94 protein-coding genes and 1 tRNA gene (2 of these 95 cut by a window edge) are annotated in these 115,343 nt (G+C 55.2%); 55 read left to right on the forward strand and 40 right to left on the reverse strand.

Annotated elements, in window-relative coordinates; translation table 11 throughout:
* The 8 genes from htpX to IEW12_RS21110 all read left to right on the forward strand — a co-directional run.
* Positions 1-189, forward strand: the end of a protein-coding gene (htpX, locus tag IEW12_RS21075; RefSeq protein ID WP_188568102.1) for a protease HtpX. The gene continues 690 nt to the left of window position 1, outside the view; only the last 189 of its 879 coding nucleotides appear in the window; the start codon falls outside the window, past its left edge; its stop codon occupies positions 187-189.
* Between the two features lie 80 nt (positions 190-269).
* Entirely contained in the window at positions 270-893 is a 624-nt protein-coding gene (locus IEW12_RS21080; protein ID WP_188568103.1) for an L-threonylcarbamoyladenylate synthase, read from the forward strand.
* Between the two features lie 132 nt (positions 894-1,025).
* Positions 1,026-1,685 (forward strand): site-2 protease family protein, encoded by a 660-nt coding sequence (locus tag IEW12_RS21085; protein WP_188568104.1) that lies wholly within the window; start codon positions 1,026-1,028, stop codon positions 1,683-1,685.
* 6 nt (positions 1,686-1,691) lie between these two features.
* Positions 1,692-2,894: a tryptophan--tRNA ligase gene (locus IEW12_RS21090; protein ID WP_188568105.1), complete on the forward strand. Its 1,203-nt coding sequence runs from the start codon at positions 1,692-1,694 to the stop codon at positions 2,892-2,894.
* The gene (locus IEW12_RS21095; protein WP_188568106.1) at positions 2,887-3,498 is read left to right on the forward strand and encodes a class I SAM-dependent methyltransferase; all 612 of its coding nucleotides are present in this window, start codon (positions 2,887-2,889) and stop codon (positions 3,496-3,498) included. The genes IEW12_RS21090 and IEW12_RS21095 overlap by 8 nt, the downstream gene beginning before the upstream one ends.
* A 126-nt stretch (positions 3,499-3,624) precedes the next feature.
* Positions 3,625-4,503 carry a 4-hydroxy-tetrahydrodipicolinate synthase gene (gene dapA / locus IEW12_RS21100; RefSeq protein WP_188568448.1) on the forward strand — a complete coding sequence of 293 codons (879 nt, stop codon included), beginning with the start codon at positions 3,625-3,627 and terminating at the stop codon, positions 4,501-4,503.
* A 140-nt stretch (positions 4,504-4,643) separates the two neighbouring features.
* A complete protein-coding gene (bamC, locus tag IEW12_RS21105) occupies positions 4,644-5,807 on the forward strand; it encodes an NlpB/DapX family lipoprotein (protein ID WP_188568107.1) in 1,164 nt (387 codons plus the stop codon).
* Between the two features lie 67 nt (positions 5,808-5,874).
* Entirely contained in the window at positions 5,875-6,654 is a 780-nt protein-coding gene (locus IEW12_RS21110; RefSeq protein ID WP_188568108.1) for an MBL fold metallo-hydrolase, read from the forward strand.
* Between the two features lie 94 nt (positions 6,655-6,748).
* On the opposite strand, the gene IEW12_RS28935 is transcribed toward IEW12_RS21110, so the two are convergent.
* Both IEW12_RS28935 and IEW12_RS21125 read right to left on the reverse strand, forming a co-directional pair.
* Positions 6,749-6,976, reverse strand: coding sequence for a hypothetical protein (locus IEW12_RS28935; RefSeq protein ID WP_229751296.1), 228 nt, complete (start codon positions 6,974-6,976; stop codon positions 6,749-6,751).
* 320 nt (positions 6,977-7,296) lie between these two features.
* Positions 7,297-8,436 (reverse strand): cupin domain-containing protein, encoded by a 1,140-nt coding sequence (locus tag IEW12_RS21125; protein WP_188568111.1) that lies wholly within the window; start codon positions 8,434-8,436, stop codon positions 7,297-7,299.
* A 112-nt stretch (positions 8,437-8,548) separates the two neighbouring features.
* On the opposite strand from IEW12_RS21125, the gene IEW12_RS21130 reads away from it, so the two are divergent.
* A complete protein-coding gene (locus IEW12_RS21130; protein WP_188568112.1) occupies positions 8,549-9,088 on the forward strand; it encodes an FKBP-type peptidyl-prolyl cis-trans isomerase in 540 nt (179 codons plus the stop codon).
* Positions 9,089-9,185: 97 nt separating this feature from the next.
* Here the strand turns inward: IEW12_RS21130 and mutS are convergent, their stop codons facing one another.
* The 3 genes from mutS to IEW12_RS21145 form a co-directional block, all read right to left on the reverse strand.
* Entirely contained in the window at positions 9,186-11,816 is a 2,631-nt protein-coding gene (gene mutS, locus IEW12_RS21135) for a DNA mismatch repair protein MutS (RefSeq protein WP_229751265.1), read from the reverse strand.
* A gap of 188 nt (positions 11,817-12,004) precedes the next feature.
* Complete coding sequence (locus tag IEW12_RS21140; RefSeq protein ID WP_188568113.1) at positions 12,005-13,393, reverse strand: DEAD/DEAH box helicase; 1,389 nt, start codon at positions 13,391-13,393, stop codon at positions 12,005-12,007.
* Positions 13,394-13,539: 146 nt separating this feature from the next.
* Positions 13,540-14,349: an inositol monophosphatase family protein gene (locus IEW12_RS21145; RefSeq protein WP_229751266.1), complete on the reverse strand. Its 810-nt coding sequence runs from the start codon at positions 14,347-14,349 to the stop codon at positions 13,540-13,542.
* A 173-nt stretch (positions 14,350-14,522) separates the two neighbouring features.
* Here IEW12_RS21145 and IEW12_RS21150 point away from each other — a divergent pair, with 173 nt between their 5' ends.
* The 3 genes from IEW12_RS21150 (at position 14,523) to IEW12_RS21160 (ending at position 18,196) form a co-directional block, all read left to right on the forward strand.
* Positions 14,523-15,284 carry an RNA methyltransferase gene (locus IEW12_RS21150; protein ID WP_188568114.1) on the forward strand — a complete coding sequence of 254 codons (762 nt, stop codon included), beginning with the start codon at positions 14,523-14,525 and terminating at the stop codon, positions 15,282-15,284.
* A gap of 304 nt (positions 15,285-15,588) precedes the next feature.
* Entirely contained in the window at positions 15,589-17,430 is a 1,842-nt protein-coding gene (locus tag IEW12_RS21155) for a type IV pilus assembly protein FimV (RefSeq protein WP_443098507.1), read from the forward strand.
* Positions 17,431-17,548: 118 nt separating this feature from the next.
* Positions 17,549-18,196, forward strand: a complete 648-nt coding sequence (locus IEW12_RS21160) for a glutathione S-transferase family protein (protein WP_188568116.1) — start codon at positions 17,549-17,551, stop codon at positions 18,194-18,196.
* Between the two features lie 84 nt (positions 18,197-18,280).
* Here the strand turns inward: IEW12_RS21160 and IEW12_RS21165 are convergent, their stop codons facing one another.
* Positions 18,281-19,081 carry a PP2C family protein-serine/threonine phosphatase gene (locus tag IEW12_RS21165; protein ID WP_188568117.1) on the reverse strand — a complete coding sequence of 267 codons (801 nt, stop codon included), beginning with the start codon at positions 19,079-19,081 and terminating at the stop codon, positions 18,281-18,283.
* Positions 19,082-19,241: 160 nt separating this feature from the next.
* Here IEW12_RS21165 and IEW12_RS21170 point away from each other — a divergent pair, with 160 nt between their 5' ends.
* Positions 19,242-19,448: a YdcH family protein gene (locus IEW12_RS21170; RefSeq protein WP_371874562.1), complete on the forward strand. Its 207-nt coding sequence runs from the start codon at positions 19,242-19,244 to the stop codon at positions 19,446-19,448.
* 90 nt (positions 19,449-19,538) lie between these two features.
* Entirely contained in the window at positions 19,539-21,551 is a 2,013-nt protein-coding gene (gene yoaA / locus IEW12_RS21175; RefSeq protein WP_188568119.1) for a DNA repair helicase YoaA, read from the forward strand.
* Between the two features lie 113 nt (positions 21,552-21,664).
* Here the strand turns inward: yoaA and IEW12_RS21180 are convergent, their stop codons facing one another.
* The 6 genes from IEW12_RS21180 to IEW12_RS21205 all read right to left on the reverse strand — a co-directional run bounded on the left by IEW12_RS21180 (position 21,665) and on the right by IEW12_RS21205 (position 29,653).
* Positions 21,665-23,701 (reverse strand): M13 family metallopeptidase, encoded by a 2,037-nt coding sequence (locus IEW12_RS21180; protein ID WP_188568451.1) that lies wholly within the window; start codon positions 23,699-23,701, stop codon positions 21,665-21,667.
* A 187-nt stretch (positions 23,702-23,888) separates the two neighbouring features.
* Complete coding sequence (locus IEW12_RS21185; RefSeq protein ID WP_229751267.1) at positions 23,889-24,890, reverse strand: peptide ABC transporter ATP-binding protein; 1,002 nt, start codon at positions 24,888-24,890, stop codon at positions 23,889-23,891.
* The gene (locus IEW12_RS21190) at positions 24,887-25,927 is read right to left on the reverse strand and encodes an oligopeptide/dipeptide ABC transporter ATP-binding protein (RefSeq protein ID WP_188568120.1); all 1,041 of its coding nucleotides are present in this window, start codon (positions 25,925-25,927) and stop codon (positions 24,887-24,889) included. The genes IEW12_RS21185 and IEW12_RS21190 overlap by 4 nt, the downstream gene beginning before the upstream one ends.
* 9 nt (positions 25,928-25,936) lie before the next feature.
* Complete coding sequence (locus IEW12_RS21195) at positions 25,937-26,869, reverse strand: ABC transporter permease subunit (RefSeq protein ID WP_188568121.1); 933 nt, start codon at positions 26,867-26,869, stop codon at positions 25,937-25,939.
* A gap of 7 nt (positions 26,870-26,876) precedes the next feature.
* Complete coding sequence (locus tag IEW12_RS21200) at positions 26,877-27,881, reverse strand: ABC transporter permease subunit (protein ID WP_188568122.1); 1,005 nt, start codon at positions 27,879-27,881, stop codon at positions 26,877-26,879.
* A 164-nt stretch (positions 27,882-28,045) separates the two neighbouring features.
* Positions 28,046-29,653, reverse strand: coding sequence for an ABC transporter substrate-binding protein (locus IEW12_RS21205; protein WP_188568123.1), 1,608 nt, complete (start codon positions 29,651-29,653; stop codon positions 28,046-28,048).
* Positions 29,654-30,063: 410 nt separating this feature from the next.
* On the opposite strand from IEW12_RS21205, the gene IEW12_RS21210 reads away from it, so the two are divergent.
* The 6 genes from IEW12_RS21210 to IEW12_RS21235 all read left to right on the forward strand — a co-directional run bounded on the left by IEW12_RS21210 (position 30,064) and on the right by IEW12_RS21235 (position 50,868).
* On the forward strand, positions 30,064-31,551 hold the full coding sequence (locus tag IEW12_RS21210; RefSeq protein WP_188568453.1) for an ABC transporter permease/substrate-binding protein: 1,488 nt from the start codon (positions 30,064-30,066) through the stop codon (positions 31,549-31,551).
* Between the two features lie 348 nt (positions 31,552-31,899).
* The gene (locus tag IEW12_RS21215) at positions 31,900-40,740 is read left to right on the forward strand and encodes a glycoside hydrolase family 94 protein (protein ID WP_188568454.1); all 8,841 of its coding nucleotides are present in this window, start codon (positions 31,900-31,902) and stop codon (positions 40,738-40,740) included.
* 361 nt (positions 40,741-41,101) lie between these two features.
* Complete coding sequence (locus IEW12_RS28940) at positions 41,102-42,796, forward strand: efflux RND transporter periplasmic adaptor subunit (protein ID WP_229751268.1); 1,695 nt, start codon at positions 41,102-41,104, stop codon at positions 42,794-42,796.
* Between the two features lie 85 nt (positions 42,797-42,881).
* Positions 42,882-46,073, forward strand: coding sequence for an efflux RND transporter permease subunit (locus IEW12_RS21225; protein ID WP_188568124.1), 3,192 nt, complete (start codon positions 42,882-42,884; stop codon positions 46,071-46,073).
* On the forward strand, positions 46,070-49,384 hold the full coding sequence (locus IEW12_RS21230; RefSeq protein WP_188568125.1) for an efflux RND transporter permease subunit: 3,315 nt from the start codon (positions 46,070-46,072) through the stop codon (positions 49,382-49,384). Before IEW12_RS21225 ends, IEW12_RS21230 begins: the two co-directional genes overlap by 4 nt.
* A gap of 8 nt (positions 49,385-49,392) precedes the next feature.
* Positions 49,393-50,868 carry an efflux transporter outer membrane subunit gene (locus IEW12_RS21235; protein WP_188568126.1) on the forward strand — a complete coding sequence of 492 codons (1,476 nt, stop codon included), beginning with the start codon at positions 49,393-49,395 and terminating at the stop codon, positions 50,866-50,868.
* Between the two features lie 50 nt (positions 50,869-50,918).
* Here IEW12_RS21235 and IEW12_RS21240 read toward each other — a convergent pair whose 3' ends face one another.
* The 6 genes from IEW12_RS21240 to IEW12_RS21265 form a co-directional block, all read right to left on the reverse strand.
* On the reverse strand, positions 50,919-51,668 hold the full coding sequence (locus tag IEW12_RS21240; protein ID WP_188568127.1) for a hypothetical protein: 750 nt from the start codon (positions 51,666-51,668) through the stop codon (positions 50,919-50,921).
* Positions 51,669-52,352: a C39 family peptidase gene (locus IEW12_RS21245; RefSeq protein WP_188568128.1), complete on the reverse strand. Its 684-nt coding sequence runs from the start codon at positions 52,350-52,352 to the stop codon at positions 51,669-51,671.
* Between the two features lie 101 nt (positions 52,353-52,453).
* Entirely contained in the window at positions 52,454-54,289 is a 1,836-nt protein-coding gene (locus tag IEW12_RS29030; RefSeq protein WP_188568129.1) for a hypothetical protein, read from the reverse strand.
* A gap of 203 nt (positions 54,290-54,492) precedes the next feature.
* Positions 54,493-54,927, reverse strand: coding sequence for a hypothetical protein (locus IEW12_RS21255; RefSeq protein WP_229751269.1), 435 nt, complete (start codon positions 54,925-54,927; stop codon positions 54,493-54,495).
* Between the two features lie 98 nt (positions 54,928-55,025).
* Positions 55,026-56,801, reverse strand: coding sequence for a hypothetical protein (locus IEW12_RS21260; RefSeq protein WP_188568130.1), 1,776 nt, complete (start codon positions 56,799-56,801; stop codon positions 55,026-55,028).
* 510 nt (positions 56,802-57,311) lie between these two features.
* Positions 57,312-58,748, reverse strand: a complete 1,437-nt coding sequence (locus IEW12_RS21265) for a sigma-54 dependent transcriptional regulator (RefSeq protein ID WP_188568131.1) — start codon at positions 58,746-58,748, stop codon at positions 57,312-57,314.
* 804 nt (positions 58,749-59,552) lie between these two features.
* Here IEW12_RS21265 and IEW12_RS21270 point away from each other — a divergent pair.
* Together IEW12_RS21270 and IEW12_RS21275 are read left to right on the forward strand one after the other, a co-directional pair.
* Complete coding sequence (locus tag IEW12_RS21270) at positions 59,553-60,938, forward strand: acetate kinase (protein ID WP_188568132.1); 1,386 nt, start codon at positions 59,553-59,555, stop codon at positions 60,936-60,938.
* Positions 60,939-61,196: 258 nt separating this feature from the next.
* Positions 61,197-61,649, forward strand: a complete 453-nt coding sequence (locus IEW12_RS21275; protein ID WP_188568133.1) for a glycine zipper 2TM domain-containing protein — start codon at positions 61,197-61,199, stop codon at positions 61,647-61,649.
* A 141-nt stretch (positions 61,650-61,790) separates the two neighbouring features.
* Here the strand turns inward: IEW12_RS21275 and IEW12_RS21280 are convergent, their stop codons facing one another.
* Positions 61,791-62,042, reverse strand: coding sequence for a hypothetical protein (locus IEW12_RS21280; protein ID WP_188568134.1), 252 nt, complete (start codon positions 62,040-62,042; stop codon positions 61,791-61,793).
* Positions 62,043-62,472: 430 nt separating this feature from the next.
* Here IEW12_RS21280 and IEW12_RS21285 point away from each other — a divergent pair, with 430 nt between their 5' ends.
* The gene (locus IEW12_RS21285; protein ID WP_188568135.1) at positions 62,473-64,119 is read left to right on the forward strand and encodes a methyl-accepting chemotaxis protein; all 1,647 of its coding nucleotides are present in this window, start codon (positions 62,473-62,475) and stop codon (positions 64,117-64,119) included.
* 124 nt (positions 64,120-64,243) lie between these two features.
* On the opposite strand, the gene IEW12_RS21290 is transcribed toward IEW12_RS21285, so the two are convergent.
* From IEW12_RS21290 to IEW12_RS21305, 4 genes are all read right to left on the reverse strand, one after another.
* Positions 64,244-64,546 (reverse strand): HigA family addiction module antitoxin, encoded by a 303-nt coding sequence (locus IEW12_RS21290; protein WP_188568136.1) that lies wholly within the window; start codon positions 64,544-64,546, stop codon positions 64,244-64,246.
* A 136-nt stretch (positions 64,547-64,682) separates the two neighbouring features.
* Positions 64,683-65,234 (reverse strand): RNA 2',3'-cyclic phosphodiesterase, encoded by a 552-nt coding sequence (gene thpR, locus IEW12_RS21295; RefSeq protein ID WP_188568137.1) that lies wholly within the window; start codon positions 65,232-65,234, stop codon positions 64,683-64,685.
* A 61-nt stretch (positions 65,235-65,295) separates the two neighbouring features.
* On the reverse strand, positions 65,296-66,057 hold the full coding sequence (locus IEW12_RS21300; RefSeq protein WP_188568138.1) for an ABC transporter permease: 762 nt from the start codon (positions 66,055-66,057) through the stop codon (positions 65,296-65,298).
* Positions 66,054-66,980, reverse strand: a complete 927-nt coding sequence (locus tag IEW12_RS21305; protein WP_188568139.1) for an ABC transporter ATP-binding protein — start codon at positions 66,978-66,980, stop codon at positions 66,054-66,056. The genes IEW12_RS21300 and IEW12_RS21305 overlap by 4 nt, the downstream gene beginning before the upstream one ends.
* 507 nt (positions 66,981-67,487) lie before the next feature.
* Here IEW12_RS21305 and IEW12_RS21310 point away from each other — a divergent pair.
* The 13 genes from IEW12_RS21310 to IEW12_RS21370 all read left to right on the forward strand — a co-directional run bounded on the left by IEW12_RS21310 (position 67,488) and on the right by IEW12_RS21370 (position 81,103).
* The gene (locus tag IEW12_RS21310; RefSeq protein WP_188568140.1) at positions 67,488-72,623 is read left to right on the forward strand and encodes a diguanylate cyclase; all 5,136 of its coding nucleotides are present in this window, start codon (positions 67,488-67,490) and stop codon (positions 72,621-72,623) included.
* 175 nt (positions 72,624-72,798) lie between these two features.
* A complete protein-coding gene (locus tag IEW12_RS21315; protein WP_188568141.1) occupies positions 72,799-72,972 on the forward strand; it encodes a hypothetical protein in 174 nt (57 codons plus the stop codon).
* Between the two features lie 188 nt (positions 72,973-73,160).
* Positions 73,161-73,436, forward strand: coding sequence for a ubiquitin family protein (locus IEW12_RS21320; RefSeq protein WP_188568142.1), 276 nt, complete (start codon positions 73,161-73,163; stop codon positions 73,434-73,436).
* A gap of 170 nt (positions 73,437-73,606) precedes the next feature.
* Positions 73,607-74,812: a YcaO-like family protein gene (locus IEW12_RS21325; protein ID WP_188568143.1), complete on the forward strand. Its 1,206-nt coding sequence runs from the start codon at positions 73,607-73,609 to the stop codon at positions 74,810-74,812.
* Between the two features lie 11 nt (positions 74,813-74,823).
* Positions 74,824-75,489, forward strand: coding sequence for a TfuA-like protein (locus IEW12_RS21330; protein ID WP_188568144.1), 666 nt, complete (start codon positions 74,824-74,826; stop codon positions 75,487-75,489).
* A gap of 394 nt (positions 75,490-75,883) precedes the next feature.
* Positions 75,884-76,612 carry an SDR family NAD(P)-dependent oxidoreductase gene (locus IEW12_RS21335; RefSeq protein ID WP_188568145.1) on the forward strand — a complete coding sequence of 243 codons (729 nt, stop codon included), beginning with the start codon at positions 75,884-75,886 and terminating at the stop codon, positions 76,610-76,612.
* A 182-nt stretch (positions 76,613-76,794) separates the two neighbouring features.
* Positions 76,795-77,091 (forward strand): DUF1330 domain-containing protein, encoded by a 297-nt coding sequence (locus IEW12_RS21340; RefSeq protein ID WP_188568146.1) that lies wholly within the window; start codon positions 76,795-76,797, stop codon positions 77,089-77,091.
* Between the two features lie 109 nt (positions 77,092-77,200).
* Positions 77,201-77,277 (forward strand) — tRNA-Pro (locus IEW12_RS21345).
* A 268-nt stretch (positions 77,278-77,545) separates the two neighbouring features.
* Positions 77,546-78,679: a M14 family metallopeptidase gene (locus tag IEW12_RS21350; RefSeq protein WP_188568147.1), complete on the forward strand. Its 1,134-nt coding sequence runs from the start codon at positions 77,546-77,548 to the stop codon at positions 78,677-78,679.
* A gap of 12 nt (positions 78,680-78,691) precedes the next feature.
* A complete protein-coding gene (locus tag IEW12_RS21355; RefSeq protein ID WP_188568148.1) occupies positions 78,692-79,189 on the forward strand; it encodes a CYTH domain-containing protein in 498 nt (165 codons plus the stop codon).
* 20 nt (positions 79,190-79,209) lie between these two features.
* A complete protein-coding gene (locus IEW12_RS21360; RefSeq protein WP_188568149.1) occupies positions 79,210-79,479 on the forward strand; it encodes a MoaD/ThiS family protein in 270 nt (89 codons plus the stop codon).
* Positions 79,479-80,567, forward strand: coding sequence for a beta propeller repeat protein (locus tag IEW12_RS21365; RefSeq protein ID WP_371874563.1), 1,089 nt, complete (start codon positions 79,479-79,481; stop codon positions 80,565-80,567). Before IEW12_RS21360 ends, IEW12_RS21365 begins: the two co-directional genes overlap by 1 nt.
* An 8-nt stretch (positions 80,568-80,575) precedes the next feature.
* Complete coding sequence (locus IEW12_RS21370) at positions 80,576-81,103, forward strand: BON domain-containing protein (protein ID WP_188568150.1); 528 nt, start codon at positions 80,576-80,578, stop codon at positions 81,101-81,103.
* Positions 81,104-81,163: 60 nt separating this feature from the next.
* Here IEW12_RS21370 and IEW12_RS21375 read toward each other — a convergent pair whose 3' ends face one another.
* From IEW12_RS21375 to mfd, 13 genes are all read right to left on the reverse strand, one after another.
* Positions 81,164-81,616, reverse strand: coding sequence for a MaoC family dehydratase (locus IEW12_RS21375; protein WP_188568151.1), 453 nt, complete (start codon positions 81,614-81,616; stop codon positions 81,164-81,166).
* Positions 81,617-81,663: 47 nt separating this feature from the next.
* Positions 81,664-82,128, reverse strand: a complete 465-nt coding sequence (locus IEW12_RS21380; RefSeq protein ID WP_188568152.1) for a MaoC family dehydratase — start codon at positions 82,126-82,128, stop codon at positions 81,664-81,666.
* A gap of 93 nt (positions 82,129-82,221) precedes the next feature.
* Positions 82,222-83,361 carry an acyl-CoA dehydrogenase family protein gene (locus IEW12_RS21385; RefSeq protein ID WP_188568153.1) on the reverse strand — a complete coding sequence of 380 codons (1,140 nt, stop codon included), beginning with the start codon at positions 83,359-83,361 and terminating at the stop codon, positions 82,222-82,224.
* 18 nt (positions 83,362-83,379) lie between these two features.
* Positions 83,380-84,570, reverse strand: a complete 1,191-nt coding sequence (locus IEW12_RS21390) for an acyl-CoA dehydrogenase family protein (RefSeq protein WP_188568154.1) — start codon at positions 84,568-84,570, stop codon at positions 83,380-83,382.
* A gap of 247 nt (positions 84,571-84,817) precedes the next feature.
* A complete protein-coding gene (locus IEW12_RS21395; protein WP_188568155.1) occupies positions 84,818-86,074 on the reverse strand; it encodes a DUF2863 family protein in 1,257 nt (418 codons plus the stop codon).
* 182 nt (positions 86,075-86,256) lie between these two features.
* Entirely contained in the window at positions 86,257-86,949 is a 693-nt protein-coding gene (locus tag IEW12_RS21400; protein WP_188568156.1) for a glutathione binding-like protein, read from the reverse strand.
* Positions 86,950-87,139: 190 nt separating this feature from the next.
* The gene (locus IEW12_RS21405) at positions 87,140-88,402 is read right to left on the reverse strand and encodes an acyl-CoA dehydrogenase family protein (protein ID WP_188568157.1); all 1,263 of its coding nucleotides are present in this window, start codon (positions 88,400-88,402) and stop codon (positions 87,140-87,142) included.
* Between the two features lie 230 nt (positions 88,403-88,632).
* A complete protein-coding gene (locus IEW12_RS21410) occupies positions 88,633-89,700 on the reverse strand; it encodes a phosphotransferase family protein (RefSeq protein ID WP_188568158.1) in 1,068 nt (355 codons plus the stop codon).
* A gap of 160 nt (positions 89,701-89,860) precedes the next feature.
* Complete coding sequence (locus tag IEW12_RS21415) at positions 89,861-90,580, reverse strand: histidine phosphatase family protein (protein WP_188568159.1); 720 nt, start codon at positions 90,578-90,580, stop codon at positions 89,861-89,863.
* A gap of 3 nt (positions 90,581-90,583) precedes the next feature.
* Complete coding sequence (locus IEW12_RS21420; protein WP_188568160.1) at positions 90,584-91,363, reverse strand: oxepin-CoA hydrolase, alternative type; 780 nt, start codon at positions 91,361-91,363, stop codon at positions 90,584-90,586.
* An 86-nt stretch (positions 91,364-91,449) separates the two neighbouring features.
* Entirely contained in the window at positions 91,450-91,812 is a 363-nt protein-coding gene (locus IEW12_RS21425; RefSeq protein WP_188568161.1) for a DUF4870 family protein, read from the reverse strand.
* 88 nt (positions 91,813-91,900) lie between these two features.
* A complete protein-coding gene (gene serB / locus IEW12_RS21430; RefSeq protein ID WP_188568162.1) occupies positions 91,901-92,743 on the reverse strand; it encodes a phosphoserine phosphatase SerB in 843 nt (280 codons plus the stop codon).
* 26 nt (positions 92,744-92,769) lie between these two features.
* Positions 92,770-96,198 (reverse strand): transcription-repair coupling factor, encoded by a 3,429-nt coding sequence (mfd, locus tag IEW12_RS21435; RefSeq protein WP_188568163.1) that lies wholly within the window; start codon positions 96,196-96,198, stop codon positions 92,770-92,772.
* A gap of 123 nt (positions 96,199-96,321) precedes the next feature.
* On the opposite strand from mfd, the gene ispD reads away from it, so the two are divergent.
* The 4 genes from ispD (at position 96,322) to IEW12_RS21455 (ending at position 99,047) form a co-directional block, all read left to right on the forward strand.
* Positions 96,322-97,071: a 2-C-methyl-D-erythritol 4-phosphate cytidylyltransferase gene (ispD, locus tag IEW12_RS21440; protein WP_188568164.1), complete on the forward strand. Its 750-nt coding sequence runs from the start codon at positions 96,322-96,324 to the stop codon at positions 97,069-97,071.
* An 80-nt stretch (positions 97,072-97,151) separates the two neighbouring features.
* On the forward strand, positions 97,152-98,141 hold the full coding sequence (locus IEW12_RS21445; RefSeq protein WP_188568165.1) for a hypothetical protein: 990 nt from the start codon (positions 97,152-97,154) through the stop codon (positions 98,139-98,141).
* A 60-nt stretch (positions 98,142-98,201) separates the two neighbouring features.
* A complete protein-coding gene (gene ispF, locus IEW12_RS21450) occupies positions 98,202-98,723 on the forward strand; it encodes a 2-C-methyl-D-erythritol 2,4-cyclodiphosphate synthase (protein ID WP_308789153.1) in 522 nt (173 codons plus the stop codon).
* 51 nt (positions 98,724-98,774) lie between these two features.
* Positions 98,775-99,047, forward strand: coding sequence for a DUF4404 family protein (locus IEW12_RS21455; protein WP_188568166.1), 273 nt, complete (start codon positions 98,775-98,777; stop codon positions 99,045-99,047).
* An 82-nt stretch (positions 99,048-99,129) separates the two neighbouring features.
* Here IEW12_RS21455 and IEW12_RS21460 read toward each other — a convergent pair whose 3' ends face one another.
* Complete coding sequence (locus IEW12_RS21460) at positions 99,130-100,056, reverse strand: LysR family transcriptional regulator (protein ID WP_188568167.1); 927 nt, start codon at positions 100,054-100,056, stop codon at positions 99,130-99,132.
* 130 nt (positions 100,057-100,186) lie between these two features.
* Here IEW12_RS21460 and IEW12_RS21465 point away from each other — a divergent pair, with 130 nt between their 5' ends.
* Together IEW12_RS21465 and IEW12_RS21470 are read left to right on the forward strand one after the other, a co-directional pair.
* Positions 100,187-101,065, forward strand: a complete 879-nt coding sequence (locus IEW12_RS21465; RefSeq protein WP_188568168.1) for an intradiol ring-cleavage dioxygenase — start codon at positions 100,187-100,189, stop codon at positions 101,063-101,065.
* Positions 101,066-101,067: 2 nt separating this feature from the next.
* On the forward strand, positions 101,068-102,129 hold the full coding sequence (locus IEW12_RS21470) for a maleylacetate reductase (protein WP_188568169.1): 1,062 nt from the start codon (positions 101,068-101,070) through the stop codon (positions 102,127-102,129).
* Between the two features lie 94 nt (positions 102,130-102,223).
* Here IEW12_RS21470 and IEW12_RS21475 read toward each other — a convergent pair whose 3' ends face one another.
* The 3 genes from IEW12_RS21475 to IEW12_RS21485 form a co-directional block, all read right to left on the reverse strand.
* Positions 102,224-103,384 (reverse strand): iron-containing alcohol dehydrogenase, encoded by a 1,161-nt coding sequence (locus IEW12_RS21475; protein ID WP_188568170.1) that lies wholly within the window; start codon positions 103,382-103,384, stop codon positions 102,224-102,226.
* Between the two features lie 211 nt (positions 103,385-103,595).
* Positions 103,596-104,348, reverse strand: coding sequence for an SAM-dependent methyltransferase (locus IEW12_RS21480; RefSeq protein WP_188568171.1), 753 nt, complete (start codon positions 104,346-104,348; stop codon positions 103,596-103,598).
* A gap of 11 nt (positions 104,349-104,359) precedes the next feature.
* Positions 104,360-105,016, reverse strand: a complete 657-nt coding sequence (locus tag IEW12_RS21485) for a Maf-like protein (RefSeq protein WP_188568172.1) — start codon at positions 105,014-105,016, stop codon at positions 104,360-104,362.
* A 113-nt stretch (positions 105,017-105,129) separates the two neighbouring features.
* Here IEW12_RS21485 and IEW12_RS21490 point away from each other — a divergent pair, with 113 nt between their 5' ends.
* The 13 genes from IEW12_RS21490 to IEW12_RS21545 form a co-directional block, all read left to right on the forward strand.
* Complete coding sequence (locus IEW12_RS21490; protein ID WP_188568173.1) at positions 105,130-105,645, forward strand: YceD family protein; 516 nt, start codon at positions 105,130-105,132, stop codon at positions 105,643-105,645.
* 120 nt (positions 105,646-105,765) lie between these two features.
* Entirely contained in the window at positions 105,766-105,948 is a 183-nt protein-coding gene (gene rpmF / locus IEW12_RS21495) for a 50S ribosomal protein L32 (protein WP_162018712.1), read from the forward strand.
* A gap of 193 nt (positions 105,949-106,141) precedes the next feature.
* A complete protein-coding gene (gene plsX / locus IEW12_RS21500) occupies positions 106,142-107,239 on the forward strand; it encodes a phosphate acyltransferase PlsX (protein WP_188568174.1) in 1,098 nt (365 codons plus the stop codon).
* A complete protein-coding gene (locus tag IEW12_RS21505; RefSeq protein WP_188568175.1) occupies positions 107,236-108,222 on the forward strand; it encodes a beta-ketoacyl-ACP synthase III in 987 nt (328 codons plus the stop codon). The genes plsX and IEW12_RS21505 overlap by 4 nt, the downstream gene beginning before the upstream one ends.
* An 80-nt stretch (positions 108,223-108,302) precedes the next feature.
* Positions 108,303-109,244: an ACP S-malonyltransferase gene (fabD, locus tag IEW12_RS21510; RefSeq protein WP_188568176.1), complete on the forward strand. Its 942-nt coding sequence runs from the start codon at positions 108,303-108,305 to the stop codon at positions 109,242-109,244.
* Positions 109,241-109,993, forward strand: coding sequence for a 3-oxoacyl-ACP reductase FabG (gene fabG, locus IEW12_RS21515; RefSeq protein ID WP_188568177.1), 753 nt, complete (start codon positions 109,241-109,243; stop codon positions 109,991-109,993). The genes fabD and fabG overlap by 4 nt, the downstream gene beginning before the upstream one ends.
* 134 nt (positions 109,994-110,127) lie before the next feature.
* Positions 110,128-110,367 (forward strand): acyl carrier protein, encoded by a 240-nt coding sequence (acpP, locus tag IEW12_RS21520; RefSeq protein ID WP_009664389.1) that lies wholly within the window; start codon positions 110,128-110,130, stop codon positions 110,365-110,367.
* A 33-nt stretch (positions 110,368-110,400) separates the two neighbouring features.
* A complete protein-coding gene (gene fabF, locus IEW12_RS21525) occupies positions 110,401-111,642 on the forward strand; it encodes a beta-ketoacyl-ACP synthase II (RefSeq protein WP_188568178.1) in 1,242 nt (413 codons plus the stop codon).
* Positions 111,643-111,707: 65 nt separating this feature from the next.
* Positions 111,708-112,223: a protein YgfX gene (locus IEW12_RS29155; protein ID WP_371874564.1), complete on the forward strand. Its 516-nt coding sequence runs from the start codon at positions 111,708-111,710 to the stop codon at positions 112,221-112,223.
* 99 nt (positions 112,224-112,322) lie between these two features.
* Positions 112,323-112,925, forward strand: coding sequence for an RNA polymerase sigma factor RpoE (gene rpoE / locus IEW12_RS21530; RefSeq protein ID WP_188568179.1), 603 nt, complete (start codon positions 112,323-112,325; stop codon positions 112,923-112,925).
* Between the two features lie 82 nt (positions 112,926-113,007).
* Positions 113,008-113,715, forward strand: coding sequence for a sigma-E factor negative regulatory protein (locus IEW12_RS21535; RefSeq protein WP_188568180.1), 708 nt, complete (start codon positions 113,008-113,010; stop codon positions 113,713-113,715).
* A 6-nt stretch (positions 113,716-113,721) separates the two neighbouring features.
* Positions 113,722-114,735, forward strand: coding sequence for a MucB/RseB C-terminal domain-containing protein (locus tag IEW12_RS21540; RefSeq protein WP_188568181.1), 1,014 nt, complete (start codon positions 113,722-113,724; stop codon positions 114,733-114,735).
* Positions 114,736-114,749: 14 nt separating this feature from the next.
* Positions 114,750-115,343 carry the beginning of a DegQ family serine endoprotease gene (locus IEW12_RS21545; RefSeq protein ID WP_188568182.1) on the forward strand. The gene runs 930 nt beyond the window's last position, so the window shows 594 of its 1,524 coding nt (coding positions 1-594); it begins with the start codon at positions 114,750-114,752; its stop codon lies beyond the right edge, outside the window.

The raw sequence follows: 115,343 nt of genomic DNA on the forward strand, positions 1-115,343 counted from the left end.
TCGGCTACGTTGCTGGGTAGCGGCCGTCCTATGATCAACGCCTTGGCGCGTTTGGGTGGCATGGAGCCCGGTGAATTGCCGAAGTCGATGGCGGCAGCCGGTATCAGCGACAAGCCTGGTTTCAGTGAGCTGTTTTCCACGCATCCACCGATGCAGCAACGTATCGCTGCGTTGCAAAACATGAAGTGATTCAAAGTGATTTAATTGGCCTCGGTAATTGGCGGCAGTAGTTGCCGCCGATTTTATCGCAGTCTTTTCGTAGTTTTCTTATGACGCAATATTTCCAAATCCATCCGGATAATCCGCAACTGCGTTTGATCAAGCAGGCGGTGCAAATTATCAAGAGCGGCGGCATCGTAGCGGTGCCGACGGATTCTTGCTATGCGCTGGTGTGCCAGTTGGATGACAAGGATGCGGTCACGCGCTTGCGGCGTATCCGCGGCGTTGACGACAAACACCACCTGACCCTGCTATGCCGCGATCTGTCTGAAATTGCACTGTATGCGAAAGTGGATAATCGCCAGTACCGCATGCTGAAGGCAGCGACGCCCGGACCATATACGCTGATACTGGAAGCGACCAAGGAGGTGCCGCGCCGTCTCAGCCACCCTTCGCGCAAGACCATAGGCCTGCGGGTGCCGGAAAATTGTATTACCCATGCCTTGCTGGACGAACTGGGGCAGCCGTTGCTTGGCACGACATTGATACTGCCGGGTGAAGAGGAAATACAGACCGATCCGGAAGTTATCCGCGAAAGGCTGGAAAAAACTGTTGAGCTGGTCATTGATGGGGGCGCCTGCAGCTTGGTGCCCACCACGGTGATCGACATGACCGATGAAATGCCGCAACTGATACGTCAGGGCAGGGGCGATGCTTCGCTGTTCGGTTTGTGATTTTCCTGGCCTGTGCGGATATCCGTGCTTCAACGCATAGATCGCGGAAATTCGAGTTTCCGCAATACTTCTTCTCCCTGCAGCTTGCCTGCGTCAATTTACCTTTTGATTTTCTCCTGATTAAGCTATCGCATGAATGAACTTATACAAACGGTCGCGGTATATGCGCTGCCGGTCATCTTCGCCATTACCTTGCATGAAGCGGCGCACGCTTTTGCCGCCAAATATTTTGGCGATCTGACGGCGTTTCAACAGGGCCGTATGACATTGAACCCGATCAGTCACATTGACCCCATGGGGACTATCGTTATCCCAGTGGTGCTTTATCTGGCTACTGGAGGCAATTTCCTATTCGGTTATGCGAAGCCGGTTCCTGTTAATTTTGGCAACTTACGTAAGCCCAAACGGGATATGGCCTGGGTGGCGCTGGCCGGGCCGGGAGCCAACTTTATTATGGCTTTCTTGTGGCTGGTTTTTGGCGTCATACTCCGCGCGGCGGGTGTGGAGGAGGCTTTCTTCATGCGCATGGCGCAGGCTGGTATCCTGACCAATCTGGTCATGCTGGCATTCAATCTGTTTCCTATTCCCCCTTTGGATGGTGGACGGATTTTGATCAGCCTGTTACCTTATAAATACGCTTACAAATTTGCGCAGATTGAACCGTATGGATTTTTTATCGTGATGGGCCTGGTCATGATCCATGCATTGCAGTTCTGGATGTATCCTGTGATTACTGTCGCGAATTTGCTGTTGAATTTACTGGTTACCCCGTTGACCCTCATCCTGAGCTAATTTCCTATGTATCCTGACCGTGTAGTCTCTGGTATGCGCCCTACGGGGGCGATGCATCTGGGCCATTATCACGGGGCGCTGAAAAACTGGGTCAGGATGCAGTCGGAGCTGCCCTGCCTGTTTTTCGTGGCGGACTGGCATGCGCTGACTACCCACTACGACGACCCCAGCATTATCGAGACCAGTACCTGGGATATGCTGGTGGACTGGCTGGCCGCAGGGGTAGATCCCTCGCAGGCCACACTCTTTATTCAATCCAGGGTGCCTGAGCATGCCGAGTTGCATCTGTTGATGTCGATGGCGACGCCTCTTGGCTGGCTGGAGCGTGTTCCTACCTACAAGGACCAGCAAGAGAAGCTGGCTGACCGCGACCTGTCTACCTATGGCTTCCTGGGTTATCCGCTATTGCAGGCGGCCGATGTGCTGATCTACCGCGCCAGCATGGTGCCGGTGGGTGACGATCAGGTGCCGCATATAGAAATGATGCGAGAACTGGCGCGCCGCTTCAATCATTTGTACGGCAAGGAAAAGGGCTTTGAGCAAAAGGCGCAGGCAGCAGTAAAGAAGCTGGGTAGCAAGCGCGCCAAACTGTATACCGAATTGCGCAATGAATTCCAGGAGCAGGGTAAGGCAGAAGCGCTAGAGCAAGCCAAGGCCATGCTGGAGGATACGCAGAATCTCAGCATGATAGATCGCGAGCGCTTGTTCGGCTACCTGGAGGGCAGCCGCAAGCTGATCCTGGTGGAGCCGCAAGCGCACTTGACGGAATCTTCGCGCTTGCCTGGTCTGGATGGGCAAAAAATGTCCAAGAGCTATGGCAATGCGATTGCGCTGCGCGAAGAGAAGGAAGACGTCGTCAAAAAAGTCCGCACCATGCCGACTGATCCTGCCCGTGTGCGACGCACAGATGCCGGCGATCCGGGGCGTTGCCCGGTCTGGCAATTGCATCAGGTCTATTCGGATACGGAAACGCGCGAATGGGTGGTGAATGGCTGCAAGTCGGCAGGGATTGGCTGCCTGGAGTGCAAGCAACCCGTTATAGACGGCATTCTGAAAGAGCAGGAACCGATGCGCGAAAGGGCGCAACAATATCTGGACGACCCTTCGCTGGTGCGTGCGATTATTGCCGATGGCTGCGATAAGGCGCGCAAGCTGGCGCAAGAAACCATGCGTGATGTGCGCGAGGCCATGGGGCTCAGTTATGGCTAGTCATGGCGTGCTTGCCCAGCAGGGGCATGCAGTTGCGGGAGCTCAGGCTCCCAGCCCGCCTTCCGAGTGGGTGCGGCGTTTTGCCGGACTGATTCCAGTCGGCGGCAAGGTGCTGGATCTGGCTTGCGGCACGGGGCGGCATAGCCGCTTGTTGCGAGATTCAGGGCTGGAGGTGCTTGCGGTGGACCGCGATCCGGCCTTGTTGCAGGTGCTGGCTGCAGAAGGCCTTGTCACCCAGGAGGTTGACCTGGAGAGTGGCGCGCAAGGTTTTTATTGGCCGTTCGCCGACCAGGTTTTCGATGCCATCGTCGTCACCAATTATCTGCACCGGCCGCTGTTTCCTCATATGCTGGCCAGCCTTGCGCCCGATGGCTTGCTGATCTACGAGACTTTTGCGATAGGTAATGCTGCCTACGGACGTCCGGCCAACCCGGATTTCTTGCTTGCGGACGCAGAACTTCTGCTGCAAATGCAGTCTAATCCAGCAGTGAAGATGCACGTTCTGGCTTATGAGCACGGATATGTTGAGCGCCCCAAACCCGCTGTCGTGCAGCGCATTTGCGCCCGAAAAGCTGCTGCCGGGAGTGGAAATGATCGCTTATAGGCAGTTTTCGCGCTGTGACGAGCGTGCAGGGCGCTACTTTGGTGGGCATATTCCAGGGAATAACTCCCAACAGGGCTTGCTATCCGCTACAATCAAGGTTTTACTTTTTTCTGCACTAACATGACTATGATCAAGGGAAGTCTGGTTGCTATTGTGACCCCCATGCATGCCGACGGTAGCCTCGATTTGCCTTGCCTGCGCAAATTGATAGACTGGCATATTGCAGAAGGTACCGATGGTATCGTCATCGTCGGCACGACCGGCGAATCGCCTACCGTATCGGTAGAAGAACATTGTGAACTGATTCGTGTTGCCGTAGAGCACACAAATAAGCGCATCCCCATTATCGCCGGTTCGGGCGGCAATTCGACTGCAGAAGCGATTGCACTGACTACCTACGCGAAAGAAATCGGCGCGGATGCATCTTTGCAGGTGGTGCCTTACTACAATCGCCCGACACAAGAGGGCATGTACCAGCACTTCAAAAAGATTGCTGAATCGGTCGATTTGCCTGTGATCCTGTACAACGTTCCCGGCCGTACCGTTGCCGACATGTCCAATGAAACCATGCTGCGTCTGGCACAGGTGCAGGGCATCATCGGCGTCAAGGAAGCGACCGGCAATATCGGCCGCAATACCGACCTGATCCGTCAGGCGCCGGCATCGTTTGCTGTTTATTCCGGCGACGATCCGACCGCGATGGCACTGATGTTCTGCGGCGGCAAAGGCAATATCTCCGTGACCGCCAACGTTGCTCCGCGTGCCATGCATGAACTGTGTGCGGCTGCAATGCGCGGCGACATCGCAACTGCGGTTGAGATCAATAATCGCATGCTGCCTCTGCATAACAAACTGTTCGTAGAGCCGAATCCCTTGCCGGTCAAATGGGCCATGAAAGAAATGGGCCTGATTCCTGAGGGTATGCGTCTGCCGCTGGTGCCGATGGCAGCGCAATATCATGAAACGGTTCGCGCAGCGCTGCGTGAGTCGGGTGTATTACAATAGCGGCTCTGAAGCAGTGCCTCTGGGTAACAAGATGAAACCCAGGGCACTTTGCAAGGGCGCGTGATCTGGTCGCTGCACCAGGACATCTTCCCACTATCATTGCTCGGTTTTGATTTATAACAATTCGTAGGGACTTTCACATGGCAAAAAGCTTTGTTGCTAAAAATGGGATTATTGGAGTATTGGCTCTGGCCAGCCTGGCTGGCTGTAGTTCCATTAGCAATCTTCTCGATCCAGACCGTATCGACTATAAAAGTGCTAGCAAGGCGCCAAGCGTATCTCTAGAGGTTCCTCCAGATTTGACACAAGTCCGTCGCGACAGCCGTTTTTCGATTCCTGAAAACCAGGGTAGTGCGACTGCATCCAGCTTCAACCTGCAGAAGAAGGCGGGCAGCACAGCCGCTGCCACTAGCGGCACTGCCGCTGTAGCGCCTATCCAGGTGCAGGATATGCATATCGAACGTGAGGGCACGCAGCGCTGGCTGGTAGTCAAGCAAACTCCGGAAGTCCTGTGGCCGCAGATCAAGGATTTTTGGCAGGATAGCGGCTTCCTGATCAGCAGCGAATCTGCGGAAACCGGCGTGATGGAAACAGACTGGGCAGAAAACCGCGCCAAGATCCCTCAGGATATCGTTCGTAATACCCTGGGCAAGGTGTTGGATTCCCTGTATTCAACCGGCGAACGCGATAAATTCCGTACCCGTATAGAACGCAGCGCCAACGGCAATGTAGAAATCTACATCAGCCATCGCGGCGCGGAAGAGGTATTGACCGGCTCGCAAAAGGATCAAACTGTATGGACACCACGTGCCAACGACCCTGGCCTGGAAGCGGAATTCCTGTCGCGCCTGATGGTGCGCCTGGGTTCCGATACCGAGCGTGCGAAGGTTGCTGTCGGTTCTCCTGTTACCCAGAAAGCGCGCGCCAAGCTGGTTAAAAATACAGATGGCAACTACGTGGAAGTGGATGAAGGATTTGACCGCTCCTGGCGCCGTGTTGGCCTGGCGCTGGATCGCGTAGGCTTTACCGTGGAAGACAGGGATCGCTCCAAAGGCCTGTATTTCGTGCGTTACATCGATCAGGATATCGATGCGAAAACCAAGGGTGCCAGCGAGGGCTTCTTCTCCAAACTGTTCTCCTGGGGTTCCAGTGACAAGAATAATACGGCTTTGAAATATCGCGTCTATGTGAAGGATGCGGCTGGCGATACCAGCCAGGTCACCGTCCAGAACAATGATGGCAAACCGGATTCATCTGCGACCGCAGAAAAAATCCTGCAGTTGATCAGCGAACAGCTGAAGTAATTATCCTCCCGGCGCGAACCACTCTGGTTCGCGCCTTTTTTTCTGCATCCTCTCTTTATCTCATCCCTTGAAATTTGCAAGCCTGGGTAGCGGCAGCGAAGGAAATTCCTTGCTGGTCTCTGCCATATCGGACCATGACCGGCGCACTAGCATCATGCTGGATTGCGGCTTCAGCGTGAAAGAGGCCGAGCGGCGTCTGGCGCGGCTGGATATGCTGCCGGCAGAGGTGGCCGGCATTGTTGTGACGCACGAGCATGGGGACCATATCCGTGGCGTATTCAAGTTTGCGCGCCGCTATGGCACGCCGGTGTGGCTGAGCTATGGCACCTACCAGGCCGCGCAAGCAGACAGCCATGGGGTTGATATCCATTTTTGCCGGGATGATGAGGTTTTCAGCATAGGCGAGTTGCAGGTGCATCCGTACACGGTGCCGCACGATGCGCGCGAGCCTTTGCAGTACTGCATCAGCAGCAGTGGCTGCAAGCTGGGTGTATTGACGGATGTTGGCCACAAGACCGACAGAATAGTTTCTGCATTATCCGGATGCGATGCCCTGGTACTGGAATGGAACCATGATGCCGAGATGTTGTCCAACTCCAGCTACCCGTATTCACTGAAGATGCGCATAGGTGGGCCGCATGGACATTTGTCGAATGCAGTGGCGGCAGAAATTCTGCGTGAAGTGGATAAGTCAAAACTGAAGCTGGTGATTGCCGCTCATCTGAGCCAGCAAAATAACAAGCCGGAACTGGTGGAGCGGTTGATGGCCGATGTGCTGGAGGGGGCAATGATAGAGATAGGGATTGCTTGCCAACACCAAGGCTTTGGCTGGAAGGAAGTAAGATAAAGTCTGACGCAGGTCGGATAGCCACTGCGGCGCGCAAAGCTTTGCGCAATAAAAAAGCCGACCCGAAGGTCGGCTTTTTCAAGCAATAAAAAAATTACTTGGAAGCAGAAGCTGCCGCTGCGTCAGCTGCTGGGGATGCAGGTGCTGCTGCTGCATCGGAAGCTGGAGCTGCTGCTGGTGTTTCAGCTGGAGCGGAAGCTGCAGCAGGTGCTGGAGCTGGAGCTGCTGCGGAAGCTGCTGGTGCTGCTGGAGCTTCTTCTTTTTTGCCGCAAGCAGCCAAAGCGATTGCCAACAGGGAAACGAGCAAGAGTGATTTTTTCATGTTTGTACTTTCAATAAATAGATCAAAAAATAAGATCAAAATTTTGCGATGAATAATTACCGGTAATTATCGCTCTATAGGTTTATTCGAGGGCTTGATGCCAAAAAGGAATGTCGGCCCCTACGAAAGTTTCCTAACCCAGAATTATAATGATTTTTGCCCGGACAGAATAGATAAAGATGCATTTTTGTGCCTAAATTGTGCATTCTTTGCCAAGAAAAATAGTTTTTTGGTGGAAATAATACGTCTTTGGCGCATTGCACAAAAATTTCTTTTCAAAAATGATTCTTTCTGCAATATTTATCGCTTTGCCTGAATTTTTATTTGGAATTCAGTTGCAGCCATCCATCTTCATACCAAGTGCAAAGCGCCTCCTGAACATCGGCAGATGCATTCGCCACATCATTGCCATCCAGGCATCTTTCATTTGCCAGTTTCAATAGTGCCAGCTTGTCTTCCCTGCCGACGGCAAAGGATTCCCCATTGATGAACACATGCTTGCCCTTGTACAGCATCTGGGTTTGCAATGACAGGCTGACGCCGTTCTTGCTGGCGGTCTGGCTGAAACGTTTTGGCGTCAAAGGTTTTTCCGGGCCTTCAAAAATGACATTGCGCTTGGGTTCGGACAAATATTCTCCGAGGAAGATGGTGATGTCATCGTCGGTGAATTTGATCTTGGCCAATTGTGCTGAAACATCGTCCACCATTGCGGTACTGATTTCCGCCGGATGCGTAGCCGGTTTCAGGCCAGGATCAGCATAGCGGCCGGGCAGGTCGATGGAATCGGACATGAAATGCAGGAAGGACTCACCCAGTTCCTGGTAGGACGGCGCCCTGAAGCCGATCGAATAAGTCATGCATTCGCCGATGGCAAGGCCGTCATGCGCATAGTGCGGCGGCAGGTACAGCATGTCGCCCGGTTCCAGCACAAACTCTTGCTCCGCCTTGAAATTGCGCAAAATCTTCAGCGGCATGCCTTCCACCAGCGACAAATCCTTTTGGGCGCTGATCTTCCAGCGGCGCTGGCCATGCGCCTGCAACAGAAATACGTCATAGGAGTCAAAATGCGGGCCCACGCCGCCGCCATCGGCTGCGTAGCTGATCATCAGGTCGTCCAGCCGCGTATCGGGGATGAAGCGGAATTGGCGCAGCAGTGCGTCAGCTTCTGGATTCTGCAGATTGACGCCTTGTACCAGCAGGGTCCAATCCTTCTTTTCCTTAATCGGCAGTTGTTCGAAGGGGCCGCTCTTCATTTCCCAGTGCTTTTTGAAGAAGCTGATCAGGCGCGATTCTGCATCCTCGCGCGCTGCCAGTTCGAACAGTTCGTTTTTCCCTACCGGTGGAGTAAATCCAGGAATGGCCTGGCGTATCAGCAGGGGTTTTTTATGCCAGTATTCGCTCAGGAATTGTTCCTGCGTAATGCCGCCCAGCAGCGGCAATGCTTGAGATAATTTTTTCATGCTCGCATTATAAGCACCCGGCCAATAACTAGCTAGAAGCTCCTGCAATTCCCAAATCTGATAAAGCGAGGGCAGGTATAATCTCGGTGCATATTATTTTTAAGGAATTATCATGAAGATTGTCAAAAATACAGTTGTGACTGTGGACTATAAACTGTCGGATGCCCAAGACAATCTGATCGAAGAAAGCCGCGAACCCATGGTGTACCTGCATGGCGGCTACGAAAACACCTTGCCCAAGATAGAAGAAGCGCTGGATGGCAAGGAAACCGGTTTCAAGACAACGATACAGGTAGAGCCGGAAGACGCGTTCGGTGAATACGATGCCGAACTGGTCAAGGTAGAGCCACGCAACCGCTTGCCGACCCCGCTGGAAGTCGGCATGCAGTTTGAAGGCATGCCGGACGGCGACGAGGGTGAGGAATCTGTGATTTTCACCGTGACCGATATCGCTGATGACAAGGTCGTGCTGGACGGCAATCATCCGCTGGCCGGCATGGCACTGAGGTTTACGCTGTCGGTGACCGAGGTACGTGAAGCTACCGCGGAAGAAATCGCCCATGAGCACGTGCATGGCGCGCATGGTCACCATCATGGCGACGAAGATGATGAAGGCACTGGCGACGAATACCGCAGCCATCCGCTGCATTAAGCTTTAGCAGCCACCAATAAAAAAACCGCAGAGCTTGCTCTGCGGTTTTTTTATATGGATGCACGCTTTTCGTATTTATTGCGCATCTGTTACCTACCTATTGCGCTTTCGCCAGGCTCTTCAGCTGATACAAGGCTTCCAGCGCTTCGCGCGGCGTCATCGCATCCGGGTCGATAGCGTCAATCGCATCCAGCAGCGGCGAGTCCAAAGCTTCGGCTGCCGGCATTTCCGGTTCTGGCGTAGCCTGGTTCGCCGAGAACAGGTCAAACTGCGGCGTGGTCTGCAGCGAATGGGCTTCCAGATCGGCCAGATGCTTTCTGGCGGAACGTATCACTACCTGCGGTATGCCTGCCAGTTGAGCGACTTGCAAGCCATAGCTTTGCGATGCCGGGCCTGGTTGTACCGCATGCAGGAAAACGATGTTTTCCTTGTGTTCAATCGCAGACAGATGCACGTTTTCTGCACTGGGGTGTACGTCCGGTAGTTGCGTCAATTCAAAGTAGTGGGTTGCAAACAGCGTATAGCTTTTGGATACCTGTATCAGATGGCGTGCAATGGCCCAGGCCAGCGCCAGCCCGTCGAACGTTGAGGTGCCGCGGCCTACCTCGTCCATCAGTACTAGCGAGTGCTCGCTGGCGCCATTAAGGATCGCGGCGGATTCCGTCATTTCCACCATGAAGGTGGAGCGTCCGCCCGCCAGATCATCCGCAGCGCCGATACGGGTGAAGATGCGGTCGATAGGGCCTATCGTTGCCTGCGTAGCTGGCACATAGCTGCCGACATAGGCCAGTAGCGTGATCAGTGCGACCTGGCGCATGAAGGTCGATTTACCACCCATGTTGGGGCCGGTAATCAGCAGCAGCTTGCGGTCGGCCGAGAAATTGCAGTCGTTGGCGATGAAGCGTTCTATCTGGTTTTCCACGACAGGGTGGCGGCCTTGCAGGATCTGCAGCATGGGTTCTGCCACCAGTTGCGGCGCGCACCAGTTGTTACGGGTGGCGTGGTCCGCCAGGCCGACCAGGGTATCCAGTTGCGCAATCGCATGGGCAATCGCCTGCAGCGTGCTGATATGCGGCAGCAAGTCTTGCAGGATTTTTTCATACAGCATTTTTTCACGCACCAAAGCGCGTTCCTGCGCCGACAAGGCCTTGTCTTCAAAGGCTTTCAGCTCCGGCGTGATATAGCGCTCGGCGTTTTTCAGGGTCTGGCGGCGGCGGTAGTTATCCGGCACCTTGTCGGTCTGGCCGTTGGTTACTTCGATGTAAAAGCCATGTACCTTGTTGTATTCCACGCGCAGGTTGGCGATGCCGGTACGGGCGCGTTCGGATGTTTCCAGGTCGATCAGGAACTGGCCGGCGTTTTCCGACAGGGCCCGTAACTCATCCAGCTCAGGATCAAAGCCTACGGCAATCACGCCGCCGTCGCGTATCATCGTGGCCGGCTGCAGCATCAGGCCGCGCTCCAGCAAATCCAGGCATTCTGCCGGTGTTGCCAGGTCGCCCAGGACTCCGGTCAGCAGGCTGGTCTGGTTGTCGGCGATGCACATCTCTACATAGGAGCGCACGGTAGGCAGGTGCTGCAAGCCGTCGCGCAGGCCTGACAGGTCGCGCGGCCTGGCTGACTGCAAGGCGATGCGGGTGGTAATACGTTCTATATCCGGCACCGAGGTCAGCGTGGTTGACAGGCCCTCGGTCGAGTCTGCCTGTATCAGTGCCTTGATTGCATCATGCCTGGCCCTGGCGATACCTTGGTCGCGCTTGGCATGGTGCAGCCAGTGGCGCAGCAGGCGCGATCCCATCGCAGTACGGCAATGGTCCAGCAGCGAGAACAGGGTAGGGGACTCCTGGCCGCGTATGGTCTCCGTCAGTTCCAGATTGCGGCGGGTCGCAGTATCCAGACCGATGAACTCATTTTCGGTTTCCACCGTCAGTGCATTGACGTGCTTCAGTCCGCGGCCCTGCGTGGCTTCTGCATAGCGCAGCAAGGCGCCGGAGGCACCCAGTGATGCACTCATGTTTTCTACGCCGAAACCGGTCAGCGACGAGGTTGCCAACTGGTCTTGCAATAGTTTCTGGCCTTGCTTGACGTCGAAATGCCAATCCGGCACTTCAGAGAATTTGCCTGGCAGCAGCGCATAATGATCTTCCAGCAGCAGCGTACCGGCCGACAGCAGGATCTCTGCCGGGGAAATGCGTTCTAGTTCCTGCTGCAGGCGGGCAGCCACGGATTTTTCATCCGTGGCGAATTCCATCAGCTTCAGTGCGCCGCTGGCCAGCGATAGCCAGGCCAGGCCCACGGTCACGGTCTTGCGTTGCTGCAGCATGCACAGCGACAGCAGGGGGCGTTCGGATTTTGCCGGCAGCAGGTCGGTGTCGGTCAAGGTGCCGGGCGTGATCACGCGCATCACCTTGCGTTCTACTGGGCCCTTGCTGGTGGCAGGGTCACCTATCTGTTCAGCGATGGCGGCCGATTCGCCGAGCTTGACCAGCTTGGCCAGGTAGGGTTCCAGCGAATGGAAGGGCACACCTGCCATCTTGATAGGCACACCGGCAGAACTGCCGCGCTGGGTCAGTGTGATGCCCAGGATGCGCGATACTTTTTCTGCGTCTTCATAAAACAATTCGTAAAAATCGCCCATGCGATAAAAAACGAGTGTTTCAGGATAGTCCGCCTTGATGCCAAGGTATTGGGCCATCATCGGCGTGTGGTTGGATTCGGAGGTCGCCATAAACGATTTTTTTCTTGATTTGCTATTTATCTAAGTCTGCGATTTTATACCGGGCCGGGGCTGCGTGTTAGCGCCATCTTGGGTGGCGCGCGAGATTATCCTTAAACTTTGACAAACGGCGCAAGTTTTTGATTAATTTCAAAAACTTGCGCCGTCAATGAGGCAATGCTGAAGATAAAACGCTTTGCTTATGCGCCGCCGCGACCGCCGGAACGGCGTGGTGTCGATTGTTTGACGGCAGGTTTTACTGCTGCGCGGTGAGGGCTGTTGCCGTCGCGCGGACGCTGTCCGCCGCTGTTGCTACCACCGCCGCCACCGCCAGTTTTACCCTGGCCCTGGCTGGAGCGTGGCGGACGATTGCTGTTGCCGCCGCGTGGGTTGCCCTGGCCCTGGAAGCTGCGCAGTTGTATCGGTTGTGCCTTGGCATTCGGATCCGGTTCAAAGCCTTCGATGAATTCTTTCGGCAACTGGCGCTTGATCAGTTTTTCGATATCAGCCAGCAGTTTGAATTCATCCACGCAAACCAGCGACACGGCTTCACCGGTTGCGCCTGCGCGGCCGGTACGGCCTATGCGGTGCACATAGTCTTCTGGTACGTTAGGCAAATCGTAATTGACCACATGCGGCAACTGGTCGATATCGATACCGCGGGCGGCGATGTCGGTGGCGATCAATACCTGCAGGCTGCCATCCTTGAATTCCGCCAGGGCCTTGGTGCGGGCAGACTGGCTCTTGTTGCCATGTATCGCCATACTGGTGATTTCATCCTTGGCCAATTGCTCCACCAGCTTGTTGGCACCGTGCTTGGTGCGGGTAAATACCAGCACCTGCCTCCAGTTATTGGCCTTTATCAAATGTGCCAGCAGAGGGTGTTTCTTGTCGCGGTCTACCGGGTGTACTTTTTGCGCAATCACTTCTACCGTAGAGTTGCGGCGTGCAACTTCTATCATTGCAGGATTGTTCAGCAGCTTGTCGGCCAAGGTCTTGATCTCGTCCGAGAAAGTGGCAGAGAACAGCAAGTTCTGGCGTTTAGGCGGCAGCGCAGCCAGCACTTTCTTGATGTCGTGGATAAAGCCCATGTCCAGCATGCGATCCGCTTCGTCCAGAACCAGGATTTCTATCTTTTCCAGGCTGACCGTACCTTGCTGCATGTGGTCCAGCAAACGGCCGGGGGTCGCTACCAGGATGTCTACGCCATGTTTCAGCAGCTTGATCTGCGGGTTGATGCCGACGCCGCCAAAGATCACGCCCGAAGTCAGGTTCAGGTATTTGCCGTAAATGCGCACGCTTTCTTCCACCTGGGCCGCCAGTTCGCGGGTCGGTGTCAGGATTAGGGTGCGGATAGGGCGGCGGGTCAGATTGCTTTGCGGCGCGTTCGCGCCGCTGGACAGACGCTGCAAGATAGGCAGCGTGAAGCCGGCGGTTTTACCGGTGCCGGTTTGTGCACCTGCCAGCAGATCGCCACCGCTGAGCACGGCAGGAATCGCCTGCTTCTGGATAGGGGTAGGAGTGGAGTAGCCTTGTTCGGTGACTGCGCGAACGATTTGGTCGGACAGGCCGAGTTCTGAGAATGACATAATCTATTTCTAATTTAATTCGAATGCCGGGCGACGGTGACAAGGTCTTCGCGTCCGGCATTTTTGTACTTTGCCGAGTATCCGCAGATACTCCAGAATTACTTCAAGTCAGGGAGCCGGCCCATCAGGCCGCTTGCCCCCATTTCTTATAGCTGAGAAGGTTTCGCTGCAAAAGGCTGTAAAGCCGCAACCATTTGTGCAAACACTTTTGGTGTGCCTGCCAGTACATCGCCTTTATAAAGATAATCGGAGTCGCCGGAGAAGTTGCCTACAATGCCGCCAGCTTCCGTGATCAGCAGGGAACCCGCTGCGATATCCCAGGGGGCCAGGCCTTTTTCAAAGAAACCATCCAGGCGGCCCATTGCGACATAGGCCAGGTCCAGTGCTGCAGCGCCCGGGCGGCGCAGGCCCTGGCATTTGGTCGTCATGATTTTGAACATTTCCATGTATTCATCCAGGCCGGACAAATCACGGGAAGGGAAGCCGGTGCCGATCAGGGCGTCGGCAATCTTGTCGATTTTGGTAACGCGGATACGCTTGTCGTTCAGGAATGCGCCTGCGCCTTTGCTGGCGGTAAACATCTCATTGCGGGTAGGGTCATACACTACCGATTGGGTGATGATGCCACGCTGCTGCAAAGCGATGGAGACGCAGTACTGCGGAAAACCGTGGATGAAATTAGTGGTGCCGTCCAGAGGATCGATGATCCAGACGTTTTCGTTTTCGTCGTGCAGATTGGCGGAGGCGCCGGATTCTTCCGCCAGGATGGCGTGGTCGGGGTAGGCGTTGGTCAGAACCTCTATGATGGCTGCTTCGGCAGACTGGTCAACTTCAGTAACGAAATCATTGTATTGTTTTTCGTTGACTTTGATGCGATCCAGGTCGAATGATGCGCGATTGATGATAGTCGCGCCGCGACGAGCGGCCTTGATGGCCGTATTGAGCATTGGGTGCATAGAGGTTTCCGTTAAAATGGCGGCATTCCTGCTTCAATTATGGCAAGCTCGGACAATCCGGGCCGGCATAAACAAGCATTTCAGTACCGCACAAAAATGAATTAAAGAGCGTCGCGCCAATTTGCTGCGGCTAAAATACCTAAACAAATCAACGCGTAATAGCGCTATTTTAAATGAACTTGCCCCAAACCGACACCTCTCTTTTTAAACGGCTGCGTTTCGTCCTCGTGGAAACTAGCCATCCTGGCAATATCGGGGCCGTTGCCAGAGCCATCAAAACGATGGGATTTGCCGAATTGATATTGGTGAATCCACGTTTTCCTGATGCTTTAAGCAATCCCGAGGCAGTTGCTTTCGCTAGCGGTGCGCAGGATATTCTGGAAGCAGCCAGGATAGTCTCTTCAATTGACGAAGCTCTGCAGGGCTGTCATTTTGTTGCCGCGGTTAGCGCCCGTTTGCGCGAATTTTCTCCGCCGATTTTTGCCCCGCGAGCAATGGCAGAACACTTGGCGAAAGAACAAACCCAATCTGTGGCGCTGGTATTCGGCAATGAGCGCTACGGCTTGCCCAATGAAATCGTCGTCAATTGCAATGCACTGATCAATATTCCTGCCAATCCGGATTATTCTTCGCTGAACCTGGCGCAAGCGGTGCAACTGCTGGCCTACGAATGCCGCGTCGCGGAGCTTGGCGACCAGCGGCCGGTATCTGATATCGGTTTTCACGGAGTTGCGGCATCGCTCAGCGATATTGACGGCATGTATGCGCATTTGGAGCAGGCGCTGGTGGCGATTGATTTCCTTGATCCGCAAAATCCGAAAAAACTGATGCCTCGTTTGAAACGCTTATTTTCCCGCACCCAATTGGAGCAGGAAGAGGTCAATATTCTGCGCGGCATTGCAAAAAAAATACTAGATTTGAATCCAAAGAAATAAGTGCTTCGTATCACTCCATTGCTGCAGTATTCCCATAAATTTCCGCATGGAAATTTATCTGCGGTATGAATTGCTAAATATGTTGAAATTCACACAGATAAGGCTCTTTTTTAGGGGTATTGTCTTTTGTGTTTGTTATAAAGCAAGTAAGATTGCTGTAATACCGACATGTTCAGCATCGTGGATTTGATCAACCACTTATTAGGACATCATTATTTTTCTTCAAGCCAGCCGCCCATCCTTACGCTTTATACTTGTTGCCATCCTTGCATTGTGTTCCGCCGCATCCGCACAAGCACTTGGTTTGGGGGAGCTTCGCGTTCAATCAGCCTTGGGTCAGCCGCTCAGAGCCAGCCTTAGTTTGCTCGGTGTCGAAGGAGATTTTGCGCAATCGTGCATCCGCGCCAAACTGGAGTCGGCTGAAGGAAGCCCGATTGCAAACATCGCCATTTCGCTTTCCAGCGGCGGATCCAACCGGCTAGTGACGTTGACGACCAGGCAGAGCGTGCAGGAGCCTGCCGCCCGCATGGTCGTTGATGTTGGCTGCGATGCGCAAATACACCGCGAATTCATGCTGTTGCTAGACCCGCCTCTGTTCGCATCGGCATCGTCGCGCGCAGAATTGCAGATAGCTCAGCCAGATTCCGATAACACCGTTCCTGTTGCTCCCGCGGCTGTGCCGGCACGCAGGGGTAAGCCTGTCCCGCGTGCGGCAACCGGTGCAGCAACCGGCTCAGACTTGGCTTCGGATGAGCTTCCACCTAAGTCCAAGCCAGCAAAACAAGCCAAGGCGCCGGCAAGTACGGCAGGCAGCGTCAGCAAGACTTTAAAAGCGCCGAAAGACGTGTTGAAGCTGTCGGATGATACCGAGGTGATTCCGCAGCAGGGCCTGCGTCTGAGCGACACCCTGTCGGAAAGGCCGACCAGCAATCAGCAGAATATGGCAGAGCTACGACTCGCCCAGGCTGAACTGGCAGCGTTGCTGCGCGGGGAAAATCCGGAAAAAGCATCGGATGACCAGATAAAGGCAGACCAGCAGAAAGTGCAGGCACTACAGGCCGAGTCAAATCAGTTGAAGCGGCAAAGCCAGGCCGACAAGGCCGAGTTGGAGTCCCTGCGCGAGAACAGCTTTTCACGCAACTGGATAGTTGCTTTGGCTGGATTGCTGTTGCTGGGCCTGGTTGCGCTGGCTGTCCTCGTCGTGTTGTTGAGGCGCCAGGCGCAAAAAACAGCGTTCGCCTGGACTGAGCAAAATGCTGAAAAGGCCAGCGCCGAGCCAAAGATGAGCGTTGAGGAAATCGTCAATAGCGTACAGGCATCTTACGGACCGAGTACCATTGCAGGCGGCGCACCCGTAGCGTCTGCCGATGCGGCTGCCGACAAGGCCGCTCTCGCACTGGCTGCCAATTCCGGATCGGGATCGCTGGCAAGGAATACCGGATCCACGGCAAGGACTGCGCCGGCCAAGTTGAATTTGCCATCACTGGAAGATACCAATAGCAGCACCTTCAATTTCTTTGCCGCCAAAGGCAATTCCATGAAGGTGGAAGAAATCTCCGATGTGACGCAAGAGGCTGAATTCTGGATGTCGGTCAATGACCCGCAAAGGGCCATCGAAATCCTGGAGCCGCAAGCTGCTATCGACGTGCCGGATTCTCCTGTGCCTTGGTTATATCTGCTGGATTTGTATCGTGTTACCAAGAACAAGGAAAAATACGATACCTTGCGGGACCGCTTCATCCTGATATTCAATGCGAATATTCCTGATTTTGAGACTGATCCTGCCGATAGTACGGCGCGTTTGCTGGAAGACTTTGAACATCTGATGGGCAAGATCTGCGGCCTCTGGAATACCAATGACATCCTGCCTTTCCTGCAAAGCCTGCTGATAGATGACAGGGATGGCAAGCGCATGGGCTTTGAATTGCCGGTGTACCGCGATATCCTGCTGCTGATCGCTATAGCAAATGAACTGGAGCGCGTAAAAGCCCAGGGCGGTGGTTCAGGCGGCAGATGGACCAACGATGAGGAGTTGACGATACCGGATGTCTCTACTCTGAACCGGCCGAAAGAAGAAAAGAACGATTTCAATCCTATCGATTTCGAAGTGATCGACTTCCCCAAGAGTTTCCCCGCCAATAAATAAGACACAGGCAGTGCTTGCGCTGCCTGTCGGCAACCGGCTATCTGGCCGACTCTCCGGCCGATTTGCACACCGGCCAAATTATAATAATGAAATAAACATATAGAAGCAGGAGACAGAAATGATCAAGTTATGCGGTTTCTCGACCAGTAATTACTACAATAAAGTGAAGCTGGCCTTGCTGGAAAAAGGCGTGGAATTTGAAGAGCATCTGGTCTGGACTGACCGTTCGCCGGCCCTGTTGGAGAAATCTCCATTAGGGAAGGTGCCATATCTGGAAACCGAGCAGGGAGTATTGATCGAGTCGCAGGTCATCGCCGACTACATTGAATCGGCCTATCCTGAGCATCCGCTGATGCCTGCCGACCCCATTGCGGCTGCCAAGATCCGTGAGCTGATTACTTTCATGGAGCTGCATCTGGAGCTGGTGGCGCGGGAACTATATCCTCTGGCTTTTTTTGGCGGCACGATTACAGAAGAAGTGAAAAATAAAGCCGAAAAACTATTGAGGCGCAACACGAAGGCCTTTGCCAAGTTTGCCAAATTTTCTCCTTACATAGGCGGCAGCGAGTTTACGATGGCTGATTGCGTGGCGCTGGCCCATCTTCCTTTGGTGGGAATGGCGACCAAGATAGTCTATGGAGAGGATATGCTGGCAGACTTGCCTGTGCGCGAGTACACCAAGATGCTGGCGGAACGGCCTACCGTGCAAAAAGTGAATGCGGACCGCAAGGCAAATCAGGAACTGATGATGAGCCGGGGCAAATAAGGCGGCTACTGCTACTGCCATCGAAAATAAAAAAGGAGGGCGTGCCCTCCTTTTTTGCATTTGAACGCTGTATCTCGCTTCCGGCTATACCGCCCTGCGCATTTTTTCCGCGACATAGGTTTTTACCTCGACTGGCGGCGTCACCAGTTTGACGATCGCGAAGGTACAGTTATCTCCATGGCCGGTACCCCGTTCACGGGCCTTCCTGATCAACAGTTCGGAAGCCTGGCGCGGCGAATTTGCAGCGACGCCGACTGAGAGCTCAGTATCGCTGAAATAATGCCACAGGCCGTCAGAGCACAGCAGGAACGAGTCTCCTGCCTGCAGATTGTCATGCTGCCCGAAGCTGATGTAAGGCGGTGTAGTGCTGGAACCCAGAACATTGACCAGGATATTGGACATTTTATGGGTTTTGGCTTCTTCCTCGGTGATTTTCCCCTCTGCGACCAGTTTTTCCACGTAGGAGTGGTCCAAGGTCCTGTCGGCAAAATTGGGGCCGCTGAAACGGTACAGGCGGGAGTCGCCGGCATGTGCCCAGATCGCCTGCTTTTGCGGCGTGATGACGAGTGCCACGAAAGTGCTATGAGGTTCTTTTTCTGCAGAGACGCCGGTCAGCTTGATGACGGTATGCGCCTCGGTAACGATAGTTTCCAGCATTTTTTTGACGTCGTTTTCCGGAGAAAATTCGTCGAATAAGTGTTTGGCTGTACGGATAACCTGTTCGGCAGCCATGGCGCCGCCGCTCTTGCCGCCCATACCGTCGGCCAGCACGGCCATCATATAGCCTGGCGCACGCGGCGCCGCAAACAGGCCGACCCTGTCCTGTTGTTCTTTTCTGTCACCGATGTGTTGTCCGGTGCCTGCTTCGATCTTATATTGGCTCATACGTCTTGGTAGATTAAACTATAGGATGCATCTGTTTTTATGTGAATCAACATATGAATTAATGATTAATTGCTATTTTTATGTATTTCCAGCAATTAGTTAGCTTACCCTAATTCAATTCATGCAGTCGCTCTAATTAATTTCATTTTACTGTAACCTGATGACTATGAGCCACCCCGAAGAAATACAGCAACGCATAATTGAGTTGGAGGTCGAGCACCGCGACCTCGACGTCGTCATCGAAACCCTCGTGAAAGACCAGCACCATGATGAGTTGCAACTGCGCCGGCTCAAGAAGCGCAAGCTACAGTTGAAAGATCACATTACATTGCTAAAAATGCAAATGATGCCGGACGTGCCGGCTTGATTTTTCGTTGTAATCCCGCATCAACTCATGCTTTACTCTATGTCTTACTTCGTGCCTTGCTTCATGGCCTTACTTTTTTAACAGCACATTTTGATTGAATCTACACCAGCGTCGAATACGGTCGGCAAGCACGACGAAGAGGTCGAGCAGATTTTCGGAGCGACGGGCCTGTTGAGCGCGTCGATCAAGGGATACAAGCCGCGCCAGGCGCAAACGGAGATGGCCAAGGCGATCGCCAACGCCATCGTCGGACAGACGACTCTGCTGGCCGAAGCCGGCACCGGCACGGGAAAAACCTATGCCTACCTGACGCCAGCCCTGCTATGGGGAGGCAAGGTCATCGTCTCTACCGGTACCAAGAACTTGCAGGATCAATTGTTCCTGCGGGATATTCCCACCATCAAGAAGGTGTTGAATGCGCCGGTATCGGTGGCCTTGTTAAAAGGGCGTGCCAATTACCTGTGCCATTTCCATCTTGAGCGCACCCTGCAGAACGGCCGCCTGAGTTCGCCGCAGGACGTGGGCTATCTGCGCGATATCTCGCGCTTCATGAAAACCACCAGCACCGGCGACAAGGCCGAGCTGGCGCGCGTGCCGGAGACTGCGCCGGTATGGAATCTGGTGACATCCACGCGCGACAATTGCATGGGCGCCGAATGCCAGTACTATCAGGACTGCTTTGTGATGAAGGCGCGCAAGGAGGCGCAGCAGGCCGATGTGGTGGTAGTCAATCACCATCTGTTCTTTGCTGACGTCGCATTGAAAGATACCGGCGTCGCAGAATTGCTGCCGTCGGCCAATACGGTGATCTTCGATGAGGCACACCAGTTGCCGGATACTGCGACGCTGTTTTTCGGTGAAACCATTTCCACGTCGCAGATACTGGAACTGTGCCGCGACGTGCAGGCAGAAGGTCTGTCGCATGCCAGGGATGGCGCCGAATGGGCCAAGATCGTGGCGCCGGTAGAGCGTGCAACGCGCGATTTGCGCCTCACTTTCCCGCAGGATTCGGTACGCCTGTCTTTGCCGCAGATTGCGGCCTCAAGTCCCTTCTTTCCAGCGCTGGAAACCTTGAAAGACAGTTTCGAGGACATGATCGCTGTACTGGAAACCCAGGCCCAAAGGGCGGAAACACTGGAGCAGTGCCGGGTCAGGGCGATTGCATTGCGGGACCAGTTGCATGACTGGAATGACGATCCGCCTGCTAAAAATGCAGCTAACAAGCCGGAGTGCGTGCTGTGGGTAGAGGCGTTTTCCGTGTCGCTGCAATTGCACAAGACGCCGCTGTCCATCGCGCCCATCTTTAACAAGCAGAGGGAAGGCGTGCCCCGCACCTGGATCTTTACGTCGGCGACGATGGCGGTCAAAAACGACTTCAGCCACTATGTCTCGCAGATGGGATTGTGGGACGAGCCTGCACGCACCTGGCCAAGTCCTTTCGATTACCAGAACCAGGGTTTGCTGTATGTGCCGGAAGGCATGCCGCAGCCGAATTCCTATGAGTACAGCGATGCAGTCGTCGACATGGCCTTGCCGATGATAGAGGCAGCAGGAGGCCGCACTTTTTTGCTGTGCACGACGATCAAGGCGGTCAAGCATAGTGCTGAGCGCCTACGCGATGAATTCCAGAAACGCAAATTGCCGTTTCCGCTGTTTGTGCAGGGGGACGCCGGCCGAACGGAATTGCTTGACCGTTTCCGCGCGGCGGGCAATGGCGTATTGATAGGCAGCCAGAGTTTCTGGGAAGGTGTTGACGTGCGGGGTGAGGCCTTGTCGCTGGTCGTCATTGACAAGCTGCCATTCTCTCCACCCGACGATCCTGTATTGGCGGCGCGGATAGAGGCGATGGAAAAGAAGGGCCTGAACGGCTTTGTTCATCACCAATTGCCCGAAGCGATCATCAACCTGAAGCAGGGCGCAGGGCGCCTGATACGCGATGAAACGGACAGGGGCGTGCTGATGATTTGCGATCCACGCCTGATATCCAAGCCGTATGGAAAACGTATCTGGCAAAGCTTGCCGGCATTTTCACGCACCCGCAAAGCGGAAGATGTAGTCAATTTCTTCAGCGGGGTGCCGGCCAGCGAGCCGGATGCCGCTTAGCTTAGCGTGGCCTGATCCACCTACAAAACTTTGCAGATAAAAAAGGCCACAACCTGGGTTGTGGCCTTTTGCATTTGCATCGCCGCCAGGCGATGCATTTGAGATGACTGCTATTACCAGATGGATACGCGGTCTGTCGGCGCCAGATACATCTTGTCGCCTTCCTTCACGTTAAACGACTTGTAGAAGTCAGGCATATTGCGCAATGTACCGTTCGCGCGGAACTCAGGCGGGGAGTGCGGATCTGTCTTGATGCGTACGATTGCCGCCTCGTCGCGCATTTTGCCGCGCCATACCTGCGCGAAGCCGGTGAAGAAACGCTGGTCGCCAGTCAGGCCGCCCAGCACTGGTGCCGGTTTGCCATTCAGGGAGATCTTGTAGGCTTTGTAAGCAATGGACAGGCCGGAGTTGTCGGCAATGTTTTCACCCAGAGTCAACTCGCCATTGACGTTATAGCCGGGAACCGGGCTGAAAGCATTGTATTGCTTGACCAGCACTGCAGTCTTGGCTGCAAACTTCTCGTGGTCTTCCTTGGTCCACCAATCGCGCAGATTGCCGGTGCCGTCATACTGGGCACCCTGGTCGTCAAAGCCATGGCTGATTTCATGACCGATGACCGCGCCGATGCCGCCATAGTTGACCGCGTCATCTGCCTTTGGATCGAAGAACGGTGGTTGCAAGATGGCAGCCGGGAACACGATCTCGTTCATTTCCGGATTGTAGTAGGCATTGACGGTTTGCGGCGTCATGCCCCATTCGTCACGGTCTACAGGTTTGCCCAGTTTGTCGAGCTCAACTTGCGACGCAAAGATGGCAGAGCGGCGCGCGTTGCCGACGGCATCGCCTTTGACAACTTGCAAGGCGGAATAGTCGCGCCATTTCTTAGGATAGCCGATCTTTGGCGTAAAGGAAGCCAGCTTTGCCTGTGCTTCTTTCTTCGTCTCAGGGCTCATCCAGTCCAGCGTATCTATGCTCTGGCGATACGCAGCCAGCAGATTGGCGACCAACTGTTCCATCCTGGCTTTGCTGGCTGCCGGAAAATGTTTTTCCACATACAGTTTGCCCAGGCTTTCACCCATTGCACCATCGACCAGATGCACGCCGCGCTTCCAGCGTTCTTCCTGTTTTGGTACACCGTTCAGTACGGTGGAATAGAACGCAAAGTTTTCTTCCGCGAAGGCTTTTGGCAATTGGCTTGCGGCAGAGCTCAGCATGCGCCATTTGAAGTAGGTCTTCCAGGTTTCCAAAGGCATATCTTGCACGACTTTGCTGAAGCCGGTCAGGTAGCTAGGTTGACTGACAACGATATAGGTAATCTTGTCTTGAATGCCCAAAGCTTTCAGGTAGGCATTCATGTCATAGCCCGGTGTCAGCGCATCCAGCTTGCTCAATTCTATCTTGTTATAGGTTTTGACCGGATCGCGGTTTTCTACCTTGGTCCACTGTGCTTTAGCCAGTGCAGTTTCCAGCGCCAGGATATCGGCCGCGCTCTTGGCAGCATCCTTATCGCCAGCCATGGACAGCATTTTCTCAACGTGTGCGACGTATTTGGTACGTGCTGCTTTCAGGCGGGTATCGTCGTCTTTCAGGTAGTAGTCGCGATCAGGCATGCCCAGGCCGCTTTGGCTCAGGTCGGCGACATACTTGGTAGAGTCCTTGGCGTCCAGATGGATACCGATATCGTAAGGTGCGGTACCGCTGATCAGGTTCAGGTAGGCGATCATCGCCGGGAATTGCTTTTTATCGGTGATGGCTGCGACCTGGGCAAAATCTGCTGCCAGCGGTTTCAGGCCCAATGCTTCGATATTGGCTTCGTCCATGTAAGTGGCATACATGTCGGCGATCTTGGCTGCTTCAGTTCCCGGCTTGGTATTGGTATCTTTGGCAAGTGCCTTGATGATATCGCCCAATTGCGGTACGGTCGATTCACGCAGATCCAGGAAGGCGCCGGCGCCGGATTTATCGCCTGGGATAGTAGAAGTTTTCAACCAGTGGCCATTGACGTGACGGAAAAAGTCTTCTTGCGGCTTGACGCTGGCGTCATTGTTTTTTGTATAAATACCGGACAACAAGACCGTGGATGACGATGCTGCTGTCGCTTTCGCCGGTTCGGCGGCTTGGAGCTGGATGCTGGTAGCACCTGCAAACATAAGCGCGATAGCGCCAAAAAGCTTGGAATTCACTAATAACTCTCCCTAAAATTGGATGGCTTTATTTTAAAAACTGGTCTGATATTGTCTTTGAAACACTGCAATTCAGAACCGTGCTACATAGACCGGCGCACGGCAATTTAGTTCTGCCGTGCGCCGCTTATTTTTACTATTGTTTAGCTTATTTCTAGCTTATTTCTTCCAGCCTGTGACAGGCGGCCAGACGGCCTTCGAATTGGCGCAGCGCAGGGACATCCTGGCGGCAGCGTTCATTGGCATGGGGACAACGGTTGTTAAACGCGCAACCGGGGGGCGGGGCCAGCGGGGACGGCAGTTCACCCGGCAGCATCATCTTTTGCTGGCGCTGCGCCGGGTCTATTCTTGGCGTGCTTGCCAGCAGCGCCCTGGTGTAAGGGTGCAGCGGACGAGAGAAAATTTCCTCCTTGCTTGCCTGCTCTACGCATTTACCCAGGTACATCACCAGCACTTCGTCGGCAATGTGCTCGACCACGGACAGATTGTGTGAAATGAACAGATAGGCAACGCCGCTATTGTCCTGCAAATCCATCAACAGGTTCAGTACCTGGGCCTGGATGGACACATCCAGCGCCGACACAGGTTCATCGGCGACGATCACTTTCGGGTCCAGCATCAGCGCTCGGGCGATGGCGATACGCTGCCGCTGCCCGCCGGAAAACATATGCGGAAAGCGGCTATAGTGTTCTGGCCGTAATCCGACCTTGGCCATCATGGCCTTTGCCTTTTCTGCGCGTTCCGGCCCGCTGAGCAAAGTATTGATTGCCAGCGGCTCTTCCAGCATCGCGCTGACTTTCTTGCGCGGATTCAGGCTGGCGTAGGGGTTCTGGAACACCATCTGTACCAGTGGGCGTACCCGTTTCAGCGTATTCCTGTCTGCATGGGCGATATTGATGCCGTCCATCCACAATTCACCGGCGGTTGGCTCTTCTATCATCGTGATCTGGCGCGCCAGCGTCGATTTTCCACAGCCGGATTCTCCGACCACTGCCAGGGTTTTGCCAGGCGTTAGCACAAAGGATACGCCATCCAGCGCACGCGCGATGGCCTTGGGTTTCAGCCAGCCTTGCGCCACCGGATAATGCTTGGCCAGGTTTTTTGCTTCCAGCAGGATGGATGTGCCGGCGGGATTGCTCATGGTGTTCTGCGTCATGCGATTACTTCAGAAAAATTCATCGGTTGCCAGCCATTGCCGGGCCGGCCTTCCTGATCCAGCGGGAAATGGCAGCGTACCTGCGCATTGGCAGGACCTTGCAGCGCGGGGCGGACTTCGCGGCATTTATCCTGCGCATAGGCGCAGCGCGGGCTCAGCAGGCAGCCGGCGGGCCTGTCATGCAAGCCGGGCACGACACCCGGTATAGTCTGCAGGCGTGAGCGGCCCAGATTGTGTTCCGGCAGTGCCGCCAGCAGGGCTTGCGTATATGGGTGCCGCGGCGCATTGAAAATCTCCGGCACAGTGCCGGTTTCCAATACCTGGCCGGCATACATCACCACTACTCTTTGTGCTGTTTGCGCGACCACGCTGAGATCATGCGTGATCAGCATTAGCGCCATTCCGCGCTCACGCTGCAACTGCAGCAGCAGGTCCAGCATTTGCGCCTGCACAGTCACGTCCAGCGCAGTCGTCGGTTCGTCGGCAATCAGCAGGCGCGGATTGCAGGCGATAGCGATGGCGACCATCACGCGCTGGCTCATGCCGCCGGACAGTTGATGCGGATAGGCATCCATCCGGCGTTCCGGATCGGGGATGTCGACCTGCTTCAGCAATGCCAGCGCCTTGGCACGCAGTTCTTTGGATGAACCGCCCTGATGCAGCTTCAACGTTTCCATCAACTGGAAAGCCACGGTATAGCAAGGGTTCAGGCTGGTCATCGGATCCTGGAAGATCATCGCAATGTCCTTGCCCAGCAGGCCGCGCCTTTCCTTGTCTTTCATCTTCAGCAAGTCGCGCCCATTGAAGGCCATGCGCGTGGCATTGACTCTGCCTGGATAGTCGATCAGGCCCATCAGTGCCAGCGAGGTGACACTCTTGCCGGAACCGGATTCACCGACGATGCCTACCACGTCGCCTTGTTCTATCGTCAGGTCCAGCCCGTCTACTGCGGTGAAAGGTGATTTCTCGGATCCAAACTGGACACGCAGGTCCTTGATTTCCAGCAGAGGAGTATCGGCGGTTTGATTGATGCTCATGATGAATGCCTATCTCTTCAGTTTTGGATCAAGTGCGTCGCGCAGGCCGTCACCCATCAGGTTGAAGGCCAGTACGGAGATCACGATCGTCAGGCCGGGGAAGGTCACAACCCACCAGGCACTCTGTATGAATTCGGTTGCGCTGGCCAGCATCGATCCCCATTCGGGCGTCGGCGGTTGCGCACCCAGACCGAGAAAGCCCAATGCTGCCGCATCCAGTATGGCGGTTGAAATGCCCAGCGTTGCCTGCACGATCAGCGGCGCCGTGCAATTAGGTAGCACGCAGTTGAACATCAGGCGCAAGGTGCCTGCGCCGGCAATGCGCGATGCATTGACATAGTCCTTGTTCAACTCGCCATGCACGGCCGCACGGGTCAGACGGGCGTAGGAGGGCATCAGCACGATAGCAATCGCATACATGGCATTGATAAGGCCAGGGCCCAGGATAGCGACCACCGCAATTGCCAGCAGCAGGCTGGGCAGGGATTGCAGTATATCCATCAGGCGCATGATGACGGTTTCCACTGCGCGCAAGACAGGATTATTCCAACTGCGCGCGAAACCCGCTACCAGGCCGAGGCAGACGCCTGCTGCCATCGACAGGCTTACCGAGACGATGCCTATGATCAGCGACAGGCGCGAGCCGTGGATCAGGCGGGACAGGATGTCGCGCCCCACTGAGTCTGTACCCAGCAGGAATTTGCTGTTGCCGCCGGCTTGCCAGGAGGGCGGCGTCAGTGTGTAATCGCGGAATTGTTCTATCGCGGAATGCGGAGCGACGATATCGGCAAATAGCGCACAGAACGCCAGTATCGCGACAACTGCCAGGCCGATGACGGCGCCGCGATTTTGCCGGAAGTAGGTCCAGAATTCGACCAGCCCATGCGGTGGCGCGGCAGGTGCGGAATCTTCGTTGCGTGGCGAAATGGATGCTTGGCTCATCAGGGTATCAGTGACGTATGCGTGGATTGATGATGCCATACAGCAGGTCAACGATCAGGTTGACGCTGATGACGATAGTGGCGATCAGAAGGATGCCGCCTTGCACGGTAGGGTAGTCGCGCCGGTTGATCGCTTCTATCAGCCATTTTCCTATGCCGGGCCAGGAGAATATTGTCTCTGTCAGGATCGCGCCTGCCAGCAGGGTGCCGACCTGCAGGCCTATTACCGTGACGACGGGGATCAGCGCATTGCGCAAGGCATGCACCCAGATCACGCGCATCCACGACATGCCTTTGGCGCGCGCAGTGCGTACATAGTCTTCTCGCAGTACTTCCAGCATGGCGGAACGCGTCATCCTGGCGATGACTGCCAGCGGGATGGTCGCCAGCGCAACGGTGGGCAATATCAGGTGCATTACCGCTGATTTGAATGCGCCGGGCTCGCCGGACAGCAGGCTATCCACCAGCATCAGGCCGGTTACCGGCGGCAGGTCAAACAGGATATCGATGCGGCCCGAAACCGGCGTCCAGCCCAGGGTGACAGAGAACAGCAATATTAAAAGCAAGGCCCACCAGAAAATCGGCATCGAGTAGCCGGTCAGCGATACGCCCATCACCGAGTAATCCAGAAAGGTATTGCGCTTGAGGGCTGCCAGTATGCCGGCAGGCAGGCCGATAAGGATGGCGAGCAGGATCGCACACAGGGACAGTTCCAGCGTTGCCGGAAACAGCGTGAAGAACTCCTTGCTGACGGATTCCTGCGTGATGATGGAGTGGCCGAGGTCGCCGCCCAGCACCTTGCCCAGATAGTCGAAATACTGGACATATAAGGGACGGTCCAGCCCAAACTGGTGCATCAGGCGGGCATAGCGTTCCGGCTCCATGCCGCGTTCGCCGGACATGGCCTCGACCACGTTGCCTGGAATAAGGTGTATCAGGGAAAAAACAAGAACTGTAATGCCCAGGAAGGTCGGTATGACCATACCCAGGCGGCGCAAAATAAAGCCAAACATCGAATACCCCGGTGCGACAGATGCCCAGCTGTCGCAGGCTAGCCGGATAATCCCGGCTGGCTTGCGCTGGCTGTTGAATGCTGGTCGTGCTGTTAAAAAAGAAGCGCAGAATACGCAGCGCCGGGAGCAGAGGCTCCCCATGGCACTACGCTCAAGCTAAGCAATTACTTTGCCAGATCCACTTTCTTGAAGTAGTGGTGAGCTGTCGAATCCATCTTGAAGCCTATCACCTCCTTGCGAACCGGGGTCACGCGAATCGAATGTGCGATATTGATCCATGGTGCCTCATCATGGATGATTTCCTGCGCTTTTTCATACAGTTTGGCGCGCTCTTCCTGTTTCGATACCGCCTTGGCCTTCTGGATCAGGTCTTCATAATCCCTGTTACACCAGCGCGCGGTATTGCCGCCGCCTTTAACGGCTTCGCAGCCCAGCAAGGCGGCGAAGAAGTTGTCAGGATCGCCGTTGTCGCCGGACCAGCCGAACATGAATGCACTTTGCTCGCCGGTCTTGCTGCGTTTTTTATACTCTGTCCATTCAAAGGTCACCAGCTTCGCCCTGACGCCGACCTTGGCCCAGTCGGCCTGTATCAGCTCGGCCATGCGTTTGCCGTCCGGATTGTAAGGGCGGCTGACAGGCAGATACCACAGGTCGATATCGAAGCCATTCGGATAGCCGGCCTTGGCCAGCAATTCCTTGGCTTTGGCCGGGTCGTAGGCATAGTCCTTGATCTTGTCGTTGTAAGACCAAAGTGTTGGCGGGATGATGTTTTTTGCCGCCTGGCCGGAACCCTGGAACACGGATTTCAAAATGGAAGCCTTATCCACCGCCATGTTCAATGCCTGGCGTACCTGCTTGCTGTCGAAAGGTTTTTTCTCCACGTTAAAGGAGACGTAGCCGATGTTCAATCCAGGTTGCTCCAAAAGCTTGATGTTTGGATCGCTCCTCATCAGGGCGACGTCGGCAGGTTTGGGCAGGGCCATCACATGGCATTCGCCCGCTTTCAGCTTGGCATATCGTACTGAAGGGTCAGGGGTGATCGCGTAGATCAGGTTATCGATCTTCGGGCGGCCATCCCAATACTGGTCGAAGGCCTTGTAGCGGATGATCGCATCTTTTTGGTAGGAAACGAACTGGAAGGCGCCGGTGCCTATGACTTCCTTGTCGATGACGTCAACCGTGCCCGCCGCTTTCATTTTTTCCGCATATTCAGCAGATTGAACGGACATGAAGTCCATCGTCAGTGTGGCGATGAAAGGCGCTTCGGGATGTTTCAGTTTGAAGCGCACCGTCATATCGTCGACTTTTTCTATCTTGTCGACGATCTTGGCCATGCCTACGTCTTCAAAGTAGGCAAAGGTCTGATTCGGGCTGGTGCTGTGGAAGGCATGGTTGGCATCAGCCATGCGGTTATAGCTGTACACCACGTCGTCGGCATTCATGTCGCGGCTAGGCTTGAATTTCGCATTGCTATGGAACTTGACGCCCTTGCGCAGTTTGAATGTGTAGGTCAGGCCGTCTGCCGAGATATCCCAGGATTCTGCCAGCGCAGGGGTGACCTTGGTCGTTCCTGTTTCCATCTCCACCAGGCGGTTGTACATGGGGACGGAGCCCGCATCTGCAGTGGTGCCGGTCGTGAAAAATTGTGGATTGAAGCCTTCGGGGCTGCCTTCAGAACAGTAAACCAGGGTTTTAGCTGCCATGGCCAAGCCTGCGTAGGCGCCAAAAACAGCGAGCAAACCGGCTTTCAATATCCATTTTCCATTTTTCATGCATGAATCTCCAATAAGCGATAAGGGTATGAGCTGGAATTTTTCCCGGTAGCACACTGCGTCTTTGTTGTATTTTTTTGCAGCTTATATTTATCGCATTATTGTGAAGCAAAACTGTCAAATTTGTATTGATTTGTTACACAACCGAATAAAATTGAGTGAATATTATTAATACCGATGGCCGCAGCATGGATATTGCGCAATTCTTGATGAAAAGTTTTGTTTTTTTGTCGTTTTTGGGAGATTAAGCCGATTTGTCCGGGAAGCCGTCAGCTTCATAGTTCTTTTGCGTACAATGCATTCTTGCAAATTAATCAGGCTACCCGTTTCATTGCTGCAGTGATTCCCAAGGATAAACAGCTTTGCTGAAAAAATACCTACAGTTGGCCGCATTGCTGCTCAGCCTTGCCATGGTGTGCAGTTTTTCTTATGCGGCCCCCGATGACGTGCTACATGTCGGCTCTAAACGCTTTACCGAATCCTATATCCTCGGCGAAATTTTGAGCCAGGCAGCAAGCTCTTCCGCAAAGGTGGAACACAAGCAGGGGCTGGGCAATACCGCCATCGTGTTCGAAGCGCTGAAAGCCGGTGCAATCGACCTGTATCCCGAGTACATGGGCACCATAGACCGGGAAATCCTGAAACATGAACAACCCGCATCAGCGGACGTGATACGCCGCGAACTGGCGGCGATGGGCCTGGGTGTTGCAGTCAGATTCGGTTTCAACAATACCTATGCACTGGCGATGCGCGCGGCAGACAGTGAACGCATGGGCATACGCCGGATCGGCGACATGGCCGCACATCCTGAACTGAAGTTTGGTTTGTCCCACGAGTTTATAGGCCGCGCAGACGGCTGGGCAGGGCTCGCGCATAGTTATGGCCTGAAGCAGCAAGCGCAAGGACTGGATCATGGGATTGCCTATGAGGCCTTGCGCAAGGCGCAGATCGATGTGATTGATATCTACTCCACCGATGCCAAGATCAAGCAACTGGGTTTGCGGGTGCTGGACGACAATGCCGGATATTTTCCTCGTTACGATGCTGTTGTGCTGTACCGGCTGGATATTGCACAAAGATTCCCCTCTGCGTGGCAGTCGATTCAGAAGCTGGAAGCTAGTATTGATGAATCCCGTATGACGGCGATGAATGCGGCAGCAGAGCTGGACAATAAAAGCTTTACCGACATTGCCCACGCCTTCCTGCAGCAACAAGAATCTCCTGCTGCGGGCGGAGCCAGCAAAGTAGCGCGCAAGAATTTTTGGAGTATCTTGTTTGGGCCGGATCTCGGGCGCCTGAGCGGGCAACACATTTTTCTGGTTGCCTGTTCGGTATTGCTGGCGGTGCTGGTCGGCATCCCGCTGGGTATTGCTGCCGCCTATTTTTCCGGCCTGCGCTACCCGTTGATGAGCATCGTCGGGGTAGTCCAGACCATTCCCTCGCTGGCTTTACTGGCGATATTGATACCGGTGCTGGGACGCATAGGCACTGCACCGGCCTTGATTGCCTTGTTCCTGTATGCCTTACTGCCTATCGTCTCCAATTCCTGCATAGGCATGGAGCAGGTGCCCAAAGGGCTGCGCATGGCAGCGACGGCCCTGGGTATGGGGACTAAGGACAGGATCCTGTCGGTAGAGGTGCCGCTGGCCTTGCCGGTCATTCTGGCCGGAGTGCGGACTGCTGCCGTCATTAGCGTAGGCACAGCAACCATTGCCGCGTTCATCGGCGCCGGCGGTTACGGTGAGCGGATAGCGGTAGGTCTCGCACTGAATGACTACGACATGCTGCTGGCAGGAGCCATCCCGTCTGCAGTGCTGGCCATCCTGACCCAGGCTATATTTGCCGGCCTGGAACACCTGCTTTTTTCCCGCCTGCCCTCAAATAGCACGTCCTCCTGAGCAGCAAGTCCTGCTGCTCTCCGGACGAAAGTCTGCAAGTTGCGTCGATATCCTTCATTTCCTCTATGGGCAGGCTTGTGCCTGCATTTGCTCTTTTTGCAAGGGCGAGTGTTCGGTAGCGCACCTACGTTTTTACCTGCCTTGGTTAGCATGAAACACGGAAGCATATCCCTGCTCATGTCTTTACTATCAACCCTATAAATCTGTCCCGATTGCAAGAAGTTGCCGCGTCATAGACTGGCACGCCGCTCAGGATTCTTGCTGTGCAAGCACGGGAAGAAAGAGAAGCATTCCTTGAAAACGCCAAGCAAAAAAATCGCACAGAGCATCGACGCCATACTCGGAGCGATGAGTAATAGTAATAGCCCCGGTGGAAATTTTCCTTCAGGTGCCGAGGAAGAGTTGCCGCTCAGGGCGGAACTCTTCGGCGCCATACAGATGGAGCAGCACGGCAAGGCACTTGCCACCTCGCACCAGTTAAGCGGCGGCCGTTTGCGCGACCAGTTGCTGGTGCGCCTGGCCGACAATGAAATCATCATCACCGAGACCTGTAATCTGCTGGCCGCCGCCGTCAAGGAAGACCGACAGGTGACGCCTGCCGCAGAATGGTTGCTGGACAATTTTTACCTGATCGAAGAACAGATACGCACCGCGAAGAAGCATTTGCCCAAAGGCTATAGCAAGGAGCTGCCGCGCCTGCAAAAGGGCGCATCGGCGGGCATGCCGCGGGTGTATGACATTGCGCTGGAGACGATTTCCCATGGCGACGGCAGGGTAGATCCCGAAAGCCTCAGCCGTTTTGTCGCCGCCTACCAGCAGGTCACTGCCTTGCGGCTGGGTGAATTGTGGGCTATTCCAATCATGCTGCGCCTTGCCTTGATAGAAAATCTAAGGCGGGTGGCGGTAAGGATCGCCAACGACAGATATAACCGCGACCTTGCCAATTCCTGGGCTGACCAGATGCTGGAAACAGCCGACAAGGAGCCTAGCCGCCTGATTTTGCTGGTCGCCGATATGGCGCGCTCCGAACCGCCTATGGTGGGCTCTTTCGTTGCCGAAATGGTGCGCCGTTTGCAGGGACAATCGCCGGGATTGAGTTTGCCGCTGACATGGATGGCCCAGCATTTATCGGAAGCCGGCATGACGGTAGAGCAACTGATACAACTGGAAGCGCAACAGCAGGCAGCCGATCAAGTTTCTATCAGCAACAGCATCGGCAGCTTGCGTTTCCTGGGAAGCATGGACTGGCAAGAATTCGTCGAAACGATGAGCGCCGTCGAGCATGTGCTGGCCAACGATAGCGGCGATGTCTACAGCAAGATGGATTTTGCCACGCGTGACCGCTACCGCCACGTGATTGAGGGCTTGGCCAAATACAGTTTGCTGTCGGAAGTGGAAATTGCGGAGAAAGCGATACAGTTGGCCACCCAGGCTGCCAACAGGCATGGACAGGATGACCGCAAAGCGCATATAGGTTTCTATCTGGTTGCCGACGGTCTGCCTGAACTGGAAAAGGCGGTAGGCTTGCGCAAGCCTGTGCTGGACAAGATCAAGAGCACGGTCAAACGCACACCGCTGAGCTTGTACCTTGGATCGGTGTTGGCGCTGACCGCCCTGTTGAGTGCCAGCCTGGCAGAAAGAGCTTACGAGGAGGGCGCACCCCTCTGGCTGCTGATCGTGCTGGCCTTGGTCGCTGTGATTGCCACCAGCCAGTTGGCGGTTGCCTTGATCAACTGGGCTTCCACCTTGCTGGCATTGCCGCATCTGTTGCCGCGCATGGATTTTTCCAAAGGGATACCGTCCAATTGCCGTACGCTGGTGGTTGTGCCTACCTTGATTTCCAGCGAAGAGAATATCGACAGCCTGTGCGAGGATCTCGAGGTGCGCTATCTGGCAAACGTTGATACCCACTTGCACTTTTGCCTGCTCACTGACTTTAATGATGCCGCGAGCGAGACCACACCGCAAGATGAATCTTTGCTGAATCGTCTGCAGCAGAACATTATTGAGCTGAATAAGAAATACGCGGACGACGAGCATCAGGACGCAGATTGCCGAGCGGATGCCTTCCTTGCCTTCCATAGGCCACGGCGCTGGAATCCACGAGAAAAAGTATGGATGGGGTATGAGCGCAAGCGCGGAAAACTGGCTGACCTGAATGCCTTCCTGCGGGGTACTGCACTCAATCCATTTTCTCTGATCGTGGGTGAAACCTCGGAACTCGCCAATGTCCGCTATGTGATCACTCTGGATACCGATACCCAGCTTGCGCGGGAAACCGCGCGCCAGTTTGTGGGAACGATGGCGCATCCGCTGAACCGGGGGCGATATGACGAGCTGAGGCAACGGGTCGTGGAGGGCTATGGCATCTTGCAGCCACGTGTCGCCGTGAATCTGCCCGGCTCACATTCCTCCTACTACGAAAAACTGTTCAGCGGCGAAGCCGGCCTCGATCCTTACACACGCACAGTATCCGATGTGTACCAGGATTTATTCCAGGAGGGTTCATTCATCGGCAAGGGCATCTATGATGTTGATCTGTTTGAAAGGGCCATGCACAACCGCTTCCCGGAAAACCGCATCCTCAGTCACGACTTGCTGGAAGGGTGCTACATCCGGTCAGGTTTGCTATCTGATCTGCAACTGCTTGAAGATTATCCGGCCCGTTACAGCGTAGATGTGAAGCGCCGGCATCGCTGGGTGCGAGGCGACTGGCAGATCATCTCCTGGCTATTTCCCAAGGTGCCGTTGCCCAAGGCATCGAGTGCTACGCTGTCCGGTGCGCGCAGTCAAAAGAATCCCTTATCCGCCTTATCCCGCTGGAAACTGTTCGATAATCTACGCCGTAGTATGGTGCCAGCCAGCCTGATGGCATTGCTATTGCTGGGCTGGGGCCTGTTGCCGACGCCTTGGTTCTGGACTCGCGCGGTACTCGGCGTGCTGCTGATACCTTCGATTATCAGTTCGGCGATGGATTTGCTGCATAAGGACAAAGACGTCCTGTATCGCCAGCATATTACTGCAGTGATCCGTGCCAGCGGGCGGCACTTTTCCCACGCGCTGCTGAATATTATCTTCCTGCCTTATGAGGCGTGGTTTACGCTGGATGCCATTTTCCGAACGATGTGGCGCATGTTGATTACCCACAAAAAAATGCTGGAGTGGAGTCCCTTCAGTGAAGTAATCCGCAGCGACAAGAACGGCCTTGCTGCCACCTTCCGTACCATGTGGATCGCCCCGGTTCTTTCTGCGCTTATCGGCGTCGGCTTGCTCTATCTTAATCCTGCAGCTTTTCTGGAAGCCCTGCCCCTATTGCTTGTTTGGCTGGTTTCTCCCGCGGTTGCCTGGTGGATCAGCAGACCTGTCAGCCGATCTGAGGCTCAGTTGCGCCCCGAACAAACGGTATATCTGCATAAACTCGCGCGCAAGACATGGTCGTTTTTTGAGACTTATGTCAGTGCGGCGGATAACTGGCTTCCGCCGGACAATATGCAGGAACAGCCTGTGTCGGTCTTGGCCAGACGGACTTCGCCAACCAATATAGGCCTGGCGCTGCTGGCAAACCTGAGCGCACACGATTTCGGCTATATCAGTGCCGGCCAGTTACTAGAGCGCACGAAAAATACGCTGCAGACCATGGGCAAGCTGGAGCGCTACAAGGGCCATTTCTACAACTGGTACAACACTGAAACCCTGCAGCCTTTGCACCCTATCTATATCTCTACCGTAGACAGCGGTAATCTCGCTGGACATCTGCTTGTGCTTGGTCCCGGTTTGCAGCAACTTTCAGACCTATCCATTTTGAATTCCCGTCTGTTCGAAGGTATCAGCGACACCTGCAAGGTGCTCAAGGATTGCATCGACGCAGGCGAACAGCCTTCAGTGAGAAAACTGCTGGACCCGCTGGGAAAATTTCAGCTATTGACCGATAACTACCGCCAGCGCCCGCCGGAAACACTGGCGGCAGCATGCGAGGCTCTGGATCTGCTGGCCACCAGCTCGGCAGAACTGACGGCTTTGCTGGATGTTGCCGATGACGGCGATATCAGCTGGTGGGCGCGTTCCCTGGCTCTTCAGTGCTGCGACGCGTATGAAGACCTGCTGATGCTGGCGCCGTGGGCGCGCTTGTCCACTTACAGGTATTGGAACAACCACATAGTTGACATCAATGCGATACCAACTCTGGGGGCGCTAGCGGCAGTGGGTGGACGGCTGCAGTTACTGGTCGATGCCACTCCTGCGCAAGCGATTCCGCAGGAAGATGTCGAACATTTCAATGCCTTGCTGAGGATGGTGCAGGACGGTAGCCAGAACGCAGCCCAAAGAATAGCGGACGCCACCAGGCTGGCACAGCAGGCCAGTGATTATGCGCAGATCGAATATGAATTCCTGTACGACAAGGCGACTCATTTGCTGGCGATAGGCTACAACTTGAGCGACCGCCGGCGTGACAACAGCTACTATGATCTGCTGGCATCGGAAGCTCGCTTATGTACCTTTGTTGCTATCGCCCAGGGTAAGCTGCCGCAGGAAAGCTGGTTTGCACTGGGGCGCCAGATGACACTGGCAGGCGGCGAGCCGGTGCTGGTGTCGTGGAGCGGCTCCATGTTTGAATACCTGATGCCCTTGCTGGTGATGCCGAATTACGACAACACGCTGCTGGATCAAACCTATACATCGGTTGTACAGCGCCAACTGGAATATGGACGCCAGCGGAACGTATGCTGGGGTATTTCGGAATCGGCGTATTACACCTTCGATTCCAGCCTTAATTATCAATATCGCGCCTTCGGCGTGCCTGGGTTGGGCTTAAAGCGCGGTCTGGGTGACGATCTGGTTGTCGCCCCGTATGCATCGATGATGGCCTTGATGGTAGCACCGGAAGAGGCTTGCGTTAACTTGCAAAACTTGTCCAGGGAAGGGTTTGAAGGCCGCTTTGGGCTGTACGAGGCGATAGACCATACGCCGTCGCGGATGGTGCGCGGGCAAAGCCATGCGCTGATCCGGTCTTTCATGTCGCATCACCAGGGCATGGGTTTCCTTTCGCTGGCCTATCTATTGCTCGATAAGCCTATGCAAAAGCGCTTTGCGTCCTATCCGCTATTCCAGGCCACTATGCTGTTGCTGCAGGAGAGAGTGCCGAAAGAAACAGCGTATTACGCCAATACGACAGAGCTTGCAGACATACGCACGACGACCGATGGCCTTGACATGCCGGTACGCATCATGACGCGTAGCGATACGCGCGTGCCGGAGACTCAATTGCTGTCCAATGGTCGCTACCACTTGATGCTGACCAATTCCGGCGGAGGTTACAGCCGCTGGAAGGATCTGGCAGTTACCCGCTGGCGAGAGGACGGTACCCGCGACCATTGGGGTAACTTTTGTTATATACGGGATTTGTCGGATGGCAGTTTCTGGTCTACCGCATTCCAGCCTACCCGCAAACAGCCGGACAGCTACGAAGTGAATTTCTCGGAAGGACGGGCGGAGATTCGCAGGAAAGATGGCGGCATTGAGCTGCATACTGAAATTGTCGTGTCGCCTGAAGACGACATCGAGCTGCGTCGCACCCATGTGACTAACCGCTCCCGTATGCGCAAGGTCGTCGATGTCACCAGCTATACAGAGGTAGTGCTGGCGCCGGCGGCAGCGGACGCTGCCCATACTACCTTCAGCAATCTGTTTGTGCAGACGGAAATCCTGCCCGATAAGAAAGCCATATTAAGCACCAGGCGTCCGCGCTCGTTGGGACAGCAGATGCCCTGGATGTTGAACCTGATGTCGGTGCATGGGCTGGAAGAGTGGGAAGTTGCGCATATGTCCTTCGAAACAGACCGTTCACGCTTCATTGGCCGCGGCAATACGGTCGCCGCACCGGCGGCATTGCTGGATACGGCTGCCTTGTCGGGTAGCCAGGGATCCGTGCTGGATCCTGTCGCGGCTATCCGCTGCCAGCTGGAGCTGGAACCTGGTCAGACCATTATTGTAGATATGGTGACTGGCGCCAGCGAAACACGCGAGGATGCACTGCATCTGATCGATAAATACCGGGACAGGCATCTGGCTGACAGGGTGTTTGAATTGGCATGGACGCATAGCCACGTCGTTTTGCGGCAATTGAATGCCAGCGAGGCGGATGCGCAGTTATATGGCCGCCTGGCCAATTACGTAATCTACGCCAATTCTTTACTGCGCGCCGATGCCAGCGTGCTGATCAAGAATCGCCGCGGGCAGTCCGGTTTGTGGAGCTATGCGATTTCCGGTGATTTGCCTATCGTGCTGCTGCAAATCAGAAGTGTTGACAATATAGACCTGGTGCGCCAATTGGTGCAGGCGCATGCCTACTGGCGTCTGAAAGGACTGGCGGTTGACTTGGTTATCTGGAATGAAGATCATGCCAGCTATCGCCAGATCTTGCAGGACCAGATCATGGGCCTGATTGCATCTGGTACCGAGGCGCAGTCCATAGACCGGCCGGGCGGTATTTTCGTGCGTTTTTCTGAACAGATGCCCAGTGAGGACCGGATACTGATGCAGTCTGTCGCGAGGGTGATACTCAGCGACAATGGCGGTACTTTGGCCGAGCAAGTTGCTCGCCGCCACACGGCAGAAGTCAAGATACCGCAGTTGCTGCCTACCCGCAGGCCGGATGAGTTCAGGATCACCCCTCAGGCGACAGCCGTGCCCGCGCGGGAGTTGATCCTGTTCAATGGACTGGGTGGCTTTACGCCGGACGGACGCGAATATGTCATTACCACTCAACCTGGCGATATGGGGTCATCCAGCCAGACCACGCCCGCCCCGTGGGTCAATGTGCTGGCCAATCCACAATTTGGTACCGTGGTATCGGAAAGCGGTCAGGCTTATACCTGGGGACAGAATGCGCATGAATTCCGCGTCACGCCCTGGAATAATGATCCTGTTTCGGATCCGAGTGGCGAGGTCTATTATTTGCGGGATGAGGAAAGCGGACAATTCTGGTCGCCGACTTCGCTGCCATGCAAGGGGCAGGGCAGCTATACCACTCGCCATGGTTTCGGCTACAGCGTATTTGAGCATACCGAAAACGGCATACAGTCGGAGTTGCTGGTGTATGTGGCGCTGGATGCTTCCATCAAGTATTCGGTCCTGAAGGTGCGCAATGTATCCGATAGTACGCGCAAACTTTCCGCCACCGGCTATACCGAATGGGTGCTGGGCGATTTGCGGCCCAAGTCGCTGATGCATATTGTGACCGAGCTGGATGCTTCTACCGGCGCATTGTTTGCCCGTAATTCCTACAATACCGAATTTGCCGATCGCATCGCCTTCTTTGATGTGGACGCGACGATACGCAGCCATACCTGTGATCGGGCCGAATTCATAGGACGCAATAATTCCCTGCAAAACCCTGCAGCAATGGGGCGCGTGCGCTTGTCCGGAAAATCCGGTGCGGGACTGGATCCTTGTTCTGCGCTGCAGGTGCCGTTTGAGCTGGCGCCTCAGCAAGAGAGGGAAATCGTCTTCATGCTCGGGGTAACAGGCCGCCGCAGCGAAGATGTCAGCAGCCTGATACACCGTTACCGGGGAGCCATGGCCGCCCGCGAGGCGCTGGACAAAGTGCACGTGCACTGGAAGCATGTTTTAAGCGCCGTGCAGGTGAAGACGCCGGACCTGGCCTTGAACGTGCTGGCCAACGGCTGGCTGATCTATCAGACTGTCGCTTGTCGCTTGTGGGCGCGCAGCGGGTTTTACCAATCCGGAGGCGCATACGGCTTCCGCGACCAACTGCAAGACACGATGGCGCTGGTGCATGCAGAACCGCATCTGATGCGTGACCATCTGCTGCTTTGCTCTGCCCATCAGTTTATTGATGGCGATGTGCAGCACTGGTGGCATCCACCATCTGATCGGGGCGTGCGTACTCATTGCTCGGATGACTACCTGTGGCTGCCGCTGGCTGTCCACCGCTATATCGTCAGCACAGGTGACGCCAGCGTGCTGGACGAAACCACGCATTTCCTGGACGGCAGGCAAGTGAATACCGATGAGGATTCTTATTATGACTTGCCGCTACGCTCGACGGAATCTGCCGATTTGTATGAACATTGCGTGCGGGCGATCCGTCGCGGTCTACGCTTTGGCGTCCATGGCTTGCCTCTGATAGGTTCATGCGACTGGAATGACGGTATGGACAAGGTCGGTGAGCATGGCAAGGGAGAAAGCGTGTGGTTGGCTTTCTTCCTATATGAGGTGCTGATGCGCTTTGCCGAGATATCCGACATGCGGGAAGATGCTGAGTTTTCAGTGTATTGCCGCAGCGAAGCAGAAAAATTACGTAATAACATAGAGCAGCAGGCATGGGACGGAGATTGGTACAGGCGCGCCTACTTTGATGATGGCACCCCGCTGGGCTCGTCCGCCAATCCTGAGTGCCAAATCGATTCCATCTCGCAGAGCTGGGCTGTGTTGTCAGGTGCCGGGGAAGCCGGTCGCACCAGGCATGCGATGGACAAGGTGAATGAACGCCTGGTCCGGCGCGATTCCGGTCTGGTGCAGTTGCTGGATCCTCCTTTTAGCACCTCAGACCTGAACCCGGGTTACATCCGCGGCTACGTGCCGGGTGTGCGTGAAAACGGCGGCCAGTATACGCATGCTGCGATATGGACAGCGATGGCTTTTGCCCGCCTTGACGATAGCGAGCGCGCCTGGGATGTGCTGAGGATGATCAATCCGGTCAACCACGGCAGGACGCCGGAAGAAGTGGCGGTTTATAAAGTAGAACCCTATGTGGTTGCTGCCGACGTCTATGCTGTGGCGCCTCATACGGGGCGGGGCGGCTGGACCTGGTATACCGGTTCTTCGGGCTGGATGTACAGGCTGATCGTCGAGTCGCTGCTGGGACTTCAACTCAACAACGACAAATTGAGCTTTAAACCCTGCTTGCCGGAAGACTGGGAGTCTTTCGAACTTGTCTACCGCTACCGCGATACCCGTTACCAGATCAGGCTCATCCAGCTGGCGGATGATGAGCCTGCTAATGCCGGAATTCTACTGGATGGAGCACTGCTGCTGTCGCTGGAAATTCCATTGGTTAACGACAGGGAAGAGCATCAGGTGGTCGTCAGCATGCAAAGGCCGCGGCAAAATCAGCCTCTGACAAGCCCGGGAAACGATATTTTGGACCTGCCCGTCCATATTTCTTAACAATACGGGAAAGAACTTAACACTCGTTCATTTAGGAGATACTACTCGTTACTCGCCGTTACGTAGCCGGGGCCACTTGCTGGCATAATTATTGCCAGAGCTTAATTTTTTGCTTTTTCCGCCAATCGGTTCATTGCATAATAATAAATTGGCAGCCACCGCGTCGTCTGCTAGGATTTGCCAGCAGACACTACCAGCCAGCCCAGAATAAGGGAGTATCCCCGCAGCATTCGTGGTCGTATGACGACAAATGCTGCGCGGTTGACCCCATAAAAGCAGAATCAGTGGCGTACTTGGCATAAAAATCAGAATTACCCTATTGCCCAATCTCGCCGGCATGACCCGGCATACAAGGATAACGATGGATTCGCATGATAACGCGCAAGGAGTATCACGTCCGGCAACGACCAATCCAACTGATCCCGCACCTGCGGCAAAGCGCCGTGGAAGGTCGTATAAGGGCATCATATTAGCCCTGACGGGTCTGGCGATATTGGGAGGTCTGAGCTGGTACCTGACTCATCGCGATGCAGGTGGCGGCGGCGGTGCTGGGCGTCCCGGTGGCCCGGGCGGCCCAGGCGGAGGCCGGGGGGCACCGGCAACGACGGTAGGTGTTGCTACTGCCGAGCGCGCGGATATCCCGGTATTGCTGGAAGCGCTGGGTTCAGTCACCGCGGCTGCAAATGTCACCGTGCGGCCGCAGGTGAGTGGCGTACTGCAGCAATTGCTGTATCGCGAGGGGCAAATGGTCAAGGCCGGGCAGGTGCTGGCAATTATCGACCCACGCCAGTTTGAAATGTCCTTGATGCAGGCGACGGGGCAGCGCCAGCGTGATGAGGCACAACTTGAAAATGCGCGCCTGACGCTGAAGCGTTACCGTACCTTGCTGGATCAGGATTCTATCGCGCGCCAGGATGTAGATACCCAGGATTCCCTGGTCAAGCAGCTGGAAGGCACGGTACTCACTGACAAGGCGGCGGAAGGTACGGCACGCCTGAATCTCGGCTATACCAAGGTCATCGCCCCTGTCAGCGGCCGAGTTGGTCTGCGCGTGGTGGACGTAGGCAATGTGGTGAGCAGTGGTGACGCCGGCGGCATTGCGGTAATTACCCAGATATCGCCGATAGACGTCGAATTTTCCATACCCCAGGACCAGGTGCCTGAGGTGCAGGCGCGCACCATGGGCATAAGGACTTATGCAAGCGCGCAAAATCTGCAGAGTGCGCAAAACAACCAGATAGCGCAAACGACAGAATTGAGTGCCGGTGGAATCCGCCGCGGCGACCAGGCTGGCGCCAAAGGCGGGGCCGAAGATAAAGGCAAGCACAAAGATCGCAGCAAGGACGGCAGCAAGGATGCCAACAAAGACGGCAGCGATGCAAAAGACGCCAAGGATGGCACCAAGCTGGTGCCGTTGGCAGTCACTGCACTTGACCGTAGCCGTGTCGCGACACTGGACACCGGACGTTTCCTGGCGCTGGACAATCAGGTCGATACGCAAACCGGCACAGTCAAGGCCAAGGCGCGATTCCCTAATGAAAAGCTGAACTTGTTTCCTAGCCAGTTCGTGAATGTCAAGCTGTTACTGCATACGATACAAAATACGCTGGTGATTCCTGTAACGGCTTTGCGCCACGGCAGCAAGGGTGATTTTGTGTATGTGCTGAACACTGAAGATCGTACTGTTGCCTTGCGCCCGGTTACCCGTGGCCAGGCGACAGTGGAGAAAGTGGAAATTACCTCGGGCTTGCAGGCAGGTGAAAAAGTCATCACCGAAGGTGCAGATCGTTTGAAAGACGGTGCAAAAGTGACTTTGCCCGGTGATCGCCCGGCTGGAAAAGGCGGCGCCAATGGAGCCGCAGGCGCTGGCAGCGCCGGTAGTGCCGGTGGCGAAAAAGGCAAGGGCAGGCATCGTCAGCAATCTGCTGGTGAAGCCGGTACTGCAGCCTCGTCTGCCGCTTCCTCCGCTCCGGCTTCCGATGCGTCGGCATCGGCAGCCTCGGGTGCGGCCAGCGGCGAGCGCCGCCATCGCCGCCAGCAGGAGGCTAGCCAATAATGAGCGGTTTCTCGGTTAAGGCTAGGCAGCAAGCATCACTCGGGGCGCTGATCATTTGTAGCCTGGACACAAGAGGTTATCTGCCATGAGTCCGTCACGTCCTTTTATCATGCGCCCGGTGGCGACTTCGCTGCTGATGGTCGCGATCGTGCTGGCCGGCTTCATGGGTTTCAAATTCATGCCGCTGTCGGCGCTACCGCAAGTGGATTTTCCTACCATACAGGTGCAGACGCTGTATCCGGGCGGTAGCCCGGAAGTCATGAGCCAGACAGTTACCGCTCCTTTGGAACGGCAATTCGGCCAGATGGCCGGCCTGGCCAGGATGAGCTCCACCAGCGCTGCCGGTGTCTCCATCATCACACTGCAATTCAGCCTGGGCCAGACGCTGGATGTGGCTGAGCAGGAAGTGCAAGCCGCGATCAACGCCGGCGGCTCCTTGCTGCCTGCAGATTTGCCCGCGCCGCCAGTCTATGCCAAGGTCAATCCGGCGGATGCGCCGGTGATGACACTGGCAGTATCGTCCGATACGCTGCCGCTGACTGAGGTGCAAAATATCGTCAATACCCGCTTGGCGCTGAAGATCAGCCAGGTCAACGGTGTCGGCCTGGTCAGCCTGAGCGGCGGCCAAAGGCCCGCAGTAAGGATACAGGCGGATACGCGCGCGCTGGCGGCGTATGGCCTGGGGCTGGATACCTTGCGTACTGCGATTACCTCCGCCAATGCCAATAGTGCGAAGGGCAGTTTTGATGGACCGACGCGCGCCTATACGATTAATTCCAATGATCAATTGCTGGCGGCGAATGAGTACAAGAACCTGATCGTTGCCTACCGCAATGGTGCACCGGTACGCATGTCGGATGTGGCACAGGTCGTCGATAGTGCAGAGAACGTGAAGCTGGGCGCCTGGGCAGGATTGACCCCTGCCATCGTTGTCAATGTGCAGCGCCAGCCTGGCGCCAACGTGATCGCAACGGTAGATGCAATCAAGGCACGCTTGCCGGAGTTGACGGCATCCTTGCCAGCCGGTTTGAAAGTCGATGTATTGAGTGACCGTACGACAGGTATACGCGCTTCTGTGGAGCACGTGGAAATTGAGTTGCTGCTCGCCGTCGTGCTGGTGGTGCTGGTGATCTTTGCCTTCTTGCACAGCATACGCGCGACTATTATTGCCAGCCTGGCCGTGCCTATCTCGCTGATCGGTACCTGCGGTGTCATGTATTTGCTCGGCTATAGCCTGAACAACCTGAGCCTGATGGCGCTGACCATTGCCACCGGTTTTGTCGTCGATGATGCGATCGTCATGATAGAAAATATCGCCCGGTATATAGAAGAGGGCGAGTCGCCGATGGCTGCGGCGCTCAAAGGCGCGGAGCAGATAGGCTTTACCATCATTTCGCTGACGGTATCGCTGATCGCTGTGCTGATTCCTTTGTTGTTCATGGGCGATGTGGTCGGCCGCTTGTTCCGCGAATTTGCGATCAGCCTGTCCATCACCATCTTGATTTCCGCCGTCGTGTCCCTGACTCTGGTGCCTATGATGTCCGGCCGCTGGCTGGAAAAGCATGACCCGCACGGCAAAAAAGACGCTGGCGACGGCAAAGGCTTCGGCGCGAAGCTGCAGCGTTTCTTTGACGGCGTGATGGTGAAATACGACCATGCACTAGTATGGGTACTGGAGCATCAACCGTTGACCCTGCTGGTGGCCTTGGCGACGCTGGGGTTGACCGTGCTGCTGTACATCGTCATTCCCAAGGGCTTGTTTCCTGTGCAGGATACCGGCCAGTTGCAGGCGCGCATAGAAACAGCGCAATCTGTTTCCTACGCCCGCATGGCGCAATTGCAGCAGGCGGCAGCCAAGGAAATCCTGGATGATCCGGATGTAGAGTCTCTCAGTTCCATAATCGGTGTGGATGCGGCGAATAATACGATGCTGCATACCGGCAGCATGCTGATCAATCTGAAGCGCAAACGCAGCGACAAGCAGGAAGTCACCATGCAGCGCCTGCGCGACCGGGTCAAGAATGTGGCCGGCGTCACCATGTATCTGCAGCCCACGCAAGATCTGACCATTGATGCAGAAACCGGGCCTACGCAATATCGCGTGTCATTGACAGGTGCCGATACGGCGACAGTGACGCAATGGGCGACCAAACTCACCCAGCAATTGCAGAACAATGTAAAGCAGGTCAGGAACGTGGTGTCTGATGCAGGGGCAACCGGTGCGGCGGCCTATATCAATATTGACAGGGATACCGCCTCCCGCTTGTCCATTACCGCGTCTTCGATCGATGATGCCTTGTATAGCGCGTTTGGCCAGCGTATTGTCTCCACGATCTTTACCGAGACCAACCAGTATCGCGTGATCCTGGAAGCAAAACCGGATCAGTTGACGACGCCCGCATCCTTGGGTGACCTGCAATTGCGTACCGGCTCCAACAAGCCGACTCCGCTTTCTGCAATTGCAACAATTACCGAGCGTCCAGCGCCGCTGCAAATTACGCACGTCGCACAATACCCCGCGACCACGATGGGCTTCGATACGGCTTCCGGCGTCTCGCTGGGAAATGCTGTAGATGCGATCAAGCAGGCTGCTATCGATATACAAATGCCGGCCAGCGTGACGATGACCTTCCTGGGTGCAGCAGGCGCTTACCAGGCTTCGCTGAACAACCAGTTGTGGCTGATCCTGGCTGCAGTGGTCTGCGTATACATTGTGCTTGGTGTCCTGTATGAGAGCTATATCCACCCATTGACTATCTTGTCCACCTTGCCGTCTGCCGGTGTGGGAGCCTTGCTGGCGCTGATGATCAGCGGACAGGATCTGGGTGTGATCGGCATCATAGGCATTATCCTGCTGATCGGCATTGTGAAAAAGAATGCGATCATGATGATTGACTTTGCCATCGATGCGGAGCGCAACGAGAAAAAATCGCCGCGCGAAGCAATACACCAGGCAGCCTTGCTGCGCTTCCGCCCCATCCTGATGACGACGCTGGCGGCCCTGTTTGCTGCGGTGCCGCTGATGTTCGGCTGGGGTGAGGGCGCTGAGTTGCGCCGTCCGCTCGGTCTGGCCATCTTTGGTGGTTTGATCGTGAGCCAGGTGCTGACCTTGTTCACCACGCCGGTGATCTACCTTGGCTTTGACAGCCTGGCCCAGCGCTGGTCGCGCTGGACCAATACGGCGCCAGTAGCATCGCAAAAGGCGGCCCTGCTGTCCACGCCCCCGGCTGCGCCGATTTCTTCCAGCGATGGCTCGAAGGGCAGGGACGCAGAGTGAACCTGTCAGGACCTTTCGTAAGGCGGCCGGTCGGCACGATATTGCTGACCATCGGTATTGCACTGGCAGGCATAGGCGGATTTTTCGTGCTGCCGGTGTCGCCGCTGCCGCAGGTGGATTTTCCCGTTGTTTCCGTCAGCGCCAATTTGCCCGGCGCCAGTCCTGACACGATGGCGACCAGTGTTGCCACGCCTCTGGAGCGGCGCCTGGGCGTGATTGCCGGCGTCAATGAAATGACTTCATCCAGCGGCAATGGCTCAACCAGGATCAGCCTGCAGTTTGACCTGAACCGCCAGATCGATTCCGCTGCGCGCGAAGTCCAGGCGGCGATCAATGCTTCCAGGGTGGACTTGCCTGCAACTTTGCGCAGCAATCCTACCTACCGCAAAGCCAATCCTTCCGATGCACCCATCATTATTCTGGCCTTGACGTCAAAGACGCGCTCTCCCGGCCAGATCTATGAGGCGGTATCCAATCTGGTGCAGCAAAAGCTGGCACAGGTGCAGGGCGTGGGCGACGTAGAGCTGGGTGGTGGTTCCCTGCCTGCAGTCCGCGTGGAATTGATTCCCTATGCGTTGAACAGGTACGGCGTCAGTATGGAAGATGTGCGCGCGGCGATACAGTCCAGCGCTGCCAACCGGCCCAAAGGTGCCATAGAGGGCGAAGGCCGCAGGCTGCAAATCTATTCGCAGGCAACGGCAACGACTGGTGGTCGTAGCGCCGCAGACTACCGCGGCCTTGTCGTAGCCTGGCGCAATGGTGCAGCAATACGGCTGGAAGACGTAGCGAAAGTCATCGACGGTGTGGAAGATACGCATACCCTCGGCCTGTTCAATGGCGAACCGGCGGTGATCGTGCTGATCACCCGTCAGCCCGGTGCCAATGTGATCGAGACCGTGGATGGCGTGCGTGCCTTGCTGCCTAGCCTGCGCGCGCAATTGCCGCAGGATATAGAAATGCAGGTCGCGTCGGATAGCACCAACTCCATCCGCGCGTCGCTGAAGGAAATCGAGATCACACTGGTCATTTCCATCATTCTGGTGGTGGTGGTCGTCAGCGCTTTCCTGCGCAGTGCCCGCGCTACGGTGATCCCCGCAGTTGCCACTATCGTTTCGTTGCTGGGCACCTTTGGCGTCATGTACTTGCTGGGCTTCAGCCTGAATAATCTTAGCCTGATGGCGCTTACGGTGGCGACCGGCTTTGTCGTCGATGATGCCATTGTGGTGCTGGAAAATACGAGTCGCCATATAGAACAGGGCATGGACCGCATGCAGGCAGCCTTGCTGGGTGCGCGTGAGGTCGGCTTTACCGTGTTGTCGATCAGCCTGTCACTGGTGGCGGTATTTATTCCTCTGCTGTTCATGGGTGGACAGGTAGGGCGTTTGTTCCGCGAGTTTGCAGTGACCTTGTCCGTGGCTGTATTGATTTCCCTATTGATCTCATTGACCACGACGCCGATGATGTGCGCCTGGTTCCTGAAGTCTGGAGCAGACAGCCATGGCAAACCGCCAGGCAGGATAGCCCGCTGGTTTGAGGCTGGTTTCCAGCGCATGCATAATGGCTACCACACCAGCCTGGATTGGGCGCTGGATCACAACTGGCTGATCATGCTGATACTGGCAGCCGTGGTAGGCATGAATATTTATTTGTTTGCTGCTGCGCCGAAAGGATTTTTTCCGCAGCAGGATACCGGCCAGCTGAACGGCGGCATGCGCGCGGACCAGAGTATTTCCTTCCAGGCGATGCAGGGCAAGCTGCGGCAATTGGTGGATGTGATCAAGAAGGATCCGGCGGTGGATACGGTAGTCGGCTTCACTGGCGGTAGCCGGGCCGGTGGCGGCTTCATGTTCATCAACCTGAAGCCGGTATCGCAGCGCAAGGATGGGGGGCAGGCTGTTATTGCGCGCTTGCGTCCGCAACTGGCGAAGATCACCGGCGTCAGCCTGTTCCTCAATCCTGTACAGGATTTGCGCATGGGCGGCAGGTCGAGCAATTCCACTTACCAGTACACGCTGAAGAGCGACAATATCGCCGACTTGCGCAAATGGTCGGCCAGGCTGGCTGACTCGATGAAGGCCCAGCCTGCATTGACCGACGTCGATACCGACCAGCAGGAAAACGGCGTAGAGACTTTTGTGACTGTGGACAAGGAGAGTGCAGCAAAGCTGGGTCTGACTTCCAAGGATGTCGACAATGCCTTGTATGACGGTTTCGGCCAGCGCCAGGTGGCTACCTTGTACGACGAGCTGAACCAGTACCACGTCATCATGGAAGTTGACCCAAGCATGACCCGTAGCCCGGAATCCTTGAAGGACGTGTACGTGCCTTCCAAGGGCACAGGTACGACAAGCACTGCGGCCAGTACGACGACCACAGCAGTGGCTACGACTGCGACCACGACGTCCGCCACGTCCACAAGCACCACGGCAACCGGCACGACGACTACCACCACTCCCTCCGTCAACCCTGCCTTGCGTGACCAGGCTACCGGTTCTGCGCTCAGCACTGCAGCGACGACGATGGTGCCTTTGTCCGCTTTCGCCAAGTTTGCCGAGAGCTCCACTGCGACTTCGGTGAACCATCAGGATGCCGAGCTTGCAACCACGGTCTCGTTCAACCTGGCGGATGGATACAAGCTGAGCGATGGTCAGGATGCAGTCAAGCAGGCTGAGGCGGATATCGGTATGCCGATCAATGTGCGTGGCAGCTTCCAGGGTACGGCGCGCAGCGCGCAGGAATCGCAGAACCAGCAGCCGCTGCTGATTCTGGCTGCACTGGTCGTGATCTATATCGTGCTGGGGGTCTTGTATGAGAGTCTGGTGCATCCGATCACCGTGTTGTCTACCTTGCCGTCGGCGGGTGTTGGCGCGGTCTTGGCTTTGCTGATGTTCAAGATGGAATTTTCCATCATTGCGCTGATCGGCGTATTCCTGCTGATCGGCATTGTGAAGAAAAACGCCATCCTGATTATCGACTTTGCGCTGGAAGCGGAGCGCTCGCGCGGACTGACGGCGGTAGAGGCGGTGCGCGAAGCTTGCCTGCTGCGCTTCCGTCCCATCCTGATGACGACGCTGGCAGCAATATTGGGTGCCTTGCCGCTGGCCATAGGTTTCGGTGAAGGATCGGAACTGAGGCAACCGCTGGGCATTGCCATTATCGGTGGACTGATCGCCAGCCAGTTACTGACCTTGCTGACCACGCCCGTTGTGTATGTCCTGATGGATAAATTGCGTCGGCGTGGCGCTTCAGAGCAGCATTTGAGCCGGGTAGCGAGTGATCTCGCGCCTGAGCAGCAGCCTACATTAACATGAGTCCTATCATGCATAAAACAAAAACATCCTTATCTTTGGGTCATCTGGCTCAGCTGCCGCGTGCCGGCAATGCACTCTTGCTGGCCGCCGTTGCGTTGATGCTTAGTGCATGCGCGGTAGGGCCCGACTATAAACGTCCCGAAGCCGCAGTGCCTGGCGCTTACAAGGAGAACCAGGATTGGGTTCAGGCAGCACCGGCGGATGCATTGGATCGTGGAGCATGGTGGACAATGTTCAATGATCCCGTGCTGAATGAACTTGAAGCTGCCGTCGAGGTATCCAACCAGAATGTTGCTGCTGCTGTTGCTGCTTATGAACAGGCGCGCGCCATCGTACGCGAGCAAAGGGCATCATTGTTCCCCATAATCAGCCTGGATGGCAGCGGCACGCGCTCCGGCAGCGGCGGTGGCGGCGTTACTACCAGCAACGGCAGCACGGTGAGTACAGGTTCCCGCACCAGCAATAACTACCAAGCAAGCATAGGCGGCACCTGGGAACCCGATGTCTGGGGCAGCCTGGGCCGCAGCGTCAACGGGGCCAACGCTACTTCACAAGCCAGCGCGGCGGATCTGGCCTCGGCAAAACTGTCGGCGCAGGGCGAGCTGGCCACCAACTACATATCCCTGCGCCAGACAGACGCGCAGAAAACCTTGCTGGCCGACACGATCGTCGGTTATCAGCGTTCGTTGCAAATTACTCAGAACCGCTATAACGCAGGCGTGGCGACCAAGAGCGATGTATTGCAGGCACAGACTCAGCTTGCCAATACCCAGGCAGACGAGGTAGGGCTGGCGAGGACTCGCGCACAACTGGAGCACGCAATAGCGGTGCTGATCGGCAAGGCGCCCGGAGATTTTACGCTGGCAGCGGCTGAGTGGAAGGCGACGATTCCTGAAGTGCCGGTCGGCATTCCTTCCGTCTTGCTACAAAGGCGCCCTGACATCGCCGCAGCGGAACGCAGGGTAGCGGCTGCCAATGAGCAGATTGGAGTTGCGCAGTCAGCGTTTTATCCTAGCTTTAAATTAAATGCTTCGTACGGCTATGGCGCCAGCAAGGTGTCCGACCTCTTCAATACCTCGGCCAATGTGTGGTCGTTGGGATTGTCCGCAGCGCAGACTTTGTTTGATGCAGGTGCGACACGCGCCAGGGTTGACGCGGCAAAGGCTGCCTATCAGCAAACAGTGGCCAACTATCGCCAGACTGTGTTGACAGCGTTCCAGGGTGTGGAAGATCAGTTGGCGGCGACGCGCGTACTGGCTCAGCAGCAAGAGTTGCGCCGCCAGGCATCTGCTGCCGCGGATCAGGTGGAACAGCAGGCATTGAACCGGTATCGCCAGGGGCAAATCAGCTATACCGATGTGGTAACGGCACAAGCGACTGCGCTGAGCGCCCGTAGCGCGCTGGTGCAAAGCCAAGCCGACAGGCAAACTACGGCGATCAGTCTGATACAGGCATTGGGAGGCGGGTGGCACGTCGAGCCCTGAATGGGGGCGAATTAGCCCGGAATTGTAATGCCCGGCTAAAAACTTGAGCCTTAATGTCTCAGTGAGCCATTCACGACGTCGTTGAGTGTGCCCAGCGTATTGATACCTTTAATCAGGTTCAGGCTATTTGAGGTTGCGTTGATAATGGTCGTGCTTTTGATGTTTTGATTGTTCAGGGTGTTCTGGATCACACTGCCCGGCAAGCCGCCTCCGCCGGAAGTCAGCTGGAATGTGTTGTTGGGGCCGTTTTGCACCAAGCCCATGGATGCTGCCTGCGCGCTGAGTGTCTTCAACTGGTCGGTAGTGATTTTTCCCATGTCGGAGACATTGAAAGAGGTAGTCGTGACCAGTTGCCCGTTGATGTACACGGCGCGTTCTATACCAAAGGTCATGATCAGGCCGCCGGCATCAAAGCCGCCGCGCGATTCGTCCAGGCGTTCCTCGCCTACGGCTGCCCACTTCTGGTCAAACAAGGAAACAACGCGCGGCTGATTAGGTATTTTTTGTCCGGGCTTGGGCAGGAACGCGATGAAGTTGAACCCGAAAGCGGCATCCCGCAATACAATGCGGGTGGGTTCATAGACAGCTTCCGATTTGCCGCTGCCGTCAAAGTCCGCATCTTGCAGCCTGGCTACAACGTCGGCGGCATCGAAAGCTTTGCCGCCGTCGGGTGTGGAATCATCCCATGCCCAGGCTGATGCAGAGCACATCAGGGACACTCCGGCTGCAATAACAGCACCTGCCCTCAGCCAGCGCCTTGAAGGCGCCTTGGTATTCAGAGACTGACGGCGGATGTCCATTCAAAAATCTCCAGGACCAAATTTAGGTAGAGCAACATTGCGGAACTGATCTCCGATGGAGCCTACGATAGGGGCAGGCGGTGCGCTTCTCCAGTCTACAGCCTCATTGAATTTTGCCATGTTTGTCTTATTGTGAATCACGAACAGCAACCGGCTGTTCCACATTGCATCAAATGTACTGCGCGGAATCGACCTCGTGCCCCTAGCCGGATCGCCTATCAGTACGCGGTCATCCTTGAGACCTTTGATCACAACGAAATGGTTGTAGCCCCTATCCTTGATCAGCACGATCGCAGGGATCTTTGCTTCCTTCAAGGTATCCAGCGGCTGTTCAAAGCCATCTGCCTGGAAGCCATGTCTTTCCAGGAAGAGTTTCATATCCAGTAAGGAAAATCCTTCTTTCCTGATTTTTTGCTGCTCGCCATTGGCGTACATTTCCTCAAAGACGACCTGTTCGGTTACCTGAAAGCCGTACTGATGCGATAGCAGGGTGGCGATAGCCGCAGAGCCGCAGCTAAAGTCTGTTTGCTGGATGATCGTTGTTTTGTTCCTGACTTCCTTCATGCTGGAGACGGGAACGGCATAGGAACCACCGATACCCGCAATCTCAACTGCGCGTGACAGCAGGGCGGGCAGCAATAGCGTGGCTGCTAAAACAACGGTAGAAAGTGATTTCATCATCATTTTTACTTGCAGATCTAAAATGCCATGCGCGATGGAATGCTTGCACACTCCATCGCGGTTGCAGGGCCAATCCAGATAGACCGGCCCGGTACGTTAAGCCTTTACCTGCTCAAGGCAGTGGTTGCCGTTGGCACGGAACCCAGGCTCATGTTGGACTGCACATTGACATTTTGCTGCACCAGGCTGGAGATGCCGCTTTGCTGTGCCGCTACCATGATGCCGGCAGCAGATTGCGCTGCGCTGTTCATCGTATTCGACATATTAAAGCTGCCAGCGTCAACGCTATTGCTGCCGCCTGCTCCACCAGAGCCACCAGTGCCCGAGCCGCCATTGCCTACAGCGCCGGTGTTGTTGCCGCCAGCTCCGCCTGCGCCGCCGTTGCCGTCACCGCCAACACCTGATCCCGACGTTGCAGATGAGGTACCTGCTGCACCGCTGACAGAGCCGGTTGCACCTGCGCCGCCGTTACCGCCTGCACCGCTGCTGGCACTGCCGTTGTTGGCACTACCGGTAGTAGCTGTACCGCCGGCCGCACCCGCACCCGCATTGTTTTGCGCGTTGCCGCTGCTGCCACCGTTACCGCCGGTTGCGCCGGTTGCACCGTTGCCGCCTGTGCTATTGCCGCTGGCGCCGACCGCACCAGCGCCGCCTTCACCGCTGGATGCTGCCGCCCCCGAGCCGCCAGTGCCGCCTGCTGCTGCACCTGCGCCACCACCTGCTGCCGCGCCTGCGCCGCCACCGCCACTGGTTGCACTCGCACCTGCGGCACCATTGCCTGCGGTATTGCTTGCTGCTGCGCCTGCGCCGCCTTCAGCACCTGCTGCACCTGCCGCACCTGAACCGCCTGCGCCGGAGCTGCCTGCGCCGCCGGTGCCGCTATTGGGGCCGGAAGTTGCGCCACCACCAGTACTGCCGCCGCCAGTGGTAGTGTTGATGCTGGCGTCACCGCCGGCTCCACCCGAAGCAACTGCTAGTGCCGCTACTGCACTTGTTGTTGTGATGGGGGGCGTTCCTGAGCCTGTTCCGCCTCTGGCGTTGCCTGAAGTTGCCATGGCGCCGCCGCCAGTGCTGCCGCCGCCGGTTGCGCCATTGTTGGCAGTGGAGCCGCCGCCATAGGCCCTGCCGCTGCTGCCGCCATCACCACCCGAGCCGCCGCTGCCGCCCGAACCACCTTTACCGCCGGTTGCATCGCCATTGCTGCCGCCGGAACCGCCATAGCCGCCCGATGCGGAGCCGGTGCTGCCACCGTCGCCACCATAAGAGCTACCGCCCGATCCGCCCCTGGAGCCGCCACCGTAACCGCCTGATCCGCCATAGGTAGAGCCGCTATTGCCGCCGTTGCCACCTGCGCCGCCGGTTGCCGAGCCGCCATCACCGCCTGCACCTCCATAGCCGCCGCTGCCACCGGAACCGCCTTTGCCACTGTAGGCTCCATACGCGCCGCCGCCATTGCCGCCATTTGCGCCTTTGGCTTCGCCGGTACTGGCGTCGCCTACGCTGGCAGAGCCGCCTCTGGCACCGTCACCGCCGCCGCCGGCCCTGACCGAGCCGCTATCGCCGCCGGTAGAGATTGCTTTGCCGCCGTTGCCGTCGCCGCCATAGCCGGTGGCGCCATAGCCGCCATTGCCGTTGGCCGTGCCGCCTATGCCTTTACCGCCTATACCTTTGGCACCCGCAGCACCATTGGCATTACCCGAATTGGTCGGGTTGTTGCCCACGTCGCGCACCCGGTTGCCGCTGACTTCACCGCTCAGGGTGCTCATCGCGCTGGCTTTTGCCGAATTGAAGGTGTTGCTGAAGTTGCCGCCGGAACTGTTATTGGTCGCAGCGCTACGTGCTGCTTCCGCTGTGGCGTCGCCGCTCGTTGTTTGTGCAAGAGCCGGAACACTCAGGCTGAATGCTGCTGCAACGGCGGAAGCCAGTAAGGTCTTATTCATAACCTCTCCTTGATAATCATGTAGGTGAAGCTGGTCGGGCAGACTGCCGGTTTCGCTTCATTGTTTTGTTTCAATTTTCCCAAATGCTCGTAATATCTACTGAAAAAGCGCTCCTGATACCCGCTATACAAATGCAAGCACTTGCAAAGCGGGCATCAGCAGCGTGCTTCCTGACAGGACAGAAAATATCCGATTCATCGTTTTCAATGAAGCTGCAAATTGATGATCGTTGAGTTTTGTATTAATACATTAGCGCCCGAATTTTGTACCACGATAGGGATGCCGCTTACGTTGGCAAATGCACCCGACGTAATGTTGTTGGAACCCGTTGATACATTCGTGGCACTGTTATCTGCTACCGTGCCTTTCAGCTTTTGATCATTGCCGACAACCACCTCCGCTCCACCACGCAACTTGCCCAGGTCCTGGACATTTGCGGCTTTGCCGAATTTTCCTGAAAAGCTGCCTTGCTCATCACCTTTGGCAATTTCAGTGACAGGCAGATTCGCTGTCTCTGCAATTACCGGTGTTTTGCCAGGCAGGCTTTCACTAACCAGCGTTTGTGAAAACGCCAGTTGTGGAGCGATGGCGATCAGTAGTGCGATCGTCTTGCCATACGTACAGTGTTGTAGAAACATGCTCGTTTCTCCTTACCGTCCAGAACAAGTCAATGAACTGAGCGGAAAATTCGCGGTGAAATACGATTTACTCCACCGCGAGTCCCGCGATTAGTCAATTACTTGCCCAAGGTCATATTGGACTGTACGTTGACGCTTTGCTGTACCAAGCTGGAAATGCCGCTTTGCTGTGTCAGAACCATGATGCCGGCTGCCGATTGGGCTGCGCCTGTCATATTGTTCGACATATCAAAAGTGCCTGCATTGACGGTGTTGGTGCCGCCTGCGCCGCCTGCTCCGCCAGTGCCTGCTCCGCCATTGCCTACGCCGCCGGAGTTAGTGCCGCCTGAGCCGCCTGCGCCGCCGGTTCCTGCACCGCCGGTACCTGCACCAGACGAAGCTGTTGACGATCCGCCTGCGCCGCTGGAGTTGCCGCTGGCACCTGCGCCACCGCTGCCGCCTGCACCGCTGGTAGCATTACCATTGGTTGCATTGCCGCTGGTTGCTGTACCGCCTGCACCGCCTGCGCCTGCATTGTTTTGAGCATTGCCGCTATTGCCGCCAGTGCCGCCGGTTGCGCCGGTCGCACCCATGCCGCCTGTGCTATTGCCTGAAGCGCCAACTGCACCCGAGCCGCCGGTTCCACTGGAAGCTGCTGCGCCTGCACCGCCAGTGCCGCCTGCTGCTGCACCTGCTCCGCCCGCTGCTGCTGCACCTGCGCCGCCTGCGCCACTGGAGCCGCTGGCACCTGCTGCGCCGCCGCCGGCAGTGTTAGTTCCTGCTGCACCCGCTGCGCCTGCTGCACCTGCTGCGCCTGCTGCGCCAGATCCACCTGCGCCAGAGCTGCCTGCTCCGCCTGCGCCGTTATTGGAACCGGATGTTGCACCGCCGCCAGTGCTGCCGCCACCGGAAGTTCCGGTTATGCTGGAGTTGCCGCCGTTGCCGCCAGGATTGGAATCAGTACCGGCGCCACCTCTGGCATTGCCTGATGATGCTGATGCACCGCCACCTGTGCTGCCGCCGCCTGTAGCGCCATTATTGGCTGTAGAGCCGCCGCCATAGGCTTTACCGCTGCTGGCGCCATCGCCACCGCTGCCGCCTCTGCCGCCTGCTCCACCCAGGCCGCCAACGGCATCGCCATTGCTGCCACCGGATCCGCCGGAACCGCCGGATGCCGAGCCTGTGCTGCCACCGGAGCCGCCAGAAGAACTGCCGCCGGAACCGCCCCTTGATCCGCCTGCGCTACCACCCGATCCGCCGGAAGTGTCGCCGCTATTGCCGCCATTGCCACCAGCGCCGCCTGTTGCAGAGCCACCAGCGCCGCCTGCACCGCCTGAGCCGCCATCACCGGCTGAACCGCCCCTGCCGGTTGATGCGTCGCTTGCGCTGCCGCCACGGCCGCCTGATGCGCCTACTGCATCGCCAGTGCTGGCGCTGCCAACCCTTGCGCTACCGCCGGATGCGCCGTCACCACCGCCGCCAGCTTTTACTGAGCCGCTGTCGCCGCCGGATGAGTAGGCTTTGCCTCCGTTGCCATCGCCACCTGAACCGCGAGCGCCATCTCCGCCGTTGCCGTTCGCTGTGCCGCCTACGCCTTTGCCGCCTATGCCTTTAGCGCCCGCTGCGCCATTGGCGTCGCCGCTATTGGAAGGGTTATTGCCAATGTCCCGGACTCGATTTCCGCTGACGGTACCGGTGAGCGTACTGATTGCAGTTGCTTTGTTTACGTTGAAGGCGTCTGTGAATGTGCCAGTAGAGCCATTGTTGATCGCCGCAGCCCGCGCTGCATCCGCCGTGGCATCGCCACTGGTGGAGCTCGGGGTTTCTTGCGCAAATGCCGGAACGCTCAGGCTAAATGCGGCAGCGACGGCCGAAGCCAGTAAGGTCCTGTTCATAATTTCTCCTCGATAATTACGTAGGTAAGTGTTGGAGTTGGCGATACAGGCCAACTTCCTCAGTTACAGCAAACTTGATGCCAGCGGTTTTTTTCAGGATGAAAAATGAGGCTCTACAGAGGGAGAGGGGGGAATTTGAAGCGGGAAGCAAACGTGTGCTTGTTAAAGGGCAAGCTAAAAAACTGCGAAAAATAATAGCGGAATGTCACATGCATGAGACGGTGATTTGAGAAAACAGTTGCGTGCAAAGTTGAATCGGCTTTGGAATCAGCACCTTAGCGATAGCGGATAACTATTAATGCTTTAGGTCCATGTCTCATGGGAGTGACACCTGTAACAAATCTTTGCGCGAGTGTCACAATGTAACCTGCATCGTGCCGCGATTTATCCACCCGTCATTTCCTATGCGACAGATGTGCAAGGGAAATGGAGGGGAGAAATATGCTCGAAAAGAAAAAGGAAAAACGGATACCTGCGATTTATCTGCAGGTATCCGTTGGAGTGACAGTATTAACCGAGTTTGGGAGACTTGATGGGAGCGCTGTAATGCATATCACTAGTACGGTGATGCGCGTTTTCGCTGTTGGCAGCAGGCTTGCTGTGGATGTGTTCAAGATTTCCGCTGAGGCCGTGCTTTTCCATCAGCCGGTATAAGGTCATGCGAGATACGCCCAGATCCTGCGCCGCGCGCGTTTTGTTTTTTCCTGCTCGCACCAGGCAATTGAAGATCGCCTCGCGTTCTGCGCTGATGCGCACATTTGCCAGGTCATCGTTCTTCAGCAGCGATTGAATTTCCAGGTTGAGGTCTTCGGCCGAAATCAGACGGCCATCCGTGGTAACGATGGCGCGCCGGATGCGGTTGATCAGTTCCCGTACATTGCCTGGCCAATTGTGCGACAGCATTGCCTGCACCGCTTCGCTGGTGAAACCATTGAGCCGGGTCTTTCTCTCTTTCCCAAATACTTCCAGGAAGTGATTCGCCAGCAGCTCTATATCTTCTTTGCGCTCGCGTAAAGGCGGAACAATGATGGGCAGCACGTTCAGCCGGTAAAACAGATCTTCCCTGAATTTTCCTGCTTTCACCGCTTCCTGCAGATTCACATTCGATGCTGCGATGACGCGGGCGTTGACAGGAATGCTGGCGGAAGAGCCGATGCGGGTAATGGTTTTTTCCTGCAAAAAGCGTAGAAGGTTGGTTTGCAGATCCAGCGGCAGGTCGGCAATTTCGTCAAGAAAAATTGTTCCGTGGTCTGCGCTTTCGATAAAGCCGGCCTTTTGCGCGGCGGCGCCGGTAAAGGCTCCGCGCTGGTAGCCGAAAAGTTCGGACTGTATCAACTGTGATGGAATGGAGCCGCAACTGACTGGCACGAATGGGCCGTTGCTGCGAGGCGAGCATCGGTGGATGGCGAGCGCTGTCAATTCCTTGCCGCTGCCGTTTTCACCACCGATCAACACAGTTGCTTCGGAACTGGCAATCTGCTTGATGTGCTTGAATAGGGATTTCATGGCCGGACTTTCTCCCACCATTGCCATATCCTTGGTCGTTGAAAAACGTCTCTTGGACTGTTGGCGCATCATCGCCCGGCCATAAGCGTGACCGACTGTTTGTGCCAGCCGCTGAGATTCTATCGGCTGCGTGTGGTAATCAAAAAGGTGGCCCAGTATCAGTTCGTGACACTTCCATGACAATAAAGAATCGGGATGGAATACGCCTATCCACTCACATTCGGGATGTGCTTTCAGTAACTGGATCAAGGCTTCGTACTGAATCAGCTCCACATTTTCAATCGCCAGCAGGCAGACCAGGTAAGGCTCCTCCCGCATCATGCGTTCTGCAACAAGTATTTCTGCTGCGTAGTGTATTTCCCATTCCTCTTCTTGTAAGTATTGATCAAACGATGCGGAATTTTTTTGTAATCTGAGGCAAAGAATTTTACGTTTTTTCATTTTAATTTCCTGCTCGAATAAATACACGGTAATCAAGCTTCCGTTGCACTTGCTCGGGCTTGAGGCATTCCTCATTTGCCGGCCGGCATTCATCATTGCTGGTATTGACGATGACATCGGGCAGACACATGCGAATTGATCTGAATCAAATTTGATTGAAATCAGAATTTTTTCTTAACCGTGAACTTCTCCAACAACAATAAGCGGCATGGAAACCGGGTTGCGGAAACGATGTGTGTTGATTCGTATTACTTGTAAGGAAGGGTGCGCGCGAAAATATTATGATTCCTGATCGCATCGTCCGCCGTCTATCGTTTCGCTGGGCCAATTCTCTATGCCTATTCAGTTTTATTTCCTTATTTTTTGAACTTGCACACTAGTAGCATTTGATAGTGTCGACTAAACTTACATTCGCCCGTGATAGATGTTGTGAGCATGAAATATTCTGAAGTAAGCCTTTGATTGCAAGGATTTTGATCTTTTACGGCACGATTCGTGCTCTTTGTTTTTTGAGTTTTCCGATTCTCGAAAAATTTAGGAACCGGGTCGCTTTCTTTTTTAAACAATCTGTAAGACCTCGTTATGTTTAACAGATTTTTTGACTTTTACAAGTCAACTCTGACAAGGATAATGAGTCAGCCCAAATTCAACGCAATTTCGCATGGATCCAATAACGGCAGGGGCTTCTGTATTTTTCATTTGCAATAAACCGTAGTCGAAATTCACAATGGTTGACAAAAAAATTGCCGTCCTGAAGCAGTCATAAAAAGTCCGATAGTTCAATTTTCGATAGGGGAGAAAAGTATGAAAAAGCAGCCCTTTTACAATGTTGCCGCAGTGGCTTGTTCTGCGTTCTGTCTTTCAAGTTCCGCCGTATTTGCGCAAACAGGCAGCTCATCTGTTGCCGGAGAAGACGCATCGGGATCGGTAGATATATTAAAGCGGGATGTCAATGATCTGACCAGGCAGCTTGAAGTGCTGAAACGGGAATTGGATGAAGAAAGAAGTAAACTCCGTGATCTGCGGCGTTCGGTGAGGGCCGAGATGCTGGCAACCCAGCGCGGTGGAGCGGCACAGGGAATGGGGCCCGCTGCGAGTAATGGACAGCAGGGGCAGCAGGGACAACAGGTGCAGCAGGGTGGAGGGCAGGAAGTTGCGCAATCGGGAGCGCCGGCGAATACGCAGGATGGACAAGCGTCCGGCCCTGTCGGTGTCGCGCCGGAACGCAATAATCGCCAACGTGAAGTCGCTCCTATTTTTGAGCAGCCGGGCATATTGACCCCGCGTGGAAAGTTTGCGCTGGAGCCATCTTTACAGTACAGCTACTCGTCCAATAACCGCGTTGCGCTGGTCGGCTACACGGTCATCCCTGCGTTGCTCATTGGCCTGGTGGACGTACGGCAAGTGAAGAGTAATACGCTGACCGGTGCAGCAACGGGGCGTTATGGCCTGACCAACCGGCTGGAACTGGAAATGCGCGTGCCCTATGTGTATCGCAGCGATTCCACGATCAGCCGTGAAATTTTCACCGGTAGCGCGACGGACAATGTATTCCAGACCAGCGGCAAGGCTATCGGCGATGCGGAAGTCTCAGCGCGTTACCAGTTCAATGACGGCGGTGCAGACCGGCCGTATTTTATCGGTACGATGCGGCTCAAATCGCGCACCGGCAAAGATCCGTTTGAAGTGATCACCGATTGCCAGACCCGCTGCGTTGGCAATACGACCGGCACCGGCTTGCCACTTGAATTGCCCACAGGCTCTGGATCGTATTCAATACAGCCTGGACTGACCTGGCTGTTTCCCAGTGACCCTGCAGTGTTTTTCGGCAGCTTCAGCTATCAGTACAATATTGAACGCAAGGGCGTAAGCCGCCGCGTACTCAATGGCGAGAGCGAATTTCTCGGCGATATCAAGGCCGGCGATATCATCGGCGCGAACTTCGGTATGGGATTGGCCTTGAATGATAAATCTTCGTTCAGCGTTGGTTTTGACATGAACTCGGTAGGCCGGACCAAGCAGAACGGCGTAACCGTGCCGGGCTCGGTACGCACTGTGCTCGCCAGTTTATTACTGGGTTACTCATACAGGTATTCCGACAAGACCTCGTTCAGTCTGTCTATAGGTACAGGCCTGACACGCGATACGCCGGACATGACTGTCACCATGAGGGTGCCCATGTCGTTCTAAAGAAAGTTCCGATGTAAACCAAAAGCAAGGGTAGTGCGTTATAGCTACATAGACGGCCTGCTGTACCGGAAGCATGTGCTTCGCAGTGGAGTAGTAATGAACGGTAGGCGGCTATGTAGGGAAATATTGCTTTGTATCAGTTGTAAGAGTCTGTTTCTTGCTATCGTTTTTTTACAAAGCAGCCCCTATATTACTATCATGCAAGCGCAGTTTCGCACTCTTGATTGCGGATACGCTTGGGTTTGAAAGGATTACATCATGCTAAGTCGTAAATTAAGCGCAGTAGCCGCGGCAACCATACTAATTGCTGTTGGCACAACATCCGTCGCATACGCCCAGGATCAAGGTGTTAATACCTTGCTTGGCGCCGCGGTAGGCGCAGCAATTGGACATGGTATCAACGGACGTGACGGTGCTATCGTCGGCGGCGTGCTCGGTGCAGCGGTAGGTGCCAGCGCAAGCAATTATGACAGGCCTCGTTACTACGGCCCACCTCCTGCAACAACATACTATAGTGCGCCGACCACCACCTATTATGCAGAACCTGCCCCTTCCTATTATGCGGCTCCGACTACCGTCTATTACTCCAGGCCGCCAGTCTATGTAGAGCCGGCGCCTGTATACTACCGTTCAGCTCCGGTGGTCGTAGAGGAACGTTACTATCGTGGTGGCCCCCGCTATTACTATGGCCACGATCACTGGCGCAGATAATAAGTTGAGGCGAGAGATAAGCTAAGAACGGCACGCAATTGCGTGCCGTTTTTTTTTGAAAAAACCATCCTGGATATATATATATAGGCGTGTTGAAGAATCTCTTCGGCGGAGAAACCGTTCAGCAATCACAGGTTCTATTTAGCCTAGCTCATCGTGATTCAATAGATTGCCGTCGACCAGCAGTCTGATGCCTGCCTGCTGCAGCCTTACAAACTCCGGCATAGATGCCGCGAGCTGCCGGAACTCGCTGATCTCGCCGCCATCCGGATGTACTCCGCTGGGCGCCAGTTCCTCATTGAAGAGCTCACCATTGAATCCCTCCCTGCTGACCATGAATCCCAGCATGAATGCCTCCATCAGCGAGGATTCTTTGTTTATATCGGTAGCCATGCAACACCTTTGAATTTTGTCGGATCTGTTGAATGCTAGGCGATACCGTGGGCAATGACTGTTAGCCAGCACACGAAAGCATGTGGGAAGTCGTTTTCCTGATCCGCTTATCCGGCCTCTGCTGCCTTGATTTTAGGCAGGTTTAACTTTGTTTTACAAATCAATGGTTTATATCTCGATCTCCAGGGTTATCCACAGGATTGTTAACACAAGATGTGGGTAAGATACTTATAGCGCTTCGACGTTCGCGCAATGGAAAGCTGCGCCCTGCGCAAGCGTTCTGTTTGCAACACAATTTGCGCTATGCATCTCTGTTTTAGCTTTTCTACATTGTCTGGCGGAATGCTTTTGGCGTATGCTGAAAGCATGCTTTGTCGCAAGAAAAAGCTGCTAAAAAATCATCATATGAAAAAAACAATGGGAGACCACCGTGATTAAACTGACGTTTCAACAAAAACTTTGGATCCCCCTGATTTGTAGTCTGATATGCATTTTCAGCGTATCGATTTACGATGCCGTTCAAACCCGCCATATACGCATAGAAGAACGCAGCGGCGACCTTAGTAATGTGGACGATGCGGCGCTGAGTATCGTCAAACACTTCGGCGACATGGCCGCTGCAGGAACCTTGACGAAAGAAGAGGCGCAAAAACAGACAATCACCGCGATCAAGGATTTTCGTTTCGGCAAGGATGGTTACGTGACCATCGTGAGCCTTGACGGCGTCGCTGTGATGAACCCATTCAAGGCCGAGAACGACGGCAAGAACATGATGGACTTCAAGGACGTGCAGGGCAATTACCTGTACCGCGATATTACTGCGGTTGGCAAGACAGCCAGTGGTAGCGGATTTGTCAGTTATGTGTGGGCACGGCCTGGCGAGACCGAGCCTGTACCCAAGCTGAGCCGCGTTGCCACCTACAAGCCTTGGGAATGGGCGCTGGTCACCGGTGTGTACATGGATGACATCGACATTGCGTTCCGCAAGTCCTTGCTGCAGTCGGCCATGGTGCTGCTGGGCGTGTGCGTTGTGCTGGCCTTCATCGTCTCTTTAGTCAATCGTAATCTCCTGCGCACGATAGGTGGTGCGCCGGAATATGCTGCTGAAGTGGCCGCAGAAATCGCCGCCAATAATCTCAGCATTACTGTCGACACCAAGCCAGGGGACAATAGCAGCTTGCTGTTCGCAATGAAAAGCATGCAAACCAACCTGGCCAGCACCATAGGCGAGATAAGGCGCAGCGCCGATACGATCGCCGTCGCATCCAGTGAGATCGCCGCCGGCAATATGGATTTGTCTGCCCGCACTGAATCACAAGCCAGCTCGCTGGAAGAGACGGCAGCCTCCATGGAAGAGTTGACTTCTACCGTCACCCAAAATGCCGATAATGCGATGCAGGCCAATCAGCTTGTGAAGTCCGCTTCCGAGGTTGCACAGAAAGGCGGCTCCGTGGTTTCGCAAGTTGTGCAGACGATGGACACGATCAATGCGTCCGCCACACGTATTGTAGATATCATCAGCGTCATTGACGGCATCGCCTTCCAGACCAACATCCTGGCGTTGAACGCGGCGGTAGAAGCTGCACGTGCCGGTGAGCAGGGCAGGGGCTTTGCCGTGGTGGCGTCTGAGGTGCGCAATCTTGCGCATCGTAGTGCAGCCGCCGCCAAGGAAATCAAGGGATTGATCGGTGATTCGGTAGACAGCATTGCCGCAGGCAGCGCGCTGGTTGCTGAAGCCGGCACAACGATGGACCAGGTGGTGAGCAGCGTGTCACGCGTGACCGACATCATGGCGGAAATTACCGCGGCCTCCAGCGAGCAGAGCACCGGCATTGGTCATGTCAATACGGCGATTACCGAGATGGATTCTGTCACCCAGCAAAATGCCGCACTGGTAGAGGAAGCTGCTGCGGCTGCGGGTAGCCTGCAAGACCAATCGGCGAAGCTGGCGCAATTGGTGTCGCGCTTCAAGCTGGATATGAACGATACAGGCATGGCACCGCCTCCTTCTCCATCCGCCAGGCCTGCGCCACGTGTTGCTGTGAAGGCCAGGCCGGTGCGGGTAGCCCTGCGCTGATCCGTACGACCTTTATGCCCTGCAGCCTTGCCGGACAAAAGAAAATTCTGTGCCGGGATGAGCGGATTGAGTTGCTAAAAGCTGATGATAGGGCTGGGAGGCGTAATCCGATTTATTCCGGCATTTATTCGTCGCCGGATAAGGCGAGCCTGATAGCGTTGTCGTAGTTGCGCTGGAGTTGCAGCCAGTAACCGGGTTCTACGCCGAAGTGGCTGTCCAGGGCAGCGCCGATCTCGGCATTGATTTCTATCTTCCCTTCCAGTATGCCGTCTATCGTCGCCATCCCCAGGCCGGTGGCATCGGCCACTTGTTCCTTGGGACGGGTGAGCGGAATCAGGAATTCTTCCAGCAGGATCTTGCCCGGACGCGCATCTGGCGGTATCAGGCCGGTGCTGTCGAAATCATCATCGGAAATAGCTGACCCCATATTGTTTTCCTGTGTTCCTATCTTGTGTGGAGGAGTGCCGGACAGATCCAGCTTGGGCGAGTGTACCAGTGCGCACAAAAAAACGCAGTGTCAGAATGATATTAAATATATGGCCTCGTTTTGGCCAGGTGCAGCGCTAGGTAACATCCGGGATTTTCTGCAGCGGAAAGGAGTGCTCGCGGGTGTACTGCGAGCCTTCGCTCGTTAGTATGCTGGAGTAAAGTGCGAAGTCGCTTACCGGCATAGGTGCAGACGGAAACTCGGCATCCTGCATCAGGAAGTCGTTGATGATATTGCCGGGCGCCTCAGGTTTGCAGCGCGCGAGTGTGATATGCGGTGTATAGGCGCGCACTTTTGGTTTTAATCCCGCCATGGAAAGGGCAGCAAGCACCTTGTCATGCAGGTCCAGCAATTGCGGATTCTGCTGCACGCCGGCCCACAAGGCGTTGCCGCCATTGTGGGAGTGGAAGCGCCCAAGCTTGTCCAGCTTGATTGAAAAGGTCGCTGCCTTGATCTGCTGCAAGGCTTGCGCCACAGGCTGCACGTCAGCTTCGCCGATGAAATGCAATGTCAGGTGAAATTGCGCAAGCGTGGTCAACTTGATTCCTGCGGCCTGGCGCGGCTGCCACTGTGCCAGGCAGGAGGCGATGGCGGGAGTAGGGGCAATGGCAACGAATAGCCTGGGCATCCTTATCTCTCCCGCGCAATTTCCTGTTTACATAAAAGGTCGTGGCACTGCTAGACCAAACTCAGGTCTTGAGCCTGTAGCCAGTCTTGAATATCCACCACACTGCCGACACGCATAGCGCCAGGAAGACCAGCGTCATGCCGGTGCTGACAGCAATACTCACATCGGAAATGCCATAGAAGCTCCAGCGAAAACCGCTGATCAGATACACTACCGGATTAAACAGCGCGACCTTTTGCCAGAACGGCGGCAGCATGCTGATGGAATAAAAACTACCGCCCAGGAAAGATAAGGGCGTAATCACTAGCAGCGGGATGATCTGCAACTTCTCAAAACCATCCGCCCACACTCCTATCACAAAACCGAACAAGCTGAAGGTGATTGCCGTCAGCAGCAAGAAAATGACCATCCACAAAGGGTGTTCAATTTCAAACGGTACAAACAGGCGCGCCGTCACCAGTATCAGCGACCCCAGTATCACGGACTTGGACGCGGCAGCACCGACATACCCCATCACGATCTCTATGGGCGACACAGGCGCAGAAAGTATTTCGTAAATAGTGCCGGAAAACTTGGGCATATAAATGCCGAAAGACGCATTGGCGATGCTCTGTGTCATCAGCGACATCATGATCAGCCCCGGCACGATGAACGCGCCGTAGCGAATGCCGTCCACTTCCACCATGCGTCCGCCGATGGCGGCGCCGAAGACGACAAAATACAGAGAAGTAGAAATGACGGGCGAAGCAATGCTCTGCATCAGCGTGCGCCAGGTGCGCGACATTTCAAATTGATAGATCGCGCGGATAGCGTAAATGTTCATGGTTGCGACCTCACGAGATTGACAAAAATTTCTTCCAGCGAGCTCTGGCTCGATTGCAGGTCCTTGAAATCGATACCATGCTCGCCCAGTTGCCGCAACAGATCGGCAATGCCGGTCTGTTCGCTCTGCGCGTCAAAGGTATACACCAGCTCGTTACCGTCTGCCGACAAGGTCAGCGGCTGGCCGGACAATGCCCCCGGGATTTGGGCCAAAGGATGCTGCAGATGCAGGGTCAATTGTTTCTTGCCCAGTTTTTCCATCAGCACGGTCTTGTCTTCCACCAGGATGATTTCGCCTTTGCGGATCACGCCTATGCGGTCGGCCATCTCTTCGGCTTCCTCGATATAGTGAGTCGTGAGGATGATGGTGACGCCGCTTTCCCGCAAGCCGCGCACCATTTTCCACATGTCGCGGCGCAGTTCCACGTCCACGCCGGCGGTAGGTTCATCCAGGAACAGGATATGCGGTTCATGCGACAGCGCTTTGGCGATCATCACCCGGCGCTTCATGCCGCCTGACAAGGTCCTGATGCGCGCATCCTTTTTGTCCCACAGCGACAGGTCGCGCAGCACTTTTTCTATATGAGCTGGATTCGGCGCTTTGCCGAACAGGCCACGGCTGAAGCTGACCGTACTCCATACGCTTTCAAATGCATCGGTCGCAAGCTCTTGCGGCACCAGGCCTATCTTGGAGCGTGCGGCGCGGAAATCAGTAATCACATTGTGTCCATCTGCGAGGATGCTACCGCTGCTGGGATTGACGATGCCGCAGATGATATTGATCAGTGTGGTCTTGCCGGCACCGTTTGGCCCCAGCAGTGCAAAGATTTCTCCTTGCCGTATATCCAGATCGACGCCTTTTAGCGCCTGAAAGCCCGAGGCATAAGCCTTGGTGAGATTTTTTATTGAGATGATCGCCTGCATGCGATGTCCTTGTTATTGCTTTGAATGGCGGTGATTGTATTATGAATCGCGAATGCGGTACGGGCAGGGCATCAATAAGCCGGTTTGGTCTATATGTTGTGTAGATGGACCCGGCACATTAGGCGGGACTTGGACTGCACGCATGTTCTGGCTGTGTTGTTGCAGTAAGACAATGTGATAGGGAGGTTTTCTTTGTTATCTTCTTTCATTGCTCTCTATTTTTGATCTAAATTCGGTTATTGCGCTCCCATTTTTTGCTAAATCTACACTGTGGTCTTGTATTTTATTTCTCCGTGGAAATTTATCGGCATTATTGGCAAGCAAGAATGTAAAGTGCGCTGCCAGGGCCTCTCGTCGACGTTCCCGGATATGTTAGACTGGCAGCAATATCTCAGGCAGAAAGTGGGGCGCATGCTGCACGAAGTGCTGGGCGCATACCTTCGCCTCCAGACTGTGCGGAAGGATGGCCTCGCTGCTCTGGTATTGCAATCCGGTAACAGGAAAAAAGTGACTGCGCTTTACGAATCTTACGAATACGATATTGTCGAACGGCTGCACGTTAGTGATCGATCGCTGGTTTATCGCGCCCTGTCTGCGCAGGGCAAGTTCCCTGTCATTGTCAAAATTCCCAGCAAGGATTTCCCTTCGTTCCAGGAGGTGGCTCAGTTCAAGCGGGAGTACGCTATCGCGCGCCGCTGCGAGCATGAGGGGATAGTACGTCCCATCGCATTGCGGCAGGTAGTTGGGCGCTGGACCATGATGCAGGAAGATATAGGCGGCCAGTCCCTGCAACAATTGCTGCGCGAATACCGGGCAAGCAAACAAGAGTTGGAGACGCAGACGGCAATCCCGCTGGCAGATTTTTTTGACATTGCCCTGCAGCTCTGCGATGCACTAGAAGTCGTGCATGCCAATCACATCATTCATAAAGACATTAACCCCTCCAACCTGATCTGGAATAGCGGAAAGCGGCTATTGCAGCTGATTGACTTCGGCATCGCCAGCGAGCTGGGCCAAGAGACCACAGGCATCAGCCATCCCAATACGCTGGAAGGCACGCTGCGTTACATGGCGCCGGAGCAAACCGGGCGTATGAACCGCATTGTTGATTACCGCGCGGACTATTACGCAGTAGGGGCGACCTTTTATGAGTTGCTGGCAGGGCAACCGCCTTTTGCCGTTACCGACGCGATGGAGCTGGTGCATTGCCATATCGCGCGCGCGCCGGACTGGACCTTGCTCTCATTGAAAAACCTGCCGGGTCCATTGCTGCAGATAGTTCAGCGTCTGCTGGAGAAAAATGCAGAGCAGCGCTACCAGAGCATACAGGGTTTGAAGAAAGACCTGGAGCTATGTCGTGCGATAGCGCAGCAACCTGTGCAGCAGCCGGCCCATTTCACGGGCCTTACCGATCACAGCGGGAAATTTCTGATTCCGCAAAAGCTCTATGGTAGGGAGGGCGAAGTTGAAGTGTTGCTCGCCGCATTTGAGCGCATTTCTGATGGCCCCGCTGAGATGTTGCTGGTGGGGGGCTATTCAGGTATAGGCAAATCGGCGCTGATCAACGAAGTGCACAAACCGATTGTTGCCAGGCGCGGCTGTTTTGTTTCTGGTAAATTCGATCAGTACAGGCGTGATATTCCATATGCCTCGCTGATTCAGGCTTTTCAGGAATTGATACGACAATTGTTGAGCGAGCCCGAAGCGCAATTGCAGTCATGGGCAGCCAAGCTGCATAACGCGATGGGCGCCAATCTGGGTGTGATGGCGGAGCTGATTCCGGAGCTGGCGCTGATCGTCGGCAGCATCGAGCCCGTGGCAGAATTGCCGCCGGTGGAGTCGCAAAACCGACTGAGCCGCAGCTTCTTGCAATTTGTTGGCGTGTTTTCTGCCAAAGACCACCCGCTGGTGATTTTTCTCGATGATTTGCAATGGGCGGATGCGCCCACGCTGCGGATCATAGAGCAATTCATGCGCGATGCCAGTGCGTGCCATTTATTGTTTATTGGCGCTTACCGCGACAATGAAGTCAGCCCTGCTCATCCGCTGATGAGCCTATGCGATACCTTGCACACACATGGCGCGCCTCTGCATACATTGATGCTGGCGCCGCTGACGGAGCACAACGTCGCCCAACTTAATGCCGATGCGCTGCGCGTTTCCATGGCGGAGTGTGCTCCGCTGACCCGGCTGTGCTACCAGAAAACCCGCGGCAACCCTTTCTTCCTGAACCAGTTCCTGCAGACTATCCACGAGGCGGGCCACCTGACTTATCGCTTCGACCAAAACTGCTGGCAATGGGATATGCAGTCTTTGGAACGCACCGATTACACGCATAATGTTGTCGAACTGATGCTGGAAAAAATCCGGCGATTACCACTTTTGACCCAACACATCGTGCAACTGGCGGCCTCGCTGGGTAATCGCTTTGAGTTGGAAACGCTGGCCGTCATCAGCGAGAGAACGTCTTATCAGGCACAGCAGGATTTGTGGCCTGCACTAAAGGCTGGCCTGATTCATCCACTAGATCATAGCTATAAATACCTGGAAGAAGAAGAGCCGACAACGCAGATTGCGTACCGTTTCTTGCATGATCGTGTGCAGCAGGCCGCTTACGCTGTAGTCGATGAGGATGCGCGCCGGCAAAACCATCTCTGCATAGGCCGTCTTTTGCTGAGGCACGCAACGTCGCGGACGCTGGAAGATCAATTGTTTGCCGTTGTCGAACAATTGAATGCCGGACGTGATCTGATCCAGGATGGTGACGAACGCCTGCAATTGGCTGCGCTCAATCACCGTGCGGGCGGTAAGGCGAGCGGCGCGGCGGCGTTCCAGGCAGCATTGCGTTATATGCGAACAGGCGTATCTTTGCTACCGGATTCCGCTCCGCTGCAGCATATTGAGTTGTATCTGAACCTGCAACTTGGCGTTGCGGAGTCGGCCTACCTGTGCGGCGAATTTGCGGCTGCGGAAGCAATTTATCCCCTGGCCCTTGCGCATTGCATAACGGAGTTGCAAAAGGTTCGCTGCCTGACCATCCAGGCCCATCAGTACCAGCTACAGGGGCGCCTGCTGGACGCCATCTCCATCTTGCGTAAAGGCCTGGCCTTGCTGCAGATAGACATTCCCGGCGACGATGCTGTACTACAGGCGAATATCCCCGCCTTGTTTGCCGATACAGACAAGTTGTGTGCCGGCCGCAGTATCGGCGAACTGCTGATAGCGGAAGAAATGAGCGATCCTGTTTCTGTTGCTGCCATGCGGATGATGCAGGGTTTGTGGATGGCGAGCTATTATGCCGGCCAGCAAAATCTGAGCATGACAATGATATTGAGTATGACACGCTTATCGCTGCAAAAAGGCAATAGCGACTTCACTTCTGTCGGCTACGTAGGCTTTGCATTTTCGCTTGCCATTCATACGAGAAATGATGAGCGCTCCTATCAGTTTGGCGCCATGTCCTTGGACCTGGCCAAGCGCCGCACCAACCTGCAGGCGCGTTCCCTCACTTGCTTGATGTTTGCCGCGCTGGTCAATCACTGGAGCCGTTCCTTGCGGAGTTGCGACGTGTTGTATGAGGATGCGCTCAACTGGGCGCTTGAGAGCGGTGATTTTGTGCAGGTAGGTGTGGTTGCTGCCGTGCGTGCAACCGACAGGCTGATCATGGGCCAATACCTGCCTGACTTGCTGCAATCGGCAGAGCGCGACCTGGTGTTGATGCGTGCAAACGGTCAAATGGATATGGTGGATTGCTCCATTGCCGGCGCCGTGCAAGCGGCCAAATGCCTGATGGGGCTGACGCCGGATCACGCCAGTTATGATGACGACAGTTTTAGCGAACAAGACTTCCTGGCAAGCTACGGGCACTCTCGGTTGTTCAGGGCCTATTTTTTGCAGGGCAAGATTCGTAATGCCTACCTGTTTGATAGTGCCGATGCCGAAGCGCTGGCGGAGCAGCTGGAGGTCGTCACGCAATTGATGCGTGGCCAGGCCAAGGTCGCGGAAGCTACTTTTTATGCGGCCTTGATTTGCATCCGCGCATTGCGGCGTGCGCCCCAACGCACTGACGCTACCGCCTTGCTGACTCGTATCAGTGCGATGGAAAAAAATCTGGCCGCCTGGGCAGTGCTGGGGCCAGACAATGTCTCCGCCAAGCACTTGCTGATGCAGGCTGAGTGCGCGCGCTACCGGGAACACATGCAGGATGCGATAGCGTACTACCAGCAAGCGATCGACAGTGCCCGCGATACCGGCTATATCAATATCCAGGCGCTGGCCAATGAACTGTGCGGCGAATTCTGGCTGGAGCAAGGACAGCAGCGTATCGCGGAAATTTTCTTGCAGGATGCGTTAACCCATTACCGCCAGTGGGGCGCGGAGGGCAAGGCCACGCAGTTGGCTGCACGCTACGATTTTCTGAAAGAGCTTGCTTCCGGACGCGCTGGCACCAGGGTGCGGCATACCACGGCTGCGGTGGCGGCAGGGCACACCATGCTCAAGTCCACCGTCGGCAAGGCAAGTATCACGACCGTCACCAATGCCACTTCCGTCAATGCTACGCTGGATCTGGCGTCTATCGTCAAGGCTTCGCATGCGCTATCGAACGAGATAGGCTTACGCAACGTGCTGCAAAGGCTGATCGCCATCGTGCGAGAAAATTCCGGCGCCCAGGTGGCCCGGCTGCTGCTGTTGCACGATGACATATGGCGGATGGAGGCTGACATTTCCGGCGATACGCTTTCCGTGCTGCAGGCCAGGCACATCAGGCTGGATGCCGATAGCGATAGCCTGTTTCCTCTGTCTCTGCTGCGCTACGTCATACGTAGCGGTGCAGAAGTGATAGAAGACCGCATAGCAGTTTCACCCCGCTTTGCATTGGATGCCTATGTACAAGCCCACCAGCCCAAGTCGGTGATGTGCCTGCCGATCAAGCAGGGTGGTCGGGTGAGCGGCATGCTATACCTGGAAAACAATCTGGCGGAGGCTTCCTTCACTGCAGAACGTGTCGAGTTCTTGCGCATTCTGGGTGGCCAGGCGATGATCTCCATCTCCCACGCCCGTTTGCACGACAGCCTGGAGCAGCGGGTCGCCGAGCGTACCGCTCAGTTGGAAGAAGCCAATCACAAGCTGGCAACCCTGTCTGCCACCGATGGCCTCACTGGCCTTGCAAACCGCCGCCGCTTTGACGAGGCGCTGGCCAGCGAATGGAGCAGGGCCACACGTACCCAGCAGCCGCTTGCCGTGATCATGATCGACGTGGATCACTTCAAGAAGTACAACGACTGCTACGGCCACCAGGCCGGCGACGAATGCCTGAAAACCGTCGCCCGCGTCTTGCAGGAGGGTACCCGCCGCATAAGCGATCTCGCCGCACGGTATGGCGGAGAAGAGTTTTCTATTGTGCTGCCCAATACAGAAGCGGACGTCGCCCACAATATCGCCGAATCCATGCGCTATGCGATAGAGGCACTCAACATGCGGCATGAGCAATCCCCATTGGGACGGGTCACGGTCAGTATTGGCGTCGCTCTTAAATCGACAGGCTATAGCGGCGATGCCGAGGGCTTGGTTCGTGCAGCGGACGAGGCCCTGTACCAGGCCAAGGATCAAGGGCGGAATTGCGTGGTTTTGACTGCAGGGTAAATATAGCCAGCCAGCACATCGCCTTTTCTTCGAAAAATATGAAATGGCCCGATTACCGCGCACTTGATTTTAGTTGTCTTTTTGAATGCAAAATAAATTCATTTAATTTCCTTTGGGTAATATTGTAAAATGCGAATGTAGGATGAAACATGACATTTATTCAAAAGGGATTTCCATGAAAAAAGAATCTATCGCCATGCTGCAACAAGCATTGGCAAGCGGTGCAACCTCTGTCGATTTCAAGCAAAGTGTGGAACAAACAGCCATGGGTTTTATTACGATTGAGCAAACTGCGATGGGTATTGTTCCTTCTCCAGTTGAGCAAACAGCCATGGGTTATGTTGCCTAAGTCTACTGAGACTAGCCAATACGATTGAAGTTGCGAAGCGGGCCGATTTAGATCGGCCCGCTATTTTTTGTGAAGCTGAACTCGCTTCGGAGCTTGAGCAGAAACAACCACGACACCTGTTTTTCTCTAAAAATCTACTCCGCAAAGCGATCTCTGGCACAGACTTAAATTACAGAAAAAAGACAGGCATGCCCACTATTTTATTACCACGGCAATTGGCTCAGCGCGCGAGCGGAAATACGCGCATTGATATCAATGCCGAAAATATGCAGGTTCTTATCACTAAGCTGTGCGACGAACACCCCTCTTTAAGAGAAGTGCTGCTTGACGGCAAAGGTCGCATTTCCTCATTCATAGGCGTGTTTATCGATGGCCGGCAGCTTGGTGGAGATACCACCCTGAGCGAAGTCACTCTGGAACCCGACAACTCGATTCAATTGGTAGCAGCGATAGCCGGAGGCTAGATCATGCAGCAAGAACAGGTGAAAAACCTGCCGACCAGAGGATGCGTTGCTTGTTTGAGGAATCACGACCGGCAGTTTCAGACGCTGGTTGATAGTCATAATCACATACCATTCCCCGCTATATGAAAGAAGACGCTCACAGCATGAGCCCGGCAGCGGCAGCTATACGTATGAATTCCAGCCTGCGCGTGCGCCCCATTGCCGAAAGCCTGAAATACGCCAAGGAGCTGGCGGTCTTGCGAGGTATTACGCGGGTCACAGACACCACCCCTTTGGATCGCATAGGCATTCCTGTGTTTGCCAGCATACGGCCTGGAGCCGTCGAAGGGTCTTTATGTGTTAACGCAGGAAAGGGTTTGCTGCCGGAGGAAGCCCAGATCGGTGCTTATATGGAATCGATAGAGTTTTCCTTCGCGGAGGAGGGCGGCGCGCATGTCGGTTTTCAACAATCCACCATTGCGGAGATGCTTGCATCTTATGATGGTCAATTGGAGCTGAGCGATTTCTCGCCATTGATGGGAAAGACCGCAGGACCAAGTGACAAAATCAAGGTGACACCGGCAGAACTTGTGGGGACGGGCAAAGCGGTTCTAGTTCCGTCGGAACTGGTATTCCTACCTTTTTTGAGCGCCGATGCAGAGCCGCTGTTTGGTCGAGGTACATCATGCGGGCTGGCATCGGGAAATAGCGTGGAGGAAGCAAGCGTTCATGCCTTGGCCGAGCTGATTGAACATGACATCGCATCTTTTGAGTTTATCCATGACACCTCCAGTTTGATCGATACTACGCAATTGACGGGCGCGGCGAGAGCATTGGTTGAAAAAATCGAGCAGGCCGATTTTCATGTTTATCTGCGTCACGTGGAGAATTGCTTTGGAATGCCTTACTTCCATGCTGTTATTGCAGAGAACTCCGAGTTTGCAGCAGTTAACATTTGCGGCGGCTATGGAGTGCATCCGGTGAAGGAAATCGCCGCAATCCGGGCACTTGCCGAGGCCGCTCAATCCCGCTTGAGCACCATTCATGGCGGGAGGGATGATTTAAGTAAATATCCCAAACTGTGGGGTGAATTAGGTCGTGCGGCAGAGCTGGCAGCTATTGCCGAGTACCGCGCCGAGCTCGCGGATAATTCGCGAGAGGTTGATTTTGAGTCTATCGCCGATTGGTCCGGAAGCGAACTCAGCCTGGATGCGGCATGGACCGCAATGGTGGATGCGTTGAACAAAAACGGCATCCATCAAATTATTCGCGTGGTATTTACAGAGCCGCAACACAAGCTGCAGGTCGTTAAGCTGATCGTGCCGAAGATGGAGGATTGCCACTCAGGCTCCATGCGCTTCGGTCCCCGGTTGCGCGCCTACGTCAATTCTTTCTGAGTGTCATGCACGTGTCAAATTACGAAAATACTTTTCTATATGTGGGGCCTACGGGCTTTGATGTTGACCTGGATGCGTTGGGCGTTGATGGACTCGTAATCAGGCCGCCTGTCAGGCGCGGCGACATCCATGCTCTGCTGAATGAGGTTGCTGAGCCTGGCCGCCTTATCATCGTTGATGGGACCTATTTTTCTTTTCCTGCCGTCGGGCATATCGAATTGCGGCAGGCTATCGAAGCAGGATGGGAAGTATGGGGTATCTGCTCCATGGGCGCTGTACGTGCATACGAGATGCGTAATCTTGGAATGCGCGGCTACGGCAGAGCGTACCAGTCCTTTTTCGAGTACGAGGATTTTCAGGATGATGAGGTTGCGCTGCTACATGGGGATGAACCACCATATTTGTCGATGAGCGAGCCGCTACTGCATTTGCGAGGCGCAATTTCTGAATTGCTAGCTGACGGGCGCATTTCCAAAGAGATTGCTGAGGCCATCGTGGGAGAGCTTAAGGCAATGTGGTTCGGCAAGAGAACCTTGCCCAAGGTACGTGACATGCTCGCTGCTCACGGAAGTGTGTTAGGCATATCAGAATTCGAATCGCTGGTGGCTCGGCATCGCATCAAGAGGCAGGACTTTCTGCAATTTTTTGAGACTAAACCCTGGCTCAAGTTTGCCTAACTGGCTTACCGTCCAAACACTTACTGGTTTGGAGTTCTAAGCGCTTTCGGCAAGAGTACATGCAAGCAAAATCACCTGAGGTTGAATCATTTCTCTTGTGTGATAAACGCCTTCTGTGGGCCGGCTGGAATCGTGGGACAGAGAAGTAAGTCGCACAACTCAGCCAGTTGCGGAACCGCGCCGCACTATACCTTCGTCCCAAATCAACTACCAACAATAGCTGCACCTGATTCAACGGGAATGCTCTGAGATTGGGAGTTGATTGATTACACGAGGTAACAAGTATTGTTCCCATACCTGCCTTTAAGCGCAACGGTGCCGGTAGTAGAGTGAGCATCACCGGGACTTGATGCAAGTCCGGCTTTTCAAACAACACTCTTTTCGAAAGCACATCATGACTCAACAGAAAAAAACCATCATCGTAACTGGCGCATCCCAAGGTATCGGCGCAGGCGTTGCCAATGCCTTCCTGGCGCGTGGCTACAACGTTGTAGCGACTTCGCGTAACGTCAGCAAATCAAGCGACTTGCAGGCATCGGCCAATCTGGCCGTAGTGGACGGCGACATCGGTGACGCCGCTGTCGCAGCCAAAGTTGTAGAGACCGCAGTGCAGCGTTTCGGCGGCGTGGATGGCCTGGTCAACAATGCCGGCATCTTCATTGCCAAGCCTTTCACCGACTACACCAGCGAAGATTTTCATAATCTGGTGCATACCAACCTGGAAGGCTATCTGTACGTTACCCAATATGCCTTGAAGCAAATGCTGGCGCAAAAGCGCGGCGGTAGCGTGGTTGGCATCACCACTACCTTGCTCACCAATCCGGTAGCGGGCCTGCCAGTGGGCGTGGCGATGATGACCAAGGGCGGCATGGCCGGCGCCAGTATCAATCTGGCAACCGAATACGCCAAGGACCATATCCGCTTTAACCTGGTGGCGCCTGGCGCTGTCGATACTCCGCTGCACAAGGATACTCCAAGGGACTTCATGAAATCCCTGTCGCCTATGGGCACTATCGCCACTACGCAGCAGATTGCTGATGCCGTGCTGTATCTGACCGAAGCGACTCAGGTAACTGGCGAAACCCTGAACGTAGGCGGCGGCGCGCAGCACGGTCGCTGGTAATCCCTGCGACAGCAGCATGAGCACTGAGCGCCGTCCGCCTCCGAATCCGGTGGGCGGCGGCGCTTGTTTGCCTGCCCAGCTTCTGCTCCTGAAATTCCGGCAAGCTTGGTGATGCAGGCGTTTGGCAGGGTGATTCCTTTCCGGCGTATAATTTTGTTGCAATCTCAACTAAAGAGGACAATATGAACAAAGGATATTGGGTAGTAGCGTACCGGTCAGTGTCGGATAAAGCTGCAATGGATGCATACGGCAAACTGGCCAAGCCGGTGATTGATGCCTTTGGTGGCTCCTTGCTGGTGTTTTCCGGCGATGTCGTCGAGGCGCGCGAAGCCGGCCTGAAGCAGCTAACTGTCGTCGTCGAATTCTCCAGCTATGAGCAGGCCCAGAAGGCCTATGCCAGCGATGCATATCTGGAAGCGCTTAAAGCACTGGGAAATGGCGCTGAGCGTGATTTCCGTATTGTTGAGGGTTTGGCATAAGAGTGATGAAACCACTGGTCAAGGATTATTAGCTGCTCGATAGGAACAAATAATTGCATGCGAGCATGGCAAAAAATCTATTGATCCGCTATAATCCGCAACTCAGTGTCGGGGCGTAGCGCAGCCTGGTAGCGTACTTGCATGGGGTGCAAGGGGTCGGAAGTTCGAATCTTCTCGCCCCGACCAATAAAATCAATGACTTAGGCCAATCTCAGGATTGGCCTTTTTCATTTCTGAAGTGGGATAGGACCCGATATCCCCACTTCGTTGGTCAAACTATTTACCTATTTTTCGTTGGAATGCGCAGTCTTTCCTCGCCGCATTAGTTTATCTACCGGATTTGTATGGTTTTCTTTGAGAAAATTGTCAAAAGGCGTGAAAATACAGGTCTCTGCGCCATCGCGCATTTTTCGAATTCAAATCCCGAATTTATACATTTTTTCCAAGAGTCATTATGTCCATCAAAATCAGTCAGAACTTTGACGCAGGTGCTATTGAAGTTGTCCGTGCAGAGCAGGCGGGTTCCATTGAGTTGAAGCTGCGCAAGGATTCGCATGCCGATATCGCGCAGTGGTTTTATTTTCGTTTGCAGGGCGCACGCGGTGAGTCTGCGGTAATGCGCATCACCAATGCCGGCGAATCCACCTATCCAAAAGGATGGGAAAACTATCGCGCGGTGGCCAGCTATGATCGCGAAGAGTGGTTCCGTGTAGACACCGAGTTCGACGGCAAGACGATGACGATACGCCATACACCGGAAGGCGATAGCGTGTACTACGCGTATTTTGAGCCATATAGCTGGGAACGCCATCTGGCGCTGCTGGGCAGCGTCGAGCATTCTGCGCTGGCGCGTGTGGTGGACTTGGGCAATACCGTGGACGGCCGCGATCTGAACATGGTGGTGGTTGGCGATCCTTCTGCGAAGAAAAAAGTATGGATCATCGCGCGCCAGCATCCGGGCGAGACGATGGCGGAGTGGCTGGTAGAAGGTACGCTGAATGCCTTGCTGGATCCCGCCAATCCGATTGCGCGCCGTATCCTGGACAATGCTGTTTTGTATATCGTGCCCAACATGAATCCGGATGGCTCCTACCGCGGCAACCTGCGTACTAATGCTGCGGGCGCCAACTTGAACCGCGAGTGGATGACGCCGTCGATGGAAACCAGCCCGGAAGTTTTCCTGGTCAAAAACAAGATAATGGAAACCGGCTGCGACCTGTTCCTGGACGTGCATGGCGATGAAGCCTTGCCATATGTGTTTGTTGCCGGCAGCGAGATGCTGGAAGGTTTTACCGAGAAGCAGGCCGCACAGCAAAAAGAATTCGTCGATAGCTTTGTTGCCGCCAGCCCGGATTTCCAGACAGAAGTGGGTTATCTCGCCAGCAAATACAATGAAGATGTGCTGAAGCTGGCCTCCAAGTTTATCGGCCATCAGTTCAAGTGCGTATCGCTAACTCTGGAATTGCCGTTCAAGGACAATGACAATCTGCCGGATGCGGAAGTGGGCTGGGATGGCGCGCGCAGCATCAAGCTGGGTGAGGCCATGCTGCAGCCTATCCTCGCCTCGCTGACATCCAAGCTGGGTTGAGCCGAGTACACCATGGGCATAGAAATCGAACGCAAGTTTCTGGTCGCCAATGAGGGCTGGAGGCAGGACGCAGAAAATACGCCTGGCGCGCATTCTACCTTGATGTGCCAGGGGTATCTGTCGTCCAACGCGGACCGCATTGTCCGCGTGCGTATCGATGGCGAGCAGGCTTTCCTGACGATCAAGGGTAGGGCGCAGGGCGGCATTGACAACATCAGCCGCGGGGAGTGGGAATACCCCATCCCTGTGGCTGATGCCCAGGATCTGCTGAAGCTGTGCGAGCAGCCTTTGATAGAAAAGACCCGTTACCGCATCCCTCACGAAGGCCATGTGTGGGAAGTGGATGAATTCTTTGCCGAAAATGCCGGGCTGATTGTGGCAGAGGTGGAACTGGAGTCTGAACAGCAGGCCTTCGCCCGGCCAGCGTGGCTGGGCGAAGAAGTCAGCCACGACAAGCGTTATGCCAATGCGAATCTGCTGCGGCATCCGTTTAGCCAGTGGGATAAATAAACCTCTTACCCTCCATTATCATGCCCCGCATCGTCTTCACCCAGCAACTGAGCCGCTTCACTGAAGTGCCGGAGGTGGAGGCAGATGCGGCTAGCTTGCGCGAGCTGCTGGAAGCGGCTTTCGCGGTGAACCCCCGTTTGCGCGATTATGTGACAGACGAGCAGGGGCATATACGTTTTCATGTAGCAGTATTTATAGACGGTAGCCGGGTGCGTGATCGCAGCCGGCTCGACCATGCGCTGTCTCCGGACAGCACAGTTCATGTATTGCAGGCACTGTCAGGAGGCTGATGATGAAAGCAATGGTGGCGACCCGTAAGGGCTTGTTTGAATTGAACCGTCAGCCTGGCGGCTGGGAACTCGGTGACTCCAGTTTTTTGGGGGAGCCGGTCAGCATGGTGCTACACGACAGGCGAGATGGTGCGACCTATGCAGCGCTGAACCTGGGGCACTTTGGCAGCAAACTGCACAGGCGCGATGCCGGCAGCGGCACCTGGACGGAAATTGCAGTACCGGCTTATCCGCCGCAGCCGGAATCTGCCAAGGACGAGGTGGAGTGGAAGCTGCAATTTATCTGGACCCTCGCCGCTGGCGGGCCGGACCAGCCCGGTGTGCTGTGGGCCGGCACCTTGCCGGGCGGCCTGTTCCGGTCCAATGACAGAGGCGAGTCCTGGCAGTTGATGCGTTCTCTGTGGGATATGCCGCAACGTAAGGACTGGTTCGGCGGCGGTTATGATGTGCCCGGCATACATTCCATCTGTGTCGACCCTCGGGACAGCAATACGGTGCTGGTCGGAATTTCCTGTGGCGGTGCGTGGATCACGCGGGATGGCGGCGCCAGCTGGTCGCTGAGCGCAAAGGGCATGAGCGCCAACTATGTGCCGCCGGAGCGTGCCGATGATGAGGGCATACAGGATCCACACCTGATCAGCCGCTGTGCCTCTGCACCGGATGTGCTGTGGTGCCAGCATCACAATGGCATCTGGCGCAGTGAGGATGGCGGTGCTTTCTGGCAGCAATTGCATCCACAGGGTGGTTTGCCGGATTTTGGTTTTGCAGTGGCAACGCATCCGCATGATCCCAATACTGCCTGGTTTGTTCCTGCGCAGGCCGACCAGAGGCGTGTCCCTGCCGATGCAGCGCTGATGGTCACGCGCACCAGTGATGGCGGTAAAAGTTTTGAGGCGCTGCGCACGGGTTTGCCGCAGCAGCATTGCTATGACCTGATCTACCGGCATAGCCTCGTCGTGTCAGATGACGGTAATGCCTTGCTGATGGCGTCCACTACCGGCAGCCTGTGGGCGTCGGAAAGCGGCGGCGAGCAATGGCAGGAAGTGTCTTCCAACTTGCCGCCTATCTATGCAGTGCGCTTTTACTGAGGCGTGGCATGGATAAGATGGCCCGTTTGGGCGCTTCTGTAAAAACCGCCCATCTTCAATTTGTTCTCTGCCTGATTGCAGGTGTCGCGTTGCCTGCCTGGAGTGGCGAGGGCGATGAATTGAAAAACTGGTTCAACGATCCGTTCTTCCAGGTCAGCAGCGCGATTGCTGCCTGTCCGGTGCCGTTGGGGCCGTATATGCGCGAAGCGGAGATCAAGCAGGAAGAGCATGGCAGGGTGGAGCGTGGCACCAGTTGCTGGATGGCGGGCCGCTGCGCCAAGCCGAATGCCTATATGTACGACGCCGATATCGGCAAGGCGGTACGGGATAAATTTGCACAAAGCAGCGCTTTTTCCGGCACCAGTTTGTGGGTGACGGTGAAGAGAAAATTTGTCTGGGTGGAAGGATGCATTGCCGACGCAAAGCAGGAACAAGCCTTGCAAAACCTGGTGCAGAGCGTGCCGGAGGTGGAGCATGTGCTGGTGAACGTGATGCAGGGCAGCTCGAAAAAGCCGCCCTATGAAGTGCGGCCGTAAAATGGGAGAAGGAGGAATGTCAGTTTGCCGGGCTAATGACACTCCATTCTTGCCCTTACTTTAATACCTGCGTGAAATTGATTCCGCTACGCACGCCGGTTTGTCTTCACCTTCGCGTTCTATCGTCACTTCCCAGGTCATTTGTGCGCCGCCTGTGATGTCTTCCACGTTCAGCAGCTTCAGCTTGGCCCTGACCTTGCTGCCGGCAGGGACTGGTGCGGTGAAGCGAACCTTGTTCAGCCCGTAGTTGACGCCCATCTTGACATCGCTGAGATGGATTGCATTCGCCATCAGCATAGGTAGCAAGGACAAGGTCAGGAAGCCGTGCGCAATCGGGCCGCCGAAAGGGGATTCGCGTTTGCTGCGTTCTACGTCTATGTGTATCCATTGCAGGTCGCCGGTGGCTTCTGCAAACATGTTAATGCGTTCCTGGGTGACTGTGACCCAGTCCGACGTTGCCACTTCCTGACCGATCAGGGATTTTAATTCTGCCAAATTCTGAATTTCACGCATGGATTTATCCGTATAGGGTTGGACTGCTTGTGAAGTAAAGGGGGGGACTAGTTTGCCGGACGCCGGCCAAACATGCCCTTGCCCTTGATGGTGGCAACCAGTTCGCCGTTCTGGTTAAAGGCTTTCCACATGGACAGCGTAACGCCGCGGTCCGGTTTTGAAGTGGAAGGCGTGCTCTCCAGCGTTTCTATCGACACCGTCAATGTATCGCCGGGGCGTACCGGCAAGATCCAGCGTATCTCTTCCACGCCGGGCGAGCCCATGCTGGCAGAGTCCTTGATAAAGCCGTCCACGACCAGCCGCATCATCATGCTGCAGGTATGCCAGCCGCTGGCTATCACGCCGCCGAAAATGGAGGCTGCTGCTGCGTCTTTGTCGATGTGGAAAGGTTGGGGATCAAACTGGCGTGCAAAGGAAAGAATTTCTTCTTCAGTGACGGTGCGCGTTCCCAACTGGATGATATTGCCGGGAACAAAATCTTCGAAATACCATTTATAGGTTTTTGCTGCCATTGCTGCTCCTGATGTTAATACGGGAACGCTTGTGATGGGAGGCGCGAAGCACGCTCTCTCCCGCAAGCGGGAGAGAGCGTAGGGTAGGAGGCTTTAAGCTGCCTGCTTGAAGCCGGGCTGTGCAATGAAGCGTGCCAGATGATGATCTGTATCGCCCAGCGTTACTTCTATCATGGTCAGACGCTTGAACATGTGCGCTGCCGGCAGTTCATTGGTCACGCCCATACCGCCATGCAGTTGCACCGCTTGCTGGCCGACATATTTTGCGGCCTGGCCAACGCGTGCCTTGGCTGCGGACACGGTGCGGCGGCGCTCTTCTGCATCGGTGGAGGATACCTTGACCGCTGCCAGGGTTGCCATTGAACGGGCTTGTTCCATTTCCATGAACATTTCCGCCATGCGATGTTGCAGCACCTGGAACTTGCCGATAGGCACGCCGAACTGCTGGCGTGTTTTCAGGTATTCCAGTGTGGCGCCGGTAATGGCTTCCATCAGGCCTACTGCTTCGGCGCACAGCAAGGTCACGCCATAGTCTGAGGCGGCATCGATGATTTCCCAGCCTGCACCTGCTGCGCCGATCAGCGCACTGGCAGGAACCTGTACATTGTTCAAGCTGATGTCGGCCGCATGCTGGCAATCGATGGTGCGGTAGTCGCGGCGGGTCAGGCCTGCGGTGTCTGCGTCAATCAGGAACAGGCTGATGCCTGCGGTATCGCGCTGCGCGCCGCTGCTGCGCGCAGAGACGATCAGCTTGTCGGCCTGCGCACCATGCAAGACGACAGTCTTGGTGCCGTTCAGCACATAGCCGTCGGAATTTTTGGTGGCGGTGGCTGCAACGTCGAACGTATCGTGGCGCGATTGTTTTTCAGTCAGGGCTGTTGCCAGTTTTACTTCTCCGCCTGCTACCTGTTCCAGCACGCTGTCGTGGCCGCCGGCTTTTTTCAGGAATTCTGCACCCAGCACGGTGGCAAAGTAAGGCTCGATCACGATGCCGCGGCCCAGTTCCTGCATGACTACCATCATGTCGATGGCGGAGCCGCTGAAGCCGCCCTGGTCTTCTGGAATAGGCAACGCCGTCGCGCCCAGCTCTGCCAATGCCGCCCAAGCGGCGTCAGATACGCCGGCTTCGGATTCGACGATTTTCTTGCGGTGTTCGAAGGTGTAATCCTTCTCTACCCAGCGGCGTACCGATTCTGCAAATTGCTTCTGTTCTTGAGTTAAGCTGAAATCCATGTTTGTCCCCTCTATCTTTTACAGGCCCAGGATCATCTGGGTGATGATATTTTTTTGTATCTCGTTCGAACCGCCGTAGATCGATGTCTTGCGGAAGTTGAAGTAGTAAGCGGCCAGCGGCGCAGCGTCATCGTCATTGGCGATGCTGTGCTCCTCTTTGCCTTCGAGGTAGTCATGGTCAAACGGTTGGCTGTAAGGGCCGATAGCTTCCACCATCAGCTCGGTCAGCCTTTGCTGGATCTCGGTACCCTTGATCTTCAGCAGCGATGCTTCCGGGCCCGGACGTCCGCTGTCTTGCGAGATGACGCGCAGCACAGTGATTTCCAGCGCCATCAGTTCCACTTCCAGGCTGGCGATCTTGGATGCATAGACAGGATCATCCAGCAGTGGCTTGCCGTTCTTGTGATGTTCTGTGGCGACACGTTTCAGGAACTGCAGTTCGCGCTTGGCGCGGCCTACGGCGGCGATATTGGTGCGTTCGTGGCCCAGCAGGTATTTGGCATAAGTCCAGCCCTTGTTTTCTTCTCCGATCAGGTTCTGTACCGGTACCTTCACATTGTCGAAGAAAACTTCATTCACTTCATGCTCTTCATCCAGCATGATGATGGGGCGCACGGTAATGCCCGGTGTTTTCATGTCGATCAGCAGGAAGGAGATGCCTTCCTGTTTGCGCGCGCCGGTGTCTGTGCGCACCAGGCAGAAGATCATGTCGGCGTGCTGGGCCAGTGTGGTCCAGGTTTTTTGGCCGTTGACGATGTAGTAGTCGCCTTCGCGCTCTGCGCGGGTTTTCAGCGATGCGAGATCGGAGCCTGAGCCTGGCTCGGAATAACCCTGGCACCACCAGTCGTCGCAATTCAGGATGCGGGGCAGGTAGTAGTCTTTCTGTGCCTGGTTGCCGAAGGCCATGATGACCGGGGCCACCATCGCCACGCCAAAAGGCATGATGCCAGGTGTGCCGGCACGCGCGCATTCTTCTTCAAAGATATGCCTTTGCGTTGCGGTCCAGCCGGTGCCGCCGTATTCCTTCGGCCAGCCTGTCGCTACCCAGCCTTGCTTGGCCAGGGTCTTGTGCCAGCGCACGAAGTCATCCTTGGACAGGCGCTTGTGATTGAGCACCTTGTGCTTCAGGTCTTCCGGCAGGTTGTCTGCGAGGTAGCTGCGTACCTGGTCACGGAATGCCAGGTCTTCCGACGTGTAATTCAAATCCATGTTTCTTGTCTCCTTGGTTTTGTGCTCTTTGTTTGCTTTTAATAGCCTTAACTATAAGCCGGCACATGATTTTTCTAAAAAAGCACGACCGTTCAGAACAATTGTACAATGGATTTTGGGTCGTGTGGCAAGCAAATGACTGGCTTTTTATTGGAAGCGATTTTGGCACAAAATGCCATAAAGGCAACAGAGCCGCCAGGGGCTCTGTTGCCTTTATTTTCGTCCAGCCAAACTTATGCTGCTGGGCCTAGTGGAAGTGGCTGGAACCTTGTGGCGGTGCATCGTCCGGCATTTCGGCATGTACCAGTTCGGCATCCGCATCGGCGAACAGCGGAGCGCCGCAATCGTCGCAAAATTCCATCGCAAACACGTCTTCCAGCTTTTTCACGCGCAGCACGCCGCATTCGGCCAGTACGGTAGGAATTTCACCTAGCAGGCTTTCCGCCAATGCGGAAGAGAGCTGCGAGAGCTGGCCCTGTTCGGGCTCCACTGCATTGAGCTGGTCGTCTTGCTGATAGATGGGCCAGATCACGCCATACACCACTTCCGGCGCATTGGCGACGCAGAAGCTGACGCGGTATTCGTCAATCTGGCCGTTATTGTCGGGATTACCGAAGGCGGCAATGATGACCGACAATTCGGACGGATCCACGCTGAGCACATTGCTGAGGTAAAAGACGGCGGCGCGTATCGATACCGGCCGTATCTTGATATCGGCTTCCCGGCATACGGTGTAATAGGCTTCCGGCATCAGCAGTTCGATTCCGCAACCGGGCAGCAGGCGGCTGATGACCGGTGTTGCTTCTTCCTGCCAATTGACCAGTATTTCGGTCTTGGCGGCGGTGGTATCGAAAGGCGGTTTGACCAGTTGCCAGCGGAAGAAGGGCGTCAGCACAGGCGTTACGACAACGGCCAGCAGATAGCGTATATCAGCCAGGAAGGGAATGGTCTGCGGCAGCTCATGCTGCGGCTTCAGGACGGCGCCTTTCAACAGGCTGAGCGCCAGTTGCTCCGTCAGAGCAAAGGTGTCGCTATGGCTGCGCGGAAGCTGGTCTATCGAGTACAGCGTAGGCAATATCTGCAGCTGTGCATGATCTGCCAGGATGTGCGAGGCCATATGCGCGGAGATCAGCGTGACCGATTCTCCCGGGATGGGGCCGGACGGGATGTCGAAACGCGTCCATGCCAGTACCGGTGCGGCGATCAGCATCGCATCGTAGAACTTGTGCTCGTATTCCAGCCTGCATGAGGTACTGAGGGACTCCATGGTCTCCATCAGTACTTCATAGGAATTGGGATGGGTTTCAAACAAATGCTCGGACGCAGCGTCGAGCAAATCCTGATGGTGGCTCTTCAGGGTTTTTGCAACTAATAAATCAAGCTGCTCTTGCCAGGACAAGTCTTCCAGCCTGCTGCCGGATTGTGCTACTGCCTGTGCCAGGTTGGCGATACGCACACTGTCTGCCGCGAGCTTGATTCTGTTTTTCTTGGGTGGGCGGCGCATACATGTAAACCTGCTGTGGAAACGACTTGATTGTAAGACTATTTGACAACTTGGCGTAGATTTTGTGTGTGCAAAAGAAACTGATGTTGAAATAGTGAAGGAGGGGACAAGATGCTGGAAACAGCAACGGCTATTTCCAGCAGGTACGGCTTTAGCTCACTGGGGTACTAGCTCCTGGCGCATTATCTTTTCTGGTACTGCGTACTGCCAAACAGGATTTCCTTGGCCTTCTCGTCCTGGATAGGCTTGCGCAGGTCTGCCAGCACTGCAACGCCGCGTTGCACCGCAGGGCGGGCGTCAATTGCATCAAACCATCGCTTGGCGTTGGGAAACTCGTTCCAGTCTATGCCCTGGTTGGCGGCAGAACGTGTCCAGGGGAAGGCCGCAATGTCGGCAATCGTGTATTCATCGCCGGCCAGGTATTCGGTCTTGGACAATTGCTTGTCGAGCACACCGTACAGGCGCTTGGATTCGTTGGTGTAGCGGTCTACCGCGTAGTCAATTTTTTTCGGTGCATAGATGCGGAAATGATGCGCCTGGCCCAGCATGGGACCCAGGCCGCCCATCTGGAACATCAGCCATTGCAGTGCATTAAATTTCTCCCTGTCGGTCTTGCCCAGAAACTTACCGGTCTTGCCGGCCAGATACACCAGGATGGCGCCGGATTCAAACAGCGAAATCGGTTTACCGTCCGGGCCATCGGCATCAACGATGGCCGGAATCTTGTTGTTCGGGGAGATTGCCAGAAAATCCGGCGTGAACTGGTCTCCGGCACCGATATTGATCGGGATTGCACGGTAAGGCAGTTCGCATTCTTCCAGCATGATGTGGACTTTGTGACCGTTAGGCGTGGGCCAGGAGTAAGCATCAATCATCGAGTTCCTCTCTAGTATCCTTCAGGATCTATGGCGCGAATACAGTCGCTGGCTTTGATAGTGAAAGATTTTCTTCGGTTAATAAAAAATCCCAAACGCTATTATGCAGACGTTTGGGATTTTGCGCAGAAACTCAGATTTTGCCGTACTGCAGCATTGGCCGCAGTGCCTGTTGCCTTAGCTGGAGGTATTAGCCCCTTGTAATCGGCGGGCTCAGGTCTTCACCCGGCAAGCTCATGTGCTTTGCCAGTTCCAGCTTGGCGATCGCATTGCGGTGCACCTCGTCCGGGCCGTCGGCGATGCGCAAGGTGCGGTTGCCTGCCCATTGCGCGGCCAGCGGGAAATCGTCCGACACGCCGCCGGCGCCATGCGCCTGGATGGCCCAGTCCAGCACCTGTTGCGTGACATTCGGTGCCAGCACCTTGATCATCGCGATCTCTGCTTGTGCCAGTTTATTGCCTACGGTATCCATCATGTAGGCGGCCTTCAGTGTCAGCAGGCGTGTGGTGTCGATCTGGATGCGGGCTTCGGCGATGCGTTCACGCCAGATGCTTTGCTCGGATACTTTTTTGCCGAAAGCAACGCGACTGTTCAAGCGTTTGCACATCAGTTCCAATGCACGTTCTGCAACGCCGATGGCGCGCATGCAGTGATGGATACGGCCAGGTCCAAGTCGGCCCTGGGCGATTTCAAAGCCGCGGCCTTCACCCAGCAGGATGTTGGATGCAGGTACGCGTACGTTTTCAAACAGGATTTCGCAGTGGCCATGCGGTGCATCGTCATAGCCGAAAACCGGCAACGGGCGCTTGACGGTAATGCCCGGTGTGTTGGCATCCACCAGTATCATTGATTGCTGCGAATGGCGGGCGGCCGTGAAGTCGGTCTTGCCCATCAGGATGTAGACCTTGCAACGTGGATCGCCGGCGCCGGAAATCCACCATTTGTGGCCGTTGATCACATAGTGGTCGCCATCACGTTCTATGCGGGTTTCGATGTTGGTAGCATCGGAAGAGGCTACGCCGGGTTCTGTCATCGCGAATGCGGAACGGATTTCGCCGCGCAGCAGCGGCTCCAGCCAGGTGCGCTTGTGTTCTTCGGTACCGTAGCGTTCTATGGTTTCCATATTGCCGGTATCCGGTGCGGCGCAGTTGAATACTTCCGGCGCCCAGCTCACGCGGCCCATGATTTCGCACAGCGGCGCATAGTCCAGATTGGACAAGCCTTCTGGCGCGCGCACCGATTTAGGCAAGAACAGATTCCACAAGCCTTGTTCCCTGGCTTTCGGTTTCAGCTCTTCTATCAGTTGGGTAGGAATCCAGCGGTTGCCTTTTTCCAGTCCGTTCTTGTTGACCTCTGCCTTGAAGGCCTTTTCATTTGGATAGATGTAATCATCCATGAATTTAAGCAGCTTGCCTTGCAATTCCTTGCAGCGGTCTGAGTATTCGAATTCCATACTGTGTCTCCTGGTTTTGTTCTGTTGTGATAAAACCTGTTACTTCAAACGGATTCTTTGTTTTTAAACGTATTTGAGATCTGTAGCGAGCGGGTGTCAGCGGGGTATATGTTGCAATAGCGGCAGCGCAAAAAGCGGAATGTGTTAATTAGTGCATGAGCATCGCTTCTTCAACTATTTGCAGTGCATGAGCCCCGATCACGCCCGCGCAGTAAGATATCAAATACGTTTTATTTGTTGGCGTAGCTCCAGCCCATCTCCGCCATCGGGCGGGCAGCTTCACCGGATTTTTTCGCTTGCGCGCTGGATGCAGTGCCGTCCACATAACGCTTCATGATGCCCTGCAAGATGCCGGCCATGCGGAACATGTTGTAGGCGAGGTAAAAGGAAAAATCTTCCTGGCGTATGGTCTTGCCGGTGCGTTCGCAGTATTTGGCGATGTACTCTTGTTCGCTTGGTATGCCCAGCGCCTTGAAGTCCAGGCCGGCGATGCCACGGAACTGCCCTGGACCGATATGCCAGCTCATGCAGTGGTAGGAGAAGTCCGCCAGCGGATGGCCCAGCGTGGACAATTCCCAATCCAGGATCGCCATGATGCGCGGCTCGGTCTTGTGGAACATCATATTGTCCAGACGGTAGTCGCCATGCACAATGCTGGTGTCGTCACCCGCTGGAATGTTATTCGGCAGCCAGGCGATCAGATTATCCATCGCCTCGATTTTTTCAGTTTCAGATGCCTTGTATTGCTTGGTCCAGCGGTCGATCTGGCGTGCGAAATAATTGCCGGGTTTGCCGTAATCGGCCAGGCCGATGGCGGCGTAATCGATAGTATGAAGCTGGGCAATGACGCGGTTCATCTCGTCATAAATTTCGGAGCGCTGTACCGGCGTCATGTCGGGCAGGGACTGGTCCCACAGCACGCGGCCATCGACAAATTCCATGATGTAGAAAGCGCGGCCGATCACGTCTTCATCGGTGCAGATTGCATATTGTTTTGCGGCAGGGAAGCCGGCTTTGTTCAAGGCATTCATGACCTTGAATTCACGTTCAATCGCGTGGGCGGAAGGCAGCAGCTTGGCAACCGGTCCCGGCTTGGCGCGCATCACATAACGCTGGTCGCCGGCGCTCAGCTTGAAGGTGGGATTGGATTGGCCGCCCTTGAATTGCTCTACGATCAGCTTGTCAGCGTCTTTGGCATCAAAACCTTCCACGTGCTGGCGCATGTAGTCTGCCAGGGCGCCGACATCAAACTTCTGGCGATCGGCCACCGGCATGGTTCCCATGAATTCTTCAAACATTTTGTCTCCTGCATGAATAATTTTTTTACTGGATCAGCCTATTCTATATCAATAAATCGTACGGTCGTACTATTTATTGATATTTTTCTTGGGCCCGTCTTGGACTTATCTTGGTCTTATCTTGGACTTAATAAGGATAGCAGGGATGGGCGAAAGCTTCTCAGGCTGCGCGTACGCCGCGCGACTTCTTGTATTGTTCCAGCAGGGTTTCCATCGTTGTCGTGCGGGACTCGTCCTGCAACTCCGACAGCGGTGAATAGTTCAGCACGCGCAATACCCAGTCCTGCGCTTCGCTGCCCACATCCAGCACATTGATGCAGCCGGCGGTTTGCGCCAGGTTGCCCAGGAACAGCCTTTGCCCTGTCAATGCATAAGACAGGATGGCGCGGTTGACGCCGCCGTGCAGCACCAGCAGTACGCAATCCCAGTCCGGGTCAGAGCGCAGTTGCAAGATGCCGGGGTGGATGCGGTCCATGAACTCGCCTATCGCCTCGCCGCCGAGAAATTGCTTGTCCTCTGAGACCACGCCTTCAAAAGCGCCGACGAAGGCATCTTTCAATTGTGCATCCGAGATGGCGGCGAGTTTTCCTCCACGTAATTCCTCCCATTGCGGCCAGACTTCCAGTGCTATCTGCTGGCCTGTTTCAGCGAGTACCGCTTTGGCGGTTTCTACGGTGCGGGGCAGGCCTGACACAATGACGCGGTCAAACTTGATCTGCTTTTGCGCAAACACTTTGCCTGCCGCATGGGCTTGCTGGCGTCCCTGTTCATTCAGTGGCACGGATTCCGGCAGGAAGGGTTTGCCGGCTTCATCAAAATAGCTGACACTGCCGTGCCGCATCAGGTAGATGCGGCGGCGCTGGGAAGGAAGGGAGCTCATTATTTACTTGTAGTTGGCTTTGCGTTTTTCCAGGAAGGACTGTATGCCCTCCAGCGCATCACGATGATGCAGGCTCTCGACGAAGCTATGCTTCTCTGCCTCAAAATGCTGGGGCAGGGAATTGGTTTCAGCGTCGCTGATCAGGGTTTTGATGCGGGTAACCGCGTTGGGCGACAGTTCCGCCAGTTGGTCCGCCCACTCCAGTGCAGAACTGAGCGCGCTGCCATCTGGCACTAGTTTATTGACCAGGCCGAAATCATGCAGGCGGCTTGCCGGCACTGGCTTGCCTTCCATGATGATTTCTGTTGCCAATTGGCGCGGTAGTGCCTGTGTCAAAAACCAGGAGCCTCCGCCATCCGGTGTCAGGCCCACCTTGACATAGGCCATCACAAACTTTGCCGTGGTGCCCGCCACGATCAGGTCGCAAGCCAGTGCCAGCGAAAAGCCAGCACCGGCTGCCGCGCCTTCCACGGCGGCAATCACGGGTTTGCTGCAGTTACGCAGCGCATCTATCCAGCCGTTCAGATTGTCAATGGAATCCGCTTGCACGGTCCTGTCCTTGCTGCGATTTTCCAGCAGTCGGTTCAGGTTGCCGCCGGAGCAGAAAAAATTGTCGGCGCCGGTCAGTATCACGACATCGATGGAATCGTCGCGCTCCGCGATGGAAAGCATTTCTATCGCTGCTGCATACATGTCGGGATGCAGCGCATTCTTGGCGCCGGGGTTGGACAAGGTCAGTATCAGGGTGCCGTTGTGGCGCGAAGACTTGAGTTCTGCAGACATATTGTTTTGTATTCCGGAGAAACTGCTACAAAATGAGCCTGGAGCCTGGCTGGGTGCAGCGGCGCCAGGCTCTTTTTTATGATCCCTTATTCGGGCATGGCTTTGTTGACGTTCAAGTCCATCAAGCCTTTCAACAGCCTGTAGGCTTTCCATAGCCATGCGCAGAACCAGACCAGGTAAGCCAGCGGGATGCCGATGATGGTCGCGAACAGCACCCCGCCGACAATGATCCACAGCAGATACCACCAGAAGGAGCGGATTTGCCAGCTATGGTGGCTATAGACGAAAGTGCCTGCGGCGTCGCCGCGTTTCAGGTAGCTGATGATCAGCGGGATCCAGGAAAAGGCACCGAGGGAAAATACCAGGCTCACTGCATGAAAAATATATAGCCACCAGGCCAGGTTTTTCATCGAGTTCAGTTTGTCGTCAAACACCAGCTCTTGAGTCATTGATGCTCCATAGTTATGTGAACAAGCTACTACATTACGACGGCTAACGGGAGATAGTACGACTGTATCCAGGTATTCTGCAAAGCTCCTAAGAAAACAGGTTCAGGATGCCATCTAATCCGACAAAATTCAAGGCCACGTTGGCCTGGGCCCTGACGACGGGTTTGGCGCGGAAGGCGACCGACAAGCCGGCAATATGCATCATCTTCAGGTCGTTGGCGCCGTCACCCATGACGATGGCTTCGCTGGTTTCTATGCCCATCTCTATGCAGATGCGTTCCACCGTACGCTGCTTTTCATCCGCGTCGACGATGCCGCCTATAACCTTGCCGGTCAGCTTGCCGCTTTCTATTTCCAGGACGTTGGAATGGGTGTAATCCAGTCCCAGGCGGGTTTTCATGCGGTCGGTGAAGAAGGTAAAGCCGCCGGAGACCAGTAGGGTCTTCAGACCCGCAAACTGTACCGCATTCAGCATTTTTTGCGCACCCAGCGATAGCTGCAGGCGCTCGTCATACACCTTTTGCAATGCACCTGCCTCCAGACCCTTGAGCAGTGCCACGCGGCGTATCAGGCTTTCGCGGAATTCGATTTCGCCGCGCATAGCGGCTTCCGTGATTTCGGCCACTTGCGGTTTCAGGCCCTGCATGTCAGCGATTTCATCGATGCATTCTATCGTGATCAACGTGGAATCCATGTCCATCGCCACCAGCTTGAAATCGCTGAGCTTGCGCCCGGCATCGATGAAGGTCGCATCCAGTTGCGCCGCATAGGCTTCAGCTTCTATCTGCGCCCGCAGTTCGCCGGTATAGCTGAATCCTTCGCAGCGCATCGCATTTGCGTTGATGGAAACAATGCTGCGTGCATGCGTGAGTGCGGCAACACGTGCCAGGGTAGTGGGATCGGGATTGAGTCCCTGCAGGATCAGGTTCATGGCAAAATCTTCAGTCTAGTTTAGTCTTAGTGCAATGCGCGCATCGTCGTCTTGACCTGGGCCACGCGGGAGGCCAGGTCAGGCATATTGGCAGTGATGCGCAACTTGTCCTGCCCATTCAGCTTGATGTGCTTGTTTTTCTGTACCAGCTCGATGATGCGCATGGCGTCAATCGGCGGCTGGGGTTCAAACTGCAGGGAAGCGGCTTCGCCGTGCACATCAATCTTGATGATGCCCAGCAGCTTGGCTGCTATGCGCAGCCTGTGCGTTTCCAGCAGCGCTTTCACCGGTTCCGGCAATTTGCCGAAGCGGTCTATCAACTCTTCCTGCATATCGTCTATGGCATCCTGCTTGCTGCAATTGGCCAGGCGTTTATAGATGGACAGGCGTTCATGGACATCACCGCAAAAATCATTCGGCAGCAGGGCAGGGATATGCAGGTTGATCTCGGTCGTTGTGGACAGTGGCGCTGCCAGATCGGGTTCCTTGCCGTTTTTCAGCGAGCGTACCGCCTCATTGAGCATATCGGAATACATCTGGAAACCGATCTCATGCATTTCGCCCGACTGGTTGTCGCCCAGCACTTCACCAGCGCCGCGAATCTCCAGATCATGCATGGCCAGGTAAAAGCCGCTGCCCAGTTCTTCCATTTGCTGAATGGCATCCAGGCGGCGCGAGGCTTGCTTGGTCAGGCTTTGCAGGTCATGCACCAGCAGGTAGGCATAAGCCTGGTGATGTGAGCGGCCTACACGGCCGCGCAACTGGTGCAACTGTGCCAGGCCGAACTTGTCGGCCCTGTGCATGATGATGGTGTTGGCGGTCGGTACGTCGATACCGGTTTCAATAATGGTCGTACACAGCAGGATATTATGCCGCTGCGCAACGAAATCACGCATGACCTTTTCCAGGTCCCGCTCATTCATCTGGCCGTGAGCGACTACGACGCGTGCTTCAGGCAGCAGGGCTTCCAGCATTGCCTTGCGGTTCTGGATAGTCTCTACCTCATTGTGCAGGAAATACACCTGGCCGCCGCGTTTCAGTTCGCGCAGGCAGGCTTCGCGTATTACCGATTCGCCCTCGCTGCGGACAAAAGTCTTGATTGCCAGACGCTTCTGCGGGGCAGTTGCGATGATGGAAAAATCGCGCAAGCCTTCCAGCGCCATGCCCAGCGTACGCGGTATAGGGGTGGCGGTCAGTGTCAGTACATCAACCTCGGCGCGTAGCGCCTTCAGCGCTTCTTTCTGGCGCACGCCAAAGCGGTGCTCCTCGTCGATGATGACCAGGCCCAGGCGCGAGAACTTCACGTCATCCGACAATAGCTTGTGCGTGCCGATCACGATATCTATCGTGCCGTCGCCCATGCCTTTCATCGCTTGCGTAATTTCCTTGGAGGTGCGGAAACGTGACAACTCTGCAATGCGTACCGGCCAGTTGGCGAAACGGTCAGCGAAGGTCTGTGCATGTTGTTCCGCCAGCAGCGTGGTCGGCGCCAGGATGGCAACCTGCTTGCCACCCATGACGGCTACGAATGCCGCGCGCAGCGCAACCTCGGTCTTGCCAAAGCCGACGTCGCCGCAGATCAGCCTGTCCATAGGCTTGCCGGAGGTCATGTCTTCAATCACGGCCTTGATGGCAGCGGCCTGGTCGGCAGTTTCTTCAAAGCCGAAACTGTCGGCAAAGGTCTCGTAATCCCTGGCAGAATACTCAAACGCATGACCCTGGCGCAAAGCACGGCGCGCATACAGGTTCAGCAGTTCGGCAGCGGTATCGCGTATCTGCTGTGCGGCGCGGCGCTTGGCTTTTTCCCACTGGCCGGAACCTAGTGCATGCAAGGGCGCATCATCGGGAGATGCGCCGGAGTAGCGCGAGATTACGTGCAGTTGCGCGACCGGCACATAGAGTTTGGTGTCTTTGGCGTATTCCAGATGCAGGAACTCGGTTTCGCCTTCACCCAGGTCCATGCTGATCAGGCCCATGTAGCGGCCTATGCCATGGTTGCTATGAACGACAGGATCGCCTATCTTCAGTTCGGACAGATCGCGCACCATGTGCTCGACCTGCGTCACGGCCTCCTGTTTTTTGCGTCCTATCCGTTTTCCCGAGCCGGCATACAGCTCGGTTTCTGTAATGAAGGCGAGGTCTTCGGCCAGCATGAAACCGGCGTGCAAAGGCGCGACGCCCAGCACCAGCTTGGAATCTGAGGTAATGAAGTCGGTATAGCCTTCACACAGATCCAGGCTGATATTGTATTCGGTGAAGTATTGCTGCAGGGTTTCGCGCCGGCCCAGAGTTTCAGCGCAGATCATCACGCGCTTGCCGGTTTGCAGCAGGAAAGAACGCAGATTGGTCAGCGGATCGTCGGCCCGGCGGTTGACTGCGACATCGGGAATGGGCGCCGATATTTCCGACGCTGCGCCGCCACTTTGTATGGCCCAGCGAGGATGCGGTTTCAAGGTCGCGAAAAAATCTTCATCGCGCAGGAACAGCGATTCCGGCGGCAGGATGGGCCGCTCGCGGTCGGATTTCAGGAATTGATAGCGGGAGCGGGTATCTACCCAGAAGCGCTGAATAGCCTCGTCAATATCGCCGACCAGCGCAAACGTCGTTTCCTTGGGCAGGTAGTTGAACAGCGTGGCTGTTTCTTCAAAAAACAGCGGCAGATAGTATTCAATACCGGCAGACGCGATACCGTTGCCAATATCCTTGTAGATTGCGGAACGGGAAGGATCCCCCTCGAATTGCTCGCGCCAGCGGCTGCGGAATGCAGTGCGTGCTGCCTCATCCATGGGAAATTCACGGCCGGGCAACAGACGCACTTCCTTGACGGGGTACAGCGAGCGCTGGCTGTCGGCATCAAAAGTGCGTATGGTTTCTATCGTGTCGCCAAACAGGTCCAGCCGGTAGGGCAGTGCAGAACCCATGGGAAACAGGTCGATCAGTCCGCCACGCACCGAATATTCGCCCGGCGACATCACTTGTGAAACATGGGTATAGCCAGCCAGCGTCAACTGGGTTTTCAGCCTGGCTTCATCCAGGGTTTCGCCCTGCTTGAAAAAGAAGGTATAGGCCGCCAGGAAAGACGGCGGAGCCATTCTTACCACCGCGGAAGTGACCGGTACGATCAGCACGTCGCAATGGCCGCTTTGTATCTCGTACAGCGTGGCCAGGCGTTCGGAGACCAGGTCCTGATGCGGGGAAAAGGCGTCGTAAGGCAGGGTTTCCCAATCCGGCAGCAGATGGCAGCGCAAGCTATGGGCCGCACCAAACCAGGGAATTTCATCCAGCAGACGCTGGCCGTCGGTCGCATTGGCGACAAATACCGTCAACAGGCGTTGCTGGGCTTTCAGGGAGGCGGCTGCCTGCGCCAGTGCGTAAGCGTCGGCGGAGCCATGAAGCTGGGGTAAAGCTACTCTGTGTCCGGCCTTGGGTAAAGCTTTTATGAGATCAAATGACATTAGTGAATGACAGCTATGGTCTGCAAAAGAGCCACAGACCCGATTTGACTTTAGAATGAGAGCTACATTATAAACGAAGGCGTATTTTGAAAGCCTTTACATTTACCGCTCAGCTATCACTTAATGAATAGTCCCCAAAGCCTCAAAAAATCTGGTCAGGCCCGTTATTTTGCACTGATCCCTGCCGCTGGCGTCGGTTCCCGCATGGGTGGCGCCACCCCGAAGCAATATTTAAGCTTGTCCGGTGTGCCTATCCTGCAACATACGGTGGACGCCTTCCTGAATACACCGCAAATCGCGCACACTGCCGTAGTGGTCAGTGCCGAGGATGGCTATGTGGATGACGCACTTGGCGTTTCTTCCTTGGCCCGGGCTGATTTGTCCGTTTTCAGATGCGGCGGCGATACCCGCAAGGAATCGGTCAGGAATGGACTGGAAGCGCTGAAAAACCTGCCCGGCCTTGAGATTGCAGAGGATGACTGGGTCCTGGTGCATGATGCGGCCCGGCCGGGACTGACCCCGGCCTTGATCGCCAAACTGATACAGCAGGTGGCGGACCATGCGGTAGGCGGCTTGCTGGCTTTGCCGGTAGTGGATACCGTCAAACGGGTGGCGGGCGGCACAGTCACTACGGTGCCAAGGGATGGCTTGTGGCTGGCACAGACGCCGCAGATGTTCCGCTACCGTGTACTCTGCGATGCATTGGATGCAGCTTCCGAGGTCACTGATGAGGCCAGTGCGATCGAGGCTGCCGGGCTTGTGCCTTTATTGGTTGAGGGGCACGCGCGCAATTTAAAAGTGACCTTGCCGTCTGATCTTGCCTTGGCGCAATTATATGTATCCGGGCAAAATGACGGCGTAAAGCAAAACTGATGCAATTGGCTGGTGCGCAGGATTACGAATAGCAGGCATATAAGCAAGCATACAAGCAGGTTCATAAAAAAGGAGGAGCAATGCGATTCAAGTGGAACATGGCGCGTCTGGCGCTGTGCGCGTTGTTGATTGCAGCCTCGTCGCTGCAGGCCAGCGCGGCGGATCTTTCGTTGGCGCAAAGAGCGCAGGCGGCACAATCGACTGCGGAGGGTAGCCAAAGCTGCCGCTCGGCCAAGCCGTTTTATTGGGAAATAGGCGATGCCGAAAAAACCTTGGCGCACGGCCGGGTCGGCTTGCGGGCGCCGCAGGCGGATACGCTGATGCCGATTGCATCGTCCTCCAAATGGATCTATGCGGCATACGTAGCGGAATTACGGGCAGGGAAGCTGACAGCCGAGGATATTGAATTCCTGACCTTTCGCAGCGGATATACGCGCTTCAAACGCTGCCTGTCGTCCGATACCGTTGATAGCTGCCTGAAAACCCTGACGAATGGAAATCAGGATGCTGCCACCAAAGGAAAATTTTTTTATAATGGTGGCCATATGCAAAAGCATGCGGCGCTGAATGGCTTGGGTGCGCTGGATAATCATGCTCTCGCGGCGCAAATGCGCAAGGTACTGGGAACCGGCATTCCCGTGTCTTTTAGCCAGCCTCAGCTTGCGGGCGGCATTGTCGGCAGCGCCAGCACCTATGCCGATTTTCTGCGCATGCTGTTATCCGGCAAGCTGGCGCTGTCTTCCATGCTGGGGTCGCATGCAGTCTGCACCAACCCTGCAACTTGCGATCAGGCGGCGAGTACGCCTATCCCGTCGCGCCTGAGCTGGCATTACAGCCTGGGGCACTGGGTGGAAGACGATCCGCAAAATGGCGATGGCGCATTCAGCAGTGCCGGCCTATTCGGTTTTTATCCCTGGATAGATGCCAGCCGGACCTACTATGGGGTGATTGCGCGCGCCAACTTGCTGGGTGCCATATTGAGTGGTGAGGGCCAGCGGCCAGCGCTGGAATCTGTCGAATGCGGACATCAGATACGCAAGGCCTGGGCCACTGGTGCGGCGCAGGGCTGAATGACATAAAGCCTGCATGGTCGGGCAAGAAGAGCACTTTTAATTTGAAGCAAGGATGCAATGACTACACCAACACCATCGTTACCACCGATACCGCCGATGCCACCATTTCGCATAGGCCAGGGCTATGATTGCCACGCGCTGGTGCCGGGGCGCAAACTGATCATTGGCGGCGTAACTATTCCGCACAGCACCGGCTTGCTGGGGCATTCCGATGCGGATGTCTTGCTGCATGCGATCACCGATGCGCTATTTGGCGCGGCTGGACTGGGCGACATAGGCCGGCATTTTCCAGATACCGACAAGCAGTTTTCAGGTGCCGATTCGCGTGTCTTGCTGCGTGAGTGCGCTGCCCGCGTACGCCAGGCCGGTTATCTGATCGGTAATGTGGATGCAACCATCATCGCTCAGGCGCCGAAAATGGCGCCGCATATAGGCTCCATGGTGGAAAACATCGCAGCCGACCTGGGCCTGGATGCAAACAGGGTCAATATCAAGGCCAAGACCAACGAGCGTCTGGGCTATCTGGGCAGGGAAGAGGGCATTGCTTCAGAAGCAATAGCGCTGGTCTTTAATGCCTAGACGTACTAAACTGAAAGTGTAAATATTCCCAGAGCCAAAAGGAGACCGGGCATGGACAGAGAAAATCTGAAGGACTTACTGAAGCAACTGCATGAAGGTCTTAATTCCACCGATGAAGTGGATGGCGAGCTCAAAACCTTGCTGCAGGAACTGGATGGCGATATCCAGCATCTGCTGAGCGCCGAGAAATCGCCGGATGATCCTATCTTTGCGGGATTGACCGAACGCTCGCAGGCTTTATCTGCGCAGTTTGCTGCCAAGCATCCGCGCCTGGAGCCGGTGCTGAGGGAGTTGGGTGGGATGCTGGAAAAGATAGGCGTCTGAAGCCATTGCAGGCGGTGCTTATTTTCTGCATCTGCAAACAAAAGCGCCCGAAAGGGCGCTTTTTTCTTGTGCAAAGATTTTTTTAATTTGCAAATTTAGCTGTCCACTTGCGCTCGAAATCCATGTCCTGGAAATGCTGGACGATAAAATCAATGAAGACCCTGGTTCTGGCGGGCAGGTGGCTGCGATTCTGGTACGCGATATTGATCGCCAGCCGCGGCAAGTCCCAGTCGTCCAGCACCGGCACCAGGCGGCCGGCAACAACGTCGTCAAAGACTATGTAGTTGGGCTGGACCAGGATGCCCAGGCCTTCCAGTGCCGCTGAGCGCAAGATCTGGCCGTCGTTGGCTTCCAACAGGCTCTGCACTTTGACGATCCTGGTCTTGCCATCGCGGCTGAGGTGCAATTCGCTGGGGTTGTTGGCATGGGTGTAGGTCAGCAGCTTATGGGCGGATAGTTCTTCCAGCCTGGTTGGCGTGCCGTTGCGCGCAAGATAGGCCGGGGATGCGGCCAGGATGCGCCGGGTCCACGCCAGCTTGCGCACGGTGATATTGGAATCGGATTCATATTCCTTGGTCCTGATTGCGATGTCTATGCCGCTCTCTATGAGGTCGAAGTAGCGGTTTGCCGCATCCAGTTGCACATTAATTTGCGGATAGCGCCGCGTAAATTCCGGTAGCAGCGGTGCAATATGCTTCATGCAAAATGACAGTGACCCGGTAATTCGCAAGGTGCCGCTGGCGACGACCGTGGTTGCGCTGGTGGTGGCTTCCGCCTCTTTCATGTCGGCCAGTATGCTCTTGCAGCGCCGGTAAAAAATCTCGCCGGCCTGTGTCAGCCCTAGCCGCCTGGTGTTGCGTTCCACCAGTCGGGCGTTCAGCCGGTTTTCCAGCGAGACCAGTCCGCGGCTGGCTGCCGCATTGGACATGCCCAGGGCCTCTGCCGCGCGGGACAGGCTGCCCAGCTCCGCCGTTTGTACAAACAGCTCAAATTCGCTCCAGCGATCCATGTTCCTCTACTCTCAGCTTCTCAGTTTTCCACTCAGCGGAAAAGACATTTGCAAAATCGCCATTTTCTTCCAATATTGATGCGTTTATAGTACCTCAGGCAATGAAAAAGAGTCGATGGAGACACGAAACATGAGAAATTTGGACGAAGACAATATTACCCAGGCCGTGCTGGCCCGCCATGCGGCGATGCCGGATGAGCGGCTGCGCGAGATCATGACCTCGCTGGTGCAGCACTTGCATTCCTTTGCCCGCGAAGTGAAGCTGACCGAGGAAGAGTGGTTTGCAGGCATACAATTCTTGACCGAGACCGGGCAGATATGTTCCGACAAGCGGCAGGAATTTATCCTGCTGTCCGACACCCTGGGTTTATCGATGCTGGTCACAGCGCTGAATAATCGCAAGCCGCAGGGCTGTACGGAATCGACGGTATTCGGTCCTTTTCACGTAGAAGGTTCTCCGGAATATGCGCTGGGCGATAATGTTGCTGAAGGCGTAAAGGGCGAGCCCTGTTTCGTGCGCGGTACCGTACGCGATATCAACGGCGAACCGGTACCGCATGCCAGCATGGAAGTATGGCAGGCAGATGCCGACGGGTTTTATGACGTGCAGTATGAGCATCTGGAAGCTCACCAGGGGCGCGGAACTTTCCGCAGCGGCCCGCAGGGAGAATTCCATTTCCGTTCCGTCAGGGCCGAGGCCTATCCTATTCCTTACGACGGCACAGTGGGTCGCATGCTGAAAGCGCTGTCGCGCCACCCGTGGCGGCCTGCGCATCTGCATTTCCTGATCAAGGCGGAGGGCTATGAAACTTTGATTACCCATGTATTCCGCGACGGCGATCAATATCTGGATTCGGACGCGGTATTCGGCGTGCGCTCTTCCTTGATTGCCGATTGGGTGTGGCATGAGGCCGGTATTGCGCCGGACGGCAGCCGTGTTGACGTACCGTTTTATACGCTGGACTTCGACTTTGTGTTGAATCCAGTACAGGCTGGCAAGGCAGCATAGACATGCAAAATTTTATTTACAGCGGTAGTTCTTCCCGTATCGTGTTTGGCGCCAGCAGCTTGCAGCATCTGGTGCGGGAAGTGGAGGCGCTAGGGGCGCAGCGGGCGCTGGTGCTGTGCACACCGCGCCAGCGCGAAGGGGCGCAGCGTATCGCTGAACTGCTCGGTAACCGCTGCGCCGGTATTTTCGACGGTGCAGTAATGCATGTGCCGATAGAAGTGGCCCGGCAGGCCAGGGAGCATGCACAGGCGCTGAATGCCGATTGTGCGATTGCCGTCGGCGGCGGTTCCACGATAGGCCTGGGTAAGGCAATCGCACTGGAATCGTCCTTGCCTATCCTGGCGATCCCGACCACCTATGCCGGCAGCGAGATGACGCCGATTTACGGCATTACCGAAGCCGGCTTGAAAAAGACCGGCCGCGATGCGCGCGTGTTGCCGAAGACCGTGATCTACGATCCTGAGCTATCCTTGGATTTGCCTGCGCAGATTTCCGCGACCAGCGGCATCAATGCGATAGCCCACGCCGCAGAGGGCCTGTATGCGCACGACGGCAATCCCATCACTTCGCTGATGGCGCAGGAGGGGATACGCGCGCTGGCGCAAGCCTTGCCCCAATTGATGGATGCGCCGCATGAGTTGGAGGCGCGCAGCGCAGCTTTGTATGGCGCATGGCTGTGCGGCTCGGTGCTGGGCAGCGTCAGCATGGGTCTGCACCATAAACTGTGCCATACGCTGGGCGGCAGCTACGGGTTGCCACATGCCGAGACGCATACCATCGTCCTGCCGCATGCACTGCACTACAATGCGCAGGCGGCGCCGGTTGCGATGCAGCGCATTGGTGATGCCCTGGGAGCATCCGGCGCTGCCCAGGGTGTGTATGATCTGGCGCTGTCGCTGAAGGTGCCTATGAGCCTGAAGGAAATCGGCATGCCGGAAGCGGAGCTGGATCGTTGCAGTGAAATTGCAACGCAAAATGCGTATGCGAATCCTCGACCGATTGAAAAAGCAGCGATACGCGCGCTGCTGGAATACGCCTATCATGGCAGACGGCCGGGAATGTAAAGCCGTGTCGGACCACGCAAGCCAAAATAAAAAGCCCGCCGAAAAAAAATCGGGGGGCTTTTTGATTTGTTGCTGATTAAAGCTTAGCGCAAAATTACAGACTCAATTCCAACACTTTGCGGCTGACATCCAGCGTGACATCGCGGTTTTCGCCCAAGGCCACCATGCGGTGATTTTCCAGTGCCGACAGGATAGGATCGATGTTGCCGGCATTGAGCGAATAATCGCCCAAACGGGTCTTGACGCCGACTGACTCAAAGAATTCCTGAGTGCGGGCAATTGCGGCATCTATCCTGCTGTTCTCGTCGCCGTCGCGCAGATCCCATACGCGCTCTGCGTATTGCAGCAGCTTGGCGCGCTTGCTTTCCTTGCGCACGCGCAGCATGCTAGGCAAGACGATGGCCAGGGTTTGCGCATGATCCAGGCCGTGCAGCGCCGTCAGCTCATGGCCTACCATATGCGTAGCCCAGTCTTGAGGCACGCCGGTGGAAATGACGCCATTCAATGCCATCGTGGCGCACCACATGATATTGGCGCGGGTGTCGTAGTCTTCCGGATTGGCCAATGCTTTCGGGCCTTCTTCGATCAAGGTCCGCAACAAGCCTTCGGCAAACCTGTCCTGCACCGGCGAGTTGACCGGGTAAGTCATGTACTGTTCCATCACGTGTGCATAGGCATCGACCACGCCGTTGCCGATCTGGCGTACGGGCAGGGTAAAGGTCGTGGTCGGGTCCAGCACCGAGAATTGCGGGAAGCAATGGCGGCTGGAGAAAGCCATCTTCGCCTTGATCGATTTGCGGGTAACGACGCTGCCGCTATTCATTTCAGAGCCGGTTGCCGGCAATGTCAGCACAGAGCCGAAAGGCAAGGCCTTGGTGATATTGCTGCCGCGTTTTTCCAGGATGGCCCATGGGTCGTCGCCTTCAAAACAGGCCGCCGCTGCGACGAACTTGGTGCCGTCAATCACGGAACCGCCGCCGACTGCCAGCAGGAAATCAATGTTTTCTTTCTTGATCAGATCGACCGCACCCATCAGGGTTTCGTAGGTCGGATTGGGTTCGATGCCGGTGAACTCGACGACGGAGCGCGAGCCCAGTGCCGCCATCACCTGATCAAATACACCGTTTTGCTTGATGCTGCCGCCGCCATACAAAACCAGTACTTTCGCGTCCGCAGGCACGACTTTATTCAGGTCGGCGATGCGGCCTTTTCCAAACAAGATCTGGGTAGGGTTGTAAAAATCAAAATTCAGCATTCCGGTCTCCTTGGAAAAAAATGGGGAGGCTCCGCTTGCCAGTGAAGTATTGCTTGCGGAGCCATGCCTGTGTGTTGTTGCTTATGATTGTTTATATGCTACTCAGCACGCTATGCTAGCGCATATCCGGGATTAAGGTTGAAGCAGGCTTCAAACAGCTAAAAATATAGTCCCGGTTGCGGTGAGGCTAGTTCCGGGCTGATTGCCTGATTTAGTCCGCCAGGAATAAAAACACAGTAGGTTTTTTATGGAAATCCGGTGCTTGCCCTGATTTCAGGCGCGCTTTCCACTCGGTCGCGGTTTTGGTCTGCACGGATTCGGTCGGCAGGCTGAGGTCGGTGGCAACACAGATCAAAGTGTTGCTATTGCAGCTAGTCGCCAACGCTTCCAGCATGGCGGCGTTGCGATAGGGTGTTTCTATCAGCAACTGGGTTTGCTTCTCTTTCTTTGAACGCTCCTCCAGTTCCTTGATGCGCTTGCTGCGCAGGGCGGCATCGGTTGGTAAGTACCCGTGAAAGGCGAAACTTTGTCCATTCAGGCCGCTGGCCATCAGGCTCAACAACAGTGAGGAAGGGCCGACCAGTGGCCTTACCGTGATGCCGCGCTGATGCGCCAGACGCACCAGGTTGGCGCCGGGATCGGCGACTGCCGGAACGCCGGCTTCCGAAATCAGGCCGGCATCATGGCCCGCAACTAACGGCGCGAGCAAGGCTTCGAGGTCTTTTTCCGGGGTGTTGACGTTCAATTCGCTGATCTGGATTTCTTGCAAGGCTCTGCCCAGCGGGTGATTTTGCGCCAACAGTTTCAGGTAGGCGCGGGTGGTCTTGGCGTTTTCTGCAATCAGGTAAGGCAAGTTGGCGCTCATGCTTTGCACCGTGTCGGGGATGATGCGTGCCAGCAGGCCTTCCTGTTGGCCTTCTGAGTAACCCAGCGTATTGGGAATGAGATAAAGTGTGCCTGGCATTTTCTTGAAATTTAATTATTTTGTTGGATGGTTGATGGATTGCTGCCGGCGAAGAAGTTTACTCCTGCATGACGCAGCATCGTCGTTAGTGCAATCAACGGCAGGCCGGTCAGGGCAGTGGGGTCGCTGCTTTCTATCTTCTCTATAATAGCGATGCCCAAGCCCTCATTTTTTGCGCTGCCGGCGCAGTCATACGGTTGTTCTATATGCAGGTAAGCGTCCAGCTCGGCATCCGGCAAATCACGGAAGCTGACCAGGGTTTGTACATTGATCAATTGTGTGCCGTATTCCGATTCCGGCGCGGCTGCATTGAGCAGGCACAGGGCAGTATGGAAAATGACTTCGCGCCCGCGCATTTTCTGCAATTGTTTCAATGCGTTGGCATGATCGCCCGGCTTGCCGATTTGTTCACCGTCCAGCGTGGCGACCTGGTCTGATCCTATAATCAACGCATCGGGTGCCTTCCTGGCGATGGCGAGTGCTTTTTCCTTTGCCAGTCGCAGGGCGGTTTGTTCCGGCGTTTCGCCGGCACGTGGGGTTTCGTCGATATCGGGGCTGATGACTTCGAAAGGTAATTGCAATCTGGATAAGAGTTCGCGGCGGTAAATCGAGCTGGAGCCGAGGATAAGCCTTGTTTTGGGCTTGCCGGCAAGGGTGTTGAGTGACATTTTTATAATTTTGCTTGAATAAATGTGTGTGCTTCGCGGATAATGTCGCTAAGTCTTTGACGAGCAAGGTGCATTCCTGTTATTATCGCAGGTTTTCTGGGTTCAAATATCCTATGCAAGCAATTGTGATCGACGCCTTTTCGTTTTGCCAACTCAAAGAGCACCGCGAAGGTAGCATCCTGATCGCAGATTTGCCTCGTCTTTCGGCAGAGAGCGCATCCAATAGCGGTGCTCTTGATTGGTCATTGACAGGCGGCACGGATAAGATGGGGCACCCACAGTTGATTCTGACTGTAAAAGGTGCCGTGCAATTGATGTGCCAGCGTTGCCTGACACCCTTTGCTTTTGACGTCGACTCGGAATCAGTATTGATACTCGCCAAAACCGAAGATAATGCGGATGAAATTGAAGCATTGCTGGAGGATGACGAGATTGATGTAGTAGTGGGCAGCAAGACATTCAATGTCATCGATTTGATAGAGGATGAGGCGCTGCTGGAAATACCCCAATCGCCCAAACATGCAGTATGCCCCAAGGATTCTCCAGAGGCAGTAGCGGTTGAAGCTCATGCAAACAGCAAGAAGGAATCACCGTTCGCTGTGCTGAAGAACATCAATGGGCGTACCTAGTGGCATTATTCTGAAATAACACGTAGGTCGGGATTATTAGGGATTCTTGACGGACAAGTTTTTAGTTTGGTCAGGTGTGTTAAATTTTTAGAAACATTTTTTGAAGTATTAGGAGTTATCATGGCCGTTCAGCAAAACAAAAAATCACCATCCAAGCGTGGTATGCACCGTTCACACGATTTTCTGACTGCACCGCAGTTGGGTATCGAGCCAACAACTGGCGAAACGCATCTGCGTCACCACATCAGCCCAAATGGCTTCTACCGTGGTCGTAAAGTATTGAAAACCAAGAACGACGAATAATCTGTCTGCTTGGTCAAAGGCGGCGTGGCAAGTTTTATACTTGGCGCCGCTTTTTTTGTGCGCGCAAGAAATGCAATTCTTGCAAAATTGTTATGTAAAGTATTTTATTTTCTTGAATGAGAATGAAATCATGTGATGGATTTCTTCAGTCTTGATAAGATGCGCGTTCCGAGATGAAGTGTTGAATTACTAAATGACAATAAAAATCTCCATTGACTGCATGGGCGGCGATCATGGCCCCGCAGTTACGGTAGCTGCGGCAGTGTCTTTCGCCAATCGCGAACCGGATTCCGAGTTCATCCTGGTTGGGCTTGAGTCTGTGATTCATGCAGAGCTGAAAAAAAATCGCGCCAGCAATCATCCCCGCATGACGGTCGTCAATGCAACCGAGGTCATCACGATGGATGATCCGGTGGAAATTGCGCTGCGCAAGAAAAAAGATTCCTCCATGCGGGTCGCTGTCAACCAGGTCAAGGAAGGTCTGGCCCAGGTATGCGTATCCGCCGGCAACACCGGCGCATTGATGGCGGTTTCCCGCTATGTGCTGAAAACCATGCAGGGCGTAGATCGTCCGGCTATCTGCGGTTTGTTGCCAAATCAAAAAAATCGTCCTACCTATATGCTGGACCTCGGCGCCAATGTCGACTGCGAACCGCTGCACCTGCATCAGTTTGCGATCATGGGCTCCGCGCTGGTGTCTGCGGTCGAAGGCAATAAGTCCAAGCCGACCATAGGCTTGCTGAATGTTGGCGAAGAAGACATCAAAGGTAATGATGTCGTCAAGAAAACTGCGCAATTATTGCGCGCCGACCATGAAAAAGGCTTGCTGAACTTTTACGGCAATGTCGAGGGCAATGATATTTTCAAAGGCACCACAGATATCATCGTCTGCGACGGCTTTGTCGGCAACGTGACGCTGAAGGCGGCTGAGGGTTTGGGACGTTTCTTCAAGACGACGCTGACCAGCGAATTCAAGAGCAACCCTTTGAATTTGTTGGGCGCTATAATTGCCCGGGGCGCGCTGAAGGCGATCTCGGGTAAGATGAACCCTTCCAACTACAATGGCGGTTGCCTGCTGGGCTTGCGTGGCCTGGTATTCAAGAGCCATGGTGGTGCAGACAAGTATAGTTATGAGTGGGCAATACAGCGTGCATTTGATGCCGTGAAAAATGATGTATTGACCCGTATCTCGACATCGATGGCGGAACTGATGCCTATAGAGCCAGCAGTAGAAGCTCCGGCAGTGGCATCGATGCAAACCAATGAACCTATAGCACAGAAAACCGCATGACTTTCTATAGCAAAATTATCGGTACCGGCAGCTATCTGCCACCTAAAAAAGTAAGCAACAACGAGCTGGCAGAGCAATTGGCCTTGAAGGGCATAGAAACCTCCGATGAGTGGATTTTTTCCCGCAGCGGTATTTCTGCACGCCATTACGCCGAGCCGGACGTGCTGTCCAGCGACCTGGCGATAGAGGCGGCAAAGCGCGCGCTGGAAGCAGCTGATCTGCAGGCAAATGATATCGACCTGATCATCATGGCGACATCGACGCCGGATCACTTCGGCGGCTTTCCAAGTACTGCCTGCGTAGTGCAGAACAAGCTCGGCATTACCAATGGTGCTGCTGCGATGGACGTGCAGGCGGTGTGCAGCGGTTTTGTGTATGCGATGTCAATTGCTGACAGCATGATCAAGACCGGTTCGCACAAGAATGTACTGGTGATCGGTGCAGAGGTATTCTCGCGCATCCTGAATTTTGAAGATCGCACGACTTGCGTGCTGTTTGGTGATGGCGCCGGTGCGATTGTCATGACGCGCTCGACTGAGCCTGGTGTACTCGCCACCAAGCTGCACGCGGACGGCAGCCACGCCAGTATCCTGTGTGTGCCGGGTAGTGTGAATGCAGGTGTGGTTGCGGGTAGCGCTTTCCTGTATATGGATGGCCAGGCGGTATTCAAGCTGGCAGTCTCCGTGCTGGAAAAAGTCGCGAATGAAGCGATGGAAATCGCCGGCCTGGATGCGTCGCAAATAGATTGGCTGGTGCCGCACCAGGCTAACATCCGTATCATGCAAAGCACCGCGAAGAAATTGCGCCTGCCTATGGAAAAAGTCGTAGTGACCGTGGACCAGCATGGCAATACCTCCGCGGCCTCCATTCCGCTGGCACTGGATGCTGCGGTCAGGGATGGCCGCATCAAGCCGGGCCACACCGTGATGGTCGAAGGCGTCGGCGGTGGCTTCACCTGGGGTGCTGCGATAGTAAAGATGTAATTGCTCGTGCCGGCGGTATGATGCCGGCAACAAGCTACGCAAGCCAAGCAGAATAACTAAACACTTAAAATTTGATCCACATGACTCAATTTGCATTTGTTTTTCCAGGCCAGGGTTCGCAGGCGATAGGCATGCTGAACGGCTTTGCCGATAACGCAATCGTGAAGCAGACGGTCGCAGAAGCGTCCGACGCACTGCAGTTCGACCTTGGCGCACTGATTGCGCAAGGACCTAAAGAAGAGCTGGACCTGACTACCAATACCCAGCCTGTAATGCTGACTGCGGCGGTAGCCTGCTATCGCGCATGGATTGCCGCTGGTGGCAAGGCGCCGTCTATCGTCGCAGGCCATAGCCTGGGTGAATACTCGGCGCTGGTGGCGGCTGGCGTCATTGCATTCAAGGATGCTGTTCCGCTGGTGCGTTTTCGCGCACAGGCAATGCAGAGCGCAGTACCTGTAGGGCAGGGCGGTATGGCCGCGATCCTCGGTTTGTCCGATGAAGACGTCAAGGCTGCCTGTGCGGAGGCCGTCGCCGGCACGCCTGGCGAGGTGGTCGAAGCAGTTAACTTCAATGCACCGGCTCAGGTAGTGATTGCCGGTAGCAAGGCTGCCGTGGAGCGCGCCTGTGAGATCGCCAAGGCCAAGGGCGCCAAGCGCGCATTGCCTTTGCCGGTTTCCGCCCCTTTCCATTCTTCGCTGCTGAAGCCTGCATCGGACAAATTGCGCGAGTTCATGGCCAGCCTGAATTTTTCGGCGCCTGCCATTCCGCTGATTAACAACGTTGACGTCGCCATCGTTAATGACACTGCTGCAATCAAGGATGCGCTGGTGCGCCAGGCTGCGAGCCCGGTACGCTGGGTGGAGACTGTGCAAAAAATCGGCGCCGGCGGCGTGACGCATATCATTGAATGCGGTCCGGGCAAGGTTCTTGCCGGTTTGACCAAGCGCATCAATGGTGATCTGATTGGCGAGGCCATGTTTGACCAGGCTTCCCTCGAAAAAGTAATGGAAATTTTGAAATGACACAACAATTAGCAAATCAGGTCGCGTTGGTTACCGGCGCATCGCGCGGCATAGGCAAGGCAATAGCGGTTGCACTGGCCAAGGCTGGTGCGCGCGTCATCGGCACGGCAACTTCAGAATCCGGCGCTGCCGCAATCTCGGAATATCTGGCTGAAGTCGGCCCTGATGCGGGCAAGGGCGTAGCTTTCAATGTCAATGATGTGGCGCGCTGCTCATCGCTGGTTGAGGAGATTCAAAAGGAATATGGCAGCTTGTCTATTCTGGTGAATAATGCGGGCATTACCCAGGATCAACTGGCGATGCGCATGAAAGAAGAAGAGTGGGATAATGTCATTTCTACCAATCTGAGTTCGGTCGGGCGCCTGTCGCGCGCGGTGCTGCGTGGCATGATGAAGGCCAAGCATGGACGCATCATTAATATTACTTCGGTAGTCGGCTCTGCCGGCAATCCCGGCCAGATGAACTATGCTGCCGCCAAGGCGGGTGTTGCCGGCATGAGCCGTGCGCTGGCCAGGGAAATCGGCAGTCGCAACATTACTGTTAATTGTATTGCACCGGGGTTTATTGATACCGATATGACCAAGGCGCTGACGGACGATCAAAAGACTGCGATCCTGCAGCAGATTCCTATGGCCAGGTTGGGCTTGCCGGAAGACATCGCGGCTGCCACTTTGTTCCTCGCATCGCCCGGTGCGGGCTATATTACTGGAACAACCTTGCATGTAAATGGTGGCATGTACGTTAGTTAAATTGATTTTTATAAGAAATTATTGGGTAAATCACTGGAATTAACCGAAGATATGCCTGATAATGCATAATTGCTTTTTCTCGCGCAAACCTGCTAAAATGCGCGCACTTTCTGTAACCTCTACTGGAGACACACATGTCCGATATCGAACAACGCGTTAAGAAAATCGTCGCTGAACAACTGGGCGTCGCCGAAGCAGACATCAAGATTGAATCCTCTTTCGTGGACGATCTGGGTGCTGACTCCCTGGACACAGTTGAACTGGTAATGGCTCTCGAAGACGAATTCGAAATGGAAATCCCGGACGAACAAGCCGAGAAAATCACTACTGTGCAGCAAGCGATCGATTACGCTAAAGCACACGTTAAGGCCTAATCAGCCACTCGTTATCGACTCTAGGAGAAGCGTTTGAGCCGTACGCGTGAACGTCGTGTCGTTGTTACCGGTCTCGGTTGCATTTCCCCTGTTGGCAATAATATTGCCGATAGCTGGGGTGCTATCACCGCAGGCAAATCGGGCATAGCGACCATTACCAAATTTGACGCAACCCCTTTTACGACGCACTTTGCCGGCGAAGTGAAGGGCTTCAATATCGAGGATTACATCCCCGCCAAGGAAGCCCGGAACATGGATACCTTTATCCATTTCGGCATTGCTGCAGGGGTGCAGGCGATTCAGGATAGTGGCCTGACAGTCACTGAAGAAAACGCTGAGCGCATTGGCGTCATCGTGGGTTCCGGTATCGGCGGCTTGCCGCTGATCGAAGATACCCATGCGACGCTGACTGAGCGCGGGCCTCGCCGTATCAGCCCATTCTTTGTCCCTGCTTCCATCATCAACATGATCTCAGGACACCTGTCGATCAAGTTCGGTCTCAAGGGACCTAATTTGGCGATTGTGACTGCATGTACTACCGGTTTGCATTGCATAGGCACAGCCGCTCGCATGATCGAGTACGGCGATGCCGATGTGATGGTGGCCGGCGGTGCGGAATCGACGATTTCTCCTCTGGGCCTGGGTGGTTTTGCTTCCGCCCGCGCTCTGTCTACCCGTAATGACGATCCTGCTACGGCATCCCGTCCATGGGATAAGGACAGGGATGGCTTCATCCTCGGCGAAGGTGCAGGGGTGATGGTGCTGGAAGAGTATGAACACGCCAAGGCGCGTGGCGCCAAGATTTATGGCGAAGTACTCGGTTTCGGCATGAGTGGCGATGCTTATCACATCACTTCACCGACGATGGATGGTCCACGCCGCAGCATGATCAATGCAATGAAAAATGCAGGGATCAATGGCGACCAGATCAACTATCTGAACGCACATGGCACGTCGACTTCCATCGGTGACCAGAACGAAACCGATGCGATCAAGGCGACCTTCGGCGATCACGCATACAAGCTGACCGTCAACTCGACCAAGTCGATGACAGGTCACTTGCTGGGTGGTGCCGGCGGCCTGGAATCGGTATTTACCGTTCTGGCATTGCACAATCAGATTTCGCCTCCGACGACGAATATCTTTAATCAGGATCCGGCATGTGATCTCGATTATTGCGCCAATATTGCAAGAGAGATGCCCATCAATTTTGCAATGAAAAATTCCTTCGGCTTCGGCGGAACGAACGGCACCCTGATCTTCGGTAAGATCTAAGCTTCTGAATCCAGGCATTCTCCTATCGGAGAGTGCCTGTTCTTTTTCTGCCTTCCGGCAATCCCATGTCCATTGCGGTCACAGCAAATATCGCGCCGTCACGCAGCCTGCTCCTTGCAGTGTGCTTTATGTGCGTGCTGGCTTGTGCTGCCGGGATACTGTCTGCATCCTCTCCTGATCTGTATTGGCCCCTGAGGCTATTGATCTTGCTGATGAGTTGCCTGTGCTCCTTGTTTGTCCTGCTGAATTTTCTGCGTACCCGTATCCCCGTCCGGCTGGATATTGGCGGGGAGGGGGAGATTGTCTTGCGCACGGCGGCGCCGCTTCCGTGGGGATATCCCTTGCGAAGGCCGGGGCTTAGTCAGGAATCGTATTCTTACCATGTCAGCCTGAGTGAGAGCAGTACCTTGTGGCCCAATTTCCTGCTGCTGAATCTGCTTGCAGACGACGGCAGGCTACACATCTTGCCAATATTATGGGATAGTGTACAACCTGCAACTTTCAGGGCATTATCCGTCGCTTTGCGGTGGATAGCGGTCCGGGAGCAGTCCGCGAAGCCACAAAAAGGTGACTTCTTGTAACTTGGCAAGCTTTTGGGGAACTTTGAAAGTCTTGCCCAATCTACTTAAGAGATCGCGTGTGTTGCCAATATGGGCTTGATAGCAATAGGATATGATTGAGTGACGACAGAACGCGACATAGATCAACTACTGGTTGAACGCGTCCAGCGTGGTGATAAAAAGGCATTTGAGCTTCTGGTTTCCAAATATCAAAGGAAATTAATGCGGCTCGTGTCCAGGCTCGTCCATGATCAGGCAGAGGCAGAAGATGTCGTGCAGGAATCGTTTATCAAGGCTTATCGGGCCCTGGCGAATTTTCGCGGCGAATCGGCCTTTTATACATGGCTGTACCGGATAGGCGTCAATACGGCAAAAAACTATCTGGTGACCCAGGGGCGCAGAGCGCCGACGTCAACCGATGCCGACATAGAAGAGGCAGAAACTTTTGTCGATGCCGATGGACTAAGGGATATAAACACTCCTGAATCCCTGCTCGCCAGCAAGCAGATCGCCGAGACAGTGAATGCAGCAATGGCGGCGTTGCCGGAAGAGTTGCGCAATGCGATTACCTTGCGCGAGATCGAGGGCTTGAGCTATGACGAGATTGCCGAGGTCATGCTGTGCCCCATAGGGACAGTGAGAAGCCGGATATTCCGCGCGCGTGAGGCAATCGCAGAGAAATTAAGGCCGGTACTAGGAACAGCGCTGGATCAGAGGTGGTAGTACTACACGGTTATCAGGCAAAAATAGTACTGGTTCAAACAAATTGAGTTGCACAGAAGTTAGCATATAGATTGCGGGTACGATGATGAAAACAGATACAAGTAAACAAGAACATATTTCAGCATTGCTGGATGGCGAGCTGAGCGGGCATGACTGCGACGCGGTCATTGTCAGCCTGGCAGCAGCCGAAAGCCGCGAAGCCTGGAATGTGTATCATCAGATCGGCGATGCCCTGAGGTCGGACGACCTTGCGGTTAATCTGAGTGCAGATTTTTCTTCCCGCTTTTCTGCTCTGCTGGATGCCGAGCCTGTCATCCTCGCTCCCAAAACCAGGCCGGTGGCTGAACAGCCGGAAATGCCGGCAATTGGCCAGCAAGCGAATGGCGCGGCCATCGTCAAGCCGCGCTTTAGCTGGAATGTGGCGATTGCCAGCATGGCCGCCGCAGCGGCGGTGGCATTTATCATGGCTCCGCAAGTGACAGCCATGTTTGGCGGCGGTGCTGCACCCGGTTTGCAAATGGCCAAGGTCAATGACAATCCGGGCAAACCTGCGTCGCAGCAGAGTGGACCGGTACAGCTGGTGGCTGATGCCAGTGTCAATCCGGAGTCGCAAGCCCGCCCGAGTGATGAACCCGACATGCTCAGGGATCCCCGTATCGACAGCTATCTGCTGGCACATCAGCGCTTTTCTCCTGCGATCAGTAATGCCGCGCAAACGACGCAATTTGCTGCCCGCGGCGTAGACCGTGATGACGCCGCCCGCGCAAGTTCCTCAGCCTCGGACAAATAAAACGATATGTCGCTTCAGCGTGTAAAGCTTTCCGTCCTGGCATCCTTGCTGGGCATGGCGTCGATGATGCATTTTGCTCACAGTGCCGAGACACAGGAAGACAAGCGGGAGACGCAAAATCTCTTGCAAAAGATACGGTCCGCAGCGCAAAAGCTGAATTACTCCGGCACCTTCGTTTATCAGCAAGCCAGCCAGATCAGGACTTCGCGCATCACCCATCTGGTCGATGCCAGCGGTGAAGTCGAAAAACTGGAAATCCTGGACGGCAAGCCCAGGGAATACATACGCCATAATGATGAGGTTGCCTGCTATCTGCCGGACACCAAGACCATACAGGTAGAAAAGAACGTTACGCAGGAAGTATTCCCGGCGATGCTGGCCAATAATGCTGCGCTGTTACCGGATATTTACGCGATCCGTAAGCAGGACATGGGGCGAGTTGCGGGCATGCCGTGCCAGATCGTCAGCTTTGAGCCGCGCGATGCCTTCCGTTACGGCTATCGCCTGTGCATGGACAATAGCAGCGGTTTGTTACTTCGCGCACAGACCGTCAACAATAAAAACGAGATCATCGAGCAAATTGCATTTACGCAGATTTCCATCGGTGACATCGATAAGAGTCGCGTCAAATCAAGTTTTCCCAATACCAGCCAGTGGCAGACGGAAAACTTGACTGTGCAATCGAACGCCAATTCGGGTTGGATAGTAAAATCCTTACCAGCCGGCTTTAAAAAAACGCGTGAAATGAAGCGTTTGATCCCCATATCACCAGCAGCAGCGGCAAATAGTACCGAGGCCAAAGCACATCAAGTCATACAAATGATTTTTTCGGATGGGCTGGCGGCAATTTCCGTGTTTATCGAACCCGACTCCCAAGGCCGTAGCGAGGGAAGCTTGCAGCAGGGGGCGATGACCATCATGGTAAAGCGCCATGGCGACTATTGGCTGACTGTTGTCGGTGAAGTGCCTTTCCCGGCGATTAAACAAGTAATGAACTCGATTGAATATAAACCTAAGTAATGACTAATGACGCCATGAAAACATCCCAAATTTTTCCTGTCGAGAAGTTGATTTCCACTTTAGTCCTGACGGCCTGTGTGGGGTTTGTCGCTCCCGGTATTGTCGGGGCTTTGCCTCAGGCGGAGGCGGCTGCTACCGGCGCGGTTGCGGGTTTGCCCGATTTCACCGACCTGGTGGACAAGGTCGGCCCCGCTGTTGTCAATATTCGTACCAGCGAAAAAATTTCGCAATTGCAATCCGGTGACGGCTCCGATGATGAGCAGATGCAGGAATTTTTCCGCCGCTTCTTCGGTATTCCCGTTCCTAAGCAACAGCAGCAGCCTACGCCCAAAGGCCGCAAAAAAGCACCTCAGCCACAGCAGGAAGAACAAGAAGTGCCGCGTGGCGTCGGTTCCGGCCTGCTGATCTCTGCGGATGGTTATATCCTGACCAATGCACACGTTGTGGACGGTGCTGACGAAGTGGTCGTCCGTTTGACGGACAAGCGTGAATTCAAAGCCAAGGTAATCGGTGTCGACAAGGTCAGAAACGATGGCCGTGGCTCCGACATCGCCGTGCTGAAAATTGAAGGTAGCAAGTTGCCGCATGTTGTGATCGGCGATTCGGAC

It is taken from the genome of Parundibacterium terreum (genome assembly GCF_014636315.1).
Taxonomy (GTDB): domain Bacteria; phylum Pseudomonadota; class Gammaproteobacteria; order Burkholderiales; family Burkholderiaceae_D; genus Undibacterium; species Undibacterium terreum.

Bases quoted from the DNA above. Each gene is read 5' to 3' on its own strand.
- IEW12_RS21410 (WP_188568158.1), bottom strand. From the start codon at position 89,700: ATGTTTGAAGAATTCATGGGAACCATGCCGGTGGCCGATCGCCAGAAG.
- IEW12_RS21385 (WP_188568153.1), bottom strand. From the start codon at position 83,361: ATGGATTTCAGCTTAACTCAAGAACAGAAGCAATTTGCAGAATCGGTA.
- mfd (WP_188568163.1), bottom strand. From the start codon at position 96,198: ATGTCATTTGATCTCATAAAAGCTTTACCCAAGGCCGGACACAGAGTA.
- IEW12_RS21540 (WP_188568181.1), top strand. From the start codon at position 113,722: ATGTCGCTTCAGCGTGTAAAGCTTTCCGTCCTGGCATCCTTGCTGGGC.
- IEW12_RS21365 (WP_371874563.1), top strand. From the start codon at position 79,479: ATGATGAAAGCAATGGTGGCGACCCGTAAGGGCTTGTTTGAATTGAAC.
- IEW12_RS21395 (WP_188568155.1), bottom strand. From the start codon at position 86,074: ATGCGCCGCCCACCCAAGAAAAACAGAATCAAGCTCGCGGCAGACAGT.
- IEW12_RS21095 (WP_188568106.1), top strand. From the start codon at position 2,887: ATGGCTAGTCATGGCGTGCTTGCCCAGCAGGGGCATGCAGTTGCGGGA.
- IEW12_RS21370 (WP_188568150.1), top strand. From the start codon at position 80,576: ATGGATAAGATGGCCCGTTTGGGCGCTTCTGTAAAAACCGCCCATCTT.
- dapA (WP_188568448.1), top strand. From the start codon at position 3,625: ATGATCAAGGGAAGTCTGGTTGCTATTGTGACCCCCATGCATGCCGAC.
- IEW12_RS21300 (WP_188568138.1), bottom strand. From the start codon at position 66,057: ATGAACATTTACGCTATCCGCGCGATCTATCAATTTGAAATGTCGCGC.
- IEW12_RS21270 (WP_188568132.1), top strand. From the start codon at position 59,553: ATGAAAAAGCAGCCCTTTTACAATGTTGCCGCAGTGGCTTGTTCTGCG.
- IEW12_RS21180 (WP_188568451.1), bottom strand. From the start codon at position 23,701: ATGTTTGCAGGTGCTACCAGCATCCAGCTCCAAGCCGCCGAACCGGCG.
- mutS (WP_229751265.1), bottom strand. From the start codon at position 11,816: ATGGCGACCTCCGAATCCAACCACACGCCGATGATGGCCCAATACCTT.
- IEW12_RS21405 (WP_188568157.1), bottom strand. From the start codon at position 88,402: ATGGAATTCGAATACTCAGACCGCTGCAAGGAATTGCAAGGCAAGCTG.
- IEW12_RS21415 (WP_188568159.1), bottom strand. From the start codon at position 90,580: ATGAGCTCCCTTCCTTCCCAGCGCCGCCGCATCTACCTGATGCGGCAC.
- IEW12_RS21190 (WP_188568120.1), bottom strand. From the start codon at position 25,927: ATGAGCATCAATCAAACCGCCGATACTCCTCTGCTGGAAATCAAGGAC.
- IEW12_RS21505 (WP_188568175.1), top strand. From the start codon at position 107,236: ATGACTTTCTATAGCAAAATTATCGGTACCGGCAGCTATCTGCCACCT.
- IEW12_RS21195 (WP_188568121.1), bottom strand. From the start codon at position 26,869: ATGAGCCAAGCATCCATTTCGCCACGCAACGAAGATTCCGCACCTGCC.
- IEW12_RS21465 (WP_188568168.1), top strand. From the start codon at position 100,187: ATGAGAAATTTGGACGAAGACAATATTACCCAGGCCGTGCTGGCCCGC.
- rpmF (WP_162018712.1), top strand. From the start codon at position 105,766: ATGGCCGTTCAGCAAAACAAAAAATCACCATCCAAGCGTGGTATGCAC.
- IEW12_RS21130 (WP_188568112.1), top strand. From the start codon at position 8,549: ATGAAGATTGTCAAAAATACAGTTGTGACTGTGGACTATAAACTGTCG.
- IEW12_RS21215 (WP_188568454.1), top strand. From the start codon at position 31,900: ATGAGTAATAGTAATAGCCCCGGTGGAAATTTTCCTTCAGGTGCCGAG.
- IEW12_RS21375 (WP_188568151.1), bottom strand. From the start codon at position 81,616: ATGCGTGAAATTCAGAATTTGGCAGAATTAAAATCCCTGATCGGTCAG.
- IEW12_RS21480 (WP_188568171.1), bottom strand. From the start codon at position 104,348: ATGCCAGGCACACTTTATCTCATTCCCAATACGCTGGGTTACTCAGAA.
- IEW12_RS21255 (WP_229751269.1), bottom strand. From the start codon at position 54,927: ATGTTTCTACAACACTGTACGTATGGCAAGACGATCGCACTACTGATC.
- IEW12_RS21235 (WP_188568126.1), top strand. From the start codon at position 49,393: ATGCATAAAACAAAAACATCCTTATCTTTGGGTCATCTGGCTCAGCTG.
- IEW12_RS21210 (WP_188568453.1), top strand. From the start codon at position 30,064: ATGGTGTGCAGTTTTTCTTATGCGGCCCCCGATGACGTGCTACATGTC.
- IEW12_RS21320 (WP_188568142.1), top strand. From the start codon at position 73,161: ATGCCCACTATTTTATTACCACGGCAATTGGCTCAGCGCGCGAGCGGA.
- IEW12_RS21445 (WP_188568165.1), top strand. From the start codon at position 97,152: ATGCGATTCAAGTGGAACATGGCGCGTCTGGCGCTGTGCGCGTTGTTG.
- IEW12_RS21090 (WP_188568105.1), top strand. From the start codon at position 1,692: ATGTATCCTGACCGTGTAGTCTCTGGTATGCGCCCTACGGGGGCGATG.
- IEW12_RS21420 (WP_188568160.1), bottom strand. From the start codon at position 91,363: ATGTCTGCAGAACTCAAGTCTTCGCGCCACAACGGCACCCTGATACTG.
- IEW12_RS28940 (WP_229751268.1), top strand. From the start codon at position 41,102: ATGGATTCGCATGATAACGCGCAAGGAGTATCACGTCCGGCAACGACC.
- IEW12_RS21140 (WP_188568113.1), bottom strand. From the start codon at position 13,393: ATGTCATTCTCAGAACTCGGCCTGTCCGACCAAATCGTTCGCGCAGTC.
- IEW12_RS21160 (WP_188568116.1), top strand. From the start codon at position 17,549: ATGATCAAGTTATGCGGTTTCTCGACCAGTAATTACTACAATAAAGTG.
- IEW12_RS21205 (WP_188568123.1), bottom strand. From the start codon at position 29,653: ATGAAAAATGGAAAATGGATATTGAAAGCCGGTTTGCTCGCTGTTTTT.
- IEW12_RS21150 (WP_188568114.1), top strand. From the start codon at position 14,523: ATGAACTTGCCCCAAACCGACACCTCTCTTTTTAAACGGCTGCGTTTC.
- IEW12_RS21535 (WP_188568180.1), top strand. From the start codon at position 113,008: ATGATGAAAACAGATACAAGTAAACAAGAACATATTTCAGCATTGCTG.
- IEW12_RS21265 (WP_188568131.1), bottom strand. From the start codon at position 58,748: ATGAAAAAACGTAAAATTCTTTGCCTCAGATTACAAAAAAATTCCGCA.
- IEW12_RS21355 (WP_188568148.1), top strand. From the start codon at position 78,692: ATGGGCATAGAAATCGAACGCAAGTTTCTGGTCGCCAATGAGGGCTGG.
- IEW12_RS21315 (WP_188568141.1), top strand. From the start codon at position 72,799: ATGAAAAAAGAATCTATCGCCATGCTGCAACAAGCATTGGCAAGCGGT.
- IEW12_RS21400 (WP_188568156.1), bottom strand. From the start codon at position 86,949: ATGATTGATGCTTACTCCTGGCCCACGCCTAACGGTCACAAAGTCCAC.
- IEW12_RS21305 (WP_188568139.1), bottom strand. From the start codon at position 66,980: ATGCAGGCGATCATCTCAATAAAAAATCTCACCAAGGCTTATGCCTCG.
- IEW12_RS21080 (WP_188568103.1), top strand. From the start codon at position 270: ATGACGCAATATTTCCAAATCCATCCGGATAATCCGCAACTGCGTTTG.
- serB (WP_188568162.1), bottom strand. From the start codon at position 92,743: ATGAACCTGATCCTGCAGGGACTCAATCCCGATCCCACTACCCTGGCA.
- IEW12_RS21200 (WP_188568122.1), bottom strand. From the start codon at position 27,881: ATGTTTGGCTTTATTTTGCGCCGCCTGGGTATGGTCATACCGACCTTC.
- fabG (WP_188568177.1), top strand. From the start codon at position 109,241: ATGACACAACAATTAGCAAATCAGGTCGCGTTGGTTACCGGCGCATCG.
- IEW12_RS21325 (WP_188568143.1), top strand. From the start codon at position 73,607: ATGAATTCCAGCCTGCGCGTGCGCCCCATTGCCGAAAGCCTGAAATAC.
- IEW12_RS21460 (WP_188568167.1), bottom strand. From the start codon at position 100,056: ATGGATCGCTGGAGCGAATTTGAGCTGTTTGTACAAACGGCGGAGCTG.
- IEW12_RS21260 (WP_188568130.1), bottom strand. From the start codon at position 56,801: ATGAACAGGACCTTACTGGCTTCGGCCGTCGCTGCCGCATTTAGCCTG.
- bamC (WP_188568107.1), top strand. From the start codon at position 4,644: ATGGCAAAAAGCTTTGTTGCTAAAAATGGGATTATTGGAGTATTGGCT.
- IEW12_RS21185 (WP_229751267.1), bottom strand. From the start codon at position 24,890: ATGACGCAGAACACCATGAGCAATCCCGCCGGCACATCCATCCTGCTG.
- IEW12_RS29155 (WP_371874564.1), top strand. From the start codon at position 111,708: ATGTCCATTGCGGTCACAGCAAATATCGCGCCGTCACGCAGCCTGCTC.
- IEW12_RS21290 (WP_188568136.1), bottom strand. From the start codon at position 64,546: ATGGGGTCAGCTATTTCCGATGATGATTTCGACAGCACCGGCCTGATA.
- IEW12_RS21455 (WP_188568166.1), top strand. From the start codon at position 98,775: ATGGACAGAGAAAATCTGAAGGACTTACTGAAGCAACTGCATGAAGGT.
- acpP (WP_009664389.1), top strand. From the start codon at position 110,128: ATGTCCGATATCGAACAACGCGTTAAGAAAATCGTCGCTGAACAACTG.
- IEW12_RS21170 (WP_371874562.1), top strand. From the start codon at position 19,242: ATGACTATGAGCCACCCCGAAGAAATACAGCAACGCATAATTGAGTTG.
- IEW12_RS29030 (WP_188568129.1), bottom strand. From the start codon at position 54,289: ATGAATAAGACCTTACTGGCTTCCGCCGTTGCAGCAGCATTCAGCCTG.
- ispD (WP_188568164.1), top strand. From the start codon at position 96,322: ATGAATAGTCCCCAAAGCCTCAAAAAATCTGGTCAGGCCCGTTATTTT.
- IEW12_RS21280 (WP_188568134.1), bottom strand. From the start codon at position 62,042: ATGGCTACCGATATAAACAAAGAATCCTCGCTGATGGAGGCATTCATG.
- IEW12_RS21490 (WP_188568173.1), top strand. From the start codon at position 105,130: ATGCAAGCAATTGTGATCGACGCCTTTTCGTTTTGCCAACTCAAAGAG.
- IEW12_RS21475 (WP_188568170.1), bottom strand. From the start codon at position 103,384: ATGCTGAATTTTGATTTTTACAACCCTACCCAGATCTTGTTTGGAAAA.
- IEW12_RS21360 (WP_188568149.1), top strand. From the start codon at position 79,210: ATGCCCCGCATCGTCTTCACCCAGCAACTGAGCCGCTTCACTGAAGTG.
- IEW12_RS21145 (WP_229751266.1), bottom strand. From the start codon at position 14,349: ATGCACCCAATGCTCAATACGGCCATCAAGGCCGCTCGTCGCGGCGCG.
- fabD (WP_188568176.1), top strand. From the start codon at position 108,303: ATGACTCAATTTGCATTTGTTTTTCCAGGCCAGGGTTCGCAGGCGATA.
- IEW12_RS21125 (WP_188568111.1), bottom strand. From the start codon at position 8,436: ATGAAAAAATTATCTCAAGCATTGCCGCTGCTGGGCGGCATTACGCAG.
- IEW12_RS21390 (WP_188568154.1), bottom strand. From the start codon at position 84,570: ATGGATTTGAATTACACGTCGGAAGACCTGGCATTCCGTGACCAGGTA.
- IEW12_RS21245 (WP_188568128.1), bottom strand. From the start codon at position 52,352: ATGATGATGAAATCACTTTCTACCGTTGTTTTAGCAGCCACGCTATTG.
- IEW12_RS21380 (WP_188568152.1), bottom strand. From the start codon at position 82,128: ATGGCAGCAAAAACCTATAAATGGTATTTCGAAGATTTTGTTCCCGGC.
- IEW12_RS28935 (WP_229751296.1), bottom strand. From the start codon at position 6,976: ATGAAAAAATCACTCTTGCTCGTTTCCCTGTTGGCAATCGCTTTGGCT.
- IEW12_RS21340 (WP_188568146.1), top strand. From the start codon at position 76,795: ATGAACAAAGGATATTGGGTAGTAGCGTACCGGTCAGTGTCGGATAAA.
- plsX (WP_188568174.1), top strand. From the start codon at position 106,142: ATGACAATAAAAATCTCCATTGACTGCATGGGCGGCGATCATGGCCCC.
- IEW12_RS21350 (WP_188568147.1), top strand. From the start codon at position 77,546: ATGTCCATCAAAATCAGTCAGAACTTTGACGCAGGTGCTATTGAAGTT.
- IEW12_RS21485 (WP_188568172.1), bottom strand. From the start codon at position 105,016: ATGTCACTCAACACCCTTGCCGGCAAGCCCAAAACAAGGCTTATCCTC.
- IEW12_RS21240 (WP_188568127.1), bottom strand. From the start codon at position 51,668: ATGGACATCCGCCGTCAGTCTCTGAATACCAAGGCGCCTTCAAGGCGC.
- IEW12_RS21470 (WP_188568169.1), top strand. From the start codon at position 101,068: ATGCAAAATTTTATTTACAGCGGTAGTTCTTCCCGTATCGTGTTTGGC.
- ispF (WP_308789153.1), top strand. From the start codon at position 98,202: ATGACTACACCAACACCATCGTTACCACCGATACCGCCGATGCCACCA.
- thpR (WP_188568137.1), bottom strand. From the start codon at position 65,234: ATGCCCAGGCTATTCGTTGCCATTGCCCCTACTCCCGCCATCGCCTCC.
- IEW12_RS21275 (WP_188568133.1), top strand. From the start codon at position 61,197: ATGCTAAGTCGTAAATTAAGCGCAGTAGCCGCGGCAACCATACTAATT.
- IEW12_RS21425 (WP_188568161.1), bottom strand. From the start codon at position 91,812: ATGACTCAAGAGCTGGTGTTTGACGACAAACTGAACTCGATGAAAAAC.
- IEW12_RS21165 (WP_188568117.1), bottom strand. From the start codon at position 19,081: ATGAGCCAATATAAGATCGAAGCAGGCACCGGACAACACATCGGTGAC.
- IEW12_RS21335 (WP_188568145.1), top strand. From the start codon at position 75,884: ATGACTCAACAGAAAAAAACCATCATCGTAACTGGCGCATCCCAAGGT.
- IEW12_RS21085 (WP_188568104.1), top strand. From the start codon at position 1,026: ATGAATGAACTTATACAAACGGTCGCGGTATATGCGCTGCCGGTCATC.
- IEW12_RS21225 (WP_188568124.1), top strand. From the start codon at position 42,882: ATGAGTCCGTCACGTCCTTTTATCATGCGCCCGGTGGCGACTTCGCTG.